Genomic DNA, 110,010 nt, shown 5'->3' on the forward strand with positions numbered 1-110,010 from the left:
CAGTGGCGCGGTGTTGCGACCCGCTACGACAAATATGCCCTGACCTACCTCGGCGGTGTCTTGTTGGCCTGCGCCGTCATCCACTCCCGCGTGGGAACTCTCAAATTGGGAGACACGCCCTAGTCGGGGGAGCGTCGATGTCAGTTCAGATATGGCCGACCACCAGTCCTGCCGTTCGCCGGGTGCCGCGCGCATTCCTGTTGGTCGCGCTGTGCTGCGCGCTGCTGCTGAGTCCGGCCACCAACATCACGTCGAGCTTCGTCGTCGGCCTGATGAACACCGTGATCGGCATCGGCGGACGCGGCGACCCCACGTCGGCCAACATTCCGGCCAAGCTCAATCACACCGTGGTGCCGCCGGGCTACACCTACCTGCCGATCAACTACCCGGCGTCCATCCAGTTGTCGGCGAGCACCACCGTCTCCGGACCGAAGGTGTACAACGCCATCACCTCTCGACCCGGTGAGCAGTTGATCGTCGCGGGCTATTCGGAGGGCAGCCTGGGCGCCGAATGGGCCAAGCGCACGCTACTGGCCAATGGCACCGGGCCGGCTGCGTCGCAGCTGTCGTTCTTGATGATGGGCTCACCCTTCGCCGGCAACGGCGGCATCTTCGAACGCTTCCCGGGCATAAACGTGCCGTTCATCGTCAACAACCAGGGTCCGTCAGCACCGTCGATCTACGACACCACATTCGTCACCCGCGAGTACGACCCCTACGGCGATTTCCCGGCGTACTTCAATCCGCTCTCGTTGGCCAACAGCCTGCTCGGTGTCATGTACGCGCACCCGGACGCGTACTACGACTCGTACATCCCCGGCACGACGCCCGCCATCATCACCACGGTGACCAACAGCGCGGGCGGGCACGACACCTACGTCTTCATCAACAATCCCGACCTGCCGCTGTTGGTGCCCCTGCGCATCGGCGCCGGCGCCATCGGGTTGACGCCGTTGGTCAAACCGCTGCTGGACGCCGTCGAGCCGCTGCTGCGGGTATTGGTCGACATGGGATACACCGACCGCGAGAACCTGAATCCGGCGAAGAAGACGCCGTTCTCGTTGTTCACTCCCCTGTCGAAGATCATCGAGACGCTCAACGCGATTCCCGGCGCACTGCAGGAAGGCGCCAACAACTTCGTCACCGATATCCAGTCCCAACTACATCTGCCGGGCCTGGCTGCCACACCGGCGAGTTCTCCGCCGGTCACGCCGCTGGCCGTCTCCGTCAAGAAGCCGGCGGCCCTGGCACCGGTGGCAGCGACGGCCGAGGACAAGCCGACGGCGAACACGAAGACCGACGAGAAAACAGACACCAAGACCGACACCAAGACCGACGTGAAGGCCGACGTCAAGACGGAGCAGCCACAGTCCCCCGTCTCGACACCGAACACCGACACCGACCAGAAGCCCGCCACCTCGGATGAGCCGCAGGTGAAATCGTCCAAGCCGCAGGCAGATTCGGATACTCCGCCGGTCAAGTCCACCAAGCCGAAGACCGATCCCGACGCACCGCCGGTGAAGCCGACCAAGCCGAAGAAAACGAAGAACACGCCGAAAACGGACGCCGCCGACCCGAAGCCGGCGACGGCATCCGACAACGACGCCAAGGACACACCGAAGACGAGTCCGAAGGGCGGCGGATCCAAGGCTGCCGCACACTCGGAGACGTCGGCGGCGGCCTGACGCAGTCCCCGAAATCGACGATGCGAACAGATCGCGATCCCCCGCTAACCGCGATCTGCCCGCACGTTCGGCGGCGCTGATCGGACTCTCAGCAAGCGCCAAGGAAACACTTTACATACCATTGGTCTTGAATTACGATTTCCGCAGTGCTTGCGGTGCAGCCGCAGGTAGATCACGTCGCGAGAGGCGCAAGGCGTGAGCCCTACATTGGTCAGGGAGTACCGACCGTGGTCACGGTCGAGGCCTTTTCGCGCGTAGTCTCGTCGATCTACGATTCCGCAGTCCAGCCCGAGCAGTGGACCGCGACGATGGCCGAACTGCACACCATGTTCGGCGCGACCGGCGGGGCGGCTCTGGTGTTGGCCGACAGCGTGAGCCGGGCGCCCCAGAGCGTCACCATCCCGACCGACGCCCTGACCGAGTACGCGGAGTACTACCGCCACGTCGATTTCCTCCTAGAAGCGGTCGAGAACGGGCCTGTGGGGCGGGTGTACGGCTGCCAAGAGCTCACCGCTCTGCAGCCGAACGCCGAGTTCCACATGGACTGGATGCGCCCGCACCGCCTCGAAGACGGGCTGTTCGTCCGGCTGACGGACGGGCCCGAGCCCGCGACCTGGCTGGTGGCCACCGAGAAGCGTGCCGAACCGTTCGACAACACCGAACGCGTTCAACTGGCCGAGGCGCTGGTCCCGCATTTCCAGCGCGCGATGCGCATCCAGCACGACCTCAGTGAGGCCACCCACCAGATCCGCAACATCTCGTCGGCGATGGACAACGTCACCCGCATCGGGATGGCCGTGGTGGACTGCTTGCTGTCGGTGCGCTACCTGAACACGGCAGCAGAGAACATCGTCCGCCGCCACGACGGCTTGACCATTCGTGACGGATCGTTCGAATTCGCGCATCCGCCCGCTGACGCCGCTCTGCGGCTCGGCATCAACGCCGCGCTCGGACAGACCGGGGCGGTGGTACGCGGCACCACCTCGCTGCTGTGCCCACGGCCATCCGGACTGCGGCCCTACGTGATTCACGTCCTGCCGTTCCAGCACGTGACGGCTCCACTGGCCGAATCCCGGGCCTTGGTGCTCATCCTCGATCCCGAGCAGCACCCGCAACCGGATGTCGAGATGCTGCGCCGCCTGTATGGGCTGACGACGGCCGAGGCGGCGGTGGCCATCAGGCTGATAGAGGGCGACGGGATCAAGCCGATCGCCGAGAGCATGTGTCTGTCCGCCGGCACCGTCAGAACGCACGTCCAGCACATCTTCGACAAGACGGGCACCCACCGGCAGGCCGAGCTGGTCCGCACCCTGCTGGCCATATCGCTGTAGTGCCCCAGCCAAATACGCCGATCAGCTGATGTACTCCCGAGCCCGATGCCGGATCGTCATGGCAAGGACAAGGAGGTCCCCCATGTTGATGACCACCACGGGAGTGAACCGGTGAGCGCCACGGTCGAACGCTGCGAGGTGTGCATCGTCGGTGCCGGTATCGCCGGGCTGAATGCCCTCTTCACGACGTCCCAGTACTTGTCGCCGGGCCAGCGGGTCATCCTGCTGGACCGGCGGCACCGAGTGGGCGGCATGTGGGTCGACACCTACGACTACGTGCGCCTGCACCAGCCGCACCCGTTCTTCACCGCCGGGAACATCGGCTGGACGCTGGACGCCGAGCCGTCCCATCTGGCCACCAAGCACGAGGTGCTGGCGCATTTCGACCATTGCCTCGACGTGCTGCGGCAGCGCATCACGGTCGACGAATTCTACGGCTGGACACTGCAATCCGATACCGAGGTTGATGGCGTCGTCCGCGTGCAGTGCGTGTCGGACGACGGGCGCAGCCTGGTGATCGAGGCCAAGCGCCTGATCAAGGCCATCGCCTCCGACGTCGAACCGAACGATCCGCTGCCGGTGTCCAGCACCACCGTCCGTTCGGTGTCGCCGAACTACTGCGACATGCGCAGTGGTTCCATCGACGACAGCGACGCTCCGGTATGGGTGATCGGCAGCGGCAAGACCGCGATGGACACCGTGTACGCGTTGATCTCTCGCCACCCTGGACGCGAGGTGAATCTGCTGGCCGGCTCGGGAACCTACTTCGCGCACCGCGACCGGCTGTTCCCCACCGGCGCCCAAAGATGGTGGAGTGGAACGACATTCAACGCCGTCGCCAACGACGTGACCCAACTGTTCGACGGCACCAACGAGGACGAGGTGAGCCGCCGCTGGCTCGAGCGGTACGCCATCTGGCTGACGCCCGGCACCGACAACTTCCTGCTCGGCCTCCTGTCGACGGCCGAGAGAGACGCCATCGCGGCCGGCTTGAACGACGTCGTGATGGACCATTTCGTGGATGCCGTCGATCGCGATGGGCACACCGAGATTCAGCTGCGCAGTGGCGGGGTCCGGGAGATCGACCCGGAGAGCTGGATCGTCAACTGCACCGGATATCTGCTCAAGCACCCACAACCGTATGAGCCCTACACCTCGCCGAGCGGCCGGGTGCTGTCGCTGAACGGCCGAGCGGCGACCCTGCACCTGACGACGTTCATGGGCTACTTCCTGCCGCATCTGATGTTCACCGATCAGCTCACCGAGGTGCCGCTGTACGAGCTCGACATGATCGAGTTGCGCCGCAAGTGCAACAAGGTTTTCCCCCACGCCGTGATGACGCTGGCCGTACACAACCTCGGTCTCATCTCAGATACCCTGCCCCTCAGCATTTTTCGCGACTGCGGCGTGGACATCGCGCGCTGGTATCCGCTGCCCCGCCAAGCCGTCGGGATGGCCCAGTTCCTGGCCACCCACCGGCGCCGACGCCCCCACCTGCAACGCACCCTGGACACCATCGCGCAACGCTTCGACGTCCACTGCGCTCCCCTGCGCCAGCCGGGCACGTCTACTCGGCCAGTGACAACTCCGGTGGCGGAACGCGCAGACCACGGGTGAGGACCAGGAGATACCCCACGCCGATCAACATCCAGATGACCCCGAGGGTCAGTGCGGCACTGCCGAGTTTGGTGAGCAGGTAAACGTCCACGACCGCGCCGATCAGCGGGATCACCAGGTACGTCAACGGATTCAGCCGTTGTTCGTGGCGATGCCGGACGTAGTAGCCGATCACCGACAGATTCACCAGGGTGAAGGCCGTGAACGCGCCGAAGTTGATGAACGACGTCGACGTGGCGACGCTGAGGAACACCGCACCCAACCCGATCAACCCGCACAGCACGATGTTGAAGACGGGCGTGAAGAACCGGGGCGATACCCGGCCGAAGAACTTCTTGGGCAACACCGAGTCCCGGCCCATGGCGTAGAGCAACCGGGACACACTGGCCTGCGCTGCCAGGCCCGAGGTGAACTGACCGATGATCAGGCCGGCCACGAAGAACGCCGCGAACAACGCCCCGCCGATGGTCCTGGCCGTGTCCGCGGCCAGCGAGTCGGCGTTCGCGAACGTGCCGCCTGGCTGTACCAGCGTCAGGGTGTAGGCCACCGCCACGAAGACCACCCCGCCGATGAGCGCGACGAGCATGATCGCGCGCGGGATGTTGCGCTGCGGATTCTTGGTGTCCTCCGTGAGCGTGCTGACGGCGTCGAACCCGAGAAAGGAGTACGCCGCGATGGCCGCACCCGCGGCGATCGCCGAGAAACCGCCGCTGCCGGTGATCGGCGTGACGGACAACAGCGAGCCACTGCCGTGGTGAGACACCATGTACGCCACCGCGAACCCGACGAACAGGGCGATCACCAGGAACTGCAAGACCATCAGGATCAGGTTGGCCTTGTCGGCCACCTTCAGCCCGAGGATGTTCAGCGCGGTCGTCACGACGATGAACAGCACGATCCAGACCCACGCGGGTACCGACGGAAACTCACCGGTGAGGTACGCGGCGCCGATCAACCAGATCACCAACGGCAGGAACAAGTAGTCGAGCAGAATCGTCCAGCCGACGAGGAATCCGAGCCTCGAATCCAAAGCTTTACGGACATAGGTGTACGACGAACCCGCAACCGGATAGTGGACCGACATCTTCGCATAGCTCGCGGCCGTGAACAGCATGGCCACGGTGGCCAGGAGATACGAGCCGGCACTGGCGCCCGCGGACGCCTCGGCGATGACGCCGAAGATGCCCAGCACGATGATCGGCGCCATATAGGCGAGGCCGAACAGCGTCACTCCGCCCAAGCCGAGGGTGGCGTTGAGGTGGCCGGCCTCGCCGGACTGCTGGGCGTTTTCGGTCATGAGCGTCCTTCGAGGTTGACGTGCTGGGGCTGCCACCGCTGGTGGCTCAGTTGGCCCCCGTAGGCGGGCAGCTCGATCGGGTCGTCGTCGGCGTACAACTGCTCCCACACCCGATTGACCCCGGCGGTGCCGTGGGTCCGTACCGCGGTCACCCGGTCGAGGTCGATCGCCAGGTGCGTGACCTCCGGCTCGGCGTGTGCCACCTGAGCGAGCACCTCGCCCTCCGGCCCGACGTAGATGCTCTGCCCCCGCCCGAGGGGCCCGGCAGCGTTGACGCTGAGGTAGTAGACCTGGTTCGTGATCGCGTTGGCGCGGGCCAGGACGAGCTCCTGCTCGCGGTCGTCGGAGGTCGTCTTGACGATGTTGAACACGACCTCGGCACCGAGCCACGCGATCTGCCGGGTCGCCTCGGGAAACCAGCTGTCGTAACAGATGTTGACGCCCATCCGGCCGACACCGGGCACGTCGAAGGCCGTGAAACCGGCGCCTGACGCCCACGGCTCGTACGGGCGCCACGGGAACACCTTGCGGTACGACGAGACCAGACGACCGTCGGGATCGAAGACGACAGCGGTGTTGTACACCCGGCCGTCGTCGCCGCGCTCGGCGATCGAGCCGGGCACCAGCCAGACACCGGAGTCTGCGGCCATGGCGCCGAGCGCCTGCACGAGCGGTCCGGTGAGTGGCTCGGCGACGGTGTCGAAATAGGTGCGGAGGTCGTCCTCGTCGTCGCTCGCACCCAGCAGGTGAATCTCGGGGAACACCACCATCTGCGTTTCGGGGTGCTCGGCGAGGATCGCACCGAGCTCGGCTGCCATCTCGGCCACCGGATCGTCACCCCGCAATGGGCTGGCCTGGACCAGGGCAACCCGCCACTGTCGACTCATCTCACCCCTCAGCAAGTCTCTGGAGGCCCCAGTGTGCGCCAGGACACACGCGCCAGCATCGGACAATCCGGGGATTTTCAGTGGAGCTTGTCGACATTCTGTACATCTTCGGCGGCAACTGTGCCGGTCAGGTTTCAGCGATGGTGCGCCGCGAAGAACTGCCAGATGGTGTCGGTCGCGTTCAGCGCGGTCGACGGCGGCGGTAGGTCACCCAACCGCTGCGCCAGCGGGCCCGGGACCCCGCCTGGCCACTGATGGCCGGCACCAGCGACGCTGACGAGTTCGACGGTGCGCCCGCCGGGGCAGTCTGCCGTCTGGGTGGTCACCGCCCCGGCAGTGGACGTCGTCGGCGTCCCGCACCCATCGATACCGCGCCACGTCGCATTCACCGCAGGTACCGACGGTCCGTCGACATTCGGTGCGCCGGTCAGTGTCTTGGCCTTGCCCGGTCCGCCGTCGAAGGGGACGCGATCGTCCGCGGTGCCGTGGATCTGCAGCACCGATGTCGGCGCGGCGTGCGAACAATCGGTCAACAGCGTCCCGGCGACCGGGGCGACGGCGGCGAACAGGTCCGTCTGGCAGCCGAGGCGCAGCGCCATCATGGCGCCGTTGGACATCCCGGTGACATAGACGCGGGCCGGGTCGACAGACATCTGCGCTTCGATCGCGGCGACCATCGCGGTGATGAAACCGACGTCGTCGACATCACGATTCTTCGGCATACCACAACAGGTTCCGGCGTTCCAGGCGCGATCCAGGCCGTCGGGATAGGCGACCACGAAGCGACCACCGTCGGCCTGGCCGTCCCAGTTGTAGGCCCGTTCGGCCTGCGCACCGTCGCCGTAGCCGCCGTGCAGCATGATCACCATCGGCGCTGGGCCACTGAGCCCGTCGGGCCGGTAGAGATGGAAAGTGCGGTTCAGTCCGCCGGCCTGCACCGACTGGTCGGACCGTCCCACCGGGATGCCGTTCGTCGGCGCACCGGCCGCCCGATGCCCGCCGCAACCTGCCAGCGCCGGCAGCGCAGCGGCCACCAGCACAGCCATCGATACCCGCAGTGACGAACGGATCATGCTCCCATGGTGCACCCCTGCCAGAATTGAGCGGTGAACCAAGCGACAGCCACGCCCGTCCGCGTCATCCGCGCTGCTGAGCGCTGGCACTGGCGGAACGAGTGGCTGGAATCGTGGCAGTCGTTTCCGGCGACCGGCAACTTCGATCTGGCGGCCAATGCCCACGGCCTGCTGATGATCAACAACGAGGACACCGTCAACGGCGGTGAGGGCTTCGACACGCACGACCACCGGGATATGGAGATCATCACCTGGGTGCTGGAAGGCTCACTGGTGCACAAGGATTCGCTGGGCAACGAGAGCGTCATCTACCCGGGACTGGCGCAGCGGATGAGCGCCGGCACCGGTATCCGGCATTCTGAGCGCAACGGCGCGGGGCGCCAGGAACGTCAGCCGTTGCGGGTTGTCCAGATGTGGATTCCGCCCGATGAACTCGGTGGCGCACCGAGTTATCAGGAATCCGATATCGGCACCGAGCTCGCCGGCAACGCCCTCATCCCGATGGCCTCGGGTATGCGCAAATACCGCGACGATGCGGCGATCACGTTCGGCAACAGCTACGCCACCCTGCATGTCGCCCGGCTGGATGCCGGCAGCGGGATCGAGGTACCCGACGCGCCGTACGGCCACGTCTTCGTCACCCGCGGGCAGGCCGAATTCGAAGGCTCCGGTCCGCTCCATACCGGTGATGCCGTGCGGCTCACCGCAACTGGTGGACAACGCATCACCGCGGCCGACGCGGGTGCCGAGCTGCTGGTCTGGGAGATGCACACCATTGCGGTGAACGTGTAGCTACCGCCCCAACCGGGCCAGTGCGACGGCGGCGGCGTTGGCGCCGCACATGCCGTGCCCACCCGGTCCCGGCGGGGTGGCCGCCGAGCAGATGTACATTCCCGGGACACCGATGGTGTACGGCGACAACGTGGTTCGCGGACCGAAGGTCAGCTGACGGATGTCCTTGGCACCGGTGTTGATGTCGCCGCCGACGTAATTGGTGTTGTAGACCGACATCTCGGTGGTGGACCGCACGGCCTGCCCGACGATGCGCTCACGGAATCCGGGAGCGAAGCGCTCGATCTGCGTGATGATCGCCTCGGCGGCGTCGCCGCTGTAGCCGTTCGGCACATGCGCGTACGCGGAGACGGGGTTGACCGTACCGACGGAACGCCCCGGATCGGCCAGATACTGCTGGAACGCCAGCACAAACGGACGCTGCGGCATCCGGCCCGCGTGGATGTCCCGTTCCGTCGCGGCGATCTCGGCGAAATCACCACCCAGGTGGACGGTGCCGGCTTGACGGGCTGCCGCGTTGGTCCACGGCACATCACCCTCGACGGCGAAGTCGACCTTGAAAGCGCCTGGGCCGTATCGGAATCGGTCGAAGGCGCGGCGCACCCGCGTGGGCAACCGGTCGCCGAGGATCCCGGCGATGGCGGTGGGCGACAGATCGAAGACAGTGATGTCGGCGGGCGGCAACTGCGACGCGGAGGTGACCCGCACGCCCGTCTCGATCTTGCCGCCGAGTTCGGTCAGCACGGCTTCGAACGCGTTGGTGATCGCCTGCGATCCCCCGGCCGCCACCGGCCAGCCGTTGGCGTGCCCGGCGGTGATGATGCCCAGACCGATCGCCGAGGTGAGCGGGTGGTGCAGCGGCTGAAAGGTATGGGCGGCAACGCCTCCGAAGAGCGCACGGGCCTGCGGCGTGCGGAAGACCCGGGCCAGCGCCGCCGCGGGCAGCACCGTCGGCGCCCCGAACCTGGCCAGCCCCAACGGGTGCCGCGGCACCCGGAGCAGCGGGCCCATGATGTCCTCGGACAGCTCGTCGAACCGGCGCGACGGTCCACCGAACAGCAGCTGCCACCGCGACACGTCGACCCCGAGCCCGTCGGCCGTGGTCTCGACCGATCGGTAGAGCGCCCCGGCGGTGCCGTCGTCGAGCGGGTGGACGCAATCGACCTCGGTCCATCTCCACTGCAGGCCATAGCGGTCCAGCCCGAGGTTCTTGATGAACCGGGACCCGGCAGGCATCACGTGGATGGCGGCGCAATCGTCGAACACCAGACCCGGGAGGACGTACTCGCTGGAGCGAACGCCGCCGCCGATCCGGTCGGTGGCCTCCAGCACCGTGACGTCGATCCCCTTGGCAGCCAAGGTGATGGCGGCGGCGAGCCCGTTGGGCCCGGCGCCGACCACAACCGCGGTACTCATTACTGGAGGACTCCGGCACGCTGCCAGGTGACGTTGAGCGGGATCGGCCCGTTGGGCAGCCACGGCTGCTCGTCGACCAGGTCCTTCACGTTCCAGGTACCACGCTCGATCACACCGAGGGCCGCGTCGATCACCTTGTACTCCTGAGTCATCTTGTGGATCGGCTGCGATTCCACCCAGGCGATGACGAACTCGCCCGGCTCGAACTGCGCCTCGGACTGGATAGCCCGAATCAGGTCTTCATTGTGCAGGTGCCCGTCGCCGAAGTTGAAGCCGATGATGGTGTTGCACGACATCTCGCCTTCGCGGACAACGCGAGTATCGATGTCGGGCAGGCATTTCAGCAGCACCGAATACAAGCCGCGGCCTTGGCTGTGCATGGCCCGCCATGCCGTCACCTGCTGGGTGAACACCTCGGCGGTGATCGGGTCCCACCCGAAGTCGACGTACTGATCAGCAGAGTTGGGCGATGACCGGGTGACCCGGTTCAGCTTCTGTTCGGCGCCGGGCGTGAAGGTCCACACCGCTGAGGCCCAGTTGCCGGCGTACTGGCGCATCGCCGGCAGGAACGACACCAGGTCGGGTCGCAGGTTGCCCAGGATCGGGAAGAACGACAGGGCTGCGGCCAGCACGATGGCGAGCCACCCTGGGTTCATGTCCCACACCGCGTAGCCGTCCCCGTTCGGGAAGCCCAGGAACAGGAAGATGGTGGCGTAGGCGAACAGCACGTTCCATTCCACCGGCACCGCCAGCGGGAACGTCGAGATGATGAACAGGTGGAAGCTCACCATGATGGCGGCGGCAACGATCGACAGCCATGGCCACGGCGAGAACAACAGGGCCAGCGGCGCGGCGATCTCCACGATGCTGCCCGGGCCGTGCGCCATGAAGGTCGCCAGATGCGACGGACGCAGGTCCTCGGGGAAGTTGCGGTAGTGCGCCCGCTTGAGCCACTTGAACGGGATCGCGGGGCTGTTGCTCACCATCGGCGGAATGACGTTGGTGAAGTGCAGGCCGAACTTCGAGACACCCGCCCAGAACCACACCGTGCCGATCAGCAGCTTGCCGGCGATGATCATGTTGACGAACGGCAGCGCGGAAAAGAAGATCAGCGCGGGCAGGTACTGCTCACCGCGGCCGGCCAGGAAGATCGTCTTGTCCCGCAGTCCGATCAGAATGAACAGGATGATCGGCGCGACGAACAGGGCCGGGTCGACCAGTCCGGAGGTGTTGTCCGGCAACGCTTTCGACAGTGACTCGCTGGGCACGCCGGGCAGCATAATCGCGACGAGCACGGTGGCCATCAGCGCCAGGTACACGATGATGTCGAACCAAGTGCGCCGGTCGCCGTTCGTGAACGGCACTGCCTTCCACGGCCGCAGCCGAATGGTGTTGGGCTTGGCCCAGAATCGGAACCCGCCCGTCATCGGCTTGGTCTTGCCGGCCAGCGGACCCCAGGAGCCCGCGAACCCGACGAGTTCCAGCAGGACGGTCCACAGGATCACCTTCTGGTAGACGATGGGCTGGTTCCACCATTCCGACACGTGCCAGAAGGCCGGCAGGTGCGACGTCGCGGTGGCGATCACGACGCCGCCCAGGGCGTAGAAGAACACGAGTTTGACGATGTACAGGACGTGGATCATGCGCGGCGCGCCGTATCCGTCGTCCACCCATTTCAGACACATGATCCGCAGCCGTTCCCGCAGCGGCATCCGGAGAAACTCTTCCAGGTCGACCTTCGGCAAGGTCGGTTCGATGAATCCCATGAGGTGAGCTCCTTTGCTGGTATCAGGCTAGATTTGCGGATCGGTGGTGGTGAGGGTTTTGCGCAGCGACGGCTTGTCGATCTTGCCGACGGGGTTCTTCGGCAGTGCCGACAGAACGGTGATGTCCACGGGCAGTTTGTATTTCGACAGCGACACCGTCAGGTGCGCGGCGATGTTGTCGACGTCGAGTTCGGCGCCAGGATGTGCGGAGACGAACAGCACCGGCTCTTCGCCGTAGAGTCCGCTGGCCCGTCCGACCACCGCAGCCTCGGCGACCCCGGTCAGCTGGTGCACGACGGTCTCGATCTCCTTGGGGTAGATGTTCTCGCCGCCGCGGATGATCATGTCCTTGGCCCGGTCGACCAGCACGAGGTAACCGTCCTCGTCGAAACGGCCGACGTCGCCGGTGTGCAGCCAGCCGTCCTTCAAGGTCTTCTCGGTTTCCTCGGGGCGGTTCAGGTAGCCGCGCATCACGTTGGGGCCCTTGATGACCACCTCGCCGAGCTCACCCTGCGGGACCTCGGCACCGGCGACGTCGACGATGCGAATCTCCTGACCTGGCAACGGGATTCCGACGGTGCCAACCTTGCGCGGCCCGCCCAGCGGGTTGCCCGTACTGGCGCACGATCCCTCGGACAGTCCGTAGCCCTCGACCAGGCCTATGCCGTAACGCTTTTCGAATCCGTCGAGCAGCTCGACGCTGGCCGGCGCCGCCCCGCACACGGCGAACCGCACCGCGGATGTGTCGGGCCGCACCTCCGGCGGCAGACCCAGCAGCATGGTGTAAATGGTTGGCACCGCGGAGAAGTAGGTGGCGCGGCTGGATTCGAGGCGCTCGAAGAAGGTCGCGGGATTGAACCGGCCGGCAATGGTGGTCCGGCCGCCGGCGAGCAGCGGCGAGAGCACGCTGACCACGATGCCGTTCACGTGGAACAGCGGCAGGATGAGCAGGCTGTGATCGGCGCCGGTCAACTCGAAACCTTCGATCACCATGGCGCACATGGCGTTCAGATTCGAGTTGTCGAGCATGACGCCCTTGGGCCGGCCGGTCGTGCCGCTGGTGTAGATCAGCAGGACCAGGTCGTCGTCGTTGCCGACCACCGGCGCGTCGGTCCGGGGCTCGCCACCCAGGTCATCGACGTGCAGCACGGTGATGTCGGAATCGACGTCGTGGTCGACGACGAGCACGACGGCGCCGGCGTCAGCCACCTGGTAGGCCACCTCGGCAGGCACCAGGGTCGGACTGATGGGAGTCGCGACGGCACCGAGCCGCCAGGTGGCGAACAGCGCCACCACGAAGGCCACGCGGTTCGGGAGCATGATGCCGACGACGTCGCCGACGCGGACACCGCGCTGGTGCAGCGCCCCGGCGGCGCGCTGGACGGCGTCGAGGAATGCGGCGTTGTCGAAGTCGGTGTAGTCGTCCGCGACGGCGGGAGCGTGCGGCGCAGCGGCCGCGCGGCGGTCGGGCAGGGTGGCGAGGTTCATGTCATAAAGGTAGGAGTTTGTGGTGTGCACCACTCCGTCGTGCGCCGATCAACTTTGTCGGATGATTTGTACGCTCGACACAAATTTTCGCTCTACAGTCGGCGCATGGATCCGGCGGTCAGCGAGGCCAACACCACCGTCATGACGCGTCTGATCGCCCGCCAGGATGAGGTTTCCCGCGCCGTCGGGAACCGCCTGGCCAGCGATATCACCGAACTCCGTGGCGATCCCGAGATCATCGAGCTGCTCGGCGCCAGCGTTGCGGGCAATATCAACACCATCTTCCATGCCCTCCGCCACGACATATCTCTGGACAACATCGAAGCGCCGACGGCCGCCCTGGAGTACGCACGCCGGCTCGCGCAGCGCGGGGTGCCGATGAACGCATTGGTTCGGGCCTACCGGATCGGCCACGCGATGGCGCTCGACGTCTGCGCCGAGGAGATCAACAATGCAGACTTCGCGCCGCAGACCAGGCTGGCCATCTTCGAACGGATAACGTCAGTGACGTTCCGCTACATCGACTGGATCTCGCAGGAGGTCGTCGGGGTTTACGAGGACGAGCGCGACCGCTGGCTCGCCAACCGCAACAGCACCCAAGCACTCCGGGTGCGGGAAGTGTTGTCCGGCAACGACTCCGACCCCGAAGCCGTGACCGCCGCGATCCGCTATCCGATGCGCCGCCAGCACCTGGCCGTGGTGCTGTGGTGGCCCACCGGTAGCGGACACGTCACCGGGCACGACGATGCCCTGGCCAAGCTCGAACAGTTCCTCCGGGCGGCCGCCGATCACGTTGGTACGCAAGGCAGTCCGCTGTTCCTGGCCGCGGACCAGCGGACCGGCTGGGGCTGGCTGCCACTGTCCAGTGCCACCGCGCCCGGCGCATCCGCACAACTGAAGCATTTCGCCGAGTCCCATCCAGGTGCCCCCGCCGTCGCAGTGGGCACTCCGCTACCCAGCGTCGAGGGCTTCCGGCAGTCGCACCGGCAGGCCCTTCGCGCACACGGCGTCGCGGTGACCGCGAACCTGACGGGCGTCACCGCGGCCGACGCGGCAGGCTTCGCCGCGGCGGCGTTGATGGGCGAGAACGAGGACAACGCCCGTGAGTTCGTCCATGCGGTCCTCGGGCCGCTGGCGGGATCCGGGGCCAACGACGCCCGCCTGCGGGAGACCCTCCGCGTGTTTCTGGGCCACGGCGGTAGCTACACTGCTGCAGCCGACGAGCTGGTGGTGCATTTCAACACCGTCAAGTACCGCGTCGGGCGGGCGCTGGAACGCCGCGGGCGGCCGCTCGGCGACGACCGGCTGGACGTTGAGATGGCGCTGCTGCTGTGCCACTGGTACGAAGCGGCAGTCCTGAAGGATGAGTAGCGGATTGCTCGGCAGCGAATACAACATCAACCGAGTATGTCCAGCATACTCACAGGGTCAGTGACCGTATCGAGACCAATAGCAAATCGGCATGTGTTAACCAGCTGGTTCACTGCTGTAACGGATACGCCGAGGCCGGCGATATCAGGGTAGTGGTCGGTTGAACCGAGTACGACCTAGTAGGGTCCACCGGCCATACGCGAGAGAACCACGATTGGAGTTTCACTAATGCGCAACACAGGACGTTTGGTCGGATTTGCTGCGGCATCGGCCCTCGCGCTGATCCCGCTTGCCGTCGCCGCCCCGGCATGGGCCGACGACGAGGTTTCCGGCGAGACCGGCGCCGCGGTCGCTACCCCGGTCGGCAGTGGCAACGCAGATGGCGGAGCAGGCTTCAACGTGGAGAACCCGTTCTGGCACCCCTTCGACGCCTCCAGCAATGCCGGCGGTGGCGCAGGCATGAACACCCCGCTCGGCGGCGGCGAGTTCAACACCGCCACAGGCACCGAAGCCGGTTTCGGCGGCGCGGGCTTCGACACGAACACCGGAGCCGCGGTCAACACCCCGATCGGCGGCAGCAGCTTCAACACCGGTGCGGCAACCGACTTCAACCTGCCCAACCCGGTTGACTTCTTCCCGACCTTCGACGGCGGCGTCAACGCCGGTGGCGGCGCGGGCGTGAACACCCCGGTCGGTGGCAGCGGCTTCAACGCCGGCGCCTCCAACGAGTTCGCGATGCCCACCCCGGCCAACTTCATCCCCACCGTCGGTGGCGGTGCCGGTGGCGGCGCAGCCGTCAACACCCCGGTCGGCGGCAGCGACTTCAACACCGGCGGCTCGAGCGAGATCGGCCCCGACGGCGCGAGCACCAGCACCAACTCCGGTGCCGGCGTTGCGACCCCGGTCGGCGGTTCCAACTTCAACAGCGGATCGGCCTTCACCTTCGGCCGCTAGTCCGTAATTCACAACGGCCAGGCACCCCACTGGGGTGTCTGGCCTTTGTTGTGTTCACCGTTCTGAAACACCGGACCTAGGCGGTCCGGCATCGCTCCTTGCCTCGATCGCGCCATCCACAAAGCTCCTTGGCGCAGGCGCACTCGATCATCAAATTCGCGAATCACTCCGCGACTGCCATATCAGTGCTCGCCCTGACATGGAAATTGCCTGATCTCCCGCTCAGCGGTATGCACTGTTGACGCCCAGCACGGGTCTCGCTACGTTTCGCCGTGAATTAGTCAGCGAGTCGCCCATTAGTTCGTAGGCCGCCCAAAACCCTACCCGCAGGCCAGGAGTCGTCATGACAACGCACGCAGAGCCCGACGCAGCTGCCGTCAATTCCTCTCCGACACCATTCGCGGTCGAGGATCCCACATCGATCAGCACCAAGCGTTATCACTCGCCAGAGTTCGCGGCTTGGGAGGACGAGAAATTGTGGAAGCACTGCTGGCAAATGGCCTGCAGGGAGGACCAGATCCCCGAGCCTGGCGACTTCATCGAATACGAGATCCGCGGCCGATCGATCCTTATCGTTCGCCAGAACGATTACACCGTCAAAGGATTCTTCAACGCTTGTCTGCATCGAGCAACGGCACTCGGCGAGGGCAGCGGAGAGTTCATGGGTGGCCAAATAGTGTGCCCGTACCATGGCTGGCGCTGGAATATCGACGGCACGAATACCGAGGTCTTCGCCGAAGCCGGTTTCGAAAAGCGTTGCCTAGAACCAGAAAAACTGCGGCTGCGCGAGGTGCGCACCGCATCGGCGCTGGGCATGATCTTCATCAACACCGACCCCGACGGCCCGTCGTTCGCCGACACCGTTGGACACGCTGTACCAATTTTCGAACGGATCGGCTGGGATCGAATGAAGGTCCGGTGGTGGAGGTACGCCATCCTTCCCGCCAATTGGAAGATCGCCCAAGAGGCCTTCATGGAGTCCTATCACCTTCCCCAAGCGCACCCGTCACTGAATATGGGCGCCACCGAGTACAACGACGCCACCACGTACGAAGTACTGCCCGGCGGAAACGCTCACATGACTGCCCCAACTTTGCCGCTGCCAGACGGAATGACGCCGGCAGAGTACTTTCGCCGATACAACCAGGCGATGCATCACGATTTCGTGGCCTACCCCACCGATCGCGAAATGTTCATCCAGGCGGGATTGCAGAACAAGAAGATCCCCGACGAAAACTACGTCGAGGCATTCTTCTCCGACCTCTACACATATGCTGAGTCGGCCGGAATACCGCTGCCGCCAATAGAATCCGGCCTCTTCGCGTTCGGCCACATATTCCCAAACCTGACGCTACTGAGCCAGTATGGATCCGCGATCATGTACCGATCTCGGCCACTCGGCGACGGCACCGATCGATGCATGTACGAAGTTTGGGCCCTGCAAATCCCTGCTGCCGGTGATGATTGTGATCCGCCCGAACTGGAGGGGCCGATGGCAATGGAGGATTGGCCGCGAATCCTGCAAGAGGACTTCGCGAATGTCATCGGGCAACAGAAAGGCGTGCGCTCAGAAGCACTTGACGGCCTCATCTTCTCTGAGACGCTGGAACCGATGATCACCAATCATCATCAAGAGCTCGACCGCTACCTTCGGTCGTACTAAGCCGATGAACAGCACCTACACCGTCCGAGTCGAACCCAGCGGAATAGAGTTCGAGGTGGGCCCGAAAGAGACCGTCTTCTCGGCCGCGGCACGTGCCGGACTGCACTGGCCCACAATCTGTTACGGCCAGGTACGGTGCACCGCTTGCGCGTTGCGGATAATCGACGGTCGACAAAACACCGTAGAGCCAACCGCTGCGGAGAGCGCCCTGCTGCGGCGGATGGCGGAATCCGGCGGCCGACGAAGGCCTGAACGTGAGCTCCGACTCGCCTGCCAGCTGAAACTCAACGGGGATATCACCGCACGCAAGTCGGGTGTGCGGTTAGCCATCGACAGCACTCCGGTCGCGGCCGAGGAAAAGCATGGCGTCTGATACTGAGCAGCACCGATTTTACGACGGTACAGAGTCGTGAACAACAACGGACTTGAGACGGGGCGCCACGCGCCCCCGGTACCGCGCGGTTTCAGCGTCTGCCAGATCGCTGTCAGCACCTCCGACCTCGCGGGCAGCCTGCGTTTGTTCGACAACCTCTTTGGTTTCCGTAACGCCGGTGGCAGCGCCCTATGGGGGCAAGCCATGCGGGTCACGGGACTCAGTCGAGACGCGCGCGCCGTGGTTTGGTGGCTTGTCGGCGAGCAGCCGTTCCTTCAGCTTGAACTGTTCGAATACACCCACCCCGTTCCTGCCCCAATCGGAGCACCCGGGGAGGCTGGACTCTACGGATGGGTGCGAATCGGAATAGCCGTTGCCGATTTCAGCCGCGTCAAAGACGGGCTGCTCGACTTTAACATCGAGCCACTGATTCCCCCTATGGGCCCCGTCGGCGCGCGGTCGCTGTCATTTCGCGAGCCATTCGCGGGTTTTGTCATCGAGGTGAACGAGGCTCCGAATAGCGAAGGGCCACAGGTACGCTACGCGACGCAAGCTGTCCACAACATCGATATGGCGGCGCGTCTCCACAACTCTGTCCTGGGCGCCACCATGGAACCGTTGGCTCCGATCGCCGGCGGCCGGCCGGCACGCTGGCCTGCCGGGAGTGGCGAACCGAATGGCTTTCTGGCCCGCTACGACGAATTCGTCATCGAAGTACTGCAGTACCCGGATGGTCCAACGACCCCACCACAACAACGCCGGATCTATGACCACGGCATCATCAACCTTGCCCTCGGCACCCGCGACTTCTCGACCGCCGCAGATCTCATCGAGCGTCTCCAGGCCGACGGCCACCGCTCCACCGAAGTAGTCCAGAACGAGCAGATCGTCGGTACCTACTTCGTGGACCCGGGCTGCGAGTTCGAAGTATTCTCGCTACCCGAGGAGTACGACAACATGCTCGGATTCTGTGCGACAACGCCGTTTGTTGCCAATATGGGCTTTTGACATTGGCGCCCTGGACGTCAGGCGATACAGACTTCCCCTCCGGCAAGCCTTCAGGCCACCTCGGATAGCCGGGCAAGCTAGAAAGTTCGAGATGAGTCTCAGCGACACTTACGACGTCGTCGTCGTCGGATTCGGTACTGCGGGTGCATGTTCGGCGATTGCTGCCGCGGAGAATGGCGCGCGGGTGCTTGTCGTCGATCGAGCGCTCGGCGGCGGCGCTTCGGCGCTGTCGGGAGGAATCGTCTACGCAGGCGGCGGCACTGCCTATCAGCGCGCCGCGGGCTATCACGATGACCCCGAAAACATGTTCAATTACCTCCGTCTTGAGGTCAATGGTGTGGTGGACGACGAAACACTTCGGGAGTTCTGCGAGGGCAGCGTCGAGCGCTTACAGTGGCTCGAGCGACACGGCGCCCGCTTCGGTTCGTCGCTGTGTGACTACAAAACGTCCTACCCAACCGACGGTCATTACTTGTACTTCTCGGGCAACGAGAAGGCCTATCCCTATAACTGCCACGCTGTTCCGGCGCCGCGGGGCCACCGCCAAATAGCAAAAGGGATGAGCTCAGGCAGGGTGCTGTGGCAAGCCTTGCGAAACGCCGCGCTGCGTCTTGGCGTCACGTTCCTGCCGATGACCCGAATAGAGGACCTGCTGATCGTCGATGACCAAGTCCGCGGAGTTCGAGGCCGCACCCTGAGCGACGACGCATCACTGGCCGCCACTCAGTTTCGATACAGCACCGCCGCAGGCGCAAAGCTCACCAACTGGGTGCCCCCGGCTGGGCGGCGTTTCACCGCCAGTGCGGACAGAGTATTTCAATCCAATGCCCAGCCCATCACGATCTCCGCCAACGCAGTGGTCCTGGCAGCCGGTGGATTCGTCTTCAACAATGACATGCTTCGGCGCCATGCTCCCGAGTACTCCCTGGTATCGCCACTCGGAACTGCGGGAGACGACGGAACGGGAATCTTGTTGGGTGCCAAAGCCGGTGGCTCCACCGCACATCTGAACCGGGTTACCGCGTGGAGATTCATCTCGCCTCCATCGGCGATGATAGAAGGCATCACCGTCGGCATCAGCGGTGAACGCATTGCCAACGAAGACCTGTACGGCGCCACACACGCAGACATCATGATCCGCAAGTTCGGCGGCAAAGGCTTCCTCGTTCTCGACGGTCCAACCTGGAAACGCGCGCGACGACAGCTGCGCACGCAGACCCAGCTGTTCCAGAAGGCCACCATGTTCCCGGCGTTTACGGTGGCTCATCGCACTGCATCCACCATATCGGAGCTTGCAGACAAACTCGGAGTGTCGCGATCCGGTTTGATCGCGACGGTGTCGGCCTACAATAATGCAATTGCTTGTGGCACCAGCGATCCCGCGCACAAAGCACCTGAGTTGTGTGCACCACTGCTTCATCCACCGTTCTACGGCGTGGACATCTCACTGAAGTCGGCGTCCACCGATTTCATGCCTGGCCTGACCCTTGGCGGCCTCGTCGTCGAACCGGCTTCGGGGCGTGTGCAAGGTGAAACCGGCGTTCCGGTCCCTGGTCTCTACGCTGTCGGCCGCACGGCCATTGGCGTGTGTTCGAATTCGTACGTCAGTGGACTCTCATTGGCAGACTGCGTCTTTTCCGGCACCCGCGCAGGCCAACATGCCGCGCGGGCCGCGCTTCGTTGATCTAGTCGGGACTGCCGACCCCCACGGTCAGCCGCACGCGGTGGTTGTCGATGCCGACTCTCGGGCTTGCCGCGCTTGTTCCCTGAACGCCGGCAGTACCCGTTCGAAGAACAATTCGACACTGGGCCAAGCGATGTCTGGGTCGATACCAGCCAACAGTGGTGTCAGCATTATCGGCTGTCCAGCTTCCTCGAGCTGATTCATGAGCGCGACACATTCCTCCACTGTGACCACTTTGTACAGCCCACTCGCCCGAGCCGCCTCCAGGTCATCTACCGGCGCAAAGGGGGTACGTAGATCGCCCACCACCCCCTCAGTGGACCATTTGCCGTAGCTATTGAGATCATGAAATACGTGAGGGCCCAGCTGGTTCCACGCTCTTTCTGGATCGTCTGCTATGTGGACAAACAGTGCCGTAGGAACGTTCAGAATCGCACCGGGCTCGCGGCCCGCAGCCCGACATTCTGCCCGGTATAACTCCCGGATCTGGGCATCCGGCACTAGCGGAAAGAAACCGTCCGCAAAGTGAGCTGCACGCCGCGCTGATGCCGACACCCCTCCAGCAACATAGAAGGGCGGGCGGGGAGACTGCACCGCCCGCGGGGTGATCGTGAAACTGTGCTCGCCGACGCGAACTTCCTCTCCTGCCAACGCGGCTGCGATCAGCGGGATGCCCTCATCTAGAAGCGCAGCGCGTTGTCTCAAGGTGCGGCCGAACATGGCGAACTCGCGCGCCACGTATCCTGCACCGACTACAAGATCGACGCGGCCATTGCTGATTTGGTCGAGCACTAGTGTCTGCTCGGCGACCGACACCGGATGGTGCAGCGGCAAGATCACTACAGCCAGCCGAATCCGGGCCTGCCGCGAACGGGCCGCAACCGCACCAGCAAGCACCGTGGGTGCGGGACAGTAACCGTCGTCAGAGCCATGGTGCTCGGTTAGCAAGATGACGTCGACTCCGCGCCGATCGGCATAATCGGCCATCTCCAGCGCCGCGTGATATAGGTGTGGCATCGACGCTCCGAACGATGGTCCGCGCATATCGAACCTGATGATCGATTCCACGGTGGTGGCTCCTTCCAAGTCAGCAGTCAGGCGTTGAGGTGCAAGGAGTCAATCCGCAGTACCGCACCCAGGTACTGCAGAAGTCCAGTAGTCAGTCAGCGAATCCGCATCTACGGCTCACCCCGCCTGCGCATCATCCCCGTCACCTGCCACTACCTCGGCGGGATCAACATGGACTGCCATGTTTTGTCCATCGCGCCACTCGGTGCGAGATCTGCGTTGGCGTACGCCTTTCCGTCTGGACCTATGTACGACCCAGTAGCCGGATCGTATGGTGCGATCGCCAGTCCCGGTTTCGGTGGAGGCGGAGCCAGCTGCGGTATATCTTGGCCAGACAGCGTGGCGTTGGGATCACCCTTCCAGTTGGTGCCGTCGTTGAGCGGCACGTACTGCTCGTCGCTTTCGCACATCTTCACCGTTGGTGCGCGCTTGCCCGGCCGCGTCTCGCACGGAATATTGCGTGCACCACGGACATTCGTGGCGGCATCCGTCGGAATTCGGCAATACAGGTCGCCTTCCGGCCGGTCAGGGGCATCGATATTGGCCGCGGTACGCCTCTGGGTTGCGGGAAGGAATCCAGTGGTACACGGCGCCGGTAGATTGATATTGAGGTTGAAGTCGAGATAGCTGCCCAGGTACGCCTGTTTGCTGTCGTGGTTGGCCACCACATCGCCCTGCACCATCGATACACCTTGTGGTATGAGTACCAGCAACTGCTCCAAGTCATTGCTATAAGTGACGGCCACCTGCCCGATGCTGATCAGGTTGGCGAGTATGACCGGCAGGGTCGGTTTTATCCGTTCAACCAGCTGACGTGCCTGGTCGGCAGCCGCACCACCGGTATCGATCACTTTGGCCACCGCGTTGTCGCTGTCGCGAAGTTGAGCGGTGATATCAGCCAGATGTGCTGCCCACGTTTGGATGTCGCGACCCGCTTGAACCTGTGAGTTCAGCAGCGGACCGGACTGGTCGATGATGGTGGTGATCGAATCCAGGTTCGTGCGAGCATCGATGGTCAGCTCCGTGGAGCCTCTCACGATCCGAGACAGATCAGGACCCAGCCCGCCGACCGCCGTGAATGATTCATCAATCACGGTTTTGAGATTGTCACGTGGAATCGCCCGTAGTCCCCGGTCGGCCGCATCGAGTAAGGCATCGACCGACGGCGGGACCGAGGTGCTGTCCAAGGGTATGACGTCACCGTCGCGTAGTGGTCGTGACGTGGCGTCGCGCGGAGTGAGCGCCACGTACTGCTCTCCCACTGCCGATTGACTATGCACAGCCGCAACGAGATTCGATGGGATGTCGATACCGGAATTCAACGACAGCTCGGCGGTCACATGACCGTCGGGGATCAGCCGAACGGCCGTAACCTTGCCTACCTGGGTGCCCCGGTAGGTGACGTTGCCGCTGGCGTACAAGCCGCCGGACTGCGACAACTCGACGGTGACGGTGTAACGCCCAAGGCCCATCATGGCCGGCACCTTGATGTAGCCGAATATCATCACGGTCCCGGCGACAATCGAGATGACCGCGAAGATCGCGAGCTGGATCAAAATACGCCTACTGAAGTGCATGTCACCGCCCCTGATCAAGGTGGTACGGAACAACCAACGGATTTGCCGCGGTGTACGGACTGGGCATCTGCCCGATCGTGCGGCCCCACTGCATCTCTAGCTCCGTCAGCGATCCTTCGAACCGGGTTCCGGTCAGAAAGGCCGCGTCCAAGCGACTCAGCGTCAAATCAATTATGGCAGTGAGGTTTCCGTAATCACCGCGGAACCAGTTCTCCAATGTGTCCGCCGGAAATGGGAACGTGGCCAGCATTCCCAGCGAGCGTGTGAGAGCCGGTCCGGAATCTGCAAGAGACTTCACAACCGGGGCGATCTGGTTGAGCTCCTTGATCAGGCTGTCTTTCGTTTGACGCAAGGAATCCGCGGCAAGCGCACCGAACTGCCCGAGCTTGTCCACCGCCTCGGCGATTTGGTGCCGCTCGTCTTTGAGTACCGCCAGGGCGTCCGGGATCGTCTTCAGCGCCCGGTCTAGGACCGGCTTGTCGTCGGCAAATTTTCCCACCAGCCGGTTGAGACTGTCAGTGGCATCGATGATGTCTGCGGTCTGGTTGTTGATGTTGGTGAAGAATTCATCGAGCTGATGCAGCAGGCTGCGCAGGTCCTGCTCACGGCCGCGGAAAGCGGTGCTGAACGTTTCTACAATGTCTTGGACGCGCCCAACGCCGCCGCCGTTGAGAAACAACGAAACAGCCGCCAGTGTCTGCTCTGTCGACGGGTAGGCGCCGGCGCTGGCTAGTGGGATCAGTGAGCCCGCATGCAGCTGGCCTTGTGGAGCGACGCCAGTAGGCGCGGCCAACTCCACGTGCAACGAACCGAACAGGCTGGTCTGACCAATCGTCGCCGTGACGTTGGCAGGTAGATCGACCTTCCCGTCGATACGCATTGTCAAAAGCGCATGCCAGCCTTGCCGCTCAATCTTGGTGACGGTGCCGACGTTCACATCACCGACCCGAACACGCGAGTTCTCCTGAATGTTGCTGACATCGGGCATCTGAGCCTGCACCACAAAGGAGTCGCTGCCGCCGCCCTTGGTGCCAGGCAGCGGTAGCGAGTTCAGCCCCCGCCAGCCGCAGCCCGCAAGCAGGGCGGCCGTCGCCGCGGCCGCCACCATCAGCGCCGAGCAGCGCCGGAACACCGCGGTCATGGCCGGGCTCCGGGCGCGACCATCAGCCCGGTCAGGCCAGTGCTCGGATCGGTCGCCGCCGGTGCAGACGGGTTGGAGCGCGTCGGTTCAACACTGGCCTCGCCACCAACTTCCGACGCCAGTGCCTTCTGGTCCGGGCCCGACTGAATCGGTGGGTTTCCAGCACCTGGTTGCGATGTTGCCGGCGCCGGCGGGGCGGGCGGTACATAATCGGGCCGGAGCCAATCCTCGCTGTAGGTGACCTCATTGGGCCGGGCCTGCGCCCCCACACCCATGTTGAAGCCCAGCGGCAGCAGGTAGTTGTACTGCCGGTTCTTGACGATCGGCGCCAGATACTGAACGCACAGTTTGGCCGATTGCTCGGCGCCCAGACGTGACGCCGCCTGAATGGCCCCGCAGATGAAGTTGAGCGGATTACTGAAATTGGTTCCGGCCAGCACGCCAGTCACCGCACTCTGCGCGGGCTCATAGATGTTCACGTAGTTGCTCAGTGTGGTCGGTAGAAGATGCAGTGATTGCTTGATGTCGTCGATGCTGCCGCCAAGCGCCGCAACCACTTCCGCCGTCTTGTCCGACGTCGTGCCGATCGCCTCCCGGTTATCGGCTACGAAGCTATTCACATCTCCGATCGCCGTGCTGAGATCGCTGACCGCCCGGCCGACCGCCCCGGGATCGCTTGCCAGCAAGGCGGTGACCGCGGCAAAATTCCTGTTCAGTTGGCGCATCAGATCGGTGCTGTCGTGCAGCGCCGACACCAGCACCGCGAGGTTGCGGAGCGTGCCGTAAATGTCGGCCGAATGGTCCCCGAGGATCGACAGCGACTGCGAAAGCTTGGTGACCATGTCGCGGATACTGGCGCCCTGCCCGCGCACATTGTCGGCGACGGTGCTGACAAACGCACCAAGGGTAGACACGCCGCCGGGTTTGGTGGGTTCCAAAGTCTGCGTCAGCCGCTGCAGCTGGCTGCGCAGCTCATCCCACTCCACGGGCACCGACGTACGTTCCAGGGGAATCACGGCGTTGTTCAACAGCTTCGGTCCCGCGGTATAGACAGGGGTCAGTTGAATCGCCCGAGCAGTCACCAATGACGGGGACAGCACCACCGCCTTCACATTCGCCGGCACGGCGTACCTCTGATCGATCGAGAATGTGATCTTCGCTCGTTCTGGTTGAGGTTCAATCGCATCGATCTCCCCCACCGGCACGCCAAGGATGCGGATCTGATCTCCTGGATAGAGCCCGATACTGCTGTTGAAATATGCGGTCACCCTGGTTTTGCCTACGGTGCCCGGTGCCCGAAGCACCACGAACAGCCCTACCGCCACCGCGGACACCAGCACCAACGCCAACCCGGCCCGCGCTGCACCCCGGCGCATCATGAACGTGCCCCAGCCGACGGCAACTCACCCGGTGCCGGAACAAAGACCGGCGACGGTGCCGTGGTTGATTCAAAGCCTGGTTCCGGAGGCGTCGGGATCGGCGCGGCCGGTGGAGGCCCACCGTTGGGCGGTGCAGGCAACGGTTCGCGATATGGGTACCGCGGATCGCCAGGCTTACCGGTGATCGCTTCCGGCAGTGTGAGATTGGGGGTTCCGCCCTGGCCCGTCCGCGGGAACGGAATCGGCAGGGCAGGCGTCGCGGCCTGTCCGGTCTGAGGATCTGTCAACTCCGAGGGCAGCTTCACGTGCGGGTCCAGCCCAAGATCGGAGAACGCAGCATCAATGAAGGGCTGTAAGAACTGTCCTGGCAACAGGTTCGCGACGTAAGCGTTGAAGAAGGGACCGGACGACACCGATTCACCGAGCGACATCGCAAAGCTGTTGAGCCGTGAGATCGACTCCTGAATCCGTTGCTTGCGGTTGGCGAGAATGGCAAGAACGCCATTTAGCTTGTCGAGCGCCGGCCGCATCTGCCGCCGGTTGTCCGTGACGAATCCCGACAACTGACGGGCCAAACGCGACACGTGGCCCGAAATCGACTCCAGCGCCATGCTTTCGCTCCGAAGTTGAGCAAGTAGCGCATTGGAATCGGAGATCAGGTTCACGATCTGATCGCTGCGGTCAGCCAAAACCTTCGTGGCCTTGTCGGCGTCTGCAAGCAAGATACGCAACCGCTCATCACGGGTGTTCAGTGACTGCGAGAACCGCGACAGATTGTGCACCGCCAGCTGCAACTGCGGCGGCGTAGCGGCGAATGCGTCCGACAACGTCACCAACGAGTGCGACAGCTGCTCGGTGTCAATCCCCTGGACTGTGGTGGACAAGTCACCCAGCACGTCCCCGAGCTGGTAGGGCGACGTCGTGCGGTCAACCGGAATAGGCCCCGACAGAACATTGTCTCCGCGCGGTGCTACTTCTAGAATTTTTGCTCCCAGAAGGCTTTTCGTTTTGATTGCTGCCTCAGTGCGGTCGCCGAGGCGAACGTCGTTTCTGATCTTGAATCTCACCGACACGCGGGGGCCGTCCAAAGCGATCTCCGATACCGCGCCGACCCGGTAACCAGCGACCTGGACTGCCGCGCCAGTCGACAGGCCGCCTGCCTCAGCGAAATACGCTGTGTACTCAGAGTCGGAGTGCACCAGCGGGAGGTTGTTGTACTGCAGTACCGCCGCGACGGCGCCCGCGGTCAGTGTCAGGCCTGCCAGACCAACTTTGATGGGGCTGCGTTCTGCGAAGAATTTCATTTCGGCGCGCACCGCCCGGTGTCCTGACCAGCCACCTTCACATACACCGGCTGACCGCCCTTACCGTTGAGTTTGAGCACCACATCGCACAGGTAGAAACTGAAGTAATCGCCATAGAGCCCCTGCCGGCCGAGCAATTTGTACTTATCCGGCAGCGCGTTCAGGAGATTATCGAAATAGTCGTGGTCGGTAAGTACCAAGCTGGCTGCCCGATCCGTCTGGGCAACAAGCTCTTTCGCTGGCGGGCGAGCCGGTTCGAGCACATCGGCCGTTGTTGCCGCCACGGCGTCGGCATGCGCCAATCCGGTAGTGATATCCGACTTGCGTTCCGCCAGACCCTTGATCAGTTCCGACAGTGAACTGACTGATTTGTCGAACTGGTCGCGTTGATCGCCCAGTGTCCCCAACACAACTTTGAGGTTGCCGATCACCTGGCCGATCAACTCATCACGATCAGCCAAGGTACCGCTGACCGCTGCGGTCTGATCCAAAAAGGAACCAATGGTGGCCCCCTGCCCCTGGAACGCAGAGACCAGTTGTCCGGTCAGTGCATTGACCTGGTCGGGGTCAAGTGCCCGGAACAGCGGGCGGAACCCTCCCGTCAGTGCGTCGAGGTCCAATGCCGGAGCTGTCTGTGCCAGCGGAATCGTCTGACCTGCTCGGAGGACTTTGGTATCCCCCCTGCCCTCCTCCAAAGCCAGATACCGGCCGCCGATCAGGTTGTCGTAACGGATCACCGCCCTGGTCCCCTGGGTGAGCACCACCGAGGAATTGATCGCGAACTCGACGTTCACAGTCGCCTCGGGCCGCAGCGCAATCGCCTTGACCTTGCCGACCTCCACACCCCCGATGCGGACGAAATTGCCTTCGGAGAGCCCACTGATGTTGCTGAATCTCGCGCTATAGGAAACGTAGTCGTCGAAACGTAGCTGGGCGAAGATCGTCAATAGCGCGACGATGCCGAATATGCAGACCACGACGAAGGCGGAGAACCGCCACAAGGCGCCGGTGAGAGAGACTCTCACTGTGGTACCTCCTTTGCTGGATGGCCGATCACGATGCGGGTCGGGGGGATGTAGCGGTCGGATCGGGATCAGCTGGTGGCCCGCTGTCTTGAGCGGAGCCCGCCTCCGGCTGCGGGGCCGCAGGGATTCCAGGCCATAGCGGGACCCCGCCAGGCCCATACAGCGGCGCCCCATACGGTGGAGCGCCCGGGTACGCGATCGGCCCTGGCGCGGGGCCGGGCAGGCATTTCCTGATGGTCGCGGGCTCAGGAACAGCGCGGGTCACCGGCAAATAGTCGGCGTAGCAAGGGTGTGCGAGACCAGGGTTGGGCCTGATATCGACGCCGGTACCCCACCCGGTGTTGGTAACCAGCTGACGCACTGGGAACGCCTTGGTGGCATCAGGGAGGGACCCACAGCCCGGCTTGCCACCAGGTCCGCCTTTTGCCGCCACGATCGGTAGATTGTCTGGGAACACATAAGGGTCCTTGCCCATCAAGAGCGCGGCGTCGGCCACGTATGTGCGCCCATTGCCGCCGATCGCCGCGAGGGCTCCATTGTCAAGCCACCATTTGGCGCCGACCAGCATGCACGTATACGTCGGGTTGTATTTGAGTAGCAGCGCCGTCGTCGGTTCCAGGGTGTTGACGGCGTCGACGAAATTCTTCTGATTCTCGGTCAACAAACCGGCGCCGGACTGAGCCAACCCAATCGTGTTGAGCAACAATGCATCCAGCGGTGACGCATGCCCAACGACGGTACCGCTGGTGACGCTGGCCGCGTCCAGCGTAGCCAGAATGTTCCGCGCCGCAGCGCCATACGTATCGGTGACACCCTTAAACGACCGCCAGTTCTGCCGTATCGTCTCACTACGCGGATTGAGGGCCAGCAGAACCTGATTCGCATCGGTGATCGACTGTCCGATGCGCTCACCTTGCCCTTGAAATCCCATGGACAACGCGGTCAGCACCGCGTTCAGTTTCGCGGGATCAATCTGGTCCAGTAGCCCGACCAGATTCTGGAATACCGTGTTTACCTCGGTGGTGACATTGCGCGACAACAGCACCGAGCCGGCTGATAAGCGCTGCGTACTAGGGTGATCCGGGTAGACGAGGTCGACATACTTCGCGCCGAAAATCGTTGTCGCCCGGATCTGCGCACCCACGTTGCCGGGGATATTGCGAATCTGGTCGGGCGCGATCTCCAATTTCACAGTGACCGGATCGCCGGAACCGGTGATGGCTGCGACATGGCCCACTTGGACGCCGTTCATCATGACCTTGCCGCCGGACTCCATGATCAACCCCGCCCGACTGGAGCTGAGCGTCACCGGCACATATCGAGTGAACGAGTCGCTGTAGAGACCTACCGTCAAGGCGACGAGGCCGACCAATACGACGACAAGAACGAGTGTCCACCATGCGGGGTGGAGACGATTCTCCCCGGGCCTCGGTTCCATGACCTACGACGCCAGGTGGAAGTTGCCGGACTGACCGTAGACGGCCAATGACACCAAGAGACTCACCGTCACCGCTGACACCAATGAGGCCCGTACTGCACGGCCGACGGCTTCACCTACCCCGGCGGGCCCGCCAGATGCGGTGTAGCCGTAGTACGTATGCACCAGCATGATGACAATCGCCATGGCAATCGCCTGCACGAACGACCAGAGTAGGTCTGTGGGGATGAGAAACGTGTTGAAGTAATGGTCGTAGACGCCGGTGGACTGCCCGTAGATCATGGTGGTACCCAAGCGCGCCGCCAGAAACGACATGAGTACCGCGATGCAGTAGAGCGGAATGACCACGATCACCCCGGTCAGTACGCGAGTGGAAGCCAGATACGCCACCGAGCGGATCCCCATCACCTCGAGTGCGTCGATCTCTTCGGAGATCCGCATCGCGCCAATCTGGGCGGTGGCGCCGGCCCCGATCGTGGCAGCCAACGCGATGCCGGCAGTTACCGGCGCAATGATCCGTACATTCACGTAGGCGGAGATGAATCCGGTCAGCGCTTCCACACCGATCCCGGCCAACTGGTTGTACCCCTGAACGGCGATCAGCGCGCCCGCTGACAGGGTCAGGAACCCGACGACGACGATCGTTCCTCCGATTAGGGCCAATGCGCCAGTGCCCAAACTCATTTGGGCGATCAGGCGAATGATCTCGGCCTGGTAGTTGACCAGCGCGTCGCCAATCGAGCGGATAGTCTGACCGCAGAACTGGGTTTGGCGGCCGATCCTGTTCCATCCGTTGGCCCAGTGTTCTGCATGCCGGCGCCAGAACGGTCCGGCGTGACTTGGTGCGCTCGCGGTCATTGGGGTCCTCCGAACTGGACGGCGGTGACGATCAGATTGATGACGTAGAGGGCGACGAACGAATAGACGACAGTCTCGTTGACCGCGTTGCCGACGCCGGCTGGGCCGCCACCCACCGAAATTCCTTTGTAGCAACCGATCAGACTCGCGGCTAGGCCGAACAGGCCTGCCTTGACGAAGGAAATGACAACGTCCTTTACTCCGGTGAGCAGCGTCAGACCTGCCACGAACGCGCCGGGAGTCACGTGCTGGACGTACACCGAGAAGAAGAATGAGCCGACCAGCGTGGATAACGACACAATCGCGGACAGCAATAGGGCGACTACGCACGCGGCGAGCACCCGCGGCACTACCAGTGAACGAATCGGGTTGATGCCGAGGACTTTCAGGGCATCAAGCTCTTCTCGAATAGTGCGTGCGCCAAGATCGGCGCAGATAGCGGTTGCTCCAGCACCGGCCACGACCAAGACTGTGACGATCGGCCCCAGCTGCGCCAACGAGATTCCCGCACCAGTGCCGGCGAAATCGGCTGCGCCGAAATCGAACAGCAGTACGTTGAGCGTGAACGCCGCAAGAACGGTGAAGGGAATGGCCAGCAGTAGCGATGGGACGATGGACACCCGCGTGATGAACCAGCACTGCAGGAAGAACTCCCGCCACGCAAACGGACGCCGGGGTATCAGCATCAGAGTGTCCAACGCCATCGCGTAGAACTCCCCGACGCCCCGCAGGGGTTTGGCGTAATCGGGTGATCGCGACATCAGTAAAGACCTGAATCTGCTCTAGTACAAGCCTTTACGAACGCGGGCTCGTGTCGATGAGTCGTCGGTCGCCGACTGACACCCGATGCCGGATCGCAACACCCAGATCGTAGGGTCATGATCGAATCTCCTTGCTCAAAAATGAATTACGACATGGGCCGCACCGGGAATCTGCGGTCGGCTGCCCTCGGCCTGCTGTGGTCGGAGTCACCGCATCTGCAGTGGCGGCCGTCACGTCGACAGTAGGTTCGGGATCCGAGAGTTCATAGGGACTACCCGCTCAGCGGGAGCAAATGCCGGTTTTCTCCACGCAGATTTCTTGCGTGTGATACGGGACGACCACAGCAGCGGCGGCCGAGCCGGGCAGAACACACCGGACACTGATATCGCTTGTCGGACAAAGATATCTGCTCCGCGCCTTATGCCCCGGTGCACCCATGCTGGAACAGATCAGCACTGTGACAGCAACCCGGTGCCCACACCTACGATTTGGCCCGCTCCTGAAACGCGGCCACCCGCTCACTGAACTCGGGTGTACCAAACGACGTAAACTCCTCGGCCAGTGCGTATTCGAGCACACCCAGCGCTGCCCGACTCAGGTGCATGTTCATCGCCACTTTCGACGTGCACACCGCTTGCGCGGGAAGTGCGGCCAGGCGCTCGCCCAGGCCAAGCGCGGCGTCCAGCACCAAGTGGTCTTCCACCACCCTCGTCACCAAGTTGAGCTTGTCGGCAATCTGCGCCGTGATCCGATCACCGAGCAACACATACTCTTTCGTCTTCATCATGCCCATGAGCAGAGGAAGCATGGCGGCCCCGCCATCGCCGGCGGTCAACCCGACCGCAACATGCGGATCTGCCAAGTAGCTGCTCTCTCCCATCACCAACAGATCGCTGAGCAGAGCGATCGAACAACCCAGACCGACAGCGGGTCCGTTGACCGCTGAGATCAGCGGCTTTGCAAAGTTGATGACTTCCAGAAATAGGGTGCGAGCCTCAGCAAACTGCGACCGACGTGCCGACGGATCGTCGATCATGCGGCGGAACATCGCCATATCGCCGCCGGCGGAGAATGCTTTCCCCGTCCCGGTGATCACCACTGCACGCACATCATCGTCGGCGCCGAGTTGCCGCCAAATCACCGAGAATGCGTGGTGGAGCGGTTCATTGACCGCGTTGAAGGCCTCTGGTCGGTTGACGCGCACGACGTGCACCGCACCGATCTTCTCCACGAGCAACCATGGTGCGAATTCCTCATACCCAGCAAGGGTGGCAACGTCAGGGATGGTGGTCATCGATCTATCTCTCTTTTGTAAATGGCAGGCCGACGGAAGGCGGGATCGGTCGCCCGTGGACATGGGGACCATCGGGCACCGTCACGGCGCGGCGCGCAGGGTGGCCAACGGTTCACTGCCCGACCAGTCGTGGCCCCAGTAGCTGTCCGCAGAGATCTCCTCAGCGCAGTAATCTGCGTCGTCGACCTTCACCCCATGGGTGCCGAACTCGATATCCCAACCGCCCGGGGCCCGCACATAGAACGACACCATCTTGTCGTTGGTGTGCCTGCCCAACGTGGATGACACCGAGAAGCCACTCTTGACCACTCGATCAAGCGCCTGACCGACCGCGTCAAGGGTGTCGACTTCCACCATGATGTGGACCAGCCCCGGGGCACCAAAAGCGGGTGTGGGACACAACGCCAGGCTGTGGTGACGCTGGTTGACGCCTAGAAACCGGACCCGCTGCGGGGGCACGCCCAACGGCAGCGGTAGCCGGAAAGCGCCTCGCGGCTGAAACCCGAGTACGTCGGTGTAGAAATCGAAGCTGTCCTGCAAATTGTCGACTGGAAGTACTACATGGCCCAATCCCTCTGTCCCCGTGACGAATCTGGATCCGTACGGCGTCACTGCGGGCGTATGGTCGAGCAGCGGACCGTGGAACACTTCCAACACAGTGCCTGATGGATCGGAGAACGAGACCAATTCCTCGACGCGGCGGCTGTCAGCATCTTCGACCGAGTGAGTTCGCACCTCGAATCCGGCCTTCTCTACCGCCTCGACGCTGTCGACCAACGCGGCGTGGTCACCCACCTGCCAGCCGACCGCCAGCACCTGATCTACCTCGCCGGGAACGACGACGATCCGAGCGTGGTGCTCGTCCATCCGCAGATACAGCGCTGCGGGATCCGGGCCGCTACCCTCCGCGAACCCGAGCACATCAAAGGCGAAGGTGCGCCATCTCGCAATGTCGCGCGCCTGGATCCGCACATAGCCGAGCGAACTGAATTTTGGGTCGTAGTTTGACATGTCGACTGTCCCTTTCCGGGGGTGTGAAAACGGGGAAGATCCGGCCTTGCTAAATCATGAATTTCAGCTTCGGCGGCGGGTCGATCCCGAGCAGCGCCATCGAGGTAGCTTGGTAGACATTGCTGGGTACGTGGATGACATGGTTGAGTCCGGCATGAATGTCTCGCCAATAGCGTTGCAAGGTACCGTGATTGCGGATGGCGTTGCCTCCCGAGCGCGCAAAGAGAGTGTCGACCGCCGACGCCGCGCGCCATGCGGCCCGCACCTGGATGGCGCGGCCAACTGCTCGGTCGTAGAACGTCGGGGTTCCCCCGGAGGCGACGATCTCCCACATCCGGTCGGCGTTGGCTAGCAGCGCCTGCCGCGCGGCGTCAATGTCCGCTCCCGCTTCACCGATCGCGAACAACAGGTTGGCATCCTCGCGTACGGCCGACCCCATCGAGTCGGACCTCGAGCGCTGGTATTCCAAGTGAGCGGCTAGCGCGCCCTCGGCCATCCCGATGATGGCCGACGTGATACCCAGGGGGAAGACGTGCGACCAGGGCAGGCGGTACAACGTGCCCTGGCACCCAGCATCAACCTGAGCTTGCCCACTAAGCACCTTGTCGCCGTTCATCACACGGTAACCAGGCACATAAACGTCATTGACGACGATGTCTTTGGAGCCGGTTCCCCTCAGACCGACTACGTCCCACGAGTCCTCGACGATCTCGTAGTCGCTGCGCGGCAGGATTACGTGCAGCATGGTTGGCGGCAGCAGCGCCTTTCCGTCGTCGCCGCCGAGCATGGCTCCCAAGATGATCCAGCGGCAGAAGTCGGTGCCCGAAGAAAACTGCCACCGCCCGCTGAATCGGTAGCCGCCATCAGCGGTCGGCACGGCGATGCCCTGCGGCGCGTACGGTGACGCCATCCAGGTGTCGTCGTCTTCACCCCAAATCTCTTGCTGGACTCGCGGGTCGGCGAAGCCGAGCTGCCAAGGATGAACTCCCACCACGCCGCTGACCCAGCCAGCCGCCGGATCGAGCGCAGCCAATCCCATTACCGTTTCGGCGAACTCGCGCGGCATGGCCTCGCGGCCACCATAACGCTTCGGCTGCAGCATTTTGATCATGCCGGCATCGCGGATCGCAGCAGCGGTGCTCGCGGTAAGCATGCCTAGCCGCTCCTCTTCGACGGCGTCGAGTCGAATCTGGTCCGCATCGGCCATTAGCTTCTCAAGAATCGGATTTGACATAGCTATACTCTCCTCAGATTGCTTCTAAGATTGCTGTACGGCCATATTTTCGAAGGCCAGAATATTGCGAGATACTTCTTTATCCCACTTCTCTTGAGCATGCGATGTTTCCACCTCGAATTCGAATCGAGACACCATATCTGGTGTCACGTCTTCGACATCGACATAGAATTGCTCATACCAGCGGCGCAGTTGGTATAGCGGGCCGTCTTCGTCGCAGAGCAGCGGATTGTCGACACGCGTTTTGTTTTTCCAGACGTGCACATCTTGCAGGAACGCTTCACCAAGGCTGTTTGCAAATGTGTTCGCGAGTTCTTCCGCGGCCTCGTCTGACATCTCCGGCGCCTTCTTCACGATGGCGCCCCACTGCAACACGAACGAGTTTTCGGTGACTGGGTAGTGACAGTTGATCAGCAGCCCTTCGGATGACATGCCTCCAGCCGACAAAGTCTGCCCGTTCACCATGAACGAGGGACCGTAGTACGTAGCCCAGGAGTCCATCAGAAGGCCCTCTTGGCCGTAGTTGGTTTCCAGGTCTATGTCGGGCCGCCCCGTCGCTGACATGTACTGCGATGCCAGGTGCCGGTCGAACACATTCCTGAACGACGTCGGCTTGACAAGGTGGACATAGTAGAAGTGCGCCATATCAACGACGTTGTCGATGACCTCACGGCAGTTGCTGCCCTCCACAAGCAGCGAGCTCCAACTCCAGTCGGTCCACTCATCAGATCCGTAGCCATCGAGATGCGGGATGGTCACGTCATCTGGCGGTGGTCGGCGCTGCGGGTCGTTCCAGACGTAGAGGTGACCGTTACGTTGCAGGGTGGCCCACGACTGAGTTCGCGCGACCCGCGGCACGCGGCGCGAGTACGGAATTTCGACGCATGACCCGCTTGAGCCCCACCGCCAGTCATGGAAAGGGCAGGCTACCGAGTCGCCCTTAATAGCACCCTGTGCGAGATTTCCCCCCATGTGGCGGCAATATGCATCTAACACATTGAGCCGGCCATCGCTGGACTCGAAGACCACTAGCGAAGTCCCAAAAGCATCAATTTGGTGGGGCTTTCCATCTCGAAACGATTTCTCGAGTCCCAGACAGTGCCAGCCGCGAGCAAATCGGCGAATTTCTGCACCGCCATCAATCATCCGGACGTCGGAAGCACCCGATTCAGGGTAGGCGTTCACACACATCTCCATTTCCTTCGAAGGGCCGCCACTGAGAGGCATAGGACTCCTATTAATGCTGCGCGTGATGCACATCTCAATCCAGGGCTATTCCGGTTAGCGGGAGATAATGTTCCGCTGCCGTTCACTTGGCGCCCGAAGTCGCTCCCTGGCGGATGCGACTGCCAGATTCCCTACTGCGGGCGCGCTGCATCGCCGCGTCTGTGCCACGCACCCAACTTCGGAACCGGTAACCTAATTCCCCTGGGGCACAACGAATAACACCTCGATCGGCTTCGTCGTTCGGGTTCGGCGAATGCCGCCTTTTCTCGACGAAATTCCGTCGGCCGCCGACGTTCAACGGCACGCGGTAACGTCGCTACTCCTCTGCTGAGATGACGAGCGACAGCTTGGCGTCGACGTGCCGACGGTGTTCGGCCGGCATCGATGTTGCCACCCGGCAGCGCACTGAACCCATGCCGCTGAAAGTTGCCTCGACAACGTCACCGGGCAACAGGCAGGAGGCCTTCGTCGGTGAACCCGGTAGCACTACGTGGCCCACCTCCAGCACCGTCCCGTGCTTTCCGAGCGTGTTAGCCAACCACACCAGCGCGTTGAGGGGTGAGCCGAGAACGGCGCCCCCTAATCCGGACGCAGCTGGATCGCCGTTGAGCGAAAGCTCAACGGCGGAGCGATCAAGTTCGACTTCCCGCAGCAGAGAGGGCTTTCCTCCGAGGATCACGCCGCCCGCCGCAGAATTGTCGGCGATGGTGTCGACGATCGTCAGGTCCCAGGGCTTGAAACGGGAGTCAACGATCTCGAACGCCGGGACCACGAAGTCGACGGCCCGGATCGCCTGTGCGGCAGTGACACCCGGCCCGGCGAGCTGCCGCCCGAGCACAAAGGCCACTTCTGGCTGGATCCGCGGTGAGATGTACCGATCAATCGAAATCGGGTAGTTCTCCGGGTGGAACATATCAGTCAGCAAGTGGCCAACATCCGGCCCAACGGCGCCCGTCTGGGCTTGCATGGCAGGCGAACTGAGCCCCACCTTATGGCCCACGATCGCCTGCCCTTCAGCCACCCGACAAGCGACCTGCATCATCTGGATAGCGGAGGCATCCTCGACGGAGGCGTCCGGGTGCGTCGAGATCAAGGGATCGATAGGCACACAGCGGCGTCGTGCACGCATAAGCTCTTCGGCGCATCGGCGTTGTTCTTGCTCGTTCATTGCTCTCCGCTGTATCTAGATCCGCATCCGAGGACGGGTGCATCCGGACGGTGGACCGCCGGTCCGTTGGCTGCGCACAGCCGAACCCGATAGTTCCTAAGTCGATGCCTCCGCGGCATGCCGTGCCGCGCGGTAGGCGAAGACCATCGACGTCGCGATCGGCGCGCCGGGGCCGGCATAGACATGGCCAGTAGAAGACGCGGTCGTGTTTCCGGATGCGTACAGGCCCTCGATCGGTCGGTCATCCGTATCGAGAACCTGTCCATCTGCGTTGGTCACCAACCCACCCTTGGTGCCGATATCGCCGAGGCCGATCTGAACCGCATGAAACGGCGCCTTTTCGATCGGGATCAGGCACGGGTTTCGTTCCGCTTCGGGCAAGGCGAAGAACTGGTCGTACTCGTCACTGCCACGGGCGAAGTCGTCGTCAACCCCGTTCTGCGCAAACAGGTTGAACCTGGCGACCGTCTCATCCAGAACAGAAGGTGGTAGTCCGATGCGCCGGGCCAGACCTGCCACCGTCGAATCGGTGTGCCAGAGACCGGCTTGGCGGAATTCAGTGACATCGATCGGGTCGACCACAGCGCAGGGCGCGGTATCAAACCGATCGTCGAAGATCCACCAAATCGGCAGTGCTGGCTCACCGCGAGCTTCGAGGTCCAATATCAATTGGCCCATCCGTCCGTACGGTAGCGACTCGTTGCCGAACCGGCGCCCTGTGCCGTTGACAAAGATCCCACCCTGGAATCCGACCAGAAAAGAAGAGGTGTTGTCCGGACGCGCCAGCATCGGCGCCCACCATGCCTCGTGCATTCGAGCAATTGCGGCACCTGCATTGATGCCCGCAACAATCGCGTCTCCTGTGTGGGTCGGTGGCGCCCCGGTCCAACGCACTTCGCGGTTGCCTTGCCACTGGCTGCGCAGCTCTTGATTCGCTTCGAAACCACCAGCGCTGAGCAGAACACCGCGCGCCGCGCGGTACTCCTCGGTCCGGCCGTCGCACACGGCCTCCACGCCCAGGACACGGCCACCATCGAGGATCAGCGCGGTCAACCGTGAACCGGTCTGGATCACCACATCTGTGTGACGCCGCAAGGCGAGCAGCAGCCGGCCGATCAATGCCTGGCCGCCAACAAGTTCCGTGCGGTCCAACTTCAGCCCGAAGCGGTCCTGGGGCACGGGAGGCCTGATCGTCTCAGCAACGTCTGCAGCCCGGTTCAGCGGTAGCGGCGCCGCAAAGATGCCGCGACCTCCATGGACCCGGCCCTCGGCCTCGAAGTAGTCAGGGAAGGGCTGGTACTCGAATTGCAGGTCAGGATGGCACATCAAGAACTCGACCAGCTCGGCAGCGGTGTCAACGTAGGCACGCTGCATCTCGACCGGCGAAGTATCGCCAGCCAGGCCGTGCAGATACGTGAACCCACCTTCCGCGGAATCGGCCGGGTTCGCTGCCGCAGTAACCCGGTTCCCCGGCAACCACATGCAACCACCGGCGTAAGCGGTCATCCCACCTAGGAATTCGCCCTTTTCCAATACCAAAGTTCGCAGGCCTGCCTGCGCCGCCATTAGCGCACCGGTGAGCCCACCCGCGCCGGATCCGACTACGATGAAGTCGAAATCGCGCGACGGTGCCGAATCATCTTGAGCATCAACGCCCATCGTTCCACTACTCTCTTTTCACCCGATCCATCGAATTCTCTGCAGATGTCTGCGCGAGAGAAGATGCGCGACCAAACCGGTCGCCGCGGCCGACCGGGAACAGATGAACAGCTCCTTCGCGGAGCCTCAAATCGAGTTTCGCATTTACGCCGCTGAACTTCCCCATCACTCCCGCTGAGCGGTTACGGGAAACACTCAGTTTCGGCGCAGACCCGCAGTCGATAGCCAAAGCCGGCCGCTCGTCCTGAGCTAACTGCCCCGAATACGAAGGGAGCCAAGCGTTCATCGCCCAAGGAAGGAAGGCGCCCGCACTTGGTCGACGGCCGCCAACCCTTCGATGCAGTCTGCGGTGCCCGCGAGCCGGACAACCGCTCGACCTTCCTCCGACAGCGCAGCGGACACTGTCGACGCCAATCCGTTCCAAAGCAGTCGTTTACCCTCGGAGACCGCCAGTGCAGGCGCGCTGACAAGGGTTAGCGCAATGGCACGTACCTCATCTGCCAGGTCGGCGTCCGGAACAACCCGGGTGATCAGACCGATACGCAATGCCTCCTCGGCGTCTAGTGTCGGGTTGAGGAGCACTATTTCCATGGCCTTCCTGAAACCCACCAAATGCGTGAGGACAGCAGTCAGCCCGCCGTCGGGCACCATGCCAACCCGGATCGCTCCCGACATGAACCGCGCGGAATGAGCAGCGACGACAAAGTCGGAGCTGCCCACTAGACCGAGCCCACCTCCACCTGCCGCGAAGCCCTGAATTGAGGTAATGACCGGAACGTCCAGCGCCAGAATCGCCGCGGTGACCGCCTGCAACCAACTCGACACCTCTTTGATGTGTGCCGGCAGGTCGTCGGCGTGGGCCAGAAAATCCCGGACGTCGCCGCCACCACAGAAATGCCGGCCAGCACCCGTGAGCACAACGACCCGTACCCTGGGCGCGCCGTGACACTGCAATAGCGCACTGTGAAGCGCGGTCAGTAATGCCACATTCATCGCGTTGGCCGACTCAGGTCGGTTCAGCGTGATAGTGGCAATCCCATCGCCATCGATGTCGAGCAGGACGGCGTCGTTCTCCGATGCAGTTGACACGCTATTTTCCTCACCTGATCGTGGGCAGTAGATCGGTAAATGCTAGGCCGCCGGCGACCCGATGAAAATTGTTTCCCGGCGAGCGGGATGCCGGTTCCTGTCGACTCGAATTTGAGTAACTTAATTGAGTAAGACCGTCCATCCAAGGCCTCGCCCGAAACGGTGACAGAGGAGCGAACGTTGACATTATCGATGACACTCAGTCACGCGGAGACAAGTCGTGAAATCAATGGCCAATATCGGCTGCACTACCACGAGGCAGGTAGCGGGTCGGAGCTCCTGTTACTTCATGGCTCGGGCCCGGGCGTCAGCGGATGGTCCAACTACTCGAAGAATCTTCCAGTTTTCGCTGATAAGTTTCGTACGCTCTGCCTCGATATGCCCGGATTCGGTGGGAGTCCGCCCGTCACGTGGAATAAAGTGTATTCGCAAGTTGCCGCGGACGCGGTGCGCTCATTCCTCGATGAACTGCAGATTGACAAAGTTGACATCATCGGAAATTCAATGGGGGGAAATGTCGCAGCTGAATTTGCCCTCGCCCATCCCGATCGGGTACGACGCCTCGCGCTCATGGGCCCTGGAGGATTGGCTGTCAATACCTTCTCGCCGCCGGTGAGCGAAGGAACCCGACGCCTCTTCGAGTTTCTCGACGATCCGTGCCGCGATCGAATGATCGCCTGGGTGGAGACGATGGTCAGCAACCCAGCTCTCATTACCGAGACACTCATCGACGAACGGATGGCGAACGCACTGAAACCAGGTGTCGTCGCCACGACAGCAGAGATATTTGCAACTTTTGGAAACCCTTCACTGAATACCACGCCCCCGCTATGGGCCCGAGCGAAGGATATTCAGCAATCCACGCTGATCATCTGGGGACGCGACGATCGAATGTTGCCACTCGAAGGCGGCCACTTCTCCTATCGCCAGTTGCCGAACGCCGAAATGCACATATTCTCGGATTGCGGCCACTGGGCGCAAATAGAACGTAAACACGACTTCGAGCGCGTGGTCTTGGAATTCCTTTCGCGCCCCTAGCCGCACGCACAGGTTGCAGCACCGCGGGCCATACACACCATCAGGTAGGATACGCGAATGACCGACGAGCACACCGCAGACGACCGGGGCGATTTTCTGTCGCTATCACCGAACGGCTGGACGGTGCTTGGAATCGTTTCATTCAGCAACGGACTATCCGGATACCAAGTGAAGAAGTGGTCTGATTTCGGACCGGGATTCTTCTATATCAGCCCTTCTTTTAGTCAAATTTACTCCGAGCTCAAGAAGCTCGAGGAAATGGGGCTTGTCACTTCACGCGAGGCCGATTCCCAGGAAAATGCGAGGAACAAACGCCTTTATTGGATCACCGCCAACGGCAGGAAAGCACTAGCCGATTGGTGCCGCAATTCTCCTGTCGACAGGCCGGTGCTCAAACATCCGATGCTGATGAGGGTCATGCTCGGCCATCTCAATGAGCGCGAGAACTTGAAATCGATCTTGACCGAACACATCGAACGGTCCGAGCTGCAGTCCGAACAAGCAGGTCACTATGCGCGCTATGCCGGCTCCGATCCGTACTTCGCCTACGTATGGATCGCGTTGAGATGGGCCGAACGGTACTACGCGGCAGAGCGAACCTTGGCGATCGAGTTGCTCAAAGACCTCGAACTCGCGGCCGAGCGGTTCGTCGACACCGGCACGGCGCCTGAGTGGTTCGAAGCCGCCCCCTTCCCCGGACGGGGTGACGGACCAGCCGATCCGCCGCCGAATACCAGCCGCCCCCAGTAACCAAACATCCCACGCGGGCCCGCGACCACGCCGTCAGCGCGCCCTTCACAAATGCGGTCAAGCCGACGCACCACGATGTGCACCGCGAAGCAATTGCTTTTGCACTTTGCCACTCGCATTGCGCGGCAAGTCCGCCACGATGTGAACTTGTTCGGGCCGCTTGTGCGCCGCAAGACCGCATGCCTGTAGATACGAACCGATATCTATTGAGGAGCCTGAGACTCCCGCCACGACCACCAAGTACGCGGCAACGCGCTCGCCCATTATCGGGTCGGGGTAGCCGACTACCGCGACGTCCAGTACCTGGGGATGCTCGTGGAGGTAGTTCTCGATCTCCAGGGCGCTGATATTCTCCCCGCCGCGAATGATGATGTCTTTCATCCGGCCCCGGACCGTGAGCGCACCCGAATCGTCAATTGCGACCAGGTCGCCGGTTCGGAAGAAGCCGTCGCTCGTGAACGCGTCCGCATTCAGCGCAGAATCCAGATACCCGAGGAAGAGCTCTGGCCCCCGCACAACCAGCTCGCCGATCCCGCCCTCACCGTTGAGCACATAACCTTCTGCCGGCGACACCGGCCTGCCGTCGGTATGGACTCGTTGCTCAAGGCTTGCCTCAGCCCCGGAAATGCTGAACGTCGGCATCTCACTGAGCCCGTAGGTACGGGTCACCAGGCAGTTCAGCACCCGGGAGCTACGATCGACCAGCTCGGCAGGTACGTCGGCACCGCCGCAGATGAAGACGCGCAAACTGCTAGCTTCAGTACGACGCTCATATTCTGTGGTGAGTCCCCGCAGAAACGGTGTCGCTCCGAGGCTTATCCGGCACCCGTGCCGTTCGATGCGCTCTACCGCTGCCCCAGCCTCCCAGACATCGAGAAGAGATGTGCTCTGCCGCAGCAGCATCGGCAGGTATACGCCGTATACGATGCCAGTCAGGTGCCCGATCGGCGATGCCATGAACGTGCTGTCCGCGGCACCCAGCTGCAATTCGCGGATGATCGAACGCATCTCCCAGACGATGGTCTGGTGACTGTGCAAAACGCCTTTAGGTCGAGATGTCGTGCCCGAGGTGTACAACAGCAAACAGATGTCAGAGGCATCGCCGACTGGATCCATCCGCAACTGTTCACCGATCAACTCATCGAAGGCGTAGAAACCCTCGGGCAGGGTCCTCTGTGGCCGTACGACGACGACTACCGGAGGGTCCGTCAGGTCGGGCAATACTGCGGAAAGCAAGGCGACGTAGTCGAATCCGCGATATACGTGCGGGATGAAGATCACGCGTGAACCTGATTCAGCCAGAATGAATGAGAGCTCAGCACGCCGATAGGTCGTCACCACCGGACTGACGACGCAACCGGCCCAGTTGACGGCGTGGATCGCAGCCACGGCTTCCGGCCAGTTCGGCATGAACACCGTCACCACATCGTGGCGTGATACCCACCGCTGGGTGATCGCGGCCGCCAATGTAGAAACTGTTCGGCCTAGTTCCGCGTAGCTGACGTCAGTGCCGTCGCCACGGATGGCCGGTGCCTCCGGCGACTCGCTGATGGCCTCGTCGAGGAACGTGTACAAGGTCCGGTCGTCCCATGCACCGATGGCGGCGTAGTCGATGTCGCTGGTTCTAGTCGGTACTAGCACAATTACTCCCCAAATTGTCGGAGCGGCTCAAGCTCATTTGTCAAGCGCCTTGCGCGTGTACACGTGAATCCGGCCATCAGGAGAATTCGACCTCGCGCGCATGGATCGCGACGTACAAACGAGGCTAAACAGCACATCGTGCAATTCATATCCGTCTCCCGACGACCGGAACAGGCTGTTTCACCAGCGGCTCCCACACCACTTAGTGCGCGGTTCGGCGCAGACCACCTGTCGCGGCTAGTCGTCGTACGAGACGTACACCCCACCAGCGGGAGATATTGCCCGGCAAGGCAATATGTATCCGTCTGCGATGTCAGACGCGGACAACGCCGCGCAATTGATCATCGACACGCTTCCTTGCATCACACGACACACACATGCACCGCAATGTCCCTCTTGGCACGAGTACGGAACCTCCACTCCGCGGCGAAGTAGCACCTCAAGCAACGTTTCTCCGCTGTTCCACTGTGCCGAGTATTCGTGACCATCGATGCAGGCAGTGACCTCATACGATGCATTAGACAATGTTGCTTACCTCTCATACTCAAATAGCCACTCACGTCTGTCCCTGCGGCCGTACCGGAAATTCAGCGGAAAGCGCTCTGGCAGAAATGGGGATAAGGCCATTCCTGACGCGGAGGTCAATCGCCGAATTCAGGGCAGAACAGCGGATGAATCTCGAGCGGCACTCACCCTGTGCGGCTCGTTGCTGGAACTCGCGGCAGGACTCAGCGGACTCGGCGCTCCACTGCACACACACCTGGTTCTCGGCGTTCCGCTCTACGAACACCGTGTTGTCACAGTTTTGGCACGTAATTTCCTGCACGGTTGCCTACCTCACCAACGACGAATGAAAACACGGACCGCCAGATCGAAAGCCGTATCGACGTACTACGTAAGCAATGCCGCGCGGCCCGCCGGCCCGTATCTACACAAATTGCATGGGGCTACATCGCGACCCGACGGCGTCCCAGCCGGCCATAGATTTGTGCGCCCGTATGCCGTAGCAGGGCGACCGTCTTCGCATCCAACGAGATACTGCCAATCCGGCCGCATACGGACACTGCGGCAACAACGTCGCCTTTCGCCCCGACGGGGGCCCCCAAGCATCCAAGTCCGCGCATCGCTTCCTCCCGATCGTAAGCAACTCCGCGCAGTCGAATCGCGGCATATTCCTGCCTGATCCTGATCCCTTCACTGAGCGGTGCCGACACTTCCGGAGTAGAAAGGAAATTAGGCGTAACGCGAACAGCGTTGGCCAGCAATACCTTTCCGAGACTCGTCGGCAGTGCAGTCCTGCGGCCACCAACGCGGGTGTCGACGTCAACGCTGAACTTGCCCTCAAGCTTTTCGAGATAGACGACGTCCGTGCGATCCAGAACCGCAAGGTGGACCGTGAGACCTGTCAACCTGTTCAACTCCCGCAGGTACGGGAGCGCAGCGCTGTGCAGTTGATCTTGTTGAACAGCAAGGGTTCCCAACTCGAATAGCCGCAAGCCGAGTTGGTAGTGGAGGCCGTCGCGTCGCACCCACCGTAGCTGGACAAGCCGCTCCAGCATCCGATGGGCAGAGGAGCGTGGCACGCCCGTCCGGCGAGTGATCTGGGCCAGCGTGAGTTTCCCAGGGCCATCGAAGGCATTCAGGATCAGGTCAGCCCGGTCAATTCCGGCCGCCGGTGAACAGTTCTCAAGCTGCGTGGCCATCATCGCCTCCGTCTTACGGTGACCAAACCTCGGTGCTTCACTACGCGAAGACTACGTGACTAGAAGGTATATAACAATACCTGTTTTGATCATTCGTGGAAATCGCAATAGTCGGTCTGACCTGGCTATTTGAGAAACTTCACCGAACCCGGCCGCTAGCTGCAACCTACCTAGCAGGTATATGGACTTTCTCGGGCGCTCACTTCCGACGCCGTCCCCGACCTCACGGGCGCGGCGGAATATGGGCGATTCCCCACCACGTCGTACGGGGGCATAGTCCTGCTCATATCGACGCCTTCGACTTCCCCGCGCCGCGTTGACCTCAAAAGACATAACGCGCAATCAGGTCGGCGACCACCGCAGGCGCGTCAGATCCCTCAACTTCGACGGTGTGCCGCACCGTCAAGTTGACGGTGCGATCATCAATCCTCTTGGTGCTCAGCAATTCCGAGCGAACCCGGATCCGGTCTCCCGCCCGGACCGCCGACAGGAACCGAACTCTGTTGAGCCCGTAATTGATTCCCATTCGCGCGCCCGTCACCCTGAAAGTGTCCTTGCTGAGTTTCGGCAGCAGCGACAACGTCAAGAAGCCGTGTGCGACCGTGCCCCCGTACGGGCTCTCCGCAACAGCCCGGTCCGCATCGACGTGAATCCACTGGCGATCCTCGGTGATGTCGGCGAACGCGTTAATCCGTTGCTGATCAACAACCTTCCATTCGCCAACGCCGAGCAGTTGACCAACCGCCACAACAGCATCGTCCGCGCAAGTTATGACCTTCATCTACTTCTCCTTATTTCGCCCGCCCAGCTATCGATATAGCTGGGCTGTCAGCAGCGTCAGCGTTCCGGCCACCGGGACACTCGTAGACGCGAGATAAACAGTTATATATTTATATATAGCAGACGGGATCTCGAAAGCGCCTTGAGCGCAGGAGGAGGGGAGGACGGGATGCGGCTCACCGCCGATGAAGCAACCCTGCTGGGTGATTCGGTACGCGCTGTCTGCGACCAGCTCGCCACCGAAGAGCGGGTCCGCGCCGTTGCGTACGGAGGCGACGGTATCGATGCCGAGCTGTGGAGAATCCTCAGCAGGGAGGTCGGTGTTACAGCCATTGCGATCTCGCAGGATCTCGGCGGCGCCGGCTACGGTGCGATGGCCCTCGGTGTGGTCGCCCACGAACTTGGCCGCGCGCTGGCGCCGGTGCCATTTCTTTCTTCGGTGGTTCTCGCCACCGGCCTGCTGCTCGAAGCCGCTGATTCAACCGAGGACGTCTTGGCAGCACTCGTCACCGGCGAACGAACCGCGGCGGCGATCCTCGGACTCGACGGCGGTCCGTGGGCACCCGGTACCCCGATCGTTACCGCCACCCGCATCGACAGCGGGTGGACATTGCGCGGAACCGCACGACATGTGCTCGGCGCTCAACACGCCGACGAACTAGTCGTCGTCGCTCTGCCCGACTACAGCGACGAGCCGGCAGTCTTCATCCTCCACGCCGACACCGAGGGCGTCACCCGCACGCCCGAGCGCGTACTTGACGCCACCCGGCCGATGGCCACGGTTTGTTTCACCGCCAGTCACGCCCGGAGACTCGCCGGCCCGCGACCCGCTGCTGTTGCGATCGCCAGGGCCGTGCACCGAGCTATCGCAGTGCTCTCTGCCGAGCAGGTGGGTAGTCACGAACGGGTTCTGGAAATCGCCGTGGACTACGCCCGCACCCGAACCCAATTTGGTCGCGCCATCGGCAGCTTCCAGGCCGTCAAACACCGCTGCGCCGATATGCTCGTGAACCTTGAATGGTCACGGTCGGCGTCGCACGCGGCGTTGCAAGCTGCCGATGATGTTGGCGACGGCGCAGCCGGAGAACTCGAGTGGCGCGCAAGCATGGCCAAAGCGGTGTGCTCAGAAGCGTTGCGCGACGCAACACATGCCAACTTACAAATCCACGGTGGCATCGGCTTCACGTGGGAGGACGCCGCGCATCTCTATCTCCGGCGGGCCCGGACCGACGAAGTCCTGTTCGGGCGCCCCTCGCTGCACTGGGAGCAGCTGAGAGACAAGGCCGAATTGCTATGACCGCCAACCGAATCGACGACGCCACAGCTCCCGGCGGAAATGCGGGCCGATGATGGAACCCAAAGAAGACGCTGAGGCGATCCGTGCGGAAATCCGCCAATTCTTGGTCTCCGCGCCCAAGCCGGACGGGTTGCGCAATTATGGCCCCACTCCCACCGACGACGACGTCGCCCCTGGCCGGCAGTGGCATCGCTATCTCGCCGAACACGGCTACGCCTGCCTGCACTGGCCGACCCAGCACGGCGGGCAGGACGCGTCCGTCTTGCGCCAAGCGATTTTCGCTGAAGAATGTGCTCGCGCCGGGGTCCCCCGGCAGCTCGGAATTACCGCGATCGACTTGGTCGGGCCCATCCTCGTCCACTTCGGCACAGCCCTACAGCAGAGCCGATACCTGGAGTCGATCCGGCTCGGCGAGCACGTGTGGACCCAGCTGTTCTCCGAACCAGGTGCCGGGTCCGACCTCGCCGGCGTCCGCACACGCGCCGAGAAGACAACAACGGGATGGCGTGTCAACGGCCAAAAGGTGTGGAGCTCAGCAGCCAACTCAGCGCAATACGGTCTGCTGCTGGCACGCACCGGTACCGACAGCCATCACGGCCTCAGCATGTTCGTCGTGCCGATGGACGCAGCCGGCGTAACCGTGCGGCCGGTGATCCAGATCGACGGCGAGAGCAAGTTCAACGAAGTCTTCCTCGACGAAGTCGAACTTGACGAAGACGCCTTGATCGGCCAAACCGGACAAGGCTGGCAGCTCGCCATGTTCACCCTCGGCCGCGAACGGCTGACGCTGGGCTCCCAAGCGGTATCGATGTTCAAACAACACGCGCAGATGGCTCAGGCAGCGCGCGACCGCGGACTTTTGGATCCCGTGCTCGCGAGGTCGCTCACCCGGCTCTGGACGAAAATGTGGCTACTACGGGCCACGTGGCAGCGCGCCGTCGAGCACGGTGACCTCGCCTCACCAGCTTTCTCAGTGCTCAAACTCATGACCTCGGAAACCGACCGCGACCTCGGAGACTTGGCCACAGATGTGCTCGGCACGGACGCCTGCGCGCATTCCGACGACAACGACCTGGTTCACAGCATGTTGGTCGGCCGCGCCCAGACCATCCTGGGCGGAACCAGCGAAATCCAGCGCAACGTCCTCGGCGAACGCGTCCTGGGCCTTCCCAAAGAACCACGCTGACGCCGCCCGCATCTCACCGTCCAATACTGCGTAAGGCTAAGGAGCCAAATCCCATGACCGCACCTTTGAGCGGGCAAGTCGTCCTTGTTACCGGCGGCGGACGCGGCATCGGACGCAGCCACTGCCTGGCTCTGGCCGGGCTCGGCGCCGCCGTCGTCGTGAATGACCCCGGGGTCAGCCGCGACGGCAGTGGCGGCCAACCCGCACCGGCGGCAGCCGTCGTCGAGGAGATCAAAGCCGCCGGCGGAAGCGCCATTGCCCACACCGGTTCCGTGTCATCGTGGTCCGACGCTGCCGACATGATCTCCGCAGCGATCGACACCTTTGGCACGCTGACCGGGGTGGTCAACAACGCCGGCATCCTGCGCGACGCCACCGTGGCGACCAGCACCGAAGAGGATTGGGATGCTGTGATCGCAGTGCACCTGAAGGGCACGTTCGCCGTCACCAGACACGCCTGTGCGTACTGGCGTGGCCAATCGAAATCCGGCCGCCAGGTCGACGCGCACGTCGTCAACACCACCTCAGGTGCCGGTTTGTGGGGCAACGTAGGGCAATGCGCGTACGGGGCCGCGAAAGCAGCCATAGCGAACCTGACTGTCGTCACCGCGCTCGAGGCGCGTCGCTACGGCGTTGCGGTGAACGCGATCTCGCCCCTGGCGGTGACCCGAATCAGTGAGGATTTCTTCGGTGCCCACCAGGCCGCTGACGCTGCATTCGACCCAGCCCGCAGTTCACCGGTGGTGGCGTGGTTGCAGTCACCGGAGTCCTCCTGGCTGACCGGGCAGATCCTGCGCATCAACGGTGCTCAGCTCACCAAGGTGGAAGGATTTACGGAAGCTGCGAGCTGCTATCACGCCAGTAACGGAGAGTCGCTGCAGTACAACGAAATTGGTGATGCTGCCAGCTGGCTCTACGGTACCGCGCCCCGTGGTCTCGCGGGTCCGCTCCCCCACATCTGACCCGACAGGGCCAGGACCCGAAAAGCCCGGGGCCGCCGCGGCCCTACCAGAGCGAGGAGAAGCGATGCCCGTACCCGCCGACGGCACCTGTACCGACCGTGCTCGGGCTTACCACCTAGACCTCGCGCACTACCGGCACGAGTTCCGCCGCTATCTGCGTCACTTGGAGTGGTCCACCCAATGGCGCGACACTCCACACACCAGTGCCGAATCGGCAATGGCCCACGGCGCTACCGTGCTAGCCCGACTCCACCAGGCCGGCTGGAACCGCTACGGCTGGCCCGAACACGCAGGTGGATTGGGCGGCAACGAATTACACCGTGCCGTGTACTACGAAGAACTCGGTCACGCCATGCTCCCGGTACCCGCCCAGCACTGGACGTTGGAAACCCTGGGCCCCGCTCTCATCAAATTCGCCCCCGCGCTGGCGTCGGCATATCTACCTGGCTATCTCCGCGGCGCCGAGTGGTGGGGGCAGTGCTTCTCAGAGCCGGAAGCCGGCAGTGACCTGGCAGCATTGCGGACCCGCGGCACCGACGACGGTCGCGGCGGACTCATCGTCAACGGTCAGAAGATATGGACCAGTCAAGGCCCGACCGCGACCCGGCTGCTCGCGCTCGTACGTACCGGTACCACCGAAAGCCGCCACCGTGGTTTGACGATGGTGCTGGTCGACGCCGATACCCCCGGCGTCACCGTACGTCCGATCGCCTTGGCCAGCGGACGCCGCGAACTCGCTGAGGTGTTCTTTGACCACGTCAGGGTGCCCAACACCCGAATCGTCGGCGAAATCGACGGCGGCTGGGCCGTCGCAATGCATCTCATGCAATACGAACGAGGCATGTACGGATACGCAGTACTGACCAGCGCGCTGACAGAACTTGGGCGGCTGCGCACGCACATCAGTGCCTACGGCGCCTCGCCCGCGCAACGTGAACGATTCGCCCGCACATATGTCGCGGTGCTGGCCGCCCAGGCCCGCACCGCCGACACAGTGCACAAACTGGCCGACGCCAGCGTCGTCGGCCCCGGCAGCAGCATTGACAAACTGTTGTTCAGCAAAGCTGAAAAGGCTGTCCATGAACTGATTTTCGAGATCAAGCACGACTTCATCGTCACCGGCGCTCCGTCCGGCACCCCCGAAGAGCGGAACCACGCCCGCGCTGACTGGTGGTACTCGAGAGCGGCAACCATCATGGGCGGTACCGCCGAAGTGCAACGCGGCATCATCGCCGACCACATCCTGCAGCTGCCTAGGGAGAAACGCTGATGCCCACTATCGATGACGACGCTTGGCCGATGGTCGAAGAAGCCATCTTGCGCCTTTTTGCGGGCCTACCCGCCGGAGAGCATCTAAGGCTTGGGCAACGGTTGGTCGAAATGGGTTGGGAGGAAATCGAATCGGAATATCCGATCGAATCCGTCGAGCTACTGTTTCGCGCGCAGGGCCGACACCTCGCACAAACTGACTGCCTCGACCGAGTGATGCTCGCGGAGCTGAGACCCGCCATTCACGGCGCCGCCGACTCAGTCCTACTACCGCTCCCTGACACCGTTGTGCCCGACCGACAGCAGGTCACCGGAATTGTGCTGGGCCCGCTGCACGGACGGGTCGCGGTTCCGGTGCTCGGTCCGCACGGGGCCATAACTTTGGCCGTCATCGACGCCCAGCATCTCCGTGGCGTCGCCCTCGACACTTTCGACCCGACCACTCGTTGGACTCGCGTGTGGGGCCCGCGTCCGATCACTGCCTCCGTCGACGCCACCCCGGAGTGGAATCGCGCGATTGCCGCCGCACATCGCGCATTGGCCACCGAGTTGACCGCGGTTACCGAACAAGCTCTTCAGATCGCAGTGGAACACGTGGCGGTTCGCACACAATTCGGAACCGCAATCGGCGCGTTTCAATCCCCTCGTCATCTGTTGGCCGATGCCTGGGCTGACTTGGCCGCTGCCCAAGCCTTGACCACGAACGCATGGCGCTATGGCGGACTGCTCTCGGCGCAGGTGGCCAAGGCCGCAGCCGGCCGCGCCCACCGCGTCGCCGCAGACGCGGCGATGCAAGTCTGCGGAGCGATCGGATTGACTGCCGAGCACCCACTGCACCGCTGCGTCACCCGAGGCGTGCAGCTCGACGCGTTGTGCGGTTCCTACTCTCAGCTTGAGACGCAGTTGGCCGAGCAGCTTTTCGCGACCGATGACGCCCAAGCCGCCCTGCCTGCGGTCATCGCCTGCGGCTGACCACAGACTCCTCCGAATGCAAATTCCATCCGATGCTGGCGGGCACCTTGGCGCCCGCCAGCATTCGGCCCCTACCCCCTGTCGGCAGACAGGATCGTGACTGCAGCCACCGCGGTCGGTCCACCGACGTTGTGCGCCAGACCAATACGGGCACCGTCTACCTGGTTCACCGCCTCGCCACGTAGTTGACTGAACAGTTCGTAGCACTGAGCGACGCCCGTTGCGCCCGGTGGATGTCCCTTGGCCTTGAGGCCTCCGCTGGGGTTGACCGGCAGCGCACCGCCAACATAGGTCTGGCCTGACTCGATCAACTTGTAGGCCATATGGCGTTCAGCGAAGCCGAGGTCCTCGTAGCTGATCAGTTCTACTCCGGTAAAGCAGTCATGCACCTCGGCCACGTCGATATCGTGCGGACCGATACCCGCCATGGACATAGCAGCCTTTGCCGCGCGTACCGTCGCGGGGAACGAGGTCATGTCGTCCTTGTGCTGATGCATCACCTTGTCCATGCCCAGCCCAACACCACGAACCCAGACCGGTCGGTCCGTGTAACGGTCGACGACGTCTTCAGCAGCGAGAATTACCGCTGCGGCGCCGTCGCTCTGTGGGGTGCAGTCATACAACCCGAACGGGTCGACGACTATCGGCGCGGTCAGCGCCTGCTCGACAGTGATCTCGTAGCGCAGCTGTGCCTTTGGGTTCTTGACCGCATGGAAGTGGTTCTTCACCGCCACCATCGCCATATGTTCCTTGGTGGCAGGCGATTCGTGCAGGTAACGGGTTACGTGAAGGGCGAAATTCGCCGGCGCTACCAGACCCAGCGGATAGTCCCAGGCATTGTCGCGGGTCAGCGTCGCCCATTCCCAGAAAGTCGAATTCGTCGCCGTTTCCCGCACTTTGTCCGCCCCGAGTACCAGCACCACGTCGTACAAGCCCGAAGCGATCGCGATCGCGCCATTACGAACGGCGTCATTGCCTGTCGCACAAGCATTCTCGACCCTGCTAACCGGTATTTCGGTGAGATCGAGAGTATCGGCCACGATGCCCGTCGGGAACCCATCGCTGGTGGTCAGCTCGCCGAACCAGACAGCATCGATGTCAGCCTTTTCGATCCCCTTGTCGACATGTGCCGCCGCTTCGGCATAGGCCATCGGCACCAAATCTTTGAGACCCAGACCGAAATGTTCAGCGAACGGCGTCATCCCGGCCCCGACGATTGCAACGTTCCTCATGCTGCCACTCCTTGCTTTCCCGGCCAGAATGCATAGCCATAATCTGGAATACCGGTCCGGACCGCGATCCTGCGGAACACCACCGCACCGGACTGTCCAACTGCCACCTCTCCGGCCGCTACGCCGGTCACTTTGAGCAACACCCGCACCGGGCTCTCGTCAAGTTGGACCACCGCCAATGAATAGGGTCCCGGCAAGTCGGGAACTGCGATCCTCACCGTTGTGTGGGTATAGACGGTGCCGGTGCGCGGCAGCGGCTGCATCCCATAAGGGGCCACCAGCTCGCCGGCCGAATCCACCCGCACTCGGGGCGGAAACACTGGTCGGGCCTCGATACCTGGCCGCTCTGCGAAAATTGCTGCCTCCCAGCGCAATTTCGACTCGAAGGCCCGCGCATAGGCGGCCAACGAGATCGGGATACCCGTCCCAGATGAACAGATGACCGGCGGCAGCTCCCGGGCGGGTGGCTCGTCACGCACTACGAGCGCGGAGCCTTGGCCCAAGGACAACTCTGCCACCGTCACACTGGACTGCTCGACGGCAACTATCCAGCCCGCCGCCCGTCGTTCGATCCCCTCAGCGATCGAACGCAGCACCGCCGCACCGGAACTGGCGAACTCGGTGATCGCCGCAGACGCGTGCCACTGTGAATCCAACTGCGCCGCCTTTGCACCAACGATCCCGACCACGGGGCCCGGACCCGACAAATTCAGCTGTGCCAGAGCGCCCTGAACACCCAGGTTGCGTTCGAGTCGGGCATCGCCATAGACGTGCCGCACTCCATCACGGCCCCGCGCCACTGTCGGCAGGCTACGGCTCCGCCGGGCCAGTACCCGAAGCCGAGGCCCCGACGTTCCGGTCAATAGCGCGGCAGCACCACCTGACTCGTCGACTGCGATCAGCAGAGTGCTCTCAAATGCCTCTGCAACAAGGTCCAGAACTGTCGGCGCTCCGCCGAGCACTTCGGTGACAGCCACCTCGGCGGGCAGCGACAACCCGGCCAACAGCACCGCCCCGTTTCCACCTTCCAGCAGCGGAAAATCACGCGACACCAACACTACTCGGGTGGCAATGCCGGCTGGATCGGCCGCGCGTCCCGCAGCCACCGCCATCGTCACAGCATCTTCATCTGGCCCCGTCACACGCTTGCCGCCGACTTGCCATGGCGGCAGATATGTCCCGATCGACACGACCGCGCTCATTCGGGCCCCTTTTTTGGTTGGCGTGACGGGGTTGTTCCCTCATCACTCTTAGTAGGTATATAGTTATATCATTAACTATATAGCCAATTCGGGCGAGCTCACGCGAGCCGACGAAGGTAGGAGATCCGTGGAAAACACAACACCGCGCACACTGAACAATCGCGTTGTCATCATCACCGGCGCCAGCCGCGGCATCGGGCGCGAAATCGCCATCCGAGCCGGGGCCGACGGCGCTCGTGTCGCGCTGCTGGCCAAGACGGCCACTCCGCACCCAAAGATCAGCGGAACTCTCACCGAGACAGCGCAAGCCGTCCGGGCCGCCGGCGGGCAAGCTCTATCACTGGTGTGCGATGTGCGCGACGCCGCCAATGTTCACAACGCGGTTACCGAAGTGGTCGCCACCTTTGGCGCCATCGACGTAATCATCAACAACGCCGGCGCTCTGGACCTCCGCCGCACACCACAACTGCCACCGAGAAACTTCGAACGCCTGCTCGCCACAAACGTGGCAGGCCCATTCGCCCTTGTTCATGCCGCGTACGACCATCTGCGTCGCTCTGAGGCTGCGCACATCCTCAATATCTCGCCGCCGTTGAACCTGCAACCCTCTTGGGTGGGAGCCCACGCCGGTCACACTGTCGGCAAGTACGCCGAAAGTCTGTTAACCCTCGGTTGGGCAGCCGAATTCGCGTCTGTCCCCATCGCGGTCAACTCACTGTGGCCCGCCACTACCGTCGCCAGCACCGGCATGATCACCGCGATGGGCGAAGACGTGGTGACGGCGCAGGCCCGGATCCCTCAGATCATGGCCGACGCCGCCCACGCGATCGTGACCCGACCTGCCGGCAGCTGCAGCGGCCACTTCTACACCGACGAAGCCGTCCTGGCCGAAGAAGGTGTCACCGACTTCTCGCGCTACCGGCTCGCAGCCTCCGAGGAAGACCTTGCTCCAAACTTCTACCTGCCCGCTGCCGCGCTACCCACTGTGTAGAGGTGAATCCGGTGAGTAGCTTCGACGCGCTGTGCGCCAACGAACCCGATCTGGCCGCCCAACGCAGCCGCATTCGTGACTTCTTACGGTCCGATCGAGCTGAATTCAACTGGGAACCCTCGGTCGACGCCTGGCTCAGCGAATGGGATCCCGCGTTCAGCGCGCGTCTCGGGGACGCCGGATTCGTCGGACTCACCATTCCCCGAAGCTATGGGGGCCAGGGGCTGGGGTACTTGCACCGTTACGTAATCACCGAAGAGCTGCTGGCCCAGGGCGCGCCAGTTGCTGCGCACTGGATAGCCGACCGCCAAGTGGCACCGGCTCTGCTCGCCTACGGCACAGAGGACCAACGGGACCGGCTGCTCGCACCAATCGCCGCCGGGCGGCTCCACATGGCCATCGGGATGAGCGAACACGAGGCAGGCTCCGACCTGGCTGCCGTGCGGACCAAAGCCACACCCACTGACCTTGGTTGGGTTCTCAACGGCACTAAAACCTGGACCAGCGGCGCCCACCGCGCACACCAGATTGTCATTCTCGCCCGCACTGCTGCACTCGACCCGACCAACCGGCACGCGGGCTTGAGTCAATTTCTCCTGGACCTACGCACGCCGGGCATAACCATCAGCCCGGTCGTCTCAATGTCCGGCGAACACCACTTCAATGAGGTGCATCTCAATAACGTCAGCGTCCCCCACTGCGCTGTCCTCGGTACGGTCGGCAACGGCTGGCACCAAGTGACCTCCGAGCTGGCCTTTGAAAGAAGCGGACCCGAGCGGGTGCTGTCCACCGCACCGCTGATCGAGGCCACGATCTCTGCTTTGGCCGCCGGCCCCACCATCGATCTGCACGTTGCTGCCATGCTCGGCGAATTGCTCGCCCGGCAAGTCTCGCTGCGCCAACTGTCGGTCTCCGTCGCCCGCACGCTGGCCGATGGCGGCGATGCCGCGACGAAGGCGGCGTTGGTCAAAGACCTCGGCACCCGTTTCGAACAGGAATCGGTCGACATCATCGCTGATCTGCTGACCTACGCACCGGACCGTCCAGTCCTACGGGACCTTCTCGCCAAGGCATGGCTCCACAAACCCGTCTTCACACTCCGCGGCGGTACCAACGAAGTGCTGCGCGGCGTGATCGCACGAGAAATGGGACTGCGATGACCGTCAACAACGCATTGGCCGGTGGTGTCTTCGACGCCGGACCAATCGAACCTGACGACCACACAGCACTGCTACGCGACCTTGTCGATCAGCTCGGAAAACGTTCCTTCGACTCCCGCGTCGGTCGTCGGAGCCGACCCGACGTCTTCGACGACACGCTGTGGCGCCGGCTCGAAGACACCGCGCTGGAACGCCTAACCACCACCGCCGACGTCGATGCCGGCCCTGCCGAGGTAGCCACCCTGCTATACGGGCTCGCCCGCCACGCAGCCGCGGTGCCGATCGCCGAAACCGACCTACTCGCAGCATGGTTGGGCCGACAAAGCGGACTCGAGCTGCCCCGACGGGGGCCGATGACCGTCGCTATCGCCGACGCCACGACGACGCGAAACCATCAGATCACCGGCACAGCCACCGATGTGCCGTGGGCTGCCACCTCAACGATCGTCGTGCTCGCCCGCATTGCCGACATCCACTACACCGGGCTGCTCTCGGAGCCCGACATACGAGGCGGCCACAACCTCGCCGGGGAGCCCCGGGACACGGTGCGCTTCACCATGCCCACCGACCATCTCCGTGCCGTCGGCGAGCAAGTCCACGCCGAATTGTGTCGCCGCGGCGCCTGGGCCCGCTGTATGCAGATGATGGGAGCGCTGGACGCCAGCGCCGCGCTGACCCTGGCACACACCCGTGAACGTAAACAGTTCGGACGAGCACTGAGCGACTTTCAATCCGTTCAGCACGCGCTGGCGGCCATGGCCGGACAGATCGAACGCGGCCGCGCCGTCGCCACGCTGGCCGTCGCTGCCGCCAGCGACTTCGGATTTGCCTCGCAACAAACCGATTTCGCTGTCACCGTCGCCAAGACCGTCCTCGGCCGCGCGGCCGCGGACGTCATCACCATCGCCCACCAACTTCACGGCGCCATCGGAATCACCGCTGAACACCCGCTGTGGCTATTCACTACCCGACTACGCAGCTGGTCCGACGACTACGGCACGGCCGTCCATCACGCGCAACGCCTCGGCCATGCCGCCTTGGCGGCTTCCAGCGCATGGGATCTGACGATCGGGAGCGGCGTCCAGTACTCAGGTGGCCGACTACGCTGACAGATTGGCTAATGTCAAACCAAATAATCAATTAACGCTATGCGCGCCGCAAACCGGCGCGGTGGAGGACACATCATGGACGTCCGCAGCCTCCGAGAACCCAAGATGGCCGAACGCGTCGCCGCGGTACTCCGGAAAATGCTCGTGCGGGGTGAAATCGCCGAGGGCACCATGCTCCCTCCCGAGACCGAACTCATGGAGCGGTTCGGCGTGTCCCGGCCAACGCTGCGGGAAGCGATTCGGGTGCTGGAATCTGAGTCCCTCATCGAAATGCAACGGGGTGCCCACGGCGGTGCCAGAGTCGCACGGCCCCAGCGTGAAACTCTTGCACGCTACGCCGGGCTCATCCTCGAGAGGGAAGGCGTCACCCTGCGCGACGTCTATGACGCCCGGGTAGCCATCGAGACCCCCATGGTCAAACAACTCGCCATTGAACAAGACGCCGCTACCATCGCCGAGCTCGAAGAGATTGTTGCTCGCGAATCGACACTGCCGCCCGGAAGCCGCGGAGTCGATCAGCTGACAGACTTTCACGCAGCGATCGCCCGGCTGTCTTCCAACAACACCCTGCGCATCATCAGCGAGATGCTGCACCACATCATCGAAAAGGCCAACCGGTCACTGCAGCCAACCACCGGTCCACGCGCCGAACAAGCGTTGCGCCGCTCCGCCAAAACCCACCGGATGGTGCTGGACTTGATCAAAGCGGGCGATGCCGAGAAGGCCGGTGAGCTATGGACCAAGCACTTGCAGAAAGCCGAAGAATTCCTGTTCGCCAACTCGGAGATGTCCACTGTGGTCGACCTATTGGAGTAAGCCGGTTCGCACAGTTGACCGCCGTCCAGCAATCCGCCGTACCGCCGACCAGGGGGTGGCGCACTCAGGATCTAGATCCATGGAGAATCCCATGACCACCTCATCTGTCGTTCAGTACCGGGTCGAGAACCGCGTCGCGATAGTTACCGTCAATGACCCGGACCGCCGCAACGCCGTCTCCGCGGCAATGTCCATCCAGCTGCGGGCCGCGATCGCCGAGGCCGAAAGCGACAGCGGTGTACACGCATTGATCGTCACGGGCGCAGGCAAGGCCTTCTGCGCGGGCGCCGACCTGAGCGCGCTCGGGACAGCGACCGAGGAGGGCCTGCTGCGAATTTACGACGGCTTCATGGCCATTGCCGAATGCACGCTACCGACGATCGCAGCGGTCAACGGCGCCGCAGTCGGCGCCGGGCTCAATCTCGCTCTAGCCGCCGATGTCCGTATCGCCGGCCCAGATGCCATGTTCGACCCGCGCTTCCAGAAACTGGGCATCCACCCCGGTGGCGGGGCAAGCTGGATGCTACAACGCGCGGTCGGTCCACAAATGGCCAGAGCCGCACTACTTTTCGGCATGAAATTCGACGCAACCGCCGCAGTGCAGCACGGACTGGCACTACAGGTCGCCGACGACCCAGTAGCCGCAGCCCTGGAGTTGGCAGCCGGTCCTGCGTCGGCGCCGCGCGAAACCGTCCTGGCGACAAAGGTATCGATGCGAGCCACTGCAGCACCCGGCTCGATTGACACCGATCTGCATCGTCTTGCGCTGCGCACGGAACTCGGGCCTCAGGCGATCTCGATCGCATCACCTGAATTCGCGGCTCGCTTGGCTGCACGTTCTACTCGGCGTCGACACCCGCGATCGTCCGAGGTTGAAGCGTAAGCAATTGGTGGCGTGTTGTTTTCGGCTACGTGGTGCCGTCACGCCGCAATCGGGCAAACCTTAGTGACGTGCCCTATACCGGCGGATAGGCCGGGGGTGGATAGACGCCGCGCAAAGCCCATGGGAACCAGTTGAAGAAATACTCGACCTCATCGCTGGCGTCGTAATCTGGACTCGGATCCATACCGTCCCACCTATCGTCGTCGTCTCACGCCATGGATCCACTCCGGCAGCGCACGATCTAGGCCGGAGTCCCATAGACAGCCACCACCACCGAGCGGTCGAGTCTGTTCTCGGACCAGACTCCCATTTCAGTATTGGCGCAATTACTCATGATCGCCATGTCGGCGGGGTTGTAATACCACTGGTTGAGGATCTCGATGCCGTTGATGGCGAGCGCCGGGTTGATCGCGACGGTTTCGGCAACAGACCCACGATAGCCCGCTGCGCGTGCACGATCTGCGACAGTCGCGTTGTCAGAACCGTTGTCGCTGTCCGGATTTCGGTTGGCCATGAGGTCGTCGGTGCGCCATTGCGCTGCAAGCTGCAGTTGGCTGTTCATTCGTACGTTGTTGGTACAGCCGGCCTGGTGCTGAATGGTGTAGATGTTTGCGACCACGCTGTTGTTAAGCCGGCTGTTGTCGGCAAAAGCTGCTGGGGTGGCCGGCAGTGTGAGTCCGATGGCGCTAAGTGTCAGCAGTACAGAGGTTTTCATCATGGCTCGAGGACGGGTCGGTAGCCGGCGGCGGACTGGCGTAGCTGCCAGATCTGGGCCGGACATAATTCGTTGAGGGCCTGGTTGATCAGATACCCGGCCTGGTATTCATCGGTGGTTTGCATGTCGACTTTGACCTTGCCAATCAGCTGACCGTATAGGCGGCCCGCGGCGACGTCATCGCACAAGCCATAGCCGTACTGCAACGCATCGTCGGGTCCGCTGAAGTGATAGCCGGGCCGAACCACGGTATTGAGCAGGTAGGCGGTCGCGTCACTGTGTGCAACAGCTGTACTGGGCACTGCCATTGCGATGACGGCAACAGCCGAAGTCGTTCCAAACCTGAATCGACAGATGGACATGATGGGATCGGCCTAGATCGGTTCGAATTGAGAGATGAGCCAGCGGTTACCGACTTTGTCCAAGTTGACTTTCACGCACGAAGTGCTGGAGGTCGGAGCGTCAGAACCGACGATGATGCTCTGGTTCACGAACAGGAGCACTACCGCGTGCTGACTGCTGGCGGACACCGATGCCGCAGCGGGGACCGTGGCAATCGAGGAAATGCGTTTCTGCTTCGCTCCGGGAATGACGACATCGCGGATCAACGATGAGTACGAATCGCGGAAGGCTCCGGTCAACCGATCACGAGCCGCGTTGAGTGTCGTATCAGCGGTATCGGCACGGTAGGACAACAGTGCCACAGAGCTTTCGGTCGCGGCTTGAACGGACTCGGAGCGGGCCGCGTCAGCCGCCGCAGCCGAATGGTCTCGGTAGGAGACGAACCCGACTGCGGCAGCCAAAATGAGGACCGCTGCCGGTAGCAGACCGAAAGCAATTACGCGGCTCCATCGCCTGCCGGCCCGTCGGCCCTCGCCTGCATCGTCGGTCGCAGCGTGCGTATTCGATTGTGATTCTTCAGCTTTTCCGTCCTGATCCACCGACTCGTTTGCAGTCTCGTCATCGAGATCGTCTGGCCGGGTGAGCGTTTCGCTTTTCGTCGTCACCGTAGTACTCCCGTGTGTTGTGGCAATTCGGAGGCGCGGTGGCCGTCAGGGTACGAATTCGACATTCGAAACCTTCGCGTCAGCGCCGTTGTCCTGAACGCTGATTCGCATGCGCCAACGGCGCGGTTCCTGCTCGGGGGCGCCCGCAGAGACCGTCTTCACCGACACAGCGACAAGCACTTGGGCACGATTGCCATCATGTGATTCGAGCCCAGCATCAGTGACAATGCCCGTCGAGACGGACCGCATCTGTTTCACCACGTCGATAAACGGCTTGGCACGCTTCTGGAAGTCATCGCGAAATGTGCCGGTGGACGAGTCCAGGATGCGCTGGACGTCCTTATCGACCTCGGTGTAGTTGATGGTGGTGAGGTTCATCGCGCCCTGTTTGGCCACTTCAACGAATACATTGCGCTGGTCGTCGGCGTGTTGATAGCGGTGGCTGTCGTAGCCGAGCCAACCGCCCAGAGCGATCAGTCCGACTCCCGTGGCCGCACTGACCACGACCGCCATCCGAACAGGCGAACGCCATTTCGAGGGAGCCTCTGCGACAATCTGTTTAGACGAATCGCCCTCAATTTCGATGTCGTCGACCGCATGCTTGGCCTCGCTACCGACGTCCGGGCTGTGCTCAGCCAGTTGCTCGATGGCGTCTGCATCGACTGCCATGCCTGCTCCTCATCGCTGGTAGGTGCTTGATCAAGGACGACATCATCAGTCGGCGAACTGGCTGATTGATTAGGCGCGAAACGTAGCGAGCCCCAACGCGAGGTGTCAACGATGCTTACCGCTGAGCGGGAGATCTGGCCATTTCCGTCGCAGGAACGCCATCGATGTGCCTGAACGCGCAGGCTGCGGCGTGCCCTCACGGTGGCAAATCGGCTGCCGCCCTGGACTATCTCGAACTTCGGACCGCCCGTACCCAAGCATCGAGACCTACCAATACCGGGACGGACAACCACCGACGCAGCTCCAATAGACCCGGCCAACTCGGGCAGCGAGTGGCGACCGGGGGCCAGCCTCATACGCCACCATTGGAGCGGCGAAACGACCATTCCGGCGGTGTGGCCCGACATGCCGGGATGGTCGTGGGAGTTGGAGAACACCAACCCCTTCCGCGGTGATCCGTTCTCATCTCACACCACGACTCGCATCCGACTGCGGCCGGCGATTACGTGCGCCTGTTCATCCTCGACGTCACCTTCTGGAGCTCGAGAACGAGCAGCGCACGATCTGCGGCACACCTGCGCATCGCTGGCAGGTTCAGCCGGGTGCAACCCCTGGCCCTGGCGCGGATGCTCGGGCGCAGGACGTCAGTGTGACACTGCACATCTACGAAGCCTGTTCGAGATGGATCTCGATGCCGTTGCGGTCACCCTGCACAACTCGTATTCACCCCGTGAATGTGGGCAAAGTGTAGGCGGGGACGGGTACAGAAGACACCCAGTAAACATTAAAATAGCCCCTCACCTGCTAGGCAGGCTCGGGGCTATGGCGGTGGCGGAGGGATTTGAACCCTCGGTGGGGGGTTACCCCACACACGCTTTCGAGGCGTGCTCCTTAGGCCGCTCGGACACGCCACCGTGTGGCAGCTTACCGGCCGCAGGCTTCCTTGCCCTAATCGGGCTCTGACCAGCGGTCCTACCTCTGGCGGGCGAAGAACTGCTCCATCAGCGCCGCGCACTCGGTCTCGAGGACCCCGCCGCGGACCTCAGGCCGGTGCGTCAGCCGACGGTCCCGGACGACATCCCACAGCGAGCCGACGGCGCCGGTCTTGGGCTCCCAGGCCCCGAATACCACCCGCGCGACGCGGGACATCACCAGCGCGCCGGCACACATGGTGCACGGCTCAACGGTGACCGCGAGCGTCGCGCCTTCCAGCCGCCAGCCGTCGCCGTGCACCGCGGCAGCCGCCCGCAGCGCCAGGATTTCCGCGTGTGCGGTCGGGTCCCCCAGCGATTCGCGGGCATTGGCCGCCCGGGCCAGCTCTACCCCGTCTGCCGAGAAGACCACCGCACCGATCGGCACGTCGTCGGCCCCGGCCAGTTCGGCGGCTTCCAGCGCCAGCCGGATCAGCCGTTCGTCAGCGGAGCTGACAATCGGGTTGCAGTCGGCTGCGCTCACCGCCCCAGCTTGTCCAATACCGCCACGAGTTCGTCGTTGAAGCCCATCTCCTGGGCGATGCGGCTGAGTTGTTCGTCGGCGTATTCGTCGTCGGCGAGGATCACACCGAGCACCGCCTCGGGCAGGCCCAGGTCGGCCAACAGCCCGAGGTCGCCTTCCTCGAACGGGTCGTCCTCTTCGAGCTCTTCCAGGCTCAGGTCGGCGTCGAGTTTCTCCAGCACGTCGGCCGCGATGTCGTAGTCCAGCGCCGCAGTGGCATCCGACAGCAGCAGCCGGGCGCCGGAGGGAGCCGGGCGGACGATCACGAAGAACTCGTCGTCGACGTTCAGCAGGCCGAAAACCGCACCGGCAGAACGGAGTTCACGAAGTTCGGTCTCGGCGGCAGTCAGATCCACCAGCGCCGCGCGCTTCAGCGGCGCGCAACGCCATGCGCCGTCCTCCCGGACGACCGCCACACCGAAGCCGTCGGGGAGATCGGCCACCTGCTGCTGAGCCTGCGCGCGCTGTACTCCCATGCAGACAACGCTAGTCCGCGCTCTGCAACTTGACCAGCGGTCCCATATGTACCCGGCCTGGGCCGTATGCAAACCTTGGAAGGTGACAACTCCGGTGTGTGTGCTGGGTTTGGGCCTCATCGGCGGCTCGCTGATGCGGGCCGGGCAGGCCGCGGGCCGCGAGGTCTTCGGATACAACCGCTCGATCGATGCGGTGAAGTCTGCGACTGCAGACGGCTTCGACGCGACCGAGGATCTCACTGCCGCCCTGAAACGTGCCGCGCTGAGCGAGGCGCTGATCGTCCTCGCGGTGCCGGTGCCCGCGCTGCCGATCATGCTCGAGCACATCCGCGACACCGCGGCGGACTGCCCGCTCACCGATGTGGTGAGCGTCAAAGGCAATGTGCTGCAACAGGTTCAGGAGTACGGCCTGCTCGACAAATTCGTCGGCGGGCACCCGATGGCCGGCACCGCGCATTCCGGCTGGACGGCCGGTGCCGCCGATCTGTTCGCCGGCGCGCCGTGGGTGGTGAGCGTGGACGACCACGTCGACCCCGACGTGTGGGCCCAGGTGATGCATCTGGCGCTGGACTGCCGCGCGGTGATCGTGCCGGCCCGCTCCGACGAACACGACGCGGCGGCGGCCGCGATCTCCCACCTGCCGCACCTGCTCGCCGAGGCACTGGCCACGACGGCCGGCGAGGTTCCGCTGGCGTTCGCGCTGGCCGCGGGCTCGTTCCGGGACGGCACCAGGGTCGCGGCCACCGCACCCGACCTGGTCCGGGCCATGTGCGAGGCCAACGCCGCCGAGCTGACGGTCATGCTGGACCGGGCCATGGAGCTGCTGAGCCAGGCCCGCTCGTCGCTCGTCGAGGCCCAATCGGTGGCTGAGCTGGTCGACGGTGGCCATGCCGCCCGGGTTCGCTACGACAACTTCCCCCGGCCGCAGATCATGACGACGACCATCGGGGCCGACGGCTGGCGCGAAGAGCTCGCCGCGCAGGGCCGGGCCGGCGGGGTGATCAGATCCGCTCTGCCAGTCCGGGGTAGCCGAGGATGAAGCCGTCGCCGTCGACGGTGATGGAGGTGTCGGCGACGGGCGAGTCCAGCTTGATCGGGTTGCCGGGACCTGCGCTGGTATAGCCGATGGTCACGGATTCGACCGTCAGATCCGGCACCCGGACGTAGACGACGGGCAGGGACACAGACGCCGTGCGGTTGTGCAGCCCGGTACGCCGGATGGGCAGCGCATTGAAGAACGGACTGAAGACGACGTCGACGTCCAGCGCTCCGTTGTAGGCGGCGCGGCGGGTCTGGTTCTGGTGGTCCTGCACCAGCCACATGTTCTCTTCGTCGCGGGCGATGGACAGCTGTCGCTCGCGCTGCGCGAGGGTGACGGTGAGGGACAGCCGTTTGGTCGCACCGCTTTCGTCGGTCACCAGGTCATAGGACGCGCTGAACGCGGGATGTATCTCGGTGGCAGCGGCGACGATCCGGCCATAGGCCTTGATCCGGTTGCCGGACAACTGGACCCGGACCGACTCCATGCGCGACACATCCTGCGCGCGCCAGGTCAGAATCGCCGGCCAGGCGGGTTCTGCAGCTTCGGGGCTGGCATCGGACTGGGCTGCGCTCACCCGTCTACCGTAGGCGACGAAGGCCCGGCTTTGCAGCCGCGATGGCAAGTCCGGACGGTCCCGGCCGCGATGCCCGCACCGCCAACGCCAACGCGGCGTCGAGAGCCAGGGCGAGCACTGCCACGAGCAGGGCGCCGACCAGCGCGAGATAGAACTGCCGAACCTTGATGCCGTCGATCAGGAACCGCCCGAGCCCACCCAGACTGGCGTAGGCCGCGACAGTCGCGGTGGCCACCACCTGCAGCGTCGCGGTCCGCAGCCCGCCGACGATCAGCGGCATGGCGTTCGGCACCTCGGTGCGCAGCAGTACCTGGCGCTCGGTCATGCCCATGGCGCGGGCGGCGTCGACCACCACCGGATCGACGTTGGCGATCCCGGCGTACGTCCCGGCCAGCAGGGGCGGAATGCCCAGCAGCATCAGGGCCACGGTCGGCGGCAGCAGGCCCAGTCCCCACAGCAGGACGCCGAGCAGCAGGACACCGAGGGTCGGCAGGGCGCGCAGGGCGTTGACGCCGCCGACCACCAGAGCCGTACCGCGGCCGGTGTGCCCGACGTACATGCCCACGGGAATGGCCACGAGCGCGCTGCAGAGCACCGCGATGCCGGTGTATTCCAGGTGTTCCAGCATCCGCATGCCGAGGCCCGCCGGTCCGGTCCAGTTGGCCGCGGTGAAGATGTAGGCGAGGGCCTGGTGCAGGAAGTTCATGCCGGTGCCTTCGCCCGGGTCCATGGCGTGGCCAGGCGGCCGGCGGCCAGGATGAGCAGGTCGACGACCACCGCCAGCACGAAGATCGCGATGATGCCGGCGATGATCTGGTCGCTCTTGTCGGCCTGATAGCCCTCGGTGAACCAGGTGCCGAGCCCGCCGATGCCGATCACCGAACCCACCGACACCATCGAGATGTTGGTGACGGCGACCACGCGCATCCCGGCCGTGAGGACCGGAATCGCCAGGGGCAGTTCGATTCTCAAGAAGCGGGTGCGCGGCCGGTAGCCGATGGCGGTGGCCGCCTCCCGCGTCTCCGCCGGGACGGCATCGAGCGCTTCGGGCACCGTCCGCATCAGCAGCGCCACGGTGTACAGCGTCAGGGCGACCAGAACGTTGGCTTCGTCGAGAATCCGCGTCGGGATGATCAACGGCAGCACCACGAACAGCGCCAGCGACGGGATGGTGAAGATGATGCTGGCCGTGATGGTGCTGACCCGCCGCAGCCGTGGCCGCTGCCGGACATAGGCACCCAGCGGTACCGCGATGAGCACCCCGATCAGCAACGGCAGCAGGGCCAGCCGCAGGTGAATCTGCGTGAGCACCCACGCGGTCTCGAGGTGGGTCAGCAGGTATCGCATTGGGGGCCTTTACGGCTCTTGATGAGAGCCATCACATCATCGAGGCCCACGCCACCGATCACGCGGCCCTGCTCATCGACCGCCACCCCCAGCCCGGACGGGGACGACAACGCCGAGTCCAGCGCAAGTCGCAGGGTGCCATCGGGCCGGAACAGTGAGCCACCGGCGATGGTGCTGTCGTACAAGGACTTTCCGATGCGATGCAGGCGCACCCCGTCGGCGTTGATCCACGCGTACGGGGTGCCGTCGGCGTTGACCACCAGCGCCCATTGGCCGTCGCCGAGTTCCAGTGCGTCGACCGCCGGTTCGGCGACGGTACGAATGTCGCGCAGCTGAAGTCCGGTCGTGTCGCGGAACTGCAGGCCCCGGTAGCCGCGGTCGGCACCGACGAATCCGGCGACGAATGCGTTGGCAGGGTTGGACAGCAGCCGCTGCGGTGCGTCGTACTGCTGCAGCGTGCCGCCAGGTCCGAACACCGCGACACGGTCCCCGAGTTTGACGGCCTCATCGATGTCGTGGGTGACGAACACGATGGTCTTGCGTAGATCGCTTTGCAGCCGCAGGATTTCGGCCTGCAGGTCTTCGCGGACCACGGGGTCCACCGCACTGAACGGCTCGTCCATCAGCAGGATGGGCGGGTCGGCGGCCAGCGCCCGGGCCACCCCGACCCGCTGCTGCTGCCCGCCCGACAACTGGGCCGGGTAGCGGTCGGCGAGCTTGACGTCGAGTCCGACGCGCTCCAACACGCCCAGCGCCTTTTTCCTTGCACTGCGGCGTGATTCGCCTTTCAGCACCGGCACGGTGGCGACGTTGTCCACCACTTTCAGGTGCGGCATGAGCCCGGCGCTCTGCAGCACGTACCCGATGCCGAGGCGCAGCCGCACCGGGTCGACGGTGGCGACGTTGGCACCGTCGACGGTCAAGGTGCCGGATGTCGGGTCGATCATCCGGTTGATCATCCGCATGGAGGTGGTCTTGCCGCAGCCGGACGGCCCGACGAACACCGACAGTGTGCCCTCGGCGATCTCGAGGCTCAGCTCATCGACAGCGACGGCGCTGCCGTAGCTCTTGGTGACCTTGTCGAATGTGATCATCGGCTCACCGGCTTGTCGAACCCGTTGTCCTGCACCCATTTTCTCGCGGCTTGGTCCGCGTCGACACCGCTGTTACCGGACACCGAGGTGTTCATCTCGATGAGCGCCTTCGTGGTGAGTTTCGCGCTGACGGCGTCCAGCACCGCCTTGAGCAGGTCAGACTTCTTCTGCGATGCCACCAGTGGCACCACGTTGGCGGCCAGGAAGTTGTGCTTCGGATCGTCGAGCACCACCAGATTGTTCTGGACGATGGCGGGTGAGGTACTGAAAATATCTGCCGCGGTGACGGTTCCGTCGACCAGCGCCCGGACCGTGGCCGGTCCCCCGCCGTCGCTGATGGCGATGAAGTTGACCGGCGCGATGTCGAGGCCATACTTGGCCTTCAGCCCTGGCAGCCCCTCGGTCCGCTGCAGAAATTCCGACGGCGCACCGAATTTCACCTGCGCCGAATGCTGCGCCAGGTCACCGATGGTTTTCAGGTTCCACTTCTTGGCGGTCTCCGCCGAAACGGCCACGGTGTCGGTGTCGGCCGCCGGGGAGGGGGTCAGGATCGACAGATCACCGGGAAGCGCTCGCGCCAGCGCCAATTCGACGTCATCGGCGGCCGTGGCCGTGGTCTTCGGATCGAAGTACTGCAGCAGATTGCCGGTGTACTCGGGGATGAGGTCGATCGAATGATCCTTCACTGCAGGGACGTACGTCTCGCGGCTGCCGATGCCGAACTGCCGACCGACGGTAAAGCCGTTGGCGGCCAATGCCTGCGCATAGATCTCGGCGATGATCTTCGATTCGGGGAAGTCGGCGGACCCCACCACGATCGACTTGAGATCACCCGAGATACTGCCCCCGCCGAGGGGATTGGCGCTGCCGCATCCGGTCAGCAGGACAGCGAGCAGCAGGACCAGAGCGGCGAGAAGTCTGCGAGGTGCGGCAGTGCGCGCCCCGGCTCCCCCAAAGTCCATCCGAACGTCCTTTCGGCGTCGTGCACTCAGGCCGACCCTAGCGTTATTCGAAAATTGGTGCCGCAGTTCCCGGCATCCTGCCCGTAGAACAGTCAAGATGGTGCCTATGAGTAGCGATCACGCGTCGACCCCCGAGCCGACCGAGCCGACGCCCGAGGCCGCGCCCGCCCACACCGAACCTGCGGCGCCCAAGTCGCCCAAATCGTCGAAGGCGCCCAAGACTCCCGAGTCGGCGGTGAAGTTCACCCGCACGGCGGCCCTGTGGTCAGCGCTGGTTCTCGGTTTCCTGATCCTGATCCTGCTGCTGGTGTTCGTCATCCAGAACGACACCCCGGTCGACATCGTCCTGCTCGGCTGGAAGCTGCACCAGGTGCAACTGGGCGTGACCATCCTGCTCGCGGCGATCGCCGGCGGCCTGCTGACCTTCGCGGTCGCCACCACCAGGATCCTGCAACTGCGGCTGGCCGCGAAGAAGAACCTGAAGGCCGGGCTCTAGAGGACAGCGAGTCCGGCGGCGATCAGCGGCGCGACGGCCTCACCGACGGGGTCGTCATGGCCCGCCCCGCCGGCGGCCATGCGGGCCCGGAAGTCGATGCCGGCCGCAATGATCGCCAGCTTGAAGTACGCCAGCGCCAGATAGAACTCCCAATGATCCAAAGGCTGCCCAGCCGCAACCGAGTACTTCTGGGCGAGCTGGTCCATCGGCGGGATCTTGTCCGAGGACCAGGCCGCATCCGAATGCACCATGGAGAACATCGGGTGCCGGTAGACGCACATCAGCGCCGCATCCGACAGCGGATCCCCCAGGGTCGACATCTCCCAGTCCAGCACCGCCCGCACCTTCGTGGCATCGACCGCGTCGAGCATCGTGTTGTCGATCCGGTAGTCGCCGTGCACGATCGCCGCGCGGCTCTGCGGCGGCAGCTTCTCAGCCAGCAGGCCGTGCAGCCGACGCACGTCGTCGTCGCGCGGATCGTCGGGCAGCCGCACCAGATCCCACTGCGAACCCCAACGCCGCACCTGCCGCTCCAGATACCCATTGGCCTTACCGAAGTCCCCCAGCCCGACAGCTTCCGGATCCAGGGCATGCAGATCGGCCAACACCGTGATCAGCGCATCCACGCAGGCGTCGATGGCCTGCTGGTCCCCCAGCGCGTCGAGCTCCGCCGAATACCGCACCACCCGGCCGGGCACGAAATCGACCATCTGGAACGGCGCACCCAGCACCGAGTCGTCGTTGCGCATCGTCACCGCATGCGCCACCGGCACCGTCGTACCCTCAAGCGCCGCAACGACTTTGTACTCACGAGCCATGTCGTGTGCCGACGGCGTCAGGCCGTGCAGAGGCGGCCGGCGCAGCACCCACTTGGCGGCGTCGTCGAACACCAGGAACGTCAGATTCGACCGGCCCCCGGCAATCAGCTCAGCGCGCAGCTCACCGCTGCGGGCCACCCCGATCTCGCGTAGGTGCGCGTCAAGGGCAGTCAGGTCAAGGCCATCGAGACTGGTCACCAAATGTGTCTACCACCGCTGGTTGCGCGGCAGCAGGTCCCACACGTGTTCGACGCTGTTGACGCCGGCGACCGCGAGCCGTCCGCTGCGCGAGGACAGCAGCCGGGTGATGCCGGTGTAGTCGACCTGGAACGACAGGATGCGCTCGGTCGGCAGGATGTCGTGCAGCAACCCGTTGATGACGCCGCCGTGGCTGAAGATCGCGACGGTGTCCTCGGCCTCGGCTTCGCTCGCGATGTCGGCGATGGCCTCGGCGATGCGAGCCAGGAACGCCTCCTCGTCGACGCTGCTGGGCAGGTGGCCGGTCATCAGCCGGGCCATCTCCTCGGGGTGCTCGGCCGCGATCTGCTCGATCGGGATGTACTGCTCCATGTCGCGGTCGTACTCGGCGAGCCGGTCGTCGATCTCGATGGACAGCCCGAGTGCGTCTGCCACCGGCTGGCCGGTCTGGATGGCGCGCTTCTGTGGGCTGCTGATCAGCCGCGTGATCGGGTACCGCTTGAGCGCGTCGGGCAGCCGACCCGCCTGCGCGATGCCTTCCTCGGACAGGTCAGGGTCGGCACCTTCGCCGGGCTCATTGCGCAGCGGCAGGGCGTGACGGATGAGAAGCAGTTGCACCGTGCCACCATAAAGCCATGGGGTATGCCGACGAACTCTTCGACCTCACTGACCGGGTCGTCCTGATCACTGGGGGCAGTCGCGGACTGGGCAGGGAGATGGCGTTCGCGGCGGCGCACTGCGGCGCCGACGTCATCATCGCCAGCCGGAACCTCGAGTCGTGTCAGACCACCGCCGATGAGATCGTCGAGGCGACGGGACGCGCGGCGCTTGCCCACCAGGTGCACGTCGGGCGCTGGGATGAGCTCGACGGTCTGGTCGATGCCGCGTATGCCCGGTTCGGCAAGGTCGATGTGCTGGTGAACAACGCCGGGATGTCGCCGCTGTACGAGTCGTTGGGCTCTGTACCGGAGAAGCTTTTCGACGCCGTGGTGAACCTGAACTTCAAGGGGCCGTTCCGATTGTCGGCATTGGTCGGCGAGCGCATGGTGGCCGACGGCGGCGGGTCGATCATCAACATCAGTTCGTCGGGCTCGCTGCGTCCGGACTCCTACATGCTGCCGTATGCCGCCGCCAAGGCCGGATTGAACACGCTCACAGAGGGTTTCGCGAAGGCGTTCGGCCCGACCGTGCGGGTCAACACCCTGATGGCCGGGCCGTTCCTCACCGACATCAGCAAGGCCTGGGGCGAGGATACGTCGAACGCTTTTCGCTCACTGCCGCTGCAGCGCGCCGGTGAGCCGCGTGAAATCGTCGGCGCCGCACTGTTTTTGATGTCCGATGCGTCGAGCTTCACCACCGGTTCGATCCTGCGGGCCGACGGCGGTTTCGCCTAGCTCACAGGTTGGCCGCTCGCCAGGAGAGCCGCGGCGGCGGTGGCCAGTGACGCGTTGGTGCGGTCCCGTTCGTCACCCATTCCGACCAGAAGATCGACGGTCAGCGGGCTGAGAATTTCCCGCAGGCCATGGCCCTCACTACCGAAGAACCCCGCCATCTCGAGGGTCACCGCGCCGTGGCAGATGCTCCAGATCCGGCCTGCGACAGCGGCTTCGTCGCACTTGCGGATGCGCCCAGCTTCAGTCATCCGACGCACCGATGCGCAGAGCGTCTGGAACGACGCATCGTACGAGGAGGCATGGCCGGTCACCGTCAAATCCTCACGACCACTCGACAACGACGCGGGCACCGAAGTGCCGAACATCAATTGGTAGTGCTGCGGATTCGTCAGCGCGAAACGCCGATACGCGGCGCCCATCGAGAAGAAATCAGCAACTGGATCATCGGTGTGCGGCACAGCCGCCAGGGCCGCACCGAAACGGGCGAAGATCTCGGCCGAGATGGCCTCCAGCACACCAGCCATCGAACCGAAGTGCGTGTACACCACCATGGTTGACGTGCCGACCTCGGCGGCGAGCTTGCGCACGCTCAGCGCCTGGATGCCGTCGCGCTCCAGAATCGCGATACCGGCTTCGATCAATTGCCGACGAATTTCATCGCTCACTCTTGCGCACCTCTCATAACAGTGTTATACCAGTAACCACAGCCAATAACACTGTTATGGAGGTTCTGGGATGACCAACCGCTACCTGGAAGGCGCCTTCGCGCCACTGCACGACGAATTCACCCTGACCGACCTGACCGTCACCGGCACGATCCCGGACTATCTCGACGGTCGCTATCTGCGCAACGGCCCCAACCCGATCGGCGAGATCGATCCGGAGCTCTACCACTGGTTCATCGGCGACGGCATGGTCCATGGCGTCCGCATCCGCGACGGCAAAGCCGAGTGGTACCGCAACCGGTGGGTCCGCGGCCCGATGACCGCCCACACGTTGGGCGAGCCGGCCCCCAAAGGACATTTCGGCCCGTCCGGCATCGGCGCGAACACCAACGTGCTCGGCCATGCCGGCAAGACGCTGGCGCTGGTCGAAGGCGGCCTGGCCAACTACGAACTGAGCGAGGAGCTCGACACCGTCGGCGTCTGCGATTTCGACGGCACCCTCAGCGGCGGCTACACCGCACACCCCAAGCGCGACCCGGAAACCGGTGAGCTGCATGCTGTTTCGTACAGCTTCGCGCGCGGCAACACCGTGCAATACTCGGTGATCGGCACCGACGGCCGCGCCAAGCGCACCGTCGACATCGAGGTGCACGGCAGCCCGATGATGCACGACTTCTCGCTGACCGAACGGCATGTGATCTTCTACGACCTGCCCGTGACGTTCGACGCTCGGATCGTCGCCGAGATGGCCGTGCCGAAGGCACTGCGGGTGCCCGCGCGACTTCTGTTGTCCTCGTTGATCGGTCGGGTCAAGATCCCCGACCCCGTCACCGCCCGGCAGCCGAACCTCAACCAGCGGGACCGCCGGATGCCGTACTCGTGGAACCCGAAATATCCGGCACGTGTCGGCGTCATGCCGCGCGATGGTGGCAGCGCCGACGTCCGCTGGTTCGACGTCGAGCCGTGCTACGTCTTCCACCCGCTGAACGCGTACGACTCCCCTGACGACAACACCATCATCCTGGATGTCGTGCGGCACCCGAAGATGTTCGACACCGACCAGCTGGGACCGAACGAGGGGTCGCCGACCCTCGAGCGCTGGACCGTCGACCTGGGCGACGGCAAGGTCCGCGAGGAACGCTTCGACGATCATCCGCAGGAGTTCCCCCGCCTCGATGAGCGCCTGGTCGGCAAGCGCCACCGCTACGGCTACGCACCCACCGTCAGCGAAGGCGCGGGCGGCAGCGACACCCTGCTCAAGCACGACCTGATCGCCGGCAGCACCGCGACGCGCTTCTTCGGCGCCGGGAAGATGCTGGGCGAGTTCGTCTTCCACCCGTCATCGCCGACCGCGGCCGAAGACGACGGGGTGCTGATGGGTTACGTCTACGACGAGGCGACCGACCGCAGCGAGCTGGCGATCCTCGACGCACAGACGTTGGAGGACGTCGCGAGCATCAAGATTCCGCACCGGGTCCCGGCCGGATTCCACGGCAACTGGGTACCGACCGCCTGACCGCCGAAAGGCCAGTTGCAGCACGCTTTTCACGAAGTCGCGTGCTGCGACTGGCCACTCGGCGTCAGGGGGTGATGATGTTGAACGCCGGGTCGGGCCGGTCGACGACGCTCAGCAGTGTCGGGAGCGCGGTGGCGTCACCGGTCACCTCCACGCCTGGCGAGCTGGTGTCTCCGGCAGCAAATGCCAAGAGCCGCAACTTGTTCGCCAGGGTGACGGTGGCCTGTGCGGTACCTGGGTCCGCGGCGACCTTGCGGTGCACCAGAACGCCATTGCGCAGCGCCAGCCGGTAGTTGGCGGCGACGTCCTGGAATGTCACGTCGATGGCGAGGTTCAGGTCCCACGCGCGCGGGCCGTTGACGTTGATCGCGAAAGTGTCGAACATCTGCTCAGGCGTCAACTGCGCCAGCATCGAAGGTGATGCCGACTGCGTCGGGGTGCCGAACTTACCGACGCGCAGTTCGGTGGCGCCGGACAGGAAGAAGTTGCGCCACACCGCGTTCTCGGCGCCGTAGGCCAGCTGCTCCAGGGTGTCCGCGTACAGCTCCCGGGCGGCGGCATGGTGCTCGTCGGTGAAGATCGCGTGATCCAACAGGGTTACCGCCCAACGGAAGTCACCTTCGTCGAACGCGGCCTGCGCCAGCTCGACGACCCGGTCGATACCGCCCATGGCAGCCACGTAGCGGGGCGCCGCCGCGGCCGGCGGATGCTGCCAGAGCCGGCCCGGGTTGCCGTCGAACCAGCCCATGTAGCGCTGGTAGACCGCTTTGACGTTGTGGCTGACCGACCCGTAGTAGCCGTGGGTGTGCCAGGCCTGCTCCAAAGCCGGTGGCATCTGGAAGGTTTCGGCGATCTCGATGCCTGTGTAGCCCTGGTTGAGCTGCCGCAGCGTCTGGTCGTGCAGGTAGGCGTACAGATCCCGTTGCACCGAAAGGTATTCGACGATGTTGTCCTGGCCCCAGGTCGGCCAGTGGTGCGATGCGAAGACGACGTCGGCGCGGCCGGCGAAGGTGTCGATGGCCTCGGTCAGGTAACCGGCCCAGCCGTGCGGGTCGCGCACCAGTGCGCCACGCAGCGTCAGTAGGTTGTGCAGGTTGTGGGTGGCGTTCTCGGCCATGCACAGTGCCCGGAATTGCGGGAAATAGAAGTGCATCTCGGCGGGGGCCTCGGTGCCCGGCGCCATCTGGAACTCGATCTCGACGCCGTCGATGGTGTGCGTCTCGCCCGTCACCTTGATATCGAGGGTCGGCACGATCAGTGCCACCTCACCCGTCGACCCGACCTGCCCCAGGCCGCAGCCGACCTGCCCCTGCGGGCCACGATCGAGTGCCGCGCCGTACATGTAGCCCGCGCGGCGGGCCATCGCCGTTCCGGCGTAGACGTTTTCCTGCACAGCATGTTCGGTGAAGCCCTCGGGAGCGATGATCGCGACGGCGCCGGCGTCGACCTCGGCCTGTGAGGTCACGCCGAGCACGCCACCGAAATGGTCGACGTGGCTGTGCGTGTAGATGACCGCCCGGACTTCACGCTCACCGCGCTGGGCGCGATACAGCGCGAGCGCCGCGGCGGCGGTCTCGGTGGAGATCAGCGGGTCGATGACGATGACACCGGTATCGCCCTCGATGAAGCTGATGTTCGACAGGTCCAGACCGCGGACCTGATAGATGCCCGGCACCACTTCGTACAGGCCCTGTTTGGTGCACAGCTGGGACTGTCGCCACAGGCTCGGGTGCACACTGTCCGGCGCGTCGCCGTTCAGAAAGTTGTAGGAGTCGTTGTCCCACACCACTCTTCCGTCGGCGGCCGTGACGACGCACGGTTCCAGCGCGGCGATGAACCCGCGGTCGGCGTCGTCGAAGTCGCGGGTGTCCGCGAACGGGAGCGACGCAGTGTGGGCGCGATTGGCGGCGGCGATGGCATCGGTTGGCGGCTTCTGCTCCATGCCGACCACCTTTCCATCTCACAGCTCGTGCAACACCACTTCCGCGAGAACACCCTGCTCGATCGTCGCTGTCATGTACGTGCAGTGCGGCTGACGCCGGCGGTCGGTGGGTGAGCCGGGGTTGAGCAGCCGCAGTCCGGTGGCGGCGGTGCTGTCCCAGGGAATGTGACTGTGCCCGAACACCAGCACGTCGGTGTCGGGGTACAGCCGGGCCATACGGGCATCGCGTCCCGCGGACGCGCCGGTCTCATGCGTGACGGTGAACCGCACGCCGTCGAGCGTGACGTCGGCCCGCTCGGGCAGCCGGGCGCGCAGATCGTCGCCATCGTTGTTGCCCCAGCAGGCGACCAGACGCGCTGCCCGCTGCTCGAGTTCGTCGAGCAGTGCCACGTCCACCCAGTCGCCGGCGTGCAGCACCACGTCGGCGCGGGCCACCTCGTCCCAGACCTGCGCGGGCATGTCCCGGGCCCGCTTGGGCACATGGGTGTCGGAGATCAGCAGTAGCCGCATCCCGCTGCCGCTCAGGCGATCTCGCCGCTGAAATACCGGCACGGGTTGTCCACCAGCATGGTGGTGAGCTGTTCGTCGGTGACGCCACGCTCCCGCAGTGCGGGCAGCACGTCGTCGCTGATGTGGGTCAGCTTCCAGTTGGGCACCGCGGCGAGTTTGCCCTCATGCGAGAACCAGTCGATGAAGCACGAGGTGTCATGCGCCAGCACCATCTTCTCGGCATAGCCGCGTTTGGCCAGCGCCGCCACGGTGTCGACCCGCTGCTCGAATGGCAGCAGGATGTCGAGCCCGAAGCGGTCCATACCGAGATACGACCCGGCGTCGGCGAGCGCGCACAGGTAGTCGAGGTCCGTGCTGTCGCCGGAGTGCCCGATGACGACCTTGGTCAGGTCGACACCTTCCTCGGCGAACACCTGCTGCGCGACGAGGCCGGAGCGGCTGTGCGAGTGGGTGTGCACGGTGATGGGGGCACCGGTTTGCACCTGGGCCTGGCCGACGGCGCGCATCACCCGCTCGACGCCCGGCGTCAGCCCCTGGTGCTCGATGGCGCATTTCAGGAACGCCGCCTTGACCCCGGTGCCGGCGATGCCCTCGCGGATATCTCTGACGAACAGTTCGACCATCGGCTCCGGAGTGTCGAACAGCTGGCCCGGGCCCGTGTGCAGGAACTGGAACGGCACGTCGTTGTACGTGTAGATGCCTGTCGCCACCACAATGTTGATGTCGACCTGTTCGTTGACCCGCTGGATGCGGGGCAGGTAGCGGCCCAGACCGATCACCGTGGGGTCGACGATCGTGTCGATGCCGCGTGATTTGCATTGGCGCAGTTGCTCTATTGCATCGGCGACGCGGGTCTCCTCATCCCACGGCGACGGATAGTCGGGGAAATTCTGCCGAATCTCGTCGCCCAGGATGAACACGTGCTCATGCATGAGCGTCGCCCCGAGTCGGTCGACAGGAACCGGGCCCCTGACGGTCTGCACGTTCGTCATCGTCGCCAGTCTGTGCCATCGATCCTCGGGCATCAAGACCCCATGTCAATCGAGTTGACACCGCCTACATGTTCCCAGTTAGCTGAGGTAACGTCCCACACATCCAGAACCGCAAAGGAGTGTCCGCATGGATTGGAACTTCCTCGGCACCGACTGGCACCTGTTCGGCAAGCTGGCCGACGTCGCCCTCTTGACGCTGCTGTTCGCCGCTACGGTGATGTTCTTCTACATTCAGCGCCTCCGAAAACAACCCCAGTTGCCGATGGCCGAGGGCGTGCGGGCCAAGCAGACGGTGCTCACCAAGGTTCGAAAGCGCCAGCCGATGACGCCTGAAGAACTGGAATATGCGACCCAGGTGGTCAACAATCAGCGGACCCTGATGACGTTCGCAATTCCCCTCGCCATCTTTTCGCTGGGCTGTTTCTACGTGCTCGGCAGCCTGGAACAACTGCACGGCACAACCCCTTCGGAGCGCACCTTTCTCGGGATCATCGCCATGATCTCGTCCATCAATGTGACGACGCAGATCTTCCGGGTGATCAAACTGAAAAAACGCCTCGCGGCCGTCACCTTGGTGAATTCTGGGAATTAGCTGGACGCTCTCACCTCGCCTTTCTGTGGCGCGGAATATGTGAGACTTCTCCGGCGTCGATTGACTGATAGTCTTTACGCCGACTCATCTCAATCTAGTTGATATAGAACTCTGATGTCGAAAGGTGATCGAGTGAGCCAGCGCTCTACCGGCAGACGATTGCTCGCACGCGCCTGGATGCCGTTGGTCGCCCTCATCGCGATCGCCGTCGGCGTGCTGTGCATGGTCAAGGTCCACGAATTCTCCGAGCCGGGACCGGTGCTGGCGGTCAACCCGCCGCAGGCTCCTCCGGAGTTCACCCCCAAGACCCTCACTTATGAGGTCTTCGGCACCCTCGGCTCCGGCGGCCTGCTGTCGTACGTCGACATCAGCGGGCACCCCCACAAGGTCGACCTCACCGAACTGCCGTGGTCACACACCGAGACCACCACCCTCACCGTGGTCTCCGGCAGTATTTCGATCCAGGTGCACGGCGGCACCGTCGGCTGCCGGATGAAGGTGAATGACGTTGTCCGCGATGAACAATCCGACGACCACGGCAACGCCGACGTCGCCTGCCGGGTGAAGTCCGCGTGACCGAAACCGACACCGCCCCGATCGCGCGCCCCGCACACAGTGCGGCGAAGCGCCCCTTCGTCGCCAGAACCGTTCGGTTCCTGGCCATCCCGATCATCGTCTTCTGGGCGCTGCTCGCGGTGATCACGAATACCTTTGTGCCGCAGATCGAACGCGTCGCCGAGGAACTCGCCGGCCCGATGGTGCCGACCTACGCGCCATCCCAGGTCGCGATGCTGACCATCGGCAAGGAATTCCACGAATCCACCTCGACCAGCTTGACCATGCTGGTGCTGGAGGCCGACCGCGGCCTCACCGAGCAGGATCGTGACTACTACGCCGGCCTGGTCAACACGCTCAAGGCCGACAGCACGCACGTGCAGTACGTCATGGACACCTGGGGCAAGCCGATCACCGCCGCCGGCGCGCAGAGCCTCGACGGCAAAGCCGCCTACGTCCTGCTCCGCCTGGCCGGCGACATCGGGCAGATGGAGGCCAACAACTCGGTCAATGCCGTCAGGAAAATCGTCGACACCTCCAATCCGCCTGCCGGACTGAAGGTTTACGTCAGTGGCGCGGCGCCACTGGCCGCCGACACCGTCCTCATCGCGAACTCGAGCCTGAACAACATCACCATCGCGACGATGTTCCTGATCATCTTCATGCTGTTGCTGGTCTACCGCTCCGTCGTCACGATGCTGGTGCCGTTCTTCGGGGTGATCCTGCTGATGCTGTCGGTCAAGGGCGTGATCTCCGCGTTCGGGCACTACGGCTTCATCCCGTTGTCGTCTTTTGCCACCAACATGGTCATCTCGCTGACCCTCGGCGCGGGTACCGACTACGGCATCTTCCTCATCGGCCGATATCACGAAGCCCGCCTGGCCGGCGAGAGTCGTGAAGACGCGTATTACACCGCCTACAAAGGTGTTTCGCACGTGATCGTCGGCTCCGGCCTGACCATCGCGGGCGCCTGCGCCTGCCTGACGTTCGCCCGGCTGAACTACTTCCACACCATGGGCCCCGCTGTGGCGGTCAGCATGCTGATCACCATCGCCGGTGCCCTGACCATCGGGCCAGCACTGCTCAGCGTCGGCAGCCTCTTCGGGCTCTTCGACCCGAAGCAAGCGGTCAAGGCCAAGTTGTACCGGCGCATCGGCACCGCCGTGGTGCGCTGGCCCAAGCCGATTCTCGTGGCCAGTGTCGCGGTCGTCTCGGCGGGCGCGGTGTTCGTCCCGACGTACCGGGTCAGTTTCGACGATCGCACCTACCAGCCGTCAGATGCCCCGGCCAATCAGGGATTTCAGGCCGCCGACCGGCATTTCCCGAAGAGCAAGCTGTTCAGCGAGATGCTGATGGTCCAGGCGGACCATGACATGCGCAACTCGGCGGACTTCATCTCGCTGGACCGGGTGGCCAAAGCCCTGATCCGCCTACCCGGCGTGGCGATGGTCCAGAGCATCACCCGGCCCATGGGCCGGGCGCTCGAACATGCCTCCATTCCTTACCTTTTCACCACGCAAGGCAGCGGCAACGGCCAGCAGTTGCCGTTCACCCAGCACAACAACGAGAACACCGCGAAGCAGGCCAAGATCACCGCGCACAGCATCGAAGTGCTGCAGAAGACGGCGGACCTGACCCAGCGACTCGCCGACGAACTGCACAACACGGTGTTGACCCTGGAGGACATGGAGCAGGTCACCAACGACATGCGTGACGCGGTATCCAACCTCGACGACTTCATGCGCCCACTCCGTGCGTATTTCTATTGGGAGCCACACTGTTTCGACATTCCGGTGTGCTGGTCGTTCCGGTCGCTGTTCGACGTGATCGACAAGGTCGACAACCTGGCCGCCGACATCGGCAAGGCGGTCGGCTCGTTTCAGGTCATCGACAGCCTGATGCCGCAGATGGTCTCACTGCTTCGGCAGACGGTCTCCGACAATCAGGCGCTACTGGCGTTGATCGTCAACAACTACGGCCCTACCGATATTCAGAACAAGAACACCGACCAGACGTTCGACGACATGATCAACGTCGGCAACGACTTCGACGCGTCGCGCAGTGACGACTTCTTCTACATTCCGCGCGAAGCCTTCGACAACGACGACATCAAAACCGGTATGGCACTGATGATGTCGCCCGACGGACATGCCGCGCGCTTCATCGTCACCCACGAGGGCAACGCCATGGGACCCGAGGGCATCGAGCACGTCGAACAGTTCCCCGACGCCATCAAGATCGCCTTGAAGGAAACGTCGCTGGCCGGGTCGAAGATCTACATCGGTGGTTCCGGGTCCAACAACAAGGACATCCAGCTGTACTCGAAGAACGACCTGATGATCGCGGCCATCGCGGCGTTCGTGCTGATCTTCCTGATCATGATGATCATCACCCGATCCCTGGTGGCTGCACTGGTCATTCCCGGCACCGTGGCCTTCTCCTATGCGGGGGCGTTCGGGTTGTCGGTGCTCATCTGGCAGCACCTGATCGGGCTGCATCTGCATTGGCTGATCCTGCCGCTGACCTTCATCGTGTTGGTGGCCGTCGGCTCGGACTACAACCTGCTGCTGGTGGCCCGGCTCAAAGAAGAGATCCACGCCGGCCTGAACACCGGCCTCATCCGTGCGCTGGGCAGCACCGGTGGCGTCGTGACGTCCGCCGGTCTGGTGTTCGCGTTCACCATGCTGGCCATGCTCTCCAGTGATCTGCGGACCATCGGGCAGATGGGGTCGACGGTCTGCATCGGCCTGCTGCTCGACACCCTGGTGGTGCGGTCATTTATCGTGCCGTGTCTGGTGCGGCTGCTGGGCCCGTGGTTCTGGTGGCCGACGTTCGTGCGGCAACGGCCGCTACAGCCGTACCAGGCTAGATGGCCGCGCGCCGAAGCAGCTGCGGGTCATGAGCGTTGACCAGCAGTAGATCCGGTTGGCTTGCGGCCCAAAGTTCGCTCAGCCGTTGGTGATTGGCCTGGACTTTCTTCCAGTCGAAGGCAACTGAGCGTTCCATCATTGTCAGCGCTCGGGGTGCGCTACCGCTGCCGTCGAGCTGGCCGTGATGGTAGAAGCTGTCGCCGACGTGCAGGATCCAGCGGTTTCCGGCGTCGACCGCCACCGCGGCGTGCCCACGTGTGTGCCCTGGCAGGTTGATCAAGACGATGCCGTCGGCGATCTCGGTCAGTTCTTTGGCGCCGGCGAAGCCGCGCCAAGACTCGGCGTCCGCGGGTGAGTGCTCGACGAGCAGTGGCCCGTGGGCGTGTCCGGCCGGCAGGTACCGCTGCTTCTCCACGAGGGTTTTCGGGTGCAGCGCCGCAAATGCTTCGGCGTTGGTGAGATGCACCTGGGCCCAAGGGAAGTCGGCAAGACCGCCCACGTGGTCCGCATCGAAGTGGGTCAGGATGATGTGCCGGACATCGGTGGGCTGAAATCCAAGTTTGCGGATTTGGTTGACGGCGGCTTCGGCCGGGTCGAACACCGGCCGGACGTAGAAGCGGGCCGGGCCGAAGCGGCCGGCCGGCGACTCGGCGTCCCGCAGCCCCAGTCCGGAGTCGACGAGCACGAGACCGCCCGGCGTTTCCACCAGCAGCACGTGGCACACCAGCCCGTCGGGGACGAAGCGCGGGTGCATGGTGCCGCAGTTCAGGTGGTGGACCTTCATGGCGACGCGGTCAGATCGGCGGACGGGGTATCGATGAGCCGGGCGTCGGGCCGGTTGGACATGGCCAGGAGCCCCCTCAGCCCGCGGATGACGACGGGCCAGTTTCGCGGATCACGCAGATTGAGGCCTCCCACAAGCTGTTTCAGCATCGTCAGCGTGTCGAAGTAGATGCGTTCGGCGACCAGGTTCTCGTTCTCGTCGAACACGAAGTAGGCCGTCATCCGGGTCCGGTGCCGTGAGCCCGTTGCCGGGATGCCGCCCAGCGGCCCCAGATGTGTTCCCAGCAGCCAGAATTCGACGATCACCGCATCGGCACTGTGCCGCAGCGCGATGATCTCGTGGTCCTGGTCGGGAAACGCGACCCGGGTGTCGTGGTAGTAGCCACGCACGTCGGCGTCACCGTCGTGGACGGTGAGCGTCGGGATGATCTCGTAGTGCGGATGCGGGAAGGTGGCCAGCACGTCATCCCAGTCCTGGCGCACCTCGTCGTGAAAGTGGTCGAGGACAAGCTTTTCGCGAGCCTGCAACACCTCGACGGACGGGATGGCGAAGCGGAGCGTCATGGAGTCCTCCTCGAACTGCGATCTATTTCCACACCGTGGGATTAACTGAGAATAATCCCACGGTGTGGAAATTTGCAAGAGTCTGCGCAAGAATGGCGCCATGAACGCGGCCACCCCAGCTCCGCGCCGCGGACGGCCACCAAAGGCGCTGGCACAGTTGACGCGATCGACCATTCGCGAGGCCGCGCTGACCGTGATCGACGACGACGGCATCGCCGCGGTGAGCATGCGATCGGTCAGCCGGCTGCTCGGCGTCGATGCGAAAAGCCTGTACCACCACGTCACCGACAAGGACGATCTACTCGACGCCGTCGCCGAACATCTGCTCGGACAGCTGCGGCCACCGGCGCCCACGGGCGACCTGCGGACCGACCTTCGCGCCCTGGCCTACGAGTTCCGGCGGGTGACCCTCGCCCACCCCGAGGCCGCGACGCTGGTGCTCACCCGGCAGATGTCGACGCTCGCCGGGCTCACGCCCGTCGACGCGCTGCTGTCGATATTGCGTCGGGCTGGAGCCGGCGCCGAGCAGGCCGTGCGCCTCACCCGCGTCCTGGTCGCCGCAGTCGTCGGGATGCTGCTTCGCGAGGTGTCCGCCGGCCCCACGTTCGGTAGCGGCGATCCCGCCGACATCACAGCCAGGCAAGCCGAACTCGACGATTCCGCATTACCGGAAGTGGTTGCGTGCGCGCCCTTTCTCGCGCGCTTCGACCGGGACGCGGAATTCGCGTCCGGCGTGGATTTCGTGGTCGATTTCGTCGCGTTCCAGCTGGCGCGCCTGACATAGTGCTGGCATGCGGTTGTTGAGCGCTGTCGACACGATGTTCTACCGGATGGAGTCCGACCGGACGCCCATGCACATCGGTGCTCTGCTGACGTTCCGGCTGCCCGACGGCGCCGGGCCGGACTACGTCCGCAAGCTGTATGAGGCGTTCTCCACACTCTCGTTCCTGCCGTTCCCGTTCGACAGTCAGATCGTCGACGGCATCTTCCCCGAGTGGCACACCGTCCAGCCCGATCCGGACTATCACGTCCGGCTCTCGGCGCTGCCGTACCCGGGCAGCGAAACCGATTTAGGCAAGCTCGTTGCGCGGTTGCACGCCCACCCGCTGGACATGCGCCGGCCCGTGTGGGAGGCGCACTTCATCGAGGGCCTGTCCGACGGGCGCTTCGCCATGTACTTCAAGGCGCACCACTGTGCGGTGGACGGCATGGGCGCGATCAACACCATCAAGAAGTGGTTGAGCACCGAACCCGACCGCTATGTGCCGCTGTCCGAGGCCGGACCGAAGGCGGAGGTGCCCGACCGCAATCGGGTCGCGTCGGTTGCGTACGAGTTGTGGAACCGGACAGCCGACGGTGTCACCGGCTCGGCCGAGTTGGTGAAGAGCCTGGTCGGCATGATCGGCGGCGACAACAGCCACGTGGGCGCCACGCTGGGCACGCCGCGGGCGCCGTTCAACGCGACTCTCACCCCGCAGCGTCGACTCGCGGTCGAGATTCTCGAACTCTCCCGCCTGAAGGCGATCGCCAAAGCCACTGAGACGACGGTCAACGACGTCACGCTCGCCGTCTGCGGCGCGGCCCTGCGCCGCTACCTGGACGAGCAGGACGAGCTGCCCGACCAAACCCTGACCGCCTCGGTGCCGGTTGGCTGGGAGCGGGACGAGGACACCTTGAACGCGGCCGCCGGTTTCGTCTGTCCTTTGGCGACAACGGAATCCGACCCACTCGAGCGGCTGGCGGTGATCAACGCCTCGACCACCCGCGGCAAGAAGGAACTGCTCGCGATGTCACCGAACGCGTTGAACCACTACACGCTGATGGGGCTGCTGCCGCTGACCATCGGCCAGAAAACCGGTGCGCTGACCAAGATTCCGCCGCTGTTCAACCTCACGGTGTCGAACGTGGTCCTGACCAAGGATCCGCTGTATCTCGGTGGCGCACAGCTGGAGTTGATCGCCCCCGTCTCGTTCCTGTGCGACGGCTACGGGCTGAACATCACCCTGGTGGGCTATACCGACAAGGTCATCCTCGGGTTCGTCGGCTGCCGCGACACCATGCCGCACCTGCAGCGCCTCGCTGTCTATGCCCGCGAAGCGCTCGACGAACTGGAGCAGGCTGCCGCCTAAGTCCGGCGGCCGACCAGGTACCAGGTGTGCATCACGCCTTTGCCCTTGACCTCGACCGGCCCACGTTCCTCCAGCACGAATAAGTCCTTGAGTCGCTCATAGACGTTCTGCGGCACCTGAATTCGGCCTTCGACGTCGGTGGTCTCCATGCGTGCCGCAACGTTGACGGCGTCACCCCAGACGTCGTAGAAGAACTTCCGGGCGCCGACGATGCCGGCGACCACCGGGCCGGCCGCCAGCCCGATGCGCAGCGGCACCGGTCGGCCGCCCGGGTCCTTCAGTTCCGCCACGGCGTCGACCATGTCCAGCGCCAGGGACGCCAACGCCTCGAGGTGGTCGGGTCGCGGCTCCGGCACCCCGCTGACGACCATGTAGGAGTCGCCACTGGTCTTGATCTTCTCCAGGCCATGCCGATCCACCAGGGTGTCCAGGTCGGTGTACAGGCCGTCGAGGAACCGAACCAGCTCGGTGGGCGTGGTATCGCTTGCGCGCTGAGTGAATCCGGCGATATCGGCGAACAACACCGACGCGTCGTCGTACCTGTCGGCGATGACATCCCGGTACGGATCCTTCAACCGCTGCGCGATCTTCGCCGGCAGGATATTGACCAACAGCGACTCGGAGCGTTCGTACTCACTCGCCAAAGCGGTTTCCGCACGGCCGATTTCGCGCATCGCATACCAGACGGTCGCGACCACCAGGATCCACGACGACACCACCGAGATGACGAACCCGAGGGTCGTCGCCCATGTCGGCTGGACCCCGGTGTCGACGGGCGCCAGCAACTGCAGCGCAATGGTGAGCCCGGCCCCGAGCGCCGCCACGACTGATGCCAGCACGATGTGCTCGATGCCGAGGATCAGCACGACGAGCGACGCGGCGACCAGAAAGTACAGCTGCTGCCCCGATCCGCGTCCTATATACGCCGTCACGAGAGTGGTCAGGGAGTACGCAATGCCGATGAAGATCAACGGCGCGTGGAGTTCACCGAAGCGGTACAGCCTGGGGAGCACGAGATAGACCGGGGCGCATACGACGGCAAGCGCCCCGATCCACAGGCCATGCTCGCCGGCGAGCATGGCCAACCCGCCGAGGAAAACAGCGACCACCGCGCCGATGCGGGCGGCCACGGTCAGCACCCGTCGACGGCGCGCGAGGCTTTCGGCGGACGCTGTCCCGGGCGACATGTCCGGCAGCGTATCGCTGAAGGCGCACGTCAGCTGTCGATTCCGCCCCGAAGCGAACCAGCTGGGTCAGTCCGTAGCGAGGGCTCGATAGTGCGCGGTGACCTGTTCACGCAGTTTCGACTCGGTGTACTTGATACCGGGCTCGAGGATGGAATCGATGACCTTGGATAGCGCACGGCCGGCCAGGCCGCCGCCGACCTGGTAGCGGATCTCCGCGGAAGTCGAACACCGTTCGGCGTCGACCGGCGTCACACCCCACACCACGGTGCCGGTGATGAGGCCATCGTCGAGTGACAGGGCGATGATCTGACCGTCGGCGTACTCGGATACGTGACCGTTGAGGGTGAACTTGATCGGACCGAGTTGCATGCGCAACAGAAACTTGGCGCCGAGCCGCGGCGCGGTAGGCACCAGATAGTCAAATGCCTTGGCCCCGAACACGAATTTGGGAACGTTGTCGGCGCTGTCGATGTAGGCAAAGCACACATCGGCGGGTACCGAAAACTCGGCGGAATGTTCAACTGTCGGCATTCATGCTCCTACCTACCTCGTTCGACCCGCGACCAACCCATCCGCGCCTCTTCATGCCAACGCCACGGCCTGGGCACCAGCGGCCAGCTGTGTCGGATGGTTGCCCGGATGGCACGGTACGCCCGCTCATCGGTGCGGGTCCATCGAATCTCGAATCGTTCTCGTACAACCTCGGGCAGGCCACCAAAGATGGTCAATCGCATCGGCGGCGCGAGCACCGTTCGGGTCGAGCGCATCGGCAGCAGGCGGTCCGTGACCCCGTTCAAGCCGGGCAGCGCAGGGAAGTACGGCGAGGCGCTCATATCGGGGATGGCTTGGCGTTTGATGAAGGCGATCAGGTAGTCCGACGCTGGATTCGGTTCCAGCACTTGGGTGCAATAGCGTTCGAACTCTGCCTCGAACGCCTGGCGGTCGGCGGGCAATGGTGCGTCGCTGACACCGTATCGGTGATACCAGAGGCAGCCCTCGTCGTAGAGCTGCTGTAGCTCGGTATCGGTCAACGGGTAGGTGTCCCAATAGGTCGCCACTCGGTCGACCATCCGCTGGAAGGTGGCGTGCGCCCACCAGTAGGTTTTCGGATTCAGCGCGTGATACGGCTGCCCGTCGGGCATCTCGCCTTTGATGTCGCGGTGGTAGTCGCGAACACCGATCCCCGTGGCGGCACCGTCGGCACGATAGACGGTGCCGAGAATTCCTGGCAGGGAACGGAATACCCGGTCCACCGGGTCGTCGAAGAAGTTGGAGTGCTCGATCAGCGCGTAGCCGATTGCCGGATGCATCGTCTGCAGCAGCCCGGCCGCACCGCCTTCGAATGCGATGCGCATGTCGCCCGCCCATCGCCACAGCAGTGAGTGCTGGCCCAGGGATGCCCTACCGGAATCGCTCATACCCGACCTCAATCCTGATGCCCCACCACGATAGCGGCGGCAGGACAGCGGTCAGCAGCCTGCCGAACGCGTTGTTCGTCGGCCGGTCCAACGGGTACTGGTCCGATGGGATTCTCCCCAAGCAGACTCACAACACCGCCATCGAAGCCGAACAAGGTGGGCACCGCCGCGATGCACTGGCCTGATTCCAAGCACAACTCGGGATCGACCTGCACCGTGATCACGACGACACCGACAGTGCTTCGCGGATAGTCGTTGTGCGGCGAGGCTCGAGCCGCACCGGCAGACCGCCGGAGATCGTGCACGAGAATGTCGAGGCGTGGACCGGACGCCAACCGGGATCGATGGCCAGCTCGAATCGCTGGTGCAGCAAGGTCAGGATGAACATGGCGTTCATATAGCCCATCTGCGATCCGATGCACCGATGCGGGCCGGCGCCGAACGGGATGTACGCCAGCGACGGTCGCGCCGCAACCGCGTCCCGATCGGTGAACCGGCTGGGATCGAACTGATCTGGGTTGTCCCACCAACGTTGGTCGCGGTGCAGCGCGTACACCGAGACCCCGACGATCGTCCCTTTCGGAATAAAGTAGCCGTCGATCGTGTCGTCGCGCATCGCGATCCGTGGATGAAACGGATGTCCTTGCAGCCGTTGACCTTCGTCGAAGCATGCCTTGACCCAGGTGAGGCGCTCCAGGTCGGCGTAAGTAGGCGTTTGACCACCGAGCTGATCGACCTCTGCCTGCAGCTGGGCACGAGCGGCGGGGTTGTCACGCAGCAGGGCCAGTGTCCACGCCGTCGACGCGACGACGGTTTCATAGCCGCCCGCGATGAGGATCAACAATTCGGCAATGAGGTCCTTGCGGCTCAACGGATTCCCGTCCTTATCGCGCGCATCCAGCAGCACCTGTAGCAGATCTGTTCCTTCGATCGGCTGCGCCAGCCGGTGCTCGATCTGTTTGTTGATCCAGCGACGGGTACGCCGATACGCAGCCCAAAGGTTGTTGCGCCCGAATGGCAAAAGGTTCGGGGGGCGGTTCACCAAGACCGCCGCGCTCATCATTTTCAGAATCGTACGAAGGTCCTGATCGAGCTGATCGATTTCTCCGTCCGTGAGGGGGATGCCGAACATGGCCCGCATGAATGCCGGCATGGTCAGCCAGGCGATCTTATGTTGCAAATCAACGGTTTTGCCGGTTCCCACCCACGGAGCCCATGCGTCCATGCGGCTGTTGAACTCATCGACCACCGCCGGCGATAGTTCGGCGAGCGAGCTGTTGCGGAACATCGGCGTGATCAAGCGCCGGCGCCGCTTGAATGCGGCACCTTCCATGTAAGGAATCGATGCGCCCAAGATGTTGTGCGCCAGCGATTCAAACGGGCCGACCATGCTGTAGGTACCGGTGTTGTCGGCCATAATCTGCGCGACGTGATCGGGGTGATTGACGCACACGATGTCGAGCACCGGCAGCGGAACCGAAAAGACGTCGCCATAGTCGGCTGCGCAGTTCCGCAGGTAGGTGAACGGGTCACGCTGATACTGAGGCAAGACACCGATGAACGGCTTGCCCTTGGGTCCCGGCGGGCGAACCGCAGCCTGCTCCGATCGAGCCAGGCGTGCCGTACGCACCGGGTTGCGGAAGTAGTTGAGTAGCTCGGTGGCCATTGCCACTCCAATCTCGTTCAAACAGCTAAGGATTCGCTAAGGTCAGGCGGCAGTCGGCACCGGTGGGCTCAAGCGATGCTCGGACGCGCGTAAGCGGTAGTCCACGCAGACCGGCATGTGTAGCGCCACCCATGCCGCGCCGGCGTTCAATGCCGTGGACGCAATGGCAAGCACCCAGAACAACGGTGGGCTGGCCTGACCATGGATGGCCAGGAAGTTCGGAAAGGTGCAACCGAGGACGTAGCCGATGTAGAGCACCGGCGGTGCGACCGGTGCTGCCAGCCAACGCCAGCCTCGGAGGTGTGGCACCAACATCACGAGCGCGACGCCGATGATCGGAAACATGCCGGCGTTCTGCATCAAGCTGGGTAGCGGCACGCCCAGGATCGTGGCGTGGTTGCCGTAGTAGCGCATGACGTCGAAATACGACAGCGCCATCTCGCCAGCACCCTCGATCAGCGAGAGTCCGCCGAACACCACGATCATCCGGTTGACCGACGCGCCGGCAACAATCATCCGGTAGGCGAGGCAGGAGACGTAGGCGACGGACGATGCGTACATCAGGGGAACCATTGCCGACATCGGCCGCCCAGCAATGGTGGCCAACTGCAGGGGCAACTCCGCCGGATACCAGGTCGCCATCGCAATGTCGTAGGTCGGCTCGATGGCGAACGCGAAAATCGTTGCGCCGCTGACCATCAGGAGCGCCAGTAGCGGATCTCGCCGACGCAGCCAGTCTCGTAGCGCCACAACACCGACCGCCACTGTGCTGACTGCGAGCCCAGCCATCACCAGCCAGTACACGGTGAGATCGGGCGTCATGTCCACCGGGTGTGTCAGCATCTCGCCGCTCCGTTCAGAATTGTTGGCACGATCTCGTACCAGCATTGTCAGCAGACTATTTTGGGTACGATGGCGTGTCAAGATTGACGGGAAGACCGAGAGGAGCCCCGACGGTGGCCGACTCCGCCCTGCATCGCCCGCATCGCGGCGTGAGCGCTGCCGAGCGGAAGAGCATCCGGCGCGCGACCTTGATCGAATCCGGTCTGGAGCTGTTCGGCACCCAGGGCATCGCCGCGGTCAGCATCGACCAGATATGCGTCCATGCCCGGCTCAACAAGCGCTACTTCTACGAAAGCTTCAGTTCCCTAGACGATCTCGTGGACGCGGTCGTCAAGCGAATCCTCGCCGACATTGCCGAAGGATTGGTCCCCCGCGTCGCCGAGGGAGGCTTCCGTAACCCGCAGCCGGCCGTGGCCTACTTCGTCGACACGGTGCTGTCCGACCACCGGATAGCGCGGCTGCTGTTCGTGGAAGCCGACTCGGGCGCGCTCACCAACCACAGCCAGCGCTTCATCGACGGCGCCGTCGAACTGTGGCTGGCAAGCGATCCCAACAGCCCAGACGATCCGATCCAGCGAGGAATGCTGCGCATGGGCGCGTACGCCTTCGGTGGCGCTTGCCGTGAGGTACTGATGGCATCCATCACGGGGAAGCTCGACCACAGCACCGAGCAGATCACTGCGTACCTCGTGGCGTTGCTCGCCGCGATGTCCGCCGGCTACGACACAGCCTGACACCCGCCGGCGGCGGACAGCGGGCGGAATCACGCCGTCAGCCGAGTGAGCGCTCGGACGATCGGGGACATTGCCGAAGCCGTCCGGATACCGATTTTCTGCAGGCGCTCGTTGTGCACCAACGAGCCGATCCCGGCGAGTTGCGCTGCGCCATAAAGCATGTCCCAGTCAGTGTCTATGTGGCTGATCTTGAAGTCGTCGGTCAGCGTGTAGCGGTCGATGCCGATGAAATTGAGGCAGCGGCCCGTGCCGCGCAGCGTCACGTCCAGACCGGGCACGACGGTTTCGCCCGTCATCCGGCCGACTCCACGCCACGGGATCGTGATGCGCCACTGCCCTTCGAAGTAGTCGGCGTACGGCAGCGATCGGATGGTGCCGTCCTGCGGGTAGAACGCGAAGTCCGGGAAGATGTCAAAACTGGCCTGGCAGTTGTCGATTGTGAACTGCCGACCTTCCTTGTTGACCTGGAATGTCGAGCTGTCGATGTAGCTGCACTCGTCGGCGAGGCAGTAGTCGATCTTGTTGATGTCCTGTTCGGCCCACGCGGCGAACCAAACCTGAGCGAAGTCGAACATCCCCTCGGCGGGAAGCCCACGCTCGATGGCAAGCTTCTCCTGTTGCGCGACGCGTTCCCAGAATTTGGGCATCAGGGCCTGGTACTTGGCGTGTTCCGGTGACGGTCCGAGTTCATTGATCTTGGTCATGAAGATGCTGCCTTTCAAGGGTTTTGAATTTCTACGAGTTCAGCGCGCGGCGAGGCGCACAGGCAGGCCGCCGGCGAGGCCGGTCGAGACCCGCACCAAATGGCGTGGCGTCCAGCCGTCACGCACCTGGAAGGTGAAGCGCTGCAGGATGGTTCCGAGCACCAACGTGCCTTCGATGTAGGCCATCCGTGTGCCCATGCACTTGCGGGGCCCGATACTGAACGGCAAGAAGGCGTTCCTATTGATCTTCTCGGCGCGGAATCGGTCTGGCCAGTAGTCGTCCGGCCTCGTCCAGAATCGCGGATCACGGTGCAGCGCATAGGGCGTGATCAGTACCTGTGACCCCTTGGGTATGTGATACCCGCCGATCTCGTCGTCGACCACCGCCGTGCGGATATTCGCCGGCGCGGCCTGGAACCGTTGCGCCTCGTCGAAACAGGCGCGTAGATACGTGAGGTGCTGCAAATCGTGGTATACCAACGGTTTTCCGCCCAGCGCGTCAACCTCGGCATACGCCTTGCCCAGCGCACCAGGGTTGCGGCACAACAGCGCGATGGTCCATGCCAGAGCGGCTGCGGTGGTTTCGAATCCGGCGAATACAAGACCGGCGGCCTCAGACCGTCGGCGTCGTTCCTGTTGTTCTGGGCACCCCTCGAACTCCATGCCGATCAAGGTGTCGACCAAGTCGGGCGCACCCGAGACCGGACATCCTCGTCGTTCGTCGACGAAGCGGTTGAGCATGCCGAACAGTTCGTCCTTCGCTGCTTCGCCTTTGCGCTGCAACGGGTTCGGCACCCAGTTCGGCAGATAGTGGAAGCCGACGCGGCTGATCACGTAGACGCCGTACTCGCGCGCGCCGTCGACCGCGACGTCGATTTCCGTCGGGGTGAGCTCGATCTTGAACATCGAGCGCATGAGGCCGTCCATGACGACGGCACCGAGCTCGTGTTCGAGGTTGACTTCCCGCGCCGACGCGGCGTATTCGGCCCACGCGTCAATCCGGTCGGTGATCCCTGCCATCATCAGCGGGGTCGCGGCAGCCAGGGCCTTCTCGCCGAAGAACGGATTGAAGGTGGTGCGGACCCGCTTCCACTCCGCGCCTTCGAGCAGCGGCAGGGCTGCTGGCTCTCCCGATACCAACTCGTTCGCCGCCTCGTGCTTGACGTAGCGGTCATGGTGCCGCGTGAAGACGTGGTCGATGTGGTCCGGGTGATTGATCAGCGTCACCGTGAACTCGGGCCGCCGTGAGTTGTTCAGCCGCACCACGTCCCCGTACTTGGCGGCGATCTTGGGCAACAGCGTGTAGGGCAGGCGCATCGGATCACCCGCGCACGACGCGGCGAGCCTGACCGCGTCGTGCCTGGGCAACGTCGGCGGGTCCGGTGGTCGTGGCGGGTTCTCGGACTCAACGGACCTGCCTATCGCTTCTGGCGCAACCATGTGAATCAGTGAATCAAAGATCATTTACTGATTCAAGGATCAATAATGCTCTAGCATCTGGGGCATGGTCGACCTGCCGTCACTCGCGGCCGCGGTATTGGCCGGCGGCCATGGAGATGCCAACGACGCCCGCAACCGCATGCTCGACGCAGCGCGCACGGAGTTCATCAACCACGGCATCGCGCGCACCTCGGTTGCCACCATCGCCACCCGAGCCGGGGTTTCCCGACCGACGCTCTACCGCCAATGCGGCGACAAAGACCAGATCGTGGCGTCCGTCGTGCAGCGGGAAGTGATCGACTTCTTCACCCGCGGCGCTGCCGCCATAGCGACTGCGCAGACCACCGAAGACAAGATGGTCGAGATCTTCGTCATGGGCATGCGGGAATGCCGCGAGCACCCTTTGGTGCAGGCGCTCAAAGACTTCGAGAACGAGGCGTTCACCCGCCGCCTGTTCACCCTCGATACGCCGGATTACCGCAGCATGATCAGCGTGCTCGCGATGTTCCTGGCCGACAGCGACTATCCACCGGCCGCTGCCGAACGCGCGCTCGACTTCGCGCTGCGCGTCACCGCGACATTGCTGATCGCGCCATCGGAATTCCTGCCCACCGACGATGACGAGAACACCCGCGAATTCGCCCGCCGCTACCTGATTCCGGTACTGCAGGCCTCGCGCTGAGGATTGTGTCCGAAACGACAACAGGCCAGAAGCTTCAGCTTCTGGCCTGTTGTGTGTTGTGCGCCCGAAGGGACTCGAACCCCTAACCTCCTGATCCGTAGTCAGGTGCTCTATCCATTGAGCTACGGGCGCATGGTTACAACTATTCAGTTATGTGGCGGAGGCGAGAGGATTTGAACCTCCGGTCCCCTGTAAGGGGGACAACTCATTAGCAGTGAGTCCCATTCGGCCGCTCTGGCACGCCTCCTGAACGCTCCGAGGTTACCGGGCTCTTGCACCCCGGAACCGCCGAGGGCATACGGTACACAGTCAACACCGCCAAAGGCAAAGCGCGACGCCAGAAGGCCATTTGCCGTCCACCTAGACTGTCCCGGGTGACCGCCCGCCTGCGCCCCGAGATGGACGCTCTGCCTGCCTACACCCCCGGCCGCACCGTGCCCGGCGCCATCAAGATCGCCAGCAATGAGACCGTCGACGGCCCGCTGCCCAGCGTCCGCGAGGCCATTGTCGCGGCGATGGACAACATCAACCGCTACCCGGACAACGGCTACGCGGCGCTGCGCGAGCGACTGGCCGCGTATGTCGGGTTCGCGCCGAACCAGCTCTCGGTGGGCTGCGGGTCGGTGAGCCTGTGCCAGCAGCTCATCCAGATCACCGCCGCGGCCGGCGACGAGGTGCTGTTCGCGTGGCGCAGCTTCGAGATCTACCCGCTGCAGGTCCGCACTGCCGGCGCGACGCCCGTCCCGGTCCCGCTCAAGGACCACAAGCACGACCTCGATGCCATGCTGGCCGCGATCACCGACCGCACCCGGCTAATCTTCGTCTGCAATCCCAACAACCCCACCTCGACTGTCGTCGACCCGGTCCAGCTGGCCGAGTTCGTCGCCAAGGTCCCGCCGCACATCCTGGTGGTCCTGGACGAGGCCTACGTCGAATACATCCGCGACGGCCTACTGCCGGACAGCTTGGCGCTGGTGCGCAAGCACCCGAACGTCGTCGTGCTCCGCACCTTCTCGAAGGCGTACGGGCTGGCCGGACTGCGGATCGGCTACGCCGTTGCGCACGAGGACATCGTCACCGCCCTGGGCAAGGTGTACGTGCCGTTCACGGCGACCAGCGTCAGCCAGGCCGCGGCCATCGCCTGCCTGGACGCCGCCGACGAACTGCTCGCCCGCACCGACGCCGTGGTGGCCGAACGGGCCCGGGTCAGCGCCGCACTGCGCGAAGCCGGCTTCGAGCTGCCCGACTCGCAGGCCAACTTCGTCTGGCTGCCACTGAGCCCCGAAGACACCGTCGACTTCGTCGACGCGGCCGCCGACAACAAACTCCTGGTGCGGCCCTACGGCCAGGAGGGCGTGCGTGTCACCGTCACGGTGCCGCGCGAGAACAACCTGTTCCTGGACTTCGCCGTCAGGTGGCGCGGCGGCCGGTGAAGCCGATCAGCTGATCGAGCGGACTCGCATCCGCCGGGACCTCGACGGGATCGTCGAACCCGACGGCAGCGCGCGCCGCGGGGCTGACCGCGGCCTTGGTCATGCCGAGGACGTACTCGGCCAGATCGTCGGGGGCGTCCACCGTGCGACCGACGGCGGTGGCGTAGTCCCAGGCATGGACGAGGAATTCGAGCGAGAGGATGCCGGCGATCTGCACGGCCGGCATCTCACCGGGCCCTGCCTGCACCGTGCCATCCAGGCCGCGGGCGCGCCAGGCCGCCAATGCGGGCCGCGCAGCGGCGGTCACCTGATCGACGATCGGCGCCGCGTCATCGCGATCCGGCAGCTGGGCGCCGGCGATGCCGCCGATGACCGTGATCGAGTTCATCAGGTGATCCGTGAGCGCTGCCACATCAAACTGCGTGCACGGCGTCTGCCGGGCCGCATCGTCAGGCCCAAGACCCGCCAGCACCTGCTCGAGAACATCCAGACTGGCCTCGCCGGCCTCGATCACATCGGACGGAATGGTCATGGGCGAGACGCTACGCCCCAGGTTCACCGACTAGCCTGCGGATCATGGGTGAAACCTCGGGAAGCTTTGAATCGCTCTCCATTGAGACCAAGGACCACGTCGCACAGGTGACATTGCTCGGCCCCGGCAAGGGCAACGCCATGGGCCCGGCGTTCTGGGCCGAGCTGCCGGTGGCCTTCGCCGCGCTGGACGCCGACCCCGAGGTGCGCGCCATCGTGCTCACCGGATCGGGACGCAACTTCAGCTACGGGCTGGATCTGCCCGCCATGGGCGGCATGCTCGCGCCGATGCTGGGCGGCGGCCTGGCCAAGGAACGCGCCGACTTCCACACCATGGTGCGTGGCATGCAGGACGCCATCACCGCTGTCGCCGACTGCCGCACCCCCACCATCGCCTCGGTCCAGGGCTGGTGCATCGGCGGCGGTGTCGACCTTATCTCGGCAGTCGACATCCGCTACGCCAGCGCCGACGCCAAGTTCTCGGTGCGTGAGGTCAAGCTGGCCATCGTCGCCGACGTGGGCTCGCTGGCCCGGTTGCCGCTGATCCTGAACGACGGTCATCTGCGCGAATTGGCGTTGACAGGCAAGGACATTGACGCGGCACGTGCCGAGAAGATCGGCCTGGTGAACGACGTCTTCGCCGACGCCGACGCCGCGCTGGCCGCCGCGCACGAAACCGCCCGCGAGATCGCCGCCAACCCGCCGCTGACCGTCCGCGGCGTCAAGGACGTGCTGGACGAGCAACGCACAGACCGGGTTTCGGCCAGCCTGCGGTACGTCGCAGCGTGGAACTCGGCGTTCATCGCGTCGAAGGACCTCACCGAGGGCATCACCGCGATGTTCGAGAAGCGCGCACCGGAATTCAAGGGCGAGTAAAGGCCAATCACCTTGAGCCTCAACTACATCGAAGCGATCGTGGTCGGCGCATTCCAGGGCGTCACCGAGCTGTTCCCGGTGTCGAGCCTAGGTCACTCGATCCTGGTGCCGGCCCTCGTCGGCGGGCAGTGGGCCCAGGATCTGAGCATGACGGCCGAGAAGTCGCCGTACCTGGCGTTCCTGGTGGCCGTGCACGTCGCAACGGCCGTGGCGCTGCTGGTGTTCTTTTGGCGGGACTGGGTCGCTGTCGCTCGCGGGTTGGTGACGTCGATCAAGAACCGGAAGATCACCACCTCCGCCGAGCGGCTGGCGTGGCTACTGATCCTGGCCACCATCCCGGTCGGCATCGCCGGACTGGCGCTGGACCATGCGCTGCGCACGTCATTGGGCAAGCCGATCCCAGCGACGGCCTTCCTGGCGATCAACGGCGTCGTTCTCTTTGTGGGCGAACGGCTTCGGCATCGCACGGCGTCGGCGGTACCCGCCGCCACGCACTCGGAGGGGCTGTCCGCGTCCGACGAACGGCTGGCCCGGCTGCCCATCGCTGAAGGCATCGGTATCGGCGCGGCCCAGATTCTGGCTCTGCTGCCCGGCATCAGCCGATCGGGCGCGACCATGGTCGCCGGCGTGCTGCGCGGGCTGTCCCATGAGGACGCCGCGCGGTTCTCGTTCCTGTTGGCGACGCCAGTGATCCTGGCCGCGGGGGCCCTGAAGATTCCGGAGCTGTTCGGCCCGGCCGGTGACGGTATCGGCGGCCAGGTGCTGGCCGGCAGCGCGGCGGCGTTCGTCGCGGCGTATCTCTCGGTGCGGTTCCTGGTCAAGTACTTCGAAACCCGCACACTGACGCCGTTCGCGATCTACTGCGTGGTGGCCGGTCTCGGCAGTTTGGCCTGGCTGACGCTGCGCTGAAACGCAGCGAATGTGATTGGTGTGCGCGCGAATCAGAGAATCTGCGTGCATAGCCCTCACCCTGGCGATCTCCACCTGTAACCCGGCTGCCTATCTCCAAGTGGCAGCACTGCAGCCGAAATCCGTTGCAGCACAGGCGCGCGTTAGCGCGATCGGAGTATTCGCATGTCCAGATTCAGCTTTGTGCTGGGTATCGTCACGGCTGGCGCAGTTGTCACCGCGGCGCTGGCCCCGGCGGCAACCGCCGGCGCGGTAGGCGGCCCCGGCGGTTTTGGCAACGCGCAGGACACGATCAATGCGCTACAGGCGCAAGGGTTTAACGTCCTCATCAACGGCGCTGTCGTCTATCCACTGTCCGGTTGTAAGGTCACCGGTATCGAGGGGCTGCGCAACGACAACGTCGATTCGTCCGGCGCCATCATCGACCGCACCAAGATGACCACGGTGTGGGTGGACATCTCGTGTAAGGGCGGCTAGTTCAGGGACCCGTGCAGGTTCTTCGCCGTCGGGCTGGTCTCGACGGTTGCGGGGTCGGGGTAGGTGCCGAGCACCCGGTCGGAAGTGCCTGAGGTGGTGACTGAGAACCAGTAGTGCTCGTTCTTGAAATGGTGCAGGCGGTGGTTGCGCCACACCGCCTTGTAGAACCGGTGGCGCGGCTTGTAGTCGGTGTGGACCAGGTAGTGCGTCCACTCATAGCCCATCAGGATCAGCGACTCGACCACGATGAATGACAGCGTGGCCGATACCGGTGCACCCGCGATGGCGCCGATGCCGAGAGGCAGCGCCACGATGGCCGCGATCAGCCATCGCAGCGTCGGGGTCGGGATGAACACCAAGTCGATGTCGCGAGGATTCGCGTGGTGGCGTCGATGGTCGCGGGCCACCAGGGTGTCCACGGTGATCCGGCCGAGTTCTCGCGGTCGCCAATGCAGGATGAAAACGTGAATCACCCACTCCACGAACGGATATAGCAGCGCCAGCACCAGCGGCGCCCACAGGTCGCGTAATGCCAGCCCGCCGACGACGGCCCGCGCGCCCACCGCTCCGACCACGAGCGCCAGGATCATCCATGGCGTCGGATGGCGCCAGAACTCGCGGCCCGCCTGGCCGAGCGTCACTCCTCGCGTGCCGGTGGTCGTCACTGCGCCTCCATCTGGTCGAGAAATTCGGTAAGCACCGTGGTGGCGCCACCGAGCACTGTCGATGCGGCTCGTCGTGCTTTCAGTGCAGCGCCCGATGTCACCGCATCGGCAAGCTTGCGGTACGCGGACGCGGGTTCAGCGCCCGCGACAGCGTCGGCCACCGCCGCGAGCATCGGTTCGTACACCCGGCGCATGCCGTTGAAGATCAGCGTCATCGCGATCGAATCCGCGCCGGTGACAAGGCAATCCCAGAAATCGAGCGCGGCCAATTGTTGGGTCGGTCCGCTCTGCGCGCGCTCGATGTCGGCAAGCGCGCGTGCCAGCGGTTCAGCGAGCTTGCCCGCGGACCGCGCCGCCGCGCGTTCCGCGATCCACGGTCCGAGGTACTCGCGCACCTCCAGCACGCTGCGCACCACCGCCGGATTCACCATCGCCCCGTCGGGTGCGTCGACCAGCAGATGCGGCAGCAGATCGAGCCCACCCGTGCGCGTGATGTCGTTGACGACGGCGCCGTCGCCCTGCCGCACGTCGAGATGACCGGACGTGACCAGACGCTGAATCGCCTCACGCACCACGGGCCGCGATACACCCAGCACTTCGGCCAGCTTGCGCTCACTCGGCAGGCGTGAACCCGGCGGCTGGGCGCCCGCGACGAGCTGCTTGAGCAGCTGGTCATGCACCTCATCGGCCGCCGAGCGCCGCTTGATCGACGTCAACTCCATGCCGACGACACTAACCGGTCAAAGGTAAGAGGTCTAGTGGTAATACCAACATTGCTGGTTACGGATAGCTCAGCAAGACCATCACTGACCGATACCACCGGCGCCGTGGAGCTCGACGTGCCCCGGGATCGGGCCTCCACGTTCGAGCCCCAGATCGTCAAGAAGCGCCAACGCCGACTATCTGGCGTTAATGAGGTCGTGTTGTCTCTGTACGCCAAAGGCTTGACCACCGGGGAGATTTCGGCACACTTCGCCGAGATCTACGGCGCCTCGGTGTCCAAGGAGACGATCAGCCGGATCCGGACATCTTCGACATCGGCCGCAAACCTGAACATCAAGTGGCCTTCGGTCGGGGTAACCACTTCGGTCCGGGGCCGCGCTCGCGCGCATGGAGGCCCGAATTGCCTTGCGCGCGTTACTGTCACGGTTGCCGGACTGGTCCGTTGACCACACTGCGGCCGTGCGTCTTCAGTCGGGGCCGATTCGCGGCTATCTCTTGCTGCCGATCAGCTCGACGGTGAGCTAGCCACCGCGGAGCGCGTCGCGTCACCGGGTTGCGGCTCGGCGGACGTGATGGCGTCCTGGCGCCGGTGGGCAGCGAGGAAGTCATCGACAATCTGCGTGCAGTCATCGTGGGTCATGGTGCGCATGCCGCTCATTCGGGCGAACGCGAGCGGCCCGACAAGCTGGCAGATCGCCAGCTTGAAGTCGAAATCATCCAGCTCGGCTCGCGCTTGGGCGTTCGTGAGCAGTGCGTCGAACGGTTGCATGTACTGGTCGATGACGCGTGCCCGCAGCGCCCCCGAGGCGAGGTCATCACTGGGTTCGCCGGTGGGTGCGGTGGGGCCCAAGGCAAGCCAGGCCAGCACGGTGACGTGCAGTGGCGCATCGTCGAAGAGCGCGGCCTGACGGCCAAGTAGTTCGATCAGCTGATCGCGCAAGGTGCCCACCCCCGGGGTGGGCGCTATGACGTGTGGCAACAGTTGCTCGAAGGTCGCGGCCAGCAGATGAGACGAGCTGGTGAAATGGCGGTAGAGGGTGGTGCGGGCCACCTTGGAGGCTTTGGTCACCGCGTCGATGGTGACCGCCTGAATCCCGCCTTCACGCAGCAGTGCCGCCGCGGCACGTAGCAGACGGTTGCGTGACTGTATGCGACGGGGATCGATATCGTCGCCGTCCTCGTAGGGAGCAAATACCCCTTGCTTGCTCACGCTCGCTCACCTCACTGTCCGCAAACTTTCCGAACCCTTGCCGCTCGTCACCCTATCGGTTAGGGTACGACCGGTAGTGCATCGATACTACGCGTGCCACCACTGGCGGCGATGTTTGATCGATCAGGGAGAATGGCGCAGCGGTTGGCTTCCTCTCAGGTGGTGGCTGTGGTCGATGACAGCACCGTGGGTGCCGACCTCGCCGGCGAGTTCGCGGCGGCTGGTCTTGAGGTAATCCGGGCACCCGCATATTCGGCTATCCAGGCGTGTGGCCCACCGCAACGCCGGACCGTTCGATCTCTGGAGGCGAGCCCGTCGCCGACGCAGGGCAACCCCGTGGTGGGCCGGGCTCGGATCGAGTGCATCACCTCGTTGCAGGATCTGCCGCCGAACACGGCGATGGTGATCGATGCAGCGGTGGGGACATTTGACGCCAAGATCGCTACCCTGCGCGCGATCGAGGACAGTATCGACTCAACGGCAGTGATTGCCACAGCTGTCACTGACCATTCGGTCGGCGAGATGGCCACGCTGCTGGCGCATCCGGGGCGGCTTGTCGGGGTCCGATTCTTCAGTCCGATTGCCAGTTCGAGTGTTGTCGAGGTCGTCGGCGGGCCTGACACCGCGAACTCTACGGTGCACGCAGTTGAGGGCTATCTGCGGGCGATCGACAAGGTCGGCGTCGTGGTGAAAGACATGCCAGGGTTCATCACCGGCCGGATCGGCGTGGCGCTGAGCTTGGAGGCAATCCGTTTACTCGAAGACGACGTGGCAGACGCGGCGTCCATCGATCGCGTCATGCGTGATGGCTTCCACTACCCGTTCGGTCCGCTGACCTCGACCGACTTGGTGGGGCTTGACATTCGCCTTGCGATGGCCGATCACCTTCATAGCGCGTACGGGGAACGATTTCGCCCGCCGGCACTGTTGCGCGAGAAGGTCGCTCGCGGCGAGCTGGGGCGTAGCACCGGGCAGGGCTTCTTCACCTGGGATGGGGACATCGCCGCGACGCCGCGAAGCAGCAGCCAACCTTTATCGCGAGCACCGATGGGCGTGACGCGAGGGGCGTAACTACCGCCATTGGCGGGCGATTCCCGCAACACGTAACCGATCGCGAGCCGTCAACCACCTAGCCGGAGCAGCCGTAATCTGCGGTGTAATCGAACCAGTATCGCTACACTTGGTAGTGTAGCGATACTTCACGTAGCCCAGGCCTGGGCTCGGCGTCCGAGACGCCCGCTCGATGAGTTGGTGCGTTTCGACTCGTCGGCGCCACCAGTGCGCGGACTCTCGCGAGTGTTAACCACGGAGGCGCCAATGCACATCACTGCGATATCAGATGGCGGCTCGATAGCGGAGCCGTCCGGTTCCCGCCGGTGCCGTCGGCGGGTGTCGCCGTGCCGTGGCGTCGCCAACATCGACCGGCGACGCGGTCTGGGTGCCGATGCAAGCGGTCCAGCGTCATGATCGCGTCCAATGCGGCCCTGTCGGTCATGCCGGAACGATCCGAGCGTGCGTGTGGCTCCGACCGCCCGGACGATTCGGCCCGTTCGCGCGCATCAATACGCCGCCGGCAGGCGATCCTTGATGCCGCGCTCATCGTCGCCGCCGAGGGTGGCTACCAAGCGGTCCAGATACGGGCGGTCGCTGAGTGCGCCGGCATCGCGACGGGCACAATCTACCGGGCCTTTGCATCCAAGACCCACCTTCTCGCCGCGGCACTCACCCAGGAATTCGAGCGCATCGAATCGGCCTACGACTGGTCTAGTAGAGGGACCACCCCGGCGCTGCGACTCGGACAACTCACGGACTACCTGTACCGATACTGGCAGCGTGAACCACTGCTCACTGAGGCGATGATCCGGGCCTTCGTGGACGCCAATACCCACGATGCCGGCGACCTCGATATCGCGGCCACGGTGATCGAACGTCTGCTTGCGCGAGCATTCAGCGGCACGACGCCCACCCGCACTGCTCAGAACCTCGCAGCGGTCATCGCCGATATCTGGCTGGCGAATCTGATCGCTTTCGTTTGCGGGCGCGCGTCCGCGACCGACACTCGCGACCGTATCGACCGCGCCACTGACCGCATTCTGGATCGCCCGCCCGTCGCGACCAACAATCAAGAAACGCTACCACTAGTAGTTGAGCGCTACTCAATGTAGCGTTGATGTGATTCGGGGCATATCGCAGGAGGTAGACATGTTCACGCTAAGGATTCATCCACTGCGGCTGATGCTGCCAAACGTCCGATTCGGCGTCGCGCCCGTGCATCACCGGACGGCGGTTGTCGATCTGCCCGGCTTAACGTGGCGCGGCCGGTTCGACGCCGGTCAACGCACCATCGCCGCGTGGTTGCATCGCCCCCGCGACCGGCGGACTCGCCAACCCCGCTTCCATGGAGCTCACGAGAGTCTGTTCCGGGAATCGGCCATGGAGCGCGAGATGCACCGACTGTGACCCGCGAACGGGCCGCGGCCTGTGACTTGCGCCCAAACCCGCACCACCCGGGGCGCATGATCGGTCCGTCGACGCGAGTCGGGATTGCCGAACGGACCTGCGACATCGACATTGGCCCGCACTTTCGGTGCATCACCCCGTTGATGCCGGCGTCTCGATACCGGTCACATCCCTTGCTCGGCACCGCCGAATGAATCGCCATACGACCACGCACGCCGCGCCGCGCGGCTACCGTCGAGCTACTGCAGGTCCCGTTGCCATGGGTCGAATACTCGACGAGCAGAACTCTGGCGAATGTCGAGATGGCGGTCGGGAGCCGATCGTGGAGCTGGCGCCACGTGCGCCGCGGCGGGCACCGGCGACCGTGTCGTTACCCGCCCGTTCATTGTCGCGCCCGATAATTATCGATACCGCTAGTAGCGCAGCGCTACCCGTCGTACGCTTCCGGTACGGCCCGATGACCTGTCACAGGAGGTAGCCATGTTCACACTCTGGATCGAGCAATGCACCGTGCAACGAATGGCGCTGCACGACGGCCTGGTCTTAGATCTCGCCGACTACAACGAGCTGGTCATCTCCCGCCCACTACAGCTCACGCTGCCCGCAACCGGCGACTTTCCGGCCGAAGATGTGGTCATCGACCCCATGAACGTCGCCGCGCACCACCGCCCGCTGCTGGACCTGGCCGGTTCGGTGTGCACCCAAGCGTGGTGTACCGAGGGCGGCGCACTGCACCTGCGGTTCTCGCGCGGGCACGTCATCGAGGTCGACGCCGACCCGCACGCCTGCACCTGGGAGCTCTACGGCAAGCGGCACGGCTACATGGCCTGCCTGCCCGGCGGCCGGGTGCGCACGGTGCGCTACGACCGCAGCGATGAGGACACCAACGCCGAGATCGCCCCTGCAACACCGTGACCGACACCGATTCGATGATCGCCGACGCGGCGGCGTCCGGTCAGCGCCGACGCGATAGGCCGGCAACCGCAGGTGAATACAGTCCGCAGCTGGCGCGGTTGGGCGCGTTCGCCGTGCACCACAAGGTCCTGATCTTCGCCGTCTGGATCGGTGCCGCGGTCGTGCTGGCCCTGCTGTTCCCGCAACTGGAGACCGTGGTGCGCCAGCAGTCGGTGGACTTGGTACCCCGTGATGCCCCGTCGCTGCAAACCGTCGACCGGATGAGCGCGGCGTTCAGCGAGCAAGGCTCGCGGACCATGCTGGTCGTTGCCATGGAAGACTCCGCCGGTCTGACACCGGCCGCAGGCCAGCATTACCAGCGGCTCCTGGCGCGGCTGCGCGCCGACACCACCCACGTTCTGTTCGTCCAGGACCTGCTCGCTGACCCGGTCACCAAGACCGGGGCCGTCAGCGCAGACCACAAGGCCTGGTATCTGCCCGTCGGGGTTGCCGGCACGCTCGGTGATCCGGCCGCCGCCGAATCGGTCACAGCCGTACGGGCGATCGCCGCCGACGTCTTCGCCGGCTCCCCAACCACGGTGGAGGTCACCGGGCCGGCGGCAACGTTCGCCGATCAGATCGCCAGCATGGAACATTCCCTGCTGTTCATCTCGATCGCGACCGCCGCAATGATCGCGCTGATCCTGATGATCGTCTACCGCTCGGTGTTCACCGCACTGCTGCCGCTGTTGGTCATCGGGTTGAGCCTGGCGGTCGGCCGCGGGGTGCTCTCGGCGCTCGGCGAGGCCGGCATGCCAGTATCCGAATTCACCATCGGGTTCATGGGCGCGATCCTGCTCGGCGCCGGCACCGACTACACGGTCTTTCTCATCAGCCGCTACCACGAACAGCGCCGCGCCGGTGCGCCCGCCGAGCAGGCAGCCATCTACGCCACCGCCAGCATCGGCCGGGTCATTCTCGCTTCCGCGGCGACCGTGGCGTTCGCTTTTCTGTCCATGGTTTTCGCCAAACTCAACGTGTTCGCCGCCCTCGGCCCGGCCTGCGCGCTGGCAGTGTTCATCGGGTTCCTGGCTACCGTCACGCTGCTGCCGCCGGTGTTGACGCTGGCCGCCCGGCGCGGCATCGGTGACCCCAAACCCGACCGCACCCGCCGCTACTGGAACAGCGTCGCGGTCGCCGTGGTGCGCCGACCGGCACCGCTGCTCGCGATCAGCCTGATCATCCTTATCGCCCTGTCGGCGGTGGCCACCACCATCACGATCAGCTACGACGACCGCCAAGGCCAACCGGGCAGCACCGACAGCAACCAGGGTTACCGCCTACTCGACCGGCACTTCCGTAAAGACGTCATCTTCAGCGAGTTCCTGGTCGTGGAAAACCCCACCGACATGCGGACCGGCAAGGCCCTGGCCGACCTCGACCAGATGGCCTCCCGCATCGCCCAAATCCCCGGCGTCACCAAAGTTTCCGGCGTCACCCGACCCGCCGGTGCACGCCTGGACCAAGCCCAGCTGTCCTGGCAGAACCGCCAGATCGGCGACAAAATGGCTAGCGCCGCCGCCGACGGCACCGCACGAAAAGACGACCTGGCCAAGCTCACCGACGGCGCCGACCAACTCGCCGGCGGGCTCGCCAAACTCCACACCGCCGTACGCGGTGCCCTCACGCCACTGACCGCAATCCTGGGCCAAGCTCAATCGGCCAATACGCGCATCAACCAGTTACGGCCTCTGCTGCAACAACTTTCGGCCACCGGACCCAACATCGACCACGCCATCCAAACCGGACCCGGAATCCGCCCCCTGGCCGAACAAGCCCAAACCGCCATCGCCACCGTCGACCCGCTCGTCGGGGCGCTCAACACCTCACCGTGGTGTGCCACCACCCCGCAATGCGCCCAAATCCGCGACCAGGTACAAGTCTTGGTCACCTTGCGCAACAACGGCTTCTTTGACCAGGTAGCCGATATCGGCGACCGCTACAACCCCGCGACCAACGCCACGGTCACCGGAACCCTCACCACCATCCAAACCACGGTCAGCTCACTGGACAAGGCGTTCGGCGCCCTCGGCAACCCCGCCGACATGGCCGCCAACATCGGCCGCCTGCAAGCCGGCATCAGCCAGCTCGCCTCCGGTGCACAAGCACTGGCCACCGGCGTGCACACCCTGGCCGACAGCAACATCCAAATGCTCTCCGGGATGAGCCACATCGCCACCCAGCTACAGAACTCCGCGCGCGCCAGCGCCGACTCGGACTCCGCCAGCGGCTTCTACCTGCCGGCAAACGTCTTCGACAACCGCCAATTCACCGACGTCGCCAAGCTTTTCCTCTCACCCGACGGCAAGACCGCACGCTTGGCCATCGAATCGAACTTCGACCCCTACAGCGGCGACGCCACCCGCCTGGCGGGGCAGATCGTCGAGGTCGCCAACGCCGCCCGACCCAACACCGCACTAGCCAACGCCACCGCCTCCGTCGCCGGCTTTCCCGCCGTCAACACCGACATCCAACGACTCCTGTGGTCAGACTTCACCCTGCTGGCCGTAGCCACCCTGCTGATCGTCGGACTGATCCTGGTCGTGCTGCTGCGCGCCGTGCTGGCGCCCCTGTACCTGCTGGGCACCGTGATCCTGAACTACCTGGCCTCGATGGGCATCGGTGTCCTGGTGTTCCAATGGGGTTTCGGTCACCAAATCGCCTGGCCCGTACCACTTATCGCCCTCATCATCCTCGTCGCCGTCGGCGCCGACTACAACATGCTGCTCGTCTCACGCCTGCGCGAAGAATCCGGCCGCAACATCCGGGTAGGCGTCCTGCGCACCGTCGCATCCACCGGCTCAGTCATCACCTCAGCCGGACTGATCTTCGCCGCCAGCATGTTCGGTCTCATGGCCGGCTCCATCGCCATCATGATCCAAATCGGCCTCATCGTCGGCTGCGGACTGCTCCTGGACACCTTCCTCGTACGGACCCTCACCGTCCCCGCCATCGCCGCACTCCTGCGCGAAGCCAGCTGGTGGCCAAACGCACCGCGGCACCGCTGATCACAAGACACGGCCCTACAGATAACACCGTTCCCCACGACCCACCGGCCACCAACGACCATCGTGGAAAACAGTCGGACACACCACGCCGGTCCTACACATGACACACGCGAACAGCGCAGAACATGCCGCCCTGCACGACAGGGTCGCCCCCCGCGCACCATCGCGGTAACGCGTTACTGGGACACGTAACAGCGCCAATTTCGGCAGCACAGTCCTTCCGCTGGGTGTGCGTCCGCGTCACCCAGAAGAAACAGACCAAGTCAGAGTAGCGGGATCACTGTTCAGTCCGGCTGATAGATTCGCTCGAAAGACGTTGCTGTGTAGGTGCTTTTAGTGTTGCCACCAGGGATGGTTTCGGTTTTCATGATGGCCAGTACACAAATGCGCTCACCGTGAGCCGCCCCGGGGTTTGTTGCACACACAGATCGGCTGCGGTATCGACCTCGGACAGATTCGTCTGATCGGCCAGATAGGTGCCCAGACAACGAACACCAACCTGCACCGAGAGCATCCTCCAAAGAGCACCCGGTGGGTCAACCCCAAGGGACCCTCGGCTGTCTACTTTCAGAATTCGCCAACAGACGGTGTCGGCTAACGCCCGGGATGCGAGATCGGCGCATGGGATATCAGCGTCAGCCCACCGAATATGCAAAGTATCTCGGGAAGAACCATGGTCGGACGTCCCGACAAACCTTGCACAACCCAGCAACCGCGGAGCCAGACGGACAACTCGGCCTTCCGGTGACGGCGCGGGAAACGCGTCCACCTCAGGACTCGCACGGCGTGATCTCGATGTAGCCCATCGGGATGTCGAAAGCCGAACTGCTCTTCTCGAGGGTCCGCTCGAACAGCTTCATGGCCGGCGACCAGTTCGCGGCGATCGCGGCGTCGGCGTGAGCGTGCTCGGCCTCAGGCAGGATGCGTGCGGCGCCGGCAACCGGCGGCCCCATCGGCTTGCCCCGAAGGTTGCACGGCACCACGACCACCCGCGGATTGTTGCGAATCCGCTTCACCTTGCCCGTCGACGCATCGGTGCGGACGTACAGCTTCCCGTCGGCGACACCGTGATTGATCGGGCTGGGCATGGCCTCGCCCGACCGCTTGAACGTGACCAGGACGATCTGCCGCGCCCGATCGAATCCGGTGAAATCCGTAGCGGTCGGCTCCCCGATATCGAAGGCCTCACGGTGGCGCAGCATGTCCATGCCGCGAAACATCAACTTGCTCATGGCCGAAACCGCATTACTGGGCATCTTCTCGTCCAATCGTTGTTGGCCAAGCGTAATCCGCAAGTTGAATTCATCGTGGGCACAACGGTGGAACCCCGACGTCGACGCAAATAACGTGGCCTGCGTGACTGCTCCTGTGACTTCCCTCAACGCGATCACCGACGCCACCCGGGCGGCGGTTGCCGACAATCCCGCCGCGGCCGCCGTGGTGTTCAAGGCCTCCGCTGAGCCCGAGAGCACCGTCGGCAGTGCGATCACGCTCGGCAAGTACCAGGTGCACGTCGACGAGCCGCCCGCCCTCGGCGGGCAGCACACGGCACCCAACCCCGTCGAGTACTACCTCGCGTCACTGCTGTCCTGCCAGGTGGTGACCTACCGGTTCTGGGCGGAGCGGCTCGGCATCCAGGTGGATTCCCTGCGCGCCAGCGCCGAGGGCGATCTCGATGTGCGCGGCTTCTTCGGACTGGACGAGAGCGTGCGCCCCGGCTTCCAGCAGATCCGGGTCACCGTCAACGTCTCCGGCCCGGAGACCGCCGAACGGTACCGGGAGCTTCAGGAAGCGGTCGATGCGCACTGCCCGGTGCTGGATCTGACGACCGGCGCGACCCCGGTGCATACCCAGCTGATCATCGGGGCCTGACGGCTTCGAACCCCAGCCGCGGCCGCAACACCAACAGCCGCCGAACGATGAGGTGTGCTCGTCGGTGTCGATCGACTCCTCGCGCACCACGGTGGACCCGCCCCGCGGCTCGAAGTGCAGCACCTTGCTGACCGGGTCGCTCCGGATCCATACGGCAACCGACAACGGCTGCCTCGGGCGGAAAATGTAGGAGACCAGTTGGATCTCGCCAGGCTTCCCGAGACTGCGGACATCGGACACCGCCACGCGCATCCGCGGCCCCGATAGATCCGCCGCCGTGAATGCCGTCTCGCCGGCGTGCAGGTCAGTGATCGAGTCCATGTCGTCCACCTCGCCGTCGCGCACCCAGTAGAGGTGGAGTTGACCATCGGCAGCGACGGCCTCAACCGAGATCAGGTTGGAGGTCACATCCACTCGCCGCATCGACAGGTCGCCGAGCCGGGCACGCACCAAATCCAGTTCCGCGTCCAGCCTCTGCGAGGAGAACAGGTCCTCGTGCGCGGCGCCGCTCAATGCGCGGCTGATCCGACCCGGCGCGTCGACGGTAACTGCGACCACCGCGGCTGGTGACCTGTATGTCGACGCCGGCATCGCTGCTGCCGACGTGCACGGAGTCGTTCGCGTCGGAGTTCCCGCGGGAGTCGTGAGTGGCAGAACGGCGTCAACTTTCCGACACGGCGCCCGCGTTCGCGCCGAGGCGGGTGGCTTCGGGTGTAGCGCCACTCCATCCGCGGTACGCGCGGTAGAACGAGCTGGTGTCCTGGTAGCCGAGCAGCAGGGCGATCTGCGCGACGCTGGTGTTTCCGGTCGTCAGGTAGTGGCGGGCGAGGCTTCCCCTAGTACGGCTCAACACGCCTTGGAAGCTGGCGCCCTCGGCTTGGAGTTGACGCTGCAGCGTACGCGCACTCATGGCCAGCCGACGGGACACGCTGTCGATGTCTGATTGCCCGGCCGGCAGGGCTTCGAGAAGCACCGTGTGCACGCGTTCGGCCATCGACGAGGACCGAGGGAGTTCGGATAGACGGGCGTGCAGTTGCGGCGAGAAGTAGGACCACATCTGAGCGTTCTCCGTGACGAACGGCAGATCGGCGTCGTCGTTGGCAAACACGACCGCTTCGGTCGGTCCGGCCTCGATGTCCACACCTAGATAGCCGCGGATCGCTGGGCTCGGTGGTGGCGGTCGGGTGGCCTGGACCCGCAGCGGTTCCACGGGCCGGCGGGTACCCAGCCGCGCCAGGGCTACCCAGAACAGCAACTCGACGGTGACGAATACAGTCGGCGGAGGTATCTCCGTCTGCCAGGTGTAGCTCACCGTCGTACCGTCGGCGGTTCGGTCCACCGTGATGCCGATGGGGCCGATCAGGGGTTTGAACTGTGCGATGCGCCGCGCGGCGGTCACCAGGTTCGGGCTGCACAAGGCGGCGAAGATCGGCGGGTCGAAACTTTCGGCGCTCAATGCTCCGGCCACCGCTACAGGGAGCGCGTCACGGTCGCTTTCCTGTTCGAGAGCGCTCCAGAAGGCGAAGTACTGCGCACTGCTGAGTTCCCCGGTCCCGCGAGAGAAGAAGTCGGATGGGAGTTGGGCGCGCCGCAGGACGGCGTCCACCGATACGTCCAGATCGATCAATAGTGATCGCACGGCCGGTGTCAACACGAACATGCCTGAACTGGCTTCCATCCGGGCGAGTGTACGACGGGTTTCAACCGGTCTAGACGTGGCGCGATCTGCCATCGAGTTGACGTCTTTCGCTAGTGACTGTCCCGCAGAGGTCCGCCTAAGGTGCAACCGGTCAAGCGGCGTGGCGAGCGTCCTCCACAAGTAACCACAGGTGCGAGAATTGAATTACTCCTGGCTAATCGCAACGGTTTCCGTCGTGCCAATAGTCGCGATTTCAGGCTGCTCGAAGCCGGCCGCGAATCCCAGCACGCCAGCCTCGACGACTGCGCCGACGTCCCGAACGACGCACGCCCCCGCGCGGCCCACATCCTCACCTACGCCCGCCACGACGGTGGTGACATTGCCCGGCGGGCAGACGACCACGACGACGGTCATCGTGATTCCCAATCCGAACGGCGACGGTTCCATGGTGCCGTGCGAGGGCACCATCTGCACCGATCCGAATCACGGGGCTGGAGACACCCCCGCCGATGGCCCACCCGAACCGGGCCAGACCACCTTCAGCG

103 protein-coding genes, 3 tRNA genes and 4 pseudogenes are annotated in these 110,010 nt (G+C 64.0%); 45 read left to right on the forward strand and 65 right to left on the reverse strand.

All coding sequences use genetic code 11. The features are described from left to right. From TL10_RS30660 to TL10_RS16205, 4 genes and pseudogenes are all read left to right on the forward strand, one after another. Positions 1 to 123, forward strand: a pseudogene (locus TL10_RS30660) (IS5 family transposase); the annotation flags it as partial. 14 nt (positions 124 to 137) lie between these two features. Further along, positions 138 to 1,685: a PE-PPE domain-containing protein gene (locus TL10_RS29670; protein ID WP_082067963.1), complete on the forward strand. Its 1,548-nt coding sequence runs from the start codon at positions 138 to 140 to the stop codon at positions 1,683 to 1,685. Between the two features lie 227 nt (positions 1,686 to 1,912). Continuing rightward, a complete protein-coding gene (locus tag TL10_RS16200) occupies positions 1,913 to 3,016 on the forward strand; it encodes a helix-turn-helix transcriptional regulator (RefSeq protein ID WP_043402846.1) in 1,104 nt (367 codons plus the stop codon). 45 nt (positions 3,017 to 3,061) lie between these two features. Beyond that, positions 3,062 to 4,633 (forward strand): NAD(P)-binding protein, encoded by a 1,572-nt coding sequence (locus TL10_RS16205; protein WP_110789104.1) that lies wholly within the window; start codon positions 3,062 to 3,064, stop codon positions 4,631 to 4,633. Here TL10_RS16205 and TL10_RS16210 read toward each other — a convergent pair. From TL10_RS16210 to TL10_RS16220, 3 genes are all read right to left on the reverse strand, one after another. Beyond that, on the reverse strand, positions 4,584 to 5,930 hold the full coding sequence (locus tag TL10_RS16210; protein ID WP_043986396.1) for an APC family permease: 1,347 nt from the start codon (positions 5,928 to 5,930) through the stop codon (positions 4,584 to 4,586). The two genes, TL10_RS16205 and TL10_RS16210, sit on opposite strands and share 50 nt — an antisense overlap. Continuing rightward, entirely contained in the window at positions 5,927 to 6,817 is an 891-nt protein-coding gene (locus TL10_RS16215; RefSeq protein WP_052506435.1) for a carbon-nitrogen hydrolase family protein, read from the reverse strand. Before TL10_RS16215 ends, TL10_RS16210 begins: the two co-directional genes overlap by 4 nt. 134 nt (positions 6,818 to 6,951) lie before the next feature. Next, a complete protein-coding gene (locus TL10_RS16220) occupies positions 6,952 to 7,890 on the reverse strand; it encodes an extracellular catalytic domain type 1 short-chain-length polyhydroxyalkanoate depolymerase (RefSeq protein WP_043986397.1) in 939 nt (312 codons plus the stop codon). Positions 7,891 to 7,923: 33 nt separating this feature from the next. Here TL10_RS16220 and TL10_RS16225 point away from each other — a divergent pair, with 33 nt between their 5' ends. Then, complete coding sequence (locus TL10_RS16225) at positions 7,924 to 8,682, forward strand: pirin family protein (protein WP_082067964.1); 759 nt, start codon at positions 7,924 to 7,926, stop codon at positions 8,680 to 8,682. Here TL10_RS16225 and TL10_RS16230 read toward each other — a convergent pair whose 3' ends face one another. Genes TL10_RS16230 through TL10_RS16240 form a run of 3 tightly spaced genes read right to left on the reverse strand, consistent with a single transcriptional unit; the run spans position 8,683 to position 13,352 of the window. After that, positions 8,683 to 10,098 carry a phytoene desaturase family protein gene (locus TL10_RS16230; RefSeq protein ID WP_043986399.1) on the reverse strand — a complete coding sequence of 472 codons (1,416 nt, stop codon included), beginning with the start codon at positions 10,096 to 10,098 and terminating at the stop codon, positions 8,683 to 8,685. Then, on the reverse strand, positions 10,098 to 11,864 hold the full coding sequence (locus TL10_RS16235; protein ID WP_043986400.1) for a DUF3556 domain-containing protein: 1,767 nt from the start codon (positions 11,862 to 11,864) through the stop codon (positions 10,098 to 10,100). Before TL10_RS16235 ends, TL10_RS16230 begins: the two co-directional genes overlap by 1 nt. Before the next feature lie 27 nt (positions 11,865 to 11,891). After that, complete coding sequence (locus TL10_RS16240) at positions 11,892 to 13,352, reverse strand: class I adenylate-forming enzyme family protein (RefSeq protein WP_043986463.1); 1,461 nt, start codon at positions 13,350 to 13,352, stop codon at positions 11,892 to 11,894. A gap of 105 nt (positions 13,353 to 13,457) precedes the next feature. Here TL10_RS16240 and TL10_RS16245 point away from each other — a divergent pair, with 105 nt between their 5' ends. The 6 genes from TL10_RS16245 (at position 13,458) to TL10_RS16270 (ending at position 20,405) form a co-directional block, all read left to right on the forward strand. Further along, a complete protein-coding gene (locus TL10_RS16245) occupies positions 13,458 to 14,723 on the forward strand; it encodes a PucR family transcriptional regulator (protein ID WP_043986401.1) in 1,266 nt (421 codons plus the stop codon). A 228-nt stretch (positions 14,724 to 14,951) separates the two neighbouring features. Then, positions 14,952 to 15,677, forward strand: coding sequence for a hypothetical protein (locus tag TL10_RS16250; protein WP_043986402.1), 726 nt, complete (start codon positions 14,952 to 14,954; stop codon positions 15,675 to 15,677). Between the two features lie 343 nt (positions 15,678 to 16,020). Continuing rightward, on the forward strand, positions 16,021 to 17,340 hold the full coding sequence (locus tag TL10_RS16255) for an aromatic ring-hydroxylating oxygenase subunit alpha (protein ID WP_043986403.1): 1,320 nt from the start codon (positions 16,021 to 16,023) through the stop codon (positions 17,338 to 17,340). Between the two features lie 4 nt (positions 17,341 to 17,344). Then, positions 17,345 to 17,713 (forward strand): 2Fe-2S iron-sulfur cluster-binding protein, encoded by a 369-nt coding sequence (locus TL10_RS16260; protein WP_043402820.1) that lies wholly within the window; start codon positions 17,345 to 17,347, stop codon positions 17,711 to 17,713. Positions 17,714 to 17,749: 36 nt separating this feature from the next. Then, entirely contained in the window at positions 17,750 to 18,721 is a 972-nt protein-coding gene (locus TL10_RS16265) for a VOC family protein (RefSeq protein WP_043986404.1), read from the forward strand. Positions 18,722 to 18,812: 91 nt separating this feature from the next. Then, positions 18,813 to 20,405, forward strand: a complete 1,593-nt coding sequence (locus TL10_RS16270) for an FAD-binding protein (protein WP_043986405.1) — start codon at positions 18,813 to 18,815, stop codon at positions 20,403 to 20,405. A gap of 27 nt (positions 20,406 to 20,432) precedes the next feature. Here the strand turns inward: TL10_RS16270 and TL10_RS16275 are convergent, their stop codons facing one another. The 16 genes from TL10_RS16275 to TL10_RS16350 form a co-directional block, all read right to left on the reverse strand. Continuing rightward, positions 20,433 to 21,473, reverse strand: a complete 1,041-nt coding sequence (locus TL10_RS16275; protein ID WP_131630751.1) for an LLM class flavin-dependent oxidoreductase — start codon at positions 21,471 to 21,473, stop codon at positions 20,433 to 20,435. 152 nt (positions 21,474 to 21,625) lie between these two features. Continuing rightward, positions 21,626 to 23,050, reverse strand: a complete 1,425-nt coding sequence (locus TL10_RS16280) for an MCE family protein (protein WP_043986406.1) — start codon at positions 23,048 to 23,050, stop codon at positions 21,626 to 21,628. 1 nt (position 23,051) lies between these two features. Next, complete coding sequence (locus TL10_RS16285; protein ID WP_043986407.1) at positions 23,052 to 24,191, reverse strand: virulence factor Mce family protein; 1,140 nt, start codon at positions 24,189 to 24,191, stop codon at positions 23,052 to 23,054. After that, positions 24,188 to 25,570, reverse strand: coding sequence for an MCE family protein (locus tag TL10_RS16290; RefSeq protein ID WP_043986409.1), 1,383 nt, complete (start codon positions 25,568 to 25,570; stop codon positions 24,188 to 24,190). Before TL10_RS16290 ends, TL10_RS16285 begins: the two co-directional genes overlap by 4 nt. Beyond that, positions 25,567 to 26,874, reverse strand: coding sequence for an MCE family protein (locus TL10_RS16295; RefSeq protein ID WP_043986465.1), 1,308 nt, complete (start codon positions 26,872 to 26,874; stop codon positions 25,567 to 25,569). Before TL10_RS16295 ends, TL10_RS16290 begins: the two co-directional genes overlap by 4 nt. Further along, on the reverse strand, positions 26,871 to 27,899 hold the full coding sequence (locus tag TL10_RS16300; protein WP_043986410.1) for an MCE family protein: 1,029 nt from the start codon (positions 27,897 to 27,899) through the stop codon (positions 26,871 to 26,873). Before TL10_RS16300 ends, TL10_RS16295 begins: the two co-directional genes overlap by 4 nt. 28 nt (positions 27,900 to 27,927) lie before the next feature. Then, on the reverse strand, positions 27,928 to 29,337 hold the full coding sequence (locus TL10_RS16305) for an MCE family protein (protein WP_043986411.1): 1,410 nt from the start codon (positions 29,335 to 29,337) through the stop codon (positions 27,928 to 27,930). A 3-nt stretch (positions 29,338 to 29,340) separates the two neighbouring features. Continuing rightward, positions 29,341 to 30,195 carry an ABC transporter permease gene (locus tag TL10_RS16310; protein WP_043402799.1) on the reverse strand — a complete coding sequence of 285 codons (855 nt, stop codon included), beginning with the start codon at positions 30,193 to 30,195 and terminating at the stop codon, positions 29,341 to 29,343. After that, on the reverse strand, positions 30,192 to 30,956 hold the full coding sequence (locus TL10_RS16315) for an MlaE family ABC transporter permease (protein ID WP_043986412.1): 765 nt from the start codon (positions 30,954 to 30,956) through the stop codon (positions 30,192 to 30,194). The genes TL10_RS16310 and TL10_RS16315 overlap by 4 nt, the downstream gene beginning before the upstream one ends. Before the next feature lie 482 nt (positions 30,957 to 31,438). Then, positions 31,439 to 32,251, reverse strand: a complete 813-nt coding sequence (locus TL10_RS16320) for an enoyl-CoA hydratase/isomerase family protein (protein ID WP_043986413.1) — start codon at positions 32,249 to 32,251, stop codon at positions 31,439 to 31,441. Between the two features lie 81 nt (positions 32,252 to 32,332). Next, positions 32,333 to 33,262 (reverse strand): biphenyl-2,3-diol 1,2-dioxygenase, encoded by a 930-nt coding sequence (gene bphC / locus TL10_RS16325; RefSeq protein WP_043986414.1) that lies wholly within the window; start codon positions 33,260 to 33,262, stop codon positions 32,333 to 32,335. A gap of 49 nt (positions 33,263 to 33,311) precedes the next feature. Further along, positions 33,312 to 34,496 (reverse strand): acyl-CoA dehydrogenase family protein, encoded by a 1,185-nt coding sequence (locus TL10_RS16330; RefSeq protein WP_043986415.1) that lies wholly within the window; start codon positions 34,494 to 34,496, stop codon positions 33,312 to 33,314. Between the two features lie 24 nt (positions 34,497 to 34,520). After that, positions 34,521 to 35,687, reverse strand: a complete 1,167-nt coding sequence (locus TL10_RS16335; RefSeq protein ID WP_423136066.1) for a 3-ketosteroid-9-alpha-monooxygenase, oxygenase component — start codon at positions 35,685 to 35,687, stop codon at positions 34,521 to 34,523. A gap of 352 nt (positions 35,688 to 36,039) precedes the next feature. Further along, positions 36,040 to 36,891: a 2-keto-4-pentenoate hydratase gene (locus TL10_RS16340; protein ID WP_082067967.1), complete on the reverse strand. Its 852-nt coding sequence runs from the start codon at positions 36,889 to 36,891 to the stop codon at positions 36,040 to 36,042. A 96-nt stretch (positions 36,892 to 36,987) separates the two neighbouring features. Then, entirely contained in the window at positions 36,988 to 38,550 is a 1,563-nt protein-coding gene (locus TL10_RS16345) for an FAD-binding protein (protein WP_043986417.1), read from the reverse strand. 282 nt (positions 38,551 to 38,832) lie between these two features. After that, positions 38,833 to 39,639: an enoyl-CoA hydratase/isomerase family protein gene (locus TL10_RS16350; protein WP_043986418.1), complete on the reverse strand. Its 807-nt coding sequence runs from the start codon at positions 39,637 to 39,639 to the stop codon at positions 38,833 to 38,835. Positions 39,640 to 39,819: 180 nt separating this feature from the next. Between TL10_RS16350 and TL10_RS16355 the strand changes: the two genes are divergently transcribed. Together TL10_RS16355 and TL10_RS30210 are read left to right on the forward strand one after the other, a co-directional pair. Further along, positions 39,820 to 40,677, forward strand: a complete 858-nt coding sequence (locus TL10_RS16355; RefSeq protein ID WP_234711466.1) for an alpha/beta fold hydrolase — start codon at positions 39,820 to 39,822, stop codon at positions 40,675 to 40,677. 57 nt (positions 40,678 to 40,734) lie between these two features. After that, on the forward strand, positions 40,735 to 41,427 hold the full coding sequence (locus tag TL10_RS30210) for a PadR family transcriptional regulator (RefSeq protein ID WP_082067968.1): 693 nt from the start codon (positions 40,735 to 40,737) through the stop codon (positions 41,425 to 41,427). Between the two features lie 57 nt (positions 41,428 to 41,484). On the opposite strand, the gene TL10_RS16365 is transcribed toward TL10_RS30210, so the two are convergent. The 4 genes from TL10_RS16365 to TL10_RS16375 form a co-directional block, all read right to left on the reverse strand. Further along, positions 41,485 to 43,068, reverse strand: a complete 1,584-nt coding sequence (locus TL10_RS16365; protein ID WP_052506439.1) for an AMP-binding protein — start codon at positions 43,066 to 43,068, stop codon at positions 41,485 to 41,487. 237 nt (positions 43,069 to 43,305) lie between these two features. Next, positions 43,306 to 43,593, reverse strand: a complete 288-nt coding sequence (locus TL10_RS32105) for a 2Fe-2S iron-sulfur cluster-binding protein (RefSeq protein ID WP_082067969.1) — start codon at positions 43,591 to 43,593, stop codon at positions 43,306 to 43,308. Between the two features lie 422 nt (positions 43,594 to 44,015). Beyond that, on the reverse strand, positions 44,016 to 44,771 hold the full coding sequence (locus tag TL10_RS16370; RefSeq protein ID WP_043986468.1) for an IclR family transcriptional regulator: 756 nt from the start codon (positions 44,769 to 44,771) through the stop codon (positions 44,016 to 44,018). 322 nt (positions 44,772 to 45,093) lie between these two features. Beyond that, a complete protein-coding gene (locus TL10_RS16375; protein ID WP_043986421.1) occupies positions 45,094 to 45,552 on the reverse strand; it encodes a MaoC family dehydratase in 459 nt (152 codons plus the stop codon). Between the two features lie 168 nt (positions 45,553 to 45,720). Here TL10_RS16375 and TL10_RS16380 point away from each other — a divergent pair, with 168 nt between their 5' ends. The 5 genes from TL10_RS16380 (at position 45,721) to TL10_RS16400 (ending at position 51,237) form a co-directional block, all read left to right on the forward strand. Then, a complete protein-coding gene (locus TL10_RS16380) occupies positions 45,721 to 46,848 on the forward strand; it encodes an acyl-CoA dehydrogenase family protein (protein WP_043986422.1) in 1,128 nt (375 codons plus the stop codon). Positions 46,849 to 46,897: 49 nt separating this feature from the next. After that, the gene (locus tag TL10_RS16385) at positions 46,898 to 48,034 is read left to right on the forward strand and encodes an acyl-CoA dehydrogenase family protein (protein WP_043986423.1); all 1,137 of its coding nucleotides are present in this window, start codon (positions 46,898 to 46,900) and stop codon (positions 48,032 to 48,034) included. Positions 48,035 to 48,087: 53 nt separating this feature from the next. Continuing rightward, positions 48,088 to 48,996, forward strand: coding sequence for an SDR family NAD(P)-dependent oxidoreductase (locus TL10_RS16390; RefSeq protein ID WP_192830248.1), 909 nt, complete (start codon positions 48,088 to 48,090; stop codon positions 48,994 to 48,996). A 64-nt stretch (positions 48,997 to 49,060) separates the two neighbouring features. Next, on the forward strand, positions 49,061 to 50,266 hold the full coding sequence (locus TL10_RS16395; protein WP_043986424.1) for an acyl-CoA dehydrogenase family protein: 1,206 nt from the start codon (positions 49,061 to 49,063) through the stop codon (positions 50,264 to 50,266). A 287-nt stretch (positions 50,267 to 50,553) separates the two neighbouring features. Beyond that, the gene (locus TL10_RS16400) at positions 50,554 to 51,237 is read left to right on the forward strand and encodes an acyl-CoA dehydrogenase family protein (RefSeq protein ID WP_338048660.1); all 684 of its coding nucleotides are present in this window, start codon (positions 50,554 to 50,556) and stop codon (positions 51,235 to 51,237) included. Positions 51,238 to 51,308: 71 nt separating this feature from the next. Here the strand turns inward: TL10_RS16400 and TL10_RS16405 are convergent, their stop codons facing one another. Beyond that, positions 51,309 to 52,469 (reverse strand): thiolase C-terminal domain-containing protein, encoded by a 1,161-nt coding sequence (locus tag TL10_RS16405; RefSeq protein WP_043986426.1) that lies wholly within the window; start codon positions 52,467 to 52,469, stop codon positions 51,309 to 51,311. Beyond that, a complete protein-coding gene (locus TL10_RS16410; RefSeq protein ID WP_043986427.1) occupies positions 52,466 to 53,671 on the reverse strand; it encodes a Zn-ribbon domain-containing OB-fold protein in 1,206 nt (401 codons plus the stop codon). Before TL10_RS16410 ends, TL10_RS16405 begins: the two co-directional genes overlap by 4 nt. A 127-nt stretch (positions 53,672 to 53,798) precedes the next feature. Between TL10_RS16410 and TL10_RS16415 the strand changes: the two genes are divergently transcribed. The 5 genes from TL10_RS16415 to TL10_RS16435 all read left to right on the forward strand — a co-directional run bounded on the left by TL10_RS16415 (position 53,799) and on the right by TL10_RS16435 (position 58,630). Next, the gene (locus TL10_RS16415) at positions 53,799 to 54,662 is read left to right on the forward strand and encodes an SDR family oxidoreductase (protein ID WP_192830249.1); all 864 of its coding nucleotides are present in this window, start codon (positions 53,799 to 53,801) and stop codon (positions 54,660 to 54,662) included. An 11-nt stretch (positions 54,663 to 54,673) separates the two neighbouring features. Continuing rightward, positions 54,674 to 55,822, forward strand: coding sequence for an acyl-CoA dehydrogenase family protein (locus TL10_RS16420; protein ID WP_043986471.1), 1,149 nt, complete (start codon positions 54,674 to 54,676; stop codon positions 55,820 to 55,822). Beyond that, positions 55,819 to 56,931, forward strand: a complete 1,113-nt coding sequence (locus TL10_RS16425) for an acyl-CoA dehydrogenase family protein (RefSeq protein WP_043986428.1) — start codon at positions 55,819 to 55,821, stop codon at positions 56,929 to 56,931. The genes TL10_RS16420 and TL10_RS16425 overlap by 4 nt, the downstream gene beginning before the upstream one ends. Before the next feature lie 75 nt (positions 56,932 to 57,006). Next, positions 57,007 to 57,747: a FadR/GntR family transcriptional regulator gene (locus TL10_RS16430; RefSeq protein ID WP_043986472.1), complete on the forward strand. Its 741-nt coding sequence runs from the start codon at positions 57,007 to 57,009 to the stop codon at positions 57,745 to 57,747. 91 nt (positions 57,748 to 57,838) lie between these two features. After that, the gene (locus TL10_RS16435; protein ID WP_043402992.1) at positions 57,839 to 58,630 is read left to right on the forward strand and encodes an enoyl-CoA hydratase; all 792 of its coding nucleotides are present in this window, start codon (positions 57,839 to 57,841) and stop codon (positions 58,628 to 58,630) included. 73 nt (positions 58,631 to 58,703) lie between these two features. Here TL10_RS16435 and TL10_RS16440 read toward each other — a convergent pair. The 7 genes and pseudogenes from TL10_RS16440 to TL10_RS16470 form a co-directional block, all read right to left on the reverse strand. After that, a pseudogene (locus TL10_RS16440) lies at positions 58,704 to 59,348 on the reverse strand (CAP domain-containing protein). Beyond that, on the reverse strand, positions 59,345 to 59,653 hold the full coding sequence (locus TL10_RS16445; protein ID WP_234711467.1) for a DUF732 domain-containing protein: 309 nt from the start codon (positions 59,651 to 59,653) through the stop codon (positions 59,345 to 59,347). Before TL10_RS16445 ends, TL10_RS16440 begins: the two are co-directional and overlap by 4 nt. 66 nt (positions 59,654 to 59,719) lie before the next feature. Continuing rightward, the gene (locus tag TL10_RS16450) at positions 59,720 to 60,352 is read right to left on the reverse strand and encodes a hypothetical protein (protein ID WP_110789106.1); all 633 of its coding nucleotides are present in this window, start codon (positions 60,350 to 60,352) and stop codon (positions 59,720 to 59,722) included. Between the two features lie 45 nt (positions 60,353 to 60,397). After that, entirely contained in the window at positions 60,398 to 61,021 is a 624-nt protein-coding gene (locus TL10_RS16455; RefSeq protein ID WP_043986431.1) for an Rv1363c family protein, read from the reverse strand. 823 nt (positions 61,022 to 61,844) lie between these two features. Next, positions 61,845 to 61,935: transfer RNA gene (locus TL10_RS16460), tRNA-Ser, on the reverse strand. A 58-nt stretch (positions 61,936 to 61,993) separates the two neighbouring features. Then, entirely contained in the window at positions 61,994 to 62,452 is a 459-nt protein-coding gene (locus TL10_RS16465) for a nucleoside deaminase (RefSeq protein WP_043402988.1), read from the reverse strand. A 20-nt stretch (positions 62,453 to 62,472) separates the two neighbouring features. Beyond that, positions 62,473 to 62,991, reverse strand: a complete 519-nt coding sequence (locus tag TL10_RS16470) for a tRNA adenosine deaminase-associated protein (protein ID WP_043986432.1) — start codon at positions 62,989 to 62,991, stop codon at positions 62,473 to 62,475. A gap of 94 nt (positions 62,992 to 63,085) precedes the next feature. Between TL10_RS16470 and TL10_RS16475 the strand changes: the two genes are divergently transcribed. Next, entirely contained in the window at positions 63,086 to 64,030 is a 945-nt protein-coding gene (locus TL10_RS16475; protein ID WP_043986473.1) for a prephenate dehydrogenase, read from the forward strand. Here the strand turns inward: TL10_RS16475 and TL10_RS16480 are convergent. The 5 genes from TL10_RS16480 to TL10_RS16500 are packed head-to-tail and all read right to left on the reverse strand — an operon-like array spanning position 63,993 to position 68,010. Continuing rightward, positions 63,993 to 64,607 (reverse strand): putative glycolipid-binding domain-containing protein, encoded by a 615-nt coding sequence (locus TL10_RS16480; protein WP_043986433.1) that lies wholly within the window; start codon positions 64,605 to 64,607, stop codon positions 63,993 to 63,995. The genes TL10_RS16475 and TL10_RS16480 overlap by 38 nt on opposite strands. 4 nt (positions 64,608 to 64,611) lie before the next feature. Further along, entirely contained in the window at positions 64,612 to 65,313 is a 702-nt protein-coding gene (locus tag TL10_RS16485; protein ID WP_082067979.1) for an ABC transporter permease, read from the reverse strand. Further along, positions 65,310 to 65,954 carry an ABC transporter permease gene (locus TL10_RS16490; RefSeq protein WP_043402741.1) on the reverse strand — a complete coding sequence of 215 codons (645 nt, stop codon included), beginning with the start codon at positions 65,952 to 65,954 and terminating at the stop codon, positions 65,310 to 65,312. The genes TL10_RS16485 and TL10_RS16490 overlap by 4 nt, the downstream gene beginning before the upstream one ends. Then, positions 65,939 to 67,048 (reverse strand): ABC transporter ATP-binding protein, encoded by a 1,110-nt coding sequence (locus tag TL10_RS16495; RefSeq protein WP_043986434.1) that lies wholly within the window; start codon positions 67,046 to 67,048, stop codon positions 65,939 to 65,941. The genes TL10_RS16490 and TL10_RS16495 overlap by 16 nt, the downstream gene beginning before the upstream one ends. Continuing rightward, positions 67,045 to 68,010: an ABC transporter substrate-binding protein gene (locus TL10_RS16500; protein ID WP_043986435.1), complete on the reverse strand. Its 966-nt coding sequence runs from the start codon at positions 68,008 to 68,010 to the stop codon at positions 67,045 to 67,047. The genes TL10_RS16495 and TL10_RS16500 overlap by 4 nt, the downstream gene beginning before the upstream one ends. A gap of 106 nt (positions 68,011 to 68,116) precedes the next feature. Between TL10_RS16500 and TL10_RS16505 the strand changes: the two genes are divergently transcribed. Next, positions 68,117 to 68,506: a lipopolysaccharide assembly protein LapA domain-containing protein gene (locus TL10_RS16505; protein ID WP_043986436.1), complete on the forward strand. Its 390-nt coding sequence runs from the start codon at positions 68,117 to 68,119 to the stop codon at positions 68,504 to 68,506. Here TL10_RS16505 and TL10_RS16510 read toward each other — a convergent pair. Together TL10_RS16510 and TL10_RS16515 are read right to left on the reverse strand one after the other, a co-directional pair. Beyond that, positions 68,503 to 69,522, reverse strand: coding sequence for a phosphotransferase family protein (locus TL10_RS16510; RefSeq protein ID WP_043986437.1), 1,020 nt, complete (start codon positions 69,520 to 69,522; stop codon positions 68,503 to 68,505). The two genes, TL10_RS16505 and TL10_RS16510, sit on opposite strands and share 4 nt — an antisense overlap. 9 nt (positions 69,523 to 69,531) lie before the next feature. Continuing rightward, positions 69,532 to 70,140 (reverse strand): histidine phosphatase family protein, encoded by a 609-nt coding sequence (locus tag TL10_RS16515; RefSeq protein ID WP_043986438.1) that lies wholly within the window; start codon positions 70,138 to 70,140, stop codon positions 69,532 to 69,534. Positions 70,141 to 70,157: 17 nt separating this feature from the next. Between TL10_RS16515 and TL10_RS16520 the strand changes: the two genes are divergently transcribed. Beyond that, a complete protein-coding gene (locus tag TL10_RS16520; RefSeq protein WP_043986439.1) occupies positions 70,158 to 70,916 on the forward strand; it encodes an SDR family NAD(P)-dependent oxidoreductase in 759 nt (252 codons plus the stop codon). Here TL10_RS16520 and TL10_RS16525 read toward each other — a convergent pair. After that, complete coding sequence (locus TL10_RS16525) at positions 70,913 to 71,581, reverse strand: TetR/AcrR family transcriptional regulator (RefSeq protein ID WP_043402726.1); 669 nt, start codon at positions 71,579 to 71,581, stop codon at positions 70,913 to 70,915. The two genes, TL10_RS16520 and TL10_RS16525, sit on opposite strands and share 4 nt — an antisense overlap. Before the next feature lie 70 nt (positions 71,582 to 71,651). Here TL10_RS16525 and TL10_RS16530 point away from each other — a divergent pair, with 70 nt between their 5' ends. Beyond that, entirely contained in the window at positions 71,652 to 73,097 is a 1,446-nt protein-coding gene (locus TL10_RS16530; RefSeq protein ID WP_043986440.1) for a carotenoid oxygenase family protein, read from the forward strand. A gap of 64 nt (positions 73,098 to 73,161) precedes the next feature. Here TL10_RS16530 and TL10_RS16535 read toward each other — a convergent pair whose 3' ends face one another. The 3 genes from TL10_RS16535 to TL10_RS16545 are packed head-to-tail and all read right to left on the reverse strand — an operon-like array spanning position 73,162 to position 76,541. After that, positions 73,162 to 75,039, reverse strand: coding sequence for an alkyl/aryl-sulfatase (locus TL10_RS16535; protein ID WP_043986441.1), 1,878 nt, complete (start codon positions 75,037 to 75,039; stop codon positions 73,162 to 73,164). A gap of 18 nt (positions 75,040 to 75,057) precedes the next feature. Continuing rightward, the gene (locus tag TL10_RS16540) at positions 75,058 to 75,549 is read right to left on the reverse strand and encodes a metallophosphoesterase family protein (protein WP_043986442.1); all 492 of its coding nucleotides are present in this window, start codon (positions 75,547 to 75,549) and stop codon (positions 75,058 to 75,060) included. Positions 75,550 to 75,560: 11 nt separating this feature from the next. Further along, positions 75,561 to 76,541, reverse strand: a complete 981-nt coding sequence (locus TL10_RS16545) for a phosphotriesterase family protein (protein ID WP_043986443.1) — start codon at positions 76,539 to 76,541, stop codon at positions 75,561 to 75,563. 127 nt (positions 76,542 to 76,668) lie between these two features. Between TL10_RS16545 and TL10_RS16550 the strand changes: the two genes are divergently transcribed. The 3 genes from TL10_RS16550 (at position 76,669) to TL10_RS16560 (ending at position 80,597) form a co-directional block, all read left to right on the forward strand. Further along, a complete protein-coding gene (locus TL10_RS16550) occupies positions 76,669 to 77,133 on the forward strand; it encodes a hypothetical protein (RefSeq protein ID WP_043986445.1) in 465 nt (154 codons plus the stop codon). 177 nt (positions 77,134 to 77,310) lie between these two features. Then, a complete protein-coding gene (locus TL10_RS16555) occupies positions 77,311 to 77,709 on the forward strand; it encodes an MmpS family transport accessory protein (RefSeq protein ID WP_043402709.1) in 399 nt (132 codons plus the stop codon). A gap of 20 nt (positions 77,710 to 77,729) precedes the next feature. Then, positions 77,730 to 80,597: an MMPL/RND family transporter gene (locus TL10_RS16560; RefSeq protein ID WP_043986475.1), complete on the forward strand. Its 2,868-nt coding sequence runs from the start codon at positions 77,730 to 77,732 to the stop codon at positions 80,595 to 80,597. On the opposite strand, the gene TL10_RS16565 is transcribed toward TL10_RS16560, so the two are convergent. Beyond that, positions 80,554 to 81,342, reverse strand: a complete 789-nt coding sequence (locus TL10_RS16565; RefSeq protein ID WP_043986447.1) for an MBL fold metallo-hydrolase — start codon at positions 81,340 to 81,342, stop codon at positions 80,554 to 80,556. The two genes, TL10_RS16560 and TL10_RS16565, sit on opposite strands and share 44 nt — an antisense overlap. Then, positions 81,339 to 81,905, reverse strand: a complete 567-nt coding sequence (locus TL10_RS16570; protein ID WP_043402703.1) for an ester cyclase — start codon at positions 81,903 to 81,905, stop codon at positions 81,339 to 81,341. Before TL10_RS16570 ends, TL10_RS16565 begins: the two co-directional genes overlap by 4 nt. Positions 81,906 to 82,005: 100 nt before the next feature. Between TL10_RS16570 and TL10_RS16575 the strand changes: the two genes are divergently transcribed. Together TL10_RS16575 and TL10_RS16580 are read left to right on the forward strand one after the other, a co-directional pair. Then, positions 82,006 to 82,689, forward strand: a complete 684-nt coding sequence (locus TL10_RS16575) for a TetR/AcrR family transcriptional regulator (protein WP_043986476.1) — start codon at positions 82,006 to 82,008, stop codon at positions 82,687 to 82,689. Positions 82,690 to 82,696: 7 nt separating this feature from the next. Continuing rightward, positions 82,697 to 84,034, forward strand: coding sequence for a WS/DGAT/MGAT family O-acyltransferase (locus tag TL10_RS16580; protein ID WP_043986449.1), 1,338 nt, complete (start codon positions 82,697 to 82,699; stop codon positions 84,032 to 84,034). Here TL10_RS16580 and TL10_RS16585 read toward each other — a convergent pair. From TL10_RS16585 to TL10_RS16605, 6 genes are all read right to left on the reverse strand, one after another. Next, positions 84,031 to 85,221: an adenylate/guanylate cyclase domain-containing protein gene (locus tag TL10_RS16585; RefSeq protein WP_082067973.1), complete on the reverse strand. Its 1,191-nt coding sequence runs from the start codon at positions 85,219 to 85,221 to the stop codon at positions 84,031 to 84,033. The genes TL10_RS16580 and TL10_RS16585 overlap by 4 nt on opposite strands. A gap of 66 nt (positions 85,222 to 85,287) precedes the next feature. After that, entirely contained in the window at positions 85,288 to 85,752 is a 465-nt protein-coding gene (locus tag TL10_RS16590; RefSeq protein WP_043986451.1) for an SRPBCC family protein, read from the reverse strand. 8 nt (positions 85,753 to 85,760) lie between these two features. Continuing rightward, complete coding sequence (locus TL10_RS16595) at positions 85,761 to 86,639, reverse strand: oxygenase MpaB family protein (protein ID WP_043986452.1); 879 nt, start codon at positions 86,637 to 86,639, stop codon at positions 85,761 to 85,763. A gap of 8 nt (positions 86,640 to 86,647) precedes the next feature. Then, positions 86,648 to 86,944, reverse strand: a complete 297-nt coding sequence (locus TL10_RS32110; protein WP_423136067.1) for a ferredoxin — start codon at positions 86,942 to 86,944, stop codon at positions 86,648 to 86,650. Beyond that, complete coding sequence (locus TL10_RS16600; protein WP_082067975.1) at positions 86,860 to 88,305, reverse strand: cytochrome P450; 1,446 nt, start codon at positions 88,303 to 88,305, stop codon at positions 86,860 to 86,862. The genes TL10_RS32110 and TL10_RS16600 overlap by 85 nt, the downstream gene beginning before the upstream one ends. Positions 88,306 to 88,347: 42 nt before the next feature. After that, positions 88,348 to 89,148, reverse strand: coding sequence for a hypothetical protein (locus TL10_RS16605; RefSeq protein WP_131630752.1), 801 nt, complete (start codon positions 89,146 to 89,148; stop codon positions 88,348 to 88,350). A 113-nt stretch (positions 89,149 to 89,261) separates the two neighbouring features. Here TL10_RS16605 and TL10_RS29680 point away from each other — a divergent pair, with 113 nt between their 5' ends. After that, positions 89,262 to 89,882 carry a TetR/AcrR family transcriptional regulator gene (locus TL10_RS29680; protein WP_051955346.1) on the forward strand — a complete coding sequence of 207 codons (621 nt, stop codon included), beginning with the start codon at positions 89,262 to 89,264 and terminating at the stop codon, positions 89,880 to 89,882. Positions 89,883 to 89,911: 29 nt separating this feature from the next. Here the strand turns inward: TL10_RS29680 and TL10_RS16615 are convergent, their stop codons facing one another. Together TL10_RS16615 and TL10_RS16620 are read right to left on the reverse strand one after the other, a co-directional pair. Further along, positions 89,912 to 90,586 (reverse strand): nuclear transport factor 2 family protein, encoded by a 675-nt coding sequence (locus tag TL10_RS16615; protein ID WP_043986453.1) that lies wholly within the window; start codon positions 90,584 to 90,586, stop codon positions 89,912 to 89,914. 39 nt (positions 90,587 to 90,625) lie between these two features. Then, positions 90,626 to 91,903: a cytochrome P450 gene (locus TL10_RS16620; RefSeq protein ID WP_390892803.1), complete on the reverse strand. Its 1,278-nt coding sequence runs from the start codon at positions 91,901 to 91,903 to the stop codon at positions 90,626 to 90,628. Positions 91,904 to 92,090: 187 nt separating this feature from the next. Here TL10_RS16620 and TL10_RS16625 point away from each other — a divergent pair, with 187 nt between their 5' ends. Beyond that, positions 92,091 to 92,708 carry a TetR/AcrR family transcriptional regulator gene (locus tag TL10_RS16625; protein ID WP_043986454.1) on the forward strand — a complete coding sequence of 206 codons (618 nt, stop codon included), beginning with the start codon at positions 92,091 to 92,093 and terminating at the stop codon, positions 92,706 to 92,708. 59 nt (positions 92,709 to 92,767) lie between these two features. Here the strand turns inward: TL10_RS16625 and TL10_RS16630 are convergent. Together TL10_RS16630 and TL10_RS16635 are read right to left on the reverse strand one after the other, a co-directional pair. After that, positions 92,768 to 92,840 (reverse strand) — tRNA-Arg (locus TL10_RS16630). 23 nt (positions 92,841 to 92,863) lie between these two features. Next, positions 92,864 to 92,955, reverse strand: a tRNA-Ser gene (locus TL10_RS16635). A gap of 127 nt (positions 92,956 to 93,082) precedes the next feature. Between TL10_RS16635 and hisC the strand changes: the two genes are divergently transcribed. After that, positions 93,083 to 94,141, forward strand: a complete 1,059-nt coding sequence (hisC, locus tag TL10_RS16640) for a histidinol-phosphate transaminase (protein ID WP_043402680.1) — start codon at positions 93,083 to 93,085, stop codon at positions 94,139 to 94,141. Here hisC and TL10_RS16645 read toward each other — a convergent pair. Further along, positions 94,119 to 94,673: a TIGR03086 family metal-binding protein gene (locus TL10_RS16645; RefSeq protein ID WP_043402677.1), complete on the reverse strand. Its 555-nt coding sequence runs from the start codon at positions 94,671 to 94,673 to the stop codon at positions 94,119 to 94,121. The two genes, hisC and TL10_RS16645, sit on opposite strands and share 23 nt — an antisense overlap. Before the next feature lie 44 nt (positions 94,674 to 94,717). Here TL10_RS16645 and TL10_RS16650 point away from each other — a divergent pair, with 44 nt between their 5' ends. From TL10_RS16650 to TL10_RS16660, 3 genes are all read left to right on the forward strand, one after another. Next, on the forward strand, positions 94,718 to 95,548 hold the full coding sequence (locus tag TL10_RS16650) for a crotonase/enoyl-CoA hydratase family protein (protein WP_043402675.1): 831 nt from the start codon (positions 94,718 to 94,720) through the stop codon (positions 95,546 to 95,548). Positions 95,549 to 95,554: 6 nt separating this feature from the next. Next, complete coding sequence (locus TL10_RS16655; protein WP_043986455.1) at positions 95,555 to 96,457, forward strand: undecaprenyl-diphosphate phosphatase; 903 nt, start codon at positions 95,555 to 95,557, stop codon at positions 96,455 to 96,457. Between the two features lie 165 nt (positions 96,458 to 96,622). Further along, the gene (locus TL10_RS16660; protein ID WP_043402670.1) at positions 96,623 to 96,934 is read left to right on the forward strand and encodes a hypothetical protein; all 312 of its coding nucleotides are present in this window, start codon (positions 96,623 to 96,625) and stop codon (positions 96,932 to 96,934) included. On the opposite strand, the gene TL10_RS16665 is transcribed toward TL10_RS16660, so the two are convergent. Together TL10_RS16665 and TL10_RS16670 are read right to left on the reverse strand one after the other, a co-directional pair. Further along, on the reverse strand, positions 96,931 to 97,599 hold the full coding sequence (locus tag TL10_RS16665) for a sterol desaturase family protein (protein WP_043402668.1): 669 nt from the start codon (positions 97,597 to 97,599) through the stop codon (positions 96,931 to 96,933). The two genes, TL10_RS16660 and TL10_RS16665, sit on opposite strands and share 4 nt — an antisense overlap. Beyond that, a complete protein-coding gene (locus TL10_RS16670; protein WP_043402666.1) occupies positions 97,596 to 98,321 on the reverse strand; it encodes a FadR/GntR family transcriptional regulator in 726 nt (241 codons plus the stop codon). The genes TL10_RS16665 and TL10_RS16670 overlap by 4 nt, the downstream gene beginning before the upstream one ends. 84 nt (positions 98,322 to 98,405) lie before the next feature. On the opposite strand from TL10_RS16670, the pseudogene TL10_RS30225 reads away from it, so the two are divergent. Both TL10_RS30225 and TL10_RS31730 read left to right on the forward strand, forming a co-directional pair. Further along, a pseudogene (locus TL10_RS30225) lies at positions 98,406 to 98,621 on the forward strand (transposase); the annotation flags it as partial. Then, a pseudogene (locus TL10_RS31730) lies at positions 98,561 to 98,847 on the forward strand (cytochrome P450); the annotation flags it as partial. The pseudogenes TL10_RS30225 and TL10_RS31730, both read left to right, overlap by 61 nt. Here the strand turns inward: TL10_RS31730 and TL10_RS16675 are convergent. After that, positions 98,828 to 99,532, reverse strand: coding sequence for a TetR/AcrR family transcriptional regulator (locus TL10_RS16675; protein ID WP_043402663.1), 705 nt, complete (start codon positions 99,530 to 99,532; stop codon positions 98,828 to 98,830). The pseudogene TL10_RS31730 and the gene TL10_RS16675 overlap by 20 nt on opposite strands. 168 nt (positions 99,533 to 99,700) lie before the next feature. Here TL10_RS16675 and TL10_RS16680 point away from each other — a divergent pair, with 168 nt between their 5' ends. From TL10_RS16680 to TL10_RS16700, 4 genes are all read left to right on the forward strand, one after another. Beyond that, positions 99,701 to 100,603, forward strand: coding sequence for a 3-hydroxyacyl-CoA dehydrogenase family protein (locus TL10_RS16680; protein WP_192830250.1), 903 nt, complete (start codon positions 99,701 to 99,703; stop codon positions 100,601 to 100,603). Positions 100,604 to 100,995: 392 nt separating this feature from the next. Continuing rightward, positions 100,996 to 101,697, forward strand: a complete 702-nt coding sequence (locus TL10_RS16685; RefSeq protein WP_043986456.1) for a TetR/AcrR family transcriptional regulator — start codon at positions 100,996 to 100,998, stop codon at positions 101,695 to 101,697. Positions 101,698 to 102,472: 775 nt separating this feature from the next. Next, on the forward strand, positions 102,473 to 102,907 hold the full coding sequence (locus TL10_RS16695) for a DUF6188 family protein (RefSeq protein ID WP_043402657.1): 435 nt from the start codon (positions 102,473 to 102,475) through the stop codon (positions 102,905 to 102,907). 14 nt (positions 102,908 to 102,921) lie between these two features. Continuing rightward, entirely contained in the window at positions 102,922 to 105,954 is a 3,033-nt protein-coding gene (locus TL10_RS16700) for an MMPL/RND family transporter (protein ID WP_043402966.1), read from the forward strand. A gap of 770 nt (positions 105,955 to 106,724) precedes the next feature. Here TL10_RS16700 and TL10_RS16705 read toward each other — a convergent pair. After that, positions 106,725 to 107,186 (reverse strand): PPOX class F420-dependent oxidoreductase, encoded by a 462-nt coding sequence (locus tag TL10_RS16705; protein WP_192830252.1) that lies wholly within the window; start codon positions 107,184 to 107,186, stop codon positions 106,725 to 106,727. Between the two features lie 124 nt (positions 107,187 to 107,310). On the opposite strand from TL10_RS16705, the gene TL10_RS16710 reads away from it, so the two are divergent. Beyond that, positions 107,311 to 107,826 carry an OsmC family protein gene (locus tag TL10_RS16710; RefSeq protein ID WP_043402654.1) on the forward strand — a complete coding sequence of 172 codons (516 nt, stop codon included), beginning with the start codon at positions 107,311 to 107,313 and terminating at the stop codon, positions 107,824 to 107,826. 661 nt (positions 107,827 to 108,487) lie between these two features. On the opposite strand, the gene TL10_RS16720 is transcribed toward TL10_RS16710, so the two are convergent. Both TL10_RS16720 and TL10_RS16725 read right to left on the reverse strand, forming a co-directional pair. Further along, positions 108,488 to 109,504: an AraC family transcriptional regulator gene (locus TL10_RS16720; protein ID WP_043986458.1), complete on the reverse strand. Its 1,017-nt coding sequence runs from the start codon at positions 109,502 to 109,504 to the stop codon at positions 108,488 to 108,490. A gap of 165 nt (positions 109,505 to 109,669) precedes the next feature. Beyond that, the gene (locus TL10_RS16725; RefSeq protein WP_043402644.1) at positions 109,670 to 109,879 is read right to left on the reverse strand and encodes a hypothetical protein; all 210 of its coding nucleotides are present in this window, start codon (positions 109,877 to 109,879) and stop codon (positions 109,670 to 109,672) included. Between the last annotated feature and the right edge of the window lie 131 nt (positions 109,880 to 110,010).

Origin of the sequence: Mycolicibacterium llatzerense (assembly GCF_000878195.1) — a bacterium.
Taxonomy (GTDB): domain Bacteria; phylum Actinomycetota; class Actinomycetes; order Mycobacteriales; family Mycobacteriaceae; genus Mycobacterium; species Mycobacterium llatzerense.

Coding starts and splice junctions, on each gene's coding strand:
- TL10_RS29670 (WP_082067963.1), top strand. CDS start 138: ATGTCAGTTCAGATATGGCCGACCACCAGTCCTGCCGTTCGCCGGGTG.
- TL10_RS16205 (WP_110789104.1), top strand. CDS start 3,062: ATGCCGGATCGTCATGGCAAGGACAAGGAGGTCCCCCATGTTGATGAC.
- TL10_RS16210 (WP_043986396.1), bottom strand. CDS start 5,930: ATGACCGAAAACGCCCAGCAGTCCGGCGAGGCCGGCCACCTCAACGCC.
- TL10_RS16215 (WP_052506435.1), bottom strand. CDS start 6,817: ATGAGTCGACAGTGGCGGGTTGCCCTGGTCCAGGCCAGCCCATTGCGG.
- TL10_RS16220 (WP_043986397.1), bottom strand. CDS start 7,890: ATGATCCGTTCGTCACTGCGGGTATCGATGGCTGTGCTGGTGGCCGCT.
- TL10_RS16230 (WP_043986399.1), bottom strand. CDS start 10,098: ATGAGTACCGCGGTTGTGGTCGGCGCCGGGCCCAACGGGCTCGCCGCC.
- TL10_RS16235 (WP_043986400.1), bottom strand. CDS start 11,864: ATGGGATTCATCGAACCGACCTTGCCGAAGGTCGACCTGGAAGAGTTT.
- TL10_RS16240 (WP_043986463.1), bottom strand. CDS start 13,352: ATGAACCTCGCCACCCTGCCCGACCGCCGCGCGGCCGCTGCGCCGCAC.
- TL10_RS16245 (WP_043986401.1), top strand. CDS start 13,458: ATGGATCCGGCGGTCAGCGAGGCCAACACCACCGTCATGACGCGTCTG.
- TL10_RS16250 (WP_043986402.1), top strand. CDS start 14,952: ATGCGCAACACAGGACGTTTGGTCGGATTTGCTGCGGCATCGGCCCTC.
- TL10_RS16255 (WP_043986403.1), top strand. CDS start 16,021: ATGACAACGCACGCAGAGCCCGACGCAGCTGCCGTCAATTCCTCTCCG.
- TL10_RS16260 (WP_043402820.1), top strand. CDS start 17,345: ATGAACAGCACCTACACCGTCCGAGTCGAACCCAGCGGAATAGAGTTC.
- TL10_RS16270 (WP_043986405.1), top strand. CDS start 18,813: ATGAGTCTCAGCGACACTTACGACGTCGTCGTCGTCGGATTCGGTACT.
- TL10_RS16280 (WP_043986406.1), bottom strand. CDS start 23,050: ATGCACTTCAGTAGGCGTATTTTGATCCAGCTCGCGATCTTCGCGGTC.
- TL10_RS16285 (WP_043986407.1), bottom strand. CDS start 24,191: ATGACCGCGGTGTTCCGGCGCTGCTCGGCGCTGATGGTGGCGGCCGCG.
- TL10_RS16290 (WP_043986409.1), bottom strand. CDS start 25,570: ATGATGCGCCGGGGTGCAGCGCGGGCCGGGTTGGCGTTGGTGCTGGTG.
- TL10_RS16295 (WP_043986465.1), bottom strand. CDS start 26,874: ATGAAATTCTTCGCAGAACGCAGCCCCATCAAAGTTGGTCTGGCAGGC.
- TL10_RS16305 (WP_043986411.1), bottom strand. CDS start 29,337: ATGGAACCGAGGCCCGGGGAGAATCGTCTCCACCCCGCATGGTGGACA.
- TL10_RS16310 (WP_043402799.1), bottom strand. CDS start 30,195: ATGACCGCGAGCGCACCAAGTCACGCCGGACCGTTCTGGCGCCGGCAT.
- TL10_RS16315 (WP_043986412.1), bottom strand. CDS start 30,956: ATGTCGCGATCACCCGATTACGCCAAACCCCTGCGGGGCGTCGGGGAG.
- TL10_RS16320 (WP_043986413.1), bottom strand. CDS start 32,251: ATGACCACCATCCCTGACGTTGCCACCCTTGCTGGGTATGAGGAATTC.
- bphC (WP_043986414.1), bottom strand. CDS start 33,262: ATGTCAAACTACGACCCAAAATTCAGTTCGCTCGGCTATGTGCGGATC.
- TL10_RS16330 (WP_043986415.1), bottom strand. CDS start 34,496: ATGTCAAATCCGATTCTTGAGAAGCTAATGGCCGATGCGGACCAGATT.
- TL10_RS16335 (WP_423136066.1), bottom strand. CDS start 35,687: ATGTGTGTGAACGCCTACCCTGAATCGGGTGCTTCCGACGTCCGGATG.
- TL10_RS16340 (WP_082067967.1), bottom strand. CDS start 36,891: ATGAACGAGCAAGAACAACGCCGATGCGCCGAAGAGCTTATGCGTGCA.
- TL10_RS16345 (WP_043986417.1), bottom strand. CDS start 38,550: ATGGGCGTTGATGCTCAAGATGATTCGGCACCGTCGCGCGATTTCGAC.
- TL10_RS30210 (WP_082067968.1), top strand. CDS start 40,735: ATGACCGACGAGCACACCGCAGACGACCGGGGCGATTTTCTGTCGCTA.
- TL10_RS16370 (WP_043986468.1), bottom strand. CDS start 44,771: ATGGCCACGCAGCTTGAGAACTGTTCACCGGCGGCCGGAATTGACCGG.
- TL10_RS16375 (WP_043986421.1), bottom strand. CDS start 45,552: ATGAAGGTCATAACTTGCGCGGACGATGCTGTTGTGGCGGTTGGTCAA.
- TL10_RS16380 (WP_043986422.1), top strand. CDS start 45,721: ATGCGGCTCACCGCCGATGAAGCAACCCTGCTGGGTGATTCGGTACGC.
- TL10_RS16385 (WP_043986423.1), top strand. CDS start 46,898: ATGATGGAACCCAAAGAAGACGCTGAGGCGATCCGTGCGGAAATCCGC.
- TL10_RS16390 (WP_192830248.1), top strand. CDS start 48,088: ATGACCGCACCTTTGAGCGGGCAAGTCGTCCTTGTTACCGGCGGCGGA.
- TL10_RS16395 (WP_043986424.1), top strand. CDS start 49,061: ATGCCCGTACCCGCCGACGGCACCTGTACCGACCGTGCTCGGGCTTAC.
- TL10_RS16405 (WP_043986426.1), bottom strand. CDS start 52,469: ATGAGGAACGTTGCAATCGTCGGGGCCGGGATGACGCCGTTCGCTGAA.
- TL10_RS16410 (WP_043986427.1), bottom strand. CDS start 53,671: ATGAGCGCGGTCGTGTCGATCGGGACATATCTGCCGCCATGGCAAGTC.
- TL10_RS16425 (WP_043986428.1), top strand. CDS start 55,819: ATGACCGTCAACAACGCATTGGCCGGTGGTGTCTTCGACGCCGGACCA.
- TL10_RS16430 (WP_043986472.1), top strand. CDS start 57,007: ATGGACGTCCGCAGCCTCCGAGAACCCAAGATGGCCGAACGCGTCGCC.
- TL10_RS16435 (WP_043402992.1), top strand. CDS start 57,839: ATGACCACCTCATCTGTCGTTCAGTACCGGGTCGAGAACCGCGTCGCG.
- TL10_RS16445 (WP_234711467.1), bottom strand. CDS start 59,653: ATGGCAGTGCCCAGTACAGCTGTTGCACACAGTGACGCGACCGCCTAC.
- TL10_RS16455 (WP_043986431.1), bottom strand. CDS start 61,021: ATGGCAGTCGATGCAGACGCCATCGAGCAACTGGCTGAGCACAGCCCG.
- TL10_RS16470 (WP_043986432.1), bottom strand. CDS start 62,991: ATGGGAGTACAGCGCGCGCAGGCTCAGCAGCAGGTGGCCGATCTCCCC.
- TL10_RS16485 (WP_082067979.1), bottom strand. CDS start 65,313: ATGAACTTCCTGCACCAGGCCCTCGCCTACATCTTCACCGCGGCCAAC.
- TL10_RS16490 (WP_043402741.1), bottom strand. CDS start 65,954: ATGCGATACCTGCTGACCCACCTCGAGACCGCGTGGGTGCTCACGCAG.
- TL10_RS16495 (WP_043986434.1), bottom strand. CDS start 67,048: ATGATCACATTCGACAAGGTCACCAAGAGCTACGGCAGCGCCGTCGCT.
- TL10_RS16500 (WP_043986435.1), bottom strand. CDS start 68,010: ATGGACTTTGGGGGAGCCGGGGCGCGCACTGCCGCACCTCGCAGACTT.
- TL10_RS16505 (WP_043986436.1), top strand. CDS start 68,117: ATGAGTAGCGATCACGCGTCGACCCCCGAGCCGACCGAGCCGACGCCC.
- TL10_RS16520 (WP_043986439.1), top strand. CDS start 70,158: ATGGGGTATGCCGACGAACTCTTCGACCTCACTGACCGGGTCGTCCTG.
- TL10_RS16530 (WP_043986440.1), top strand. CDS start 71,652: ATGACCAACCGCTACCTGGAAGGCGCCTTCGCGCCACTGCACGACGAA.
- TL10_RS16535 (WP_043986441.1), bottom strand. CDS start 75,039: ATGGAGCAGAAGCCGCCAACCGATGCCATCGCCGCCGCCAATCGCGCC.
- TL10_RS16540 (WP_043986442.1), bottom strand. CDS start 75,549: ATGCGGCTACTGCTGATCTCCGACACCCATGTGCCCAAGCGGGCCCGG.
- TL10_RS16545 (WP_043986443.1), bottom strand. CDS start 76,541: ATGACGAACGTGCAGACCGTCAGGGGCCCGGTTCCTGTCGACCGACTC.
- TL10_RS16550 (WP_043986445.1), top strand. CDS start 76,669: ATGGATTGGAACTTCCTCGGCACCGACTGGCACCTGTTCGGCAAGCTG.
- TL10_RS16555 (WP_043402709.1), top strand. CDS start 77,311: ATGCCGTTGGTCGCCCTCATCGCGATCGCCGTCGGCGTGCTGTGCATG.
- TL10_RS16565 (WP_043986447.1), bottom strand. CDS start 81,342: ATGAAGGTCCACCACCTGAACTGCGGCACCATGCACCCGCGCTTCGTC.
- TL10_RS16570 (WP_043402703.1), bottom strand. CDS start 81,905: ATGACGCTCCGCTTCGCCATCCCGTCCGTCGAGGTGTTGCAGGCTCGC.
- TL10_RS16575 (WP_043986476.1), top strand. CDS start 82,006: ATGAACGCGGCCACCCCAGCTCCGCGCCGCGGACGGCCACCAAAGGCG.
- TL10_RS16580 (WP_043986449.1), top strand. CDS start 82,697: ATGCGGTTGTTGAGCGCTGTCGACACGATGTTCTACCGGATGGAGTCC.
- TL10_RS16585 (WP_082067973.1), bottom strand. CDS start 85,221: ATGTCGCCCGGGACAGCGTCCGCCGAAAGCCTCGCGCGCCGTCGACGG.
- TL10_RS16590 (WP_043986451.1), bottom strand. CDS start 85,752: ATGCCGACAGTTGAACATTCCGCCGAGTTTTCGGTACCCGCCGATGTG.
- TL10_RS16595 (WP_043986452.1), bottom strand. CDS start 86,639: ATGAGCGATTCCGGTAGGGCATCCCTGGGCCAGCACTCACTGCTGTGG.
- TL10_RS16600 (WP_082067975.1), bottom strand. CDS start 88,305: ATGGCCACCGAGCTACTCAACTACTTCCGCAACCCGGTGCGTACGGCA.
- TL10_RS16605 (WP_131630752.1), bottom strand. CDS start 89,148: ATGCTGACACACCCGGTGGACATGACGCCCGATCTCACCGTGTACTGG.
- TL10_RS16615 (WP_043986453.1), bottom strand. CDS start 90,586: ATGACCAAGATCAATGAACTCGGACCGTCACCGGAACACGCCAAGTAC.
- TL10_RS16620 (WP_390892803.1), bottom strand. CDS start 91,903: ATGCGCCTGCCCTACACGCTGTTGCCCAAGATCGCCGCCAAGTACGGG.
- TL10_RS16625 (WP_043986454.1), top strand. CDS start 92,091: ATGGTCGACCTGCCGTCACTCGCGGCCGCGGTATTGGCCGGCGGCCAT.
- TL10_RS16645 (WP_043402677.1), bottom strand. CDS start 94,673: ATGACCATTCCGTCCGATGTGATCGAGGCCGGCGAGGCCAGTCTGGAT.
- TL10_RS16650 (WP_043402675.1), top strand. CDS start 94,718: ATGGGTGAAACCTCGGGAAGCTTTGAATCGCTCTCCATTGAGACCAAG.
- TL10_RS16660 (WP_043402670.1), top strand. CDS start 96,623: ATGTCCAGATTCAGCTTTGTGCTGGGTATCGTCACGGCTGGCGCAGTT.
- TL10_RS16670 (WP_043402666.1), bottom strand. CDS start 98,321: ATGGAGTTGACGTCGATCAAGCGGCGCTCGGCGGCCGATGAGGTGCAT.
- TL10_RS16685 (WP_043986456.1), top strand. CDS start 100,996: ATGATCGCGTCCAATGCGGCCCTGTCGGTCATGCCGGAACGATCCGAG.
- TL10_RS16695 (WP_043402657.1), top strand. CDS start 102,473: ATGTTCACACTCTGGATCGAGCAATGCACCGTGCAACGAATGGCGCTG.
- TL10_RS16700 (WP_043402966.1), top strand. CDS start 102,922: ATGATCGCCGACGCGGCGGCGTCCGGTCAGCGCCGACGCGATAGGCCG.
- TL10_RS16705 (WP_192830252.1), bottom strand. CDS start 107,186: ATGAGCAAGTTGATGTTTCGCGGCATGGACATGCTGCGCCACCGTGAG.
- TL10_RS16720 (WP_043986458.1), bottom strand. CDS start 109,504: ATGGAAGCCAGTTCAGGCATGTTCGTGTTGACACCGGCCGTGCGATCA.
- TL10_RS16725 (WP_043402644.1), bottom strand. CDS start 109,879: ATGACCGTCGTCGTGGTCGTCTGCCCGCCGGGCAATGTCACCACCGTC.